Origin of the sequence: Microcystis sp. BLCC-F210 (assembly GCF_042134685.1) — a bacterium.
Taxonomy (GTDB): domain Bacteria; phylum Cyanobacteriota; class Cyanobacteriia; order Cyanobacteriales; family Microcystaceae; genus Microcystis; species Microcystis aeruginosa_D.
In genome coordinates, this window is sequence record NZ_CP169647.1 from 2,638,964 (window position 1) to 2,754,306 (window position 115,343).

The following is a 115,343-nucleotide window of genomic DNA, read 5'->3' on the forward strand; positions in this document are numbered from 1 at the left end:
TGGTTATAATTGCTTCTGAGTCTGGAGCTGCTGCATTTTCTAGCAGCAGATATGCGAGATCATCCCCATCTTCCGGTTCTGCCTTGGGAGCAGGCTCACGGGTAGAATAAAGATTATTAGTTGGAGCATCTTGCCAATTGATGCTATTGCCAAACAGTTCCTCTAATTCCTGTTCTGAGGTCAAGGAAAACGGAATTTGGCTAAGAGAGTCCCCAGAACTGGCTGCTGGAGAGGCACTCTGCTCCCATAAAAAGCTGAGTTCGTCTAGAGCCTCATTACCGTCGGTGTCTTTGTCTTCTAAACTCTCTAACAACTGTTCGAGATCTTCGTTAAAGAGATGATCCGAGTCGGGTTTCATCATGATTTGCTTCCTGCCAAGTCTTCCTGTTGGTTAACCAATACGGTCTCTCTAGCTTCAGATTACCCAGAATTTTACTCGATAACTCTATTCTTTAGCAATTTTTTTATGGCTAATCAAACTCTTGGACTCGATCGACAATTTTACTCCTATTATCAATCTATCTGTCTGCGAGAATCTCCGATTTTAGCTCAATTACGTCAAGAAACTGCCTCTCAACCCCTGGCAGTCATGCAGATTGCCCCCGAACAAGGTCAGTTTATGGCTTTTTTGGTACAGGCGATCGGAGCGAGAAAAACCCTAGAAATAGGGGTTTTTACTGGTTATAGTGCGCTAGTGGTGGCCTTAGCTTTACCCCCCCAAGGCAAGGTCATCGCCTGTGATCTTAGCGAAGAATATACCAGTATAGCCCGTCGTTATTGGCAGCAGGCCGGTGTCGCTGATAAAATCGATTTAAGAATTGCCCCAGCCCTGGAGACTCTAGATCTATTAATCGCCGGGGGAGAAAGTAATAGTTTTGATTTTGTCTTTATCGATGCCGATAAAAGTAATTATGATTGCTACTACGAACGGGCGTTACAATTGGTCAGAAGCGGCGGAATTATCGCTATTGATAATGTTTTTTGGTCAGGACGGGTAGCGACGGCCCATAGCAATGATAATCGCACCAAAATTATCCGTTCCCTTAATGCCAAAATTCAGCAGGATAAACGGGTCAATATCAGTATTATTCCTATTGGTGATGGTTTGACCCTGGCCATGAAACAGTGAAGAAGTTGGGGAGAGTAGAAAAGCTTTTGCTCTTGCGGAAACCACCCAGGACGACGCTATATCCCTTAAGCTCCTTAACGACAGCACTAAGTTATCAGTTCCACGGAGAGGGTGGGATTTGAACCCACGTTAGGTGTGACCCTAAAGCAGATTTCGAGTCTGCCGCATTCAACCACTCTGCCACCTCTCCACAGGGTTTGAGTCTGGATTATCATTTTAACAGATTACTTGTCCTAGGATTGATTTTTTTTATGAATCAAGCTCCTTTTCTTCCAGTTAACCATCCCGGGCCTAACTTTCTCCACCGGTTAGGGAGTCTCTGGAAATTTTCCCGTCCCCATACGATTATCGGCACTTCTTTAAGTGTTTTAAGTCTGTATTTAATTGCTCTGGGCAATATTAGCGATTTTTTTAGCCATTGGCCAGTTTTATTGCTCACTTGGGTCGCTTGTCTTGCAGGTAATGTCTATATCGTCGGTTTAAATCAGTTGGAAGACATTGACATCGATAAAATCAATAAACCCCATCTTCCCCTAGCAAAGGGCGAATTTTCTCGGCTAACAGGCGGATTAATCGTGGGTTTTACTGGTATTTTAGCAGTTATAATGGCTTTTATCGGTGGTTTTTGGCTGTTAATCACCGTGGGGATTAGTTTACTCATCGGTACTGCCTATTCCTTGCCACCAGTGCGTTTAAAACGCTTTCCCCTCTGGGCAGCCTTCTGTATTTTTACCGTCCGGGGTGTTATCGTTAATTTAGGTCTTTTTCGCCACTACAACACAGTTATTAATCAAAACCAGTCTATCTATCCCTCAGTCTGGATTTTAACAGCTTTTATTCTCGTTTTCACCGTTTCGATTGCTATTTTTAAGGATGTTCCTGATCTAGAAGGCGATCGCATTTACCAAATTACCACTTTTACCCTGCTTCTTGGCCACCAAAAAATCTTAATAATTTCCCTATTGACAATTTCTCTGTGTTATGCTGGGATGATTGCCGTCGGCCTCCTGGGGATAAGCGGAATTAATTCTTCTCTGGCCATTGTCGCCCATCTGCTCCTACTTCTTCTTCTGTGGTGGCGTAGTCGCAGGGTAAATTTAGAAGATAAAAGCGAAATCAGCCAATTCTACCAATTTATTTGGAGATTATTCTTCCTAGAATACCTTATATTCCCCCTTGCTTGTTTAATATGAAAATATCTCCTTTTTTAGCGGCCATTCCCTTACTTTTGCTAGGTGGTACAAGCGCACCTAGTCAAGAAACCATCGATCCGCAATTATTAACCGGCAACCTTCGTTTAACCCTGAAACATGGTGTTTGGAAACTGTGGCAAGATAAACCCGTTTATCAATATATTACCCTAGATTTAAGCTGCGATCGTGCCGTTTGTCAACCGTCGGTGTGGGGATACGCGCCGAAATTCAATAAAGAAGTGGATCACCAAGGTACGGTAAAAACGATTAAATTAGACAATGCTTGGCGGTTACAGGTGAAAATGAACATTCAAACTCACCCATGGCAAGCGGAAATCAGGGAAGCTATCTATAATATCGAAATTGTCCCCCACCAAGACCAACTCATCGGCAGTTATCAAGGCACTGTAGGGGGAAGAAGACTACAAAACCAAGTTAATGGCACAATTTCCCCTTTATGGCCTAATCCTGTCCCTAATCATCAACCCCTACAACCGCGAGAACATCCCCGTTTAATCTTTCGCAAGTCAGAATTAACTAATCTCAGAGAAAAAGCGAAAACTCCCATCGGTCAAACTATTATTGCCCAATTAAACAACAGTTTACAAGAAAAAATTTATTACGATGGTTATGTTCCTAATGGCGGTTATCATGCCACAGGTCATTGTTTTTTAGCAATTTTAAATCAAGATAGAAAATCAGCAGAAATCGCCTGGGAAATTATCGAAAAAACCCGTAAAAATCGGGGAAGAAGAATCTTAGAACAATCTCCAATTGTGGCTGGAGTCGCTCTCGCCTACGATCTTTGTTATGATCTTTGGGGAGAAAAGCGCCAACAGGAAATTACTCGCTGGTTATCCAGTGAAAGTAAAAAACTTCTCAAAGGTGATTCACCCAAAAATGGATGGAATGGAGACGCAGTTAGTAACTGGAATGCGCGGGCCAGAGGTGCAGCCGGTTTAGCTAGTTTAGCGATTCTCAAAGAAGATGTACCCCCCGATTCTCTCTATTATCCCTCGGCACAGGTGGAAATGGCCAAACGTCACATTGAACGCTATTTTACCACAGCGATCGGCGATCGAGGATTTGGCACAGAAGGAGATTTATACAGCACCGAACCCATGGTTCTCACTGTTTTTCCTTTTTTGCAAGGGTATCGAAATAGTCTCGGATTAGACTTAGTAACTGGTTCTTCGGCAGCCCAATTAATCCCCCATTATTTAACCAGAATTGTCCCTAAAAATGGTCAATTATTGATTCCTGCTTATGGCAGACATCAGATGTTTGTAGGGGTATCTTTATTAACTGCCGGATTGGGAATTACAGATAAATCATTGCTACCGGCGCTAAAATGGCGACTACAAGGTCAAGAAAAACAACTTTTTCACCCCCATTATCCCCATATTGCCCCTTTTCTTCTCGCTGCTTATCCATCTAATCTTACTCCCGAAAATCCCGAACGCCAACTTTCTAGGGTTTTAGTTGATCAACAAAAGGGATTTTATGCTTTTCGTAATCGCTGGCAAAATGAAGAGGATTTTGTCGCTAGTATCTATCTCAAACAGCAACCTTTTGTGGGGGGATGGTCTTTTCCTGATGTCGCTAGTGTGAGAATTTGGGGATTAGGAGGACATTGGGCGAGTTTTGAGGGGTCAGAAGGTGACTGGAACTCCGAAAATACGGTTATTTTCCCGAAAACACCGCCTTGGCGACAGGCAAAACCGATATCTTTTCAATCTAGTCCCGATGGTTCGGGAGTAATTACGTTAAAAACTGATAAAATCAGGGTTAAAGGAGCTAATTCACCCTTCGGCTCCGCTCAGAGTAAACCCGCAGAAGTAGCTCTAGTTCGCTCTTTCGCTGTCGATTACAGTCTCTCCTCTGGTTCCCCCGGATTATTCGTCTTGATGGATAAATTATTAAGTAAAGTCGATCAAACAGAATTTATTAATAAAACTTGGGTGATGAATACCCAGGGAAATGTCACTCTCGGAAACAATAGTTTTACTATCACTCAAAATGGCGCAAATATGCAGGGAACTTTTATAACTCCCGTGACTTTAAAAGTCGAGAAAACTAATGCGGGTGAGCGCATTTTAGCCACAGGTAGCGAGGAATTTTTTCTGGTGATGACCGTACAGAAAAGTCGTCCCCCAGCAGTTAAAATTGTCGGTAAGGGATTAGATGCAATCGTGCAAATTGGCTCCCAGGAAATCTCGATTATCGATGGTGCAGTTAGATTCAAAGAGATCAATTTTCAAGAGCCATAAAAATTAGCAAGTAGCCTCAAAAAAAATAACAGTTATCAAGAAATATTTGTCAAAATAATAACCATTTCAGTAATGATTTGTGATATAATCAAGATAGCTGATGAAAATAGACCATCAAATGAGGATAATCTAGAAATTATAACTATAATTTCCACCTAACTAAACTATGACTAAATATCATCAAATCACTGTTAACAATCGTCAGACGGGCGAAAAAATTACCACCACCGTTCCCGAGGATAACTATATACTCCACAGTCTGGAAAAACAGGGCTATCAATTACCCTTTTCCTGTCGCAATGGAGCTTGTACCAGCTGCGCGGTCAGAGTATTATCAGGAGATATCCATCAACCAGAAGCGATCGGACTATCCCCGGAATTAAAAGCCAGAGGTTATGCTTTACTTTGTGTCAGTTATGCTCGTAGCGATATGGAAGTAGCCACCCAAGACGAAGATGAAGTCTATGAACTGCAATTCGGTCGCTTTTTTGCCCGTGGGAAAGTGCGTTTTGGTTTACCCTTAGATGAAGAATAGATTAGGGATTAATCGTGCCAGATACCAGCAGCCAATTAGAAAAATACCTAGACATTGCCAGCGAAGCCGCCCTAGCGGCGGGAACAATTATCCTCGATAATTGGGGTAAAATCGAGACAATAGAAGAAAAAGGGCGATCGGGCGATTTAGTGACGGAAATAGATCGTCGAGCAGAAACAGAAATTCTCAAAATTATTGGCCGTCACTTTCCCAAACACGGGATTTTAGCAGAAGAATCGGGAAAACTGCCAGGGACAGATAGCGAGTATCTCTGGGCGATCGATCCTCTCGATGGAACCACCAACTATGCCCACGGTTATCCCGTATCCGTCGTCTCCATCGGACTACTGATCGCAGGGACAGCAGCAGTGGGAGTCATCTATAATCCCTTTAGAAAGGAACTATTTCGGGCAGCCCGGGGTTTAGGGTCCACCCTGAACCGTCGTCCCATCCATGTCTCCCGAACCAGTGAACTAGAAAAAAGTTTACTGGTGACGGGTTTTGCCTACGATCGCTGTCAAACCCAGGATAATAATTATGCCGAATTCTGTTATCTGACCCATCTGACCCAAGGGGTACGCCGCAGCGGTTCCGCTGCCAAAGACTTAACCGATGTGGCCTGTGGGCGCTTAGATGGTTATTGGGAACGAGGGATTAATACCTGGGATCTGGCCGCAGGAGTTATTCTGATCGAAGAAGCTGGCGGTAAAATTAGCGCCTACGATGAGAGTCCTTTTCTGATGGAAACGGGGCGAATCCTGGCTACTAACGGACAGATTCACACCCCCTTAAGCCAAGCTCTGCAAAAAGCCGCCTCTTGGAGCTTTCAGTTTTAATGGGATTATCATTTCAATTAAAGTTAGGAGCTGCTGTATGCCTTTTCCAATTTCCCAAGGATTATTTCAATATGATTTAATCGATCACTTCGCTATTTTAGGAGTCTCGATCGATGCCGAACAGGAGGAGATTCGCGAGCGTTACTTAAAAATCGTCTATAAACTCCATCCCGATACCTGCCGCATTAATACCCCCGCCGAAAGGGAACAGGCTAATCAGTTACTCTCAAAATTAGTTAACCCAGCCTACGAACATCTAGGCCACAAACTATCTCGGGAAGAATTTCGCCTTGTTTTAACACAAATGGGCAAGGCAATGGCCAAGGATTCGAGTAAAATAACTATCAGCAGTGAACCAGCTAGAAAATTAGCTCAGTCCACCGCTAACTATGAATTAGCCTATCAAAAAATCCTGCAATCTTTGGTAATCGATCAATATACCGCCCTAGAAAACACCTATCAGAAAATCGCCCAACTTAGTGAACTCAATCTGGTTTATCTAATTTTAACCGAAGGTCAGGGCAACAAGAAAACTATCCAGAAAGTCTTTATCTCCCAAGGCAATCCTCACCAGTCCGAGTTATTGGAAGCCACTGTCACGACGGCAGCTCCAGCTAAAGCCAAAGAATCGCCCCTAGAAGCCTATATTCGCCGCGCTCAAGCCTCTCTTGACCAAAATAATCCCGCCCAAGCTTTGCGAGAATTGCGCGATGCCCTGCGGGAAGAACCGGATAATAGCATCTGTCATGCCTTGCTTGGTTTAGCCTACCTGCAACAAAATCAACTATCCATGGCCCGGGTTCATATCAATCGCGCCTGGAAAGCCAACCCCCAAGATGCGACGGTGATTAAGTGCAAACGGGAACTAGATAAAGTAATTAATTCTAATACTGAAATGCAAGACCAGAAAGGACAAAAAAAGGAAGCAGATCCCAAGAGCGGTTTTTGGTCTCGATTTGGTGGTAAAAAGAATAAATAGGACTGACCAGTGCCACCGATTTTGATCAGCAAACTCTCATGATTCATCAACCCCCGGCGGGGACAAGGGATTTATTACCCCTAGAAGTTACCCAAAAAGGCTGGATTAACGATCGCCTTCAGTCTGTCTTTCAGCGTTGGGGCTATCAAAGGATCGTCACCTCCACTATTGAATGGCTCGATACCCTCACCGCAGGCGGTACGATCGATCCCAGCGCCGTGATCCAACTGCACGGGGATAGTCAAGGACTATCGGGATTACGCCCTGAATTAACCGCTTCCATCGCCCGCAGTGCCGTCTCCCGCATGAGTGGGGAGTCCTATCCCCAACGTCTCTGTTATCGGGCTAACGTTTTTCGTCGCCCTAGCGCCGGTTATCACGGTCGTCAAGTGGAATTCTATCAAGCAGGGGTAGAATTGCTCTTTTCTGGAGGTTTACTAGCTGATGCCGAGATTTTACTGCTCTTGGCTGACTGTTTCGATAGTTTGGCCGTCCCTAACTGGCAGATTATTTTAGGAGAAGCGGGTTTGACTCGTTCCCTACTTTCACCTTTTCCCGGTCCCTTGCGCGAACAGGTGAAACGCTGTTTAGCCCTCCTTGACTACGTTAGCCTCGAAAATCTTCCCTATCCCAACGAAACTCTCCGGCAGCAAGCCCGACAATTATTTCAGCTGCGCGGTAATCCTCACGATATCCTCGCACAAGTGGCAGCATTAGCCCAGGAAGAATCAGCCCAAAAGGCCGTTAATAACCTTAAATCCCTGGTAGAGCTACTTAATGCTGATCGCTCTAGTCCTTTCCCCCTAATTCTCGATTTAAGTCTCATTCAAACCTTTGATTACTACACCGGCATCGTTTTCAAAGCGGTTAGTGATCACCAGCAAAATCTCAGTATTTTAGGCCAGGGCGGACGCTACGATCAATTATTGGGCGTTTTTCATCCCCAGGGTCAATCGGCTCCGGGTATCGGTTTTTCCCTGAATATCGAAGAACTGCACGAAAGTTTATTATCAGGCCAGACTTTACCCACCCAAGCTCCTCCCCTCGACTGGTTGTTTATCCCTTTGGGTAATAACGCCCAGATAGCGACTTTTAGTAAAGCTCGCTCCCTTCGCACCAGTGATCCTAATCTGAGGGTGGCGATCGATTTAGGTGGTCGCAGCGAGGCAGAAATTCGCACCTATGCCCGCGATCGAATGATTAAAAATCTCGCCTGGGTGCAGGAAGATGGTTCCGTGAGCGAAGAATCTCTCTAAAAGGGGGGAAAAGCATCAAAAATTCCGCTGCCCGCTACTATAGGACTCTATCTAGGGGTTTGCGGCAAAAAGTAGGGGCGAAGCATTCGGGCAATAACCTATCGGTGAAACCGTAGATTTTTTATCCGAATGCTTCGCCCCTACAGGACGCGGGCCGATGAAGACGCAGGGTTTTGAAGCACAATTCTCTCAAAATCTTGCACCTGTTTCGCGAGAATAGACCTCGTTTCCACACATAAACCAGAAGAGCCATTCAAAAAACTTTATAAATAATATTGATTGGTTTGTTTATAATAACCCCCATTAATACCCACTGAAACCATAATAAATCATAGATAATAATCAATTTTAATAATTGATTATTATCTATACAAAAAAAACTCTATGGACAGCTTGCCGCCTAACAATAACCAGTTTTCAGATACTCAAGAGCCAGCAGCGAGTCAGTCTCAGCGCCAAGCAGTGCCAGTCAACTATGAGTACAGCCTCAATCTGCCGGAATTACTCAACCAGCTTGACCTCTCGGTATTGATTTCCACCTACCAAGCGGGACGAGTGGCCAGCATTGGCACTTATCAAGGACAAATGCGGGTGAGTTTCGCCCATTTTGACCAAGCGATGGGTTTAACCCGAACCGCTACTGGAATTGCTGTAGGCGCTCGTCAGGCAATTTGGAATTTACCCGCTAATCGAGAGATTGCCCCCCAGATTAAACCGGAAGGGGAACAGGATATCGCTTTTTTAGCCCGTTCCTCTCACCTCACCGGTCCGATTATGGGTCATGATTTGGCCTTTGGCAGTAATCGCCTTTGGGTGGTCAATACCCTATTTAACTGTCTGGCAACCATCGAAGGAAATTGGAGTTTTCTCCCCCAGTGGAAACCGCCCTTTATTACCGAGTTAGTCCCCGGAGACCGCTGCCACCTCAATGGCTTGGCTATGGCTGAAAATAGCGGCACTCCCGTATATGTAACGGCATTGGGGGAAACCAACAAGGAAAGCCTCTGGCGAGAGAATAAAGCCCAAGGTGGATGCTTAATTGATGTGCCGAGGGGAGAGGTGATTCTGCGGGGTTTAGCCATGCCCCATTCTCCCCGTCTTTACCAGGGTAATCTCTATTTTCTCAATTCCGGTTATGGAACCTTGAACCGTTGGCATCCCCAAACTGGTAGCACAGAAATCATCGCGGAATTGCCCGGTTTTACCCGGGGTTTAGACTGTTGGGAAGGTCACGCCTTTGTCGGGTTGTCCCAAGTGCGGGAAACGGCGATTTTTGGCGGTTTACCCCTGGATGAGCGGCGTAATCAATTGCGCTGCGGGTTGGCTATTGTCAATCTAGCTACCAGTCAACTGGTGGCAACTTTTTGGTTTAATAGCGGCGTGGAGGAGGTTTTCGCTGTCTCCGTGCTGCCGGGCTACCGCAACCCAGCGCTAATTGGACCGGATACCGACCTCGATGGCAGTCAATCGGTTTGGATGGTGCCTTCTTTAGGGACTTAACTGTTTAATTTTCGCCCTATTATTCAGGAAAAAATCATGTCAACGCCTTTTTTAGTTAAGTACCTAAGCAAAATTAATTACACATATCTAACCCCCTCTTGCCTTTTGCCTCTTGCCTTTTGCCTATCTTTACTAGGAAATTAATTTTGCACGACTACTTAAGGATATCTTCCCCGGTTTAGGTAGCTCCTCCCCCGGCAATTTGAGGGCATTATATAGTTTTACCAATAAATGTTAGAACAAAGATGTAGATTTAGGTTGCTCTAATGGGAAGTTTTGTGACGACAAGTAGCATTGATGATATTTATGGGGAATAATAGATTTAGATGAGTGCCTAACTTTCCAATTGGTAGCGACTTGCCATGAACCCAACAACCGCCAATTATGATGAACCTTGGAAAGAAGCATTAACCGAGTATTTTGAAGCGTTTTTATACTTCTTTTTCCCTGAAGTTCACCAATTAATCGATTGGACAAAAATTCCCGAATCCCTAGAAAAAGAACTGAAACGGATTACCGCTTCAGCAAAGACAAAAAAACGTTTCGCTGACAAACTCTATTCAGTTATCAGTTATCAGTTATCAGTTATCAGTTATCAGTGACTAATTGGAAGCAAGTAGCAATCCCTTTGCTATAATCGTCATGGCACACCTGAAAACAAAAGCGACTACTGGGAAGCTGCCAGAACGGGAACAGTGGAAGTGGAGATTAATCAGGGGATTATATGAAAAGGAGTTCGAGAGGGAACAGATAATTAAACTGTTTGAAATCATCGACCAGATGATGACTTTATCCCCTGAATTACAGTCAAGTTTAGAGAGTAAAATTAAACAATTTGAGGAGGAAAGAACCATGCCTTTAATGAGTAATATGGAGTTACGAGGGATAGAACGCGGCAAGGAAATTGGCAAGGAAATTGGCAAGGAAATTGGTAAGGAAATTGGTGCGTTAGAAAAGGCTCGTAACTATATTAAAACGGTGTTGAAAATGCGATTGGGTGACATTCCAATAGACATTGAGCAAGCTGTGGATAAAATTGCTGTATTATCGATTTTAGACGAGTTACTGAAATCGGCATTAACCGTTAATTCTTTTGATGAGTTGCATCAACTTTTAGAACAATAGTCTCAGTAATTTTCTTCTCCAATGAACCCAACAACCGCCAATTATGATGAACCTTGGAAAGAAGCATTAACCGAGTATTTTGAAGCGTTTTTATACTTCTTTTTCCCTGAAGTTCACCAATTAATCGATTGGACAAAAATTCCCGAATCCCTAGAAAAAGAACTGAAACGGATTACCGCTTCAGCAAAGACAAAAAAACGTTTCGCTGACAAACTCTATAAAGTCTGGTTACTCAGGGGTGAAGAAGTCTGGATTTTGATTCATATTGAAATTCAAAGCCAGTACGAAGAAAATTTCCCTCAGAGGATGTATATTTATAACTATCGTGCCTTTGATTTGTATCAGAAACCCGTTATCAGTCTCGCTATATTAGGAGATGAACGAGTAAATTGGCGACCAGATTCCTATAATTATACTATCGCTGGTTGTGAAGTCAGCCTCAAATTCCCAACAGTCAAATTACTAGACTATGAGGAAAGCTGGTCAGAACTAGAAACAAGTAGCAATCCCTTTGCTATAATCGTCATGGCACACCTGAAAACAAAAGCGACTACTGGGAAGCTGCCAGAACGGGAACAGTGGAAGTGGAGGTTAATCAGGGGATTATATGAAAAGGAGTTCGAGAGGGAACAGATAATTAAACTGTTTGAAATCATCGACCAGATGATGACTTTATCAACTGAATTGCAGACAAGTTTAGAGAGTAAAATTAAACAATTTGAGGAGGAAAGAACCATGCCTTTAATGAGTAATATGGAGTTACGAGGAATAGAACGCGGTAAAGAAATTGGAGCGTTAGAAAATGCTCGTGATTTTGTGAAAAAAGTTTTGGAAAACCGACTAGGCGATATCCCTGGAGATATTGGACAATGTATCAATGATGCTTCAGTTATTTCGGTTTTAGAAGAGATGTTAAAAGCCGCACTTATAGTAAATTCTTTTGAGGAGTGTAGGAAGTCTTTTAGTATTATCATAAATAAGTAGTGTGGGTAATACCTACCTTACTTAGTAAACTGTTTGAAATCATCGACAATATGATGACTTTATCCCCTGAATTACAGTCAAGTTTAGAGAGTAAAATTAAACAATTTGAGGAGGAAAGAACCATGCCTTTAGTAAGTAATATGGAGTTACGAGGAATCGAACGCGGTAAAGAAATTGGTAAGGAAATTGGTAAGGAAATTGGCAAGGAAATTGGCAAGGAAATTGGAGCGTTAGAAAAGGCTCGTAACTATATTAAAACGGTGTTGAAAATGCGATTGGGTGACATTCCAATAGACATTGAGCAAGCTGTGGATAAAATTGCTGTATTATCGATTTTAGACGAGTTACTGAAATCGGCATTAACCGTTAATTCTTTTGATGAGTTGCATCAACTTTTAGAACAATAGTCTCAGGAATTTTCTTCTCCAATGAACCCAACAACCGCCAATTATGATGAACCCTGGAAAGAAGCATTAACCGAGTATTTTGAAGCGTTTTTATACTTTTTTTTCCCTGAAGTTCACCAATTAATCGATTGGACAAAAATTCCCGAATCCCTAGAAAAAGAACTGAAACGGATTACCGCTTCAGCAAAGACAAAAAAACGTTTCGCTGACAAACTCTATAAAGTCTGGTTACTCAGGGGTGAAGAAGTCTGGATTTTGATTCATATTGAAATTCAAAGCCAGTACGAAGAAAATTTCCCTCAGAGGATGTATATTTATAACTATCGTGCCTTTGATTTGTATCAGAAACCCGTTATCAGTCTCGCTATATTAGGAGATGAACGAGTAAATTGGCGACCAGATTCCTATAATTATACTATCGCTGGTTGTGAAGTCAGCCTCAAATTCCCAACAGTCAAATTACTAGACTATGAGGAAAGCTGGTCAGAACTAGAAACAAGTAGCAATCCCTTTGCTATAATCGTCATGGCACACCTGAAAACAAAAGCGACTACTGGGAAGCTGCCAGAACGGGAACAGTGGAAGTGGAGGTTAATCAGGGGATTATATGAAAAGGAGTTCGAGAGGGAACAGATAATTAAACTGTTTGAAATCATCGACCAGATGATGACTTTATCAACTGAATTGCAGACAAGTTTAGAGAGTAAAATTAAACAATTTGAGGAGGAAAGAACCATGCCTTTAGTAAGTAATATGGAGTTACGAGGAATCGAACGCGGTAAAGAAATTGGCAAGGAAATTGGCAAGGAAATAGGCAAGGAAATCGGCAAGGAAATAGGCAAGGAAATTGGCAAGGAAATTGGTAAGGAAATTGGGGCGTTAGAAAATGCTCGTGATTTTGTCAAAACAGTTTTGCAAGTTCGCTTAGGTGAAGTTCCTTTAGATGTGGAACAATACCTGAATAAAGTTTCGGTACTATCTACATTACAAGAGATTGTTAAATTAGCAGCTACCGCTAATTCCATCGCAGAATTTAAGCAGTCTTTGGCAAAAATCCAATCCTAGAACTTCTTGAGAAACCGGGTTTCTTTGAGAACCTATTTAGAAACAGGGTTTCTTTGAGAAACCCTGTTTCTTGTCTTTGAGAAAACGGGTTTCTTGTAGTAAATGTTAATTTTTGTTATGAAAACCTTGAAAGGTTGACGATTCTTTGAGTAAAATAGCCGCAGTAATCTTTCTAGGTCAGCGCCATGACTTCTATTAATACCCACTGAAACCATAATAAATCATAAACAAAAATCAATGTTAATAATCGATTCTAATCTATACCAGAGATGAACGTGGGTTGGCTTAAGTACCTAAGCAAAATTAATGACACAAATCTAACCCCCCCTTGCCCCTTGCCTATCTCCACTAGGAAATTTATTCTGCACCACTACTTAACTGTTTAATTTTCACCCTTTATTCAGGAAAAAGTCATGTCAATCCCTTTTTTAGTGAAGGATATCTACCCCGGTTCCTTTGGTCCCTACCCCAGCAATCTGACGGCCCGGGGCAATACCCTGTTCTTTACTGCCTATGACAGCGTTAACGGTGAGGAATTGTGGAGGAGCGACGGCACAGCAGCCGGTACAGTTGCGGTCGCCGACATCAACCCCGGTGACTATGGCTCCTATCCCGGCAATCTGACGGTGGTGGGCAGTACCCTGTTCTTCCAGGCCTATGACAGCGTGAACGGTACTGAATTGTGGAAAAGCGACGGCACGGAGGCTGGCACGGTTCTGGTCAAAGATATCAACCCTGGTGACTCTAGCTCCTACTTCGACAATCTGACGGCGCTGGGCAATACCCTGTTCTTCACTAACGCTGGATTGTGGAAAAGCGACGGCACGGCGGCCGGTACGGTTTTGGTCAAGAATATCAGCCTCGACAATCTAACGGCAGTAGGCAACACCCTCTTTTTCAGTGCCAGAGGCGTTAGCGGTAATGAATTGTGGAAGAGCGACGGCACGGCGGCCGGTACGGTTCTGGTCAAGAATATCCGCCCCGGTTCCTCTAGCTCCGACCCCCGCTATCTAACAGCAGTGGGCAACACCCTCTTTTTCACTGCGGATAACGGCGCAAACGGTCGGGAATTGTGGAAAAGCGACGGCACGGCCGCGGGTACGGTTTTGGTCAAGGATATCGGACTCGGTTCCTCTTACTTCCCCCCCAGCTATCTAACGGCAGTGGGTAATACCCTCTTTTTCCGTGCTTTTGACGGCGTGAACGGTCAGGAATTGTGGAAAAGCGACGGCACGGCGGCTGGTACGGTTCTGGTCAAAGATATACGCCCCGGTCCCGGTGGCTCCCTTGACTTCTTCACCCAGATGACGGCGGTGGGCAACACCCTGTTCTTCACTGCTTTTGACAGCGTGAACGGTACTGAATTGTGGAAGAGCGACGGCACGGCGGCCGGTACAGTTCTGGTCAAGGATATCAACCCCGGTTACGATAATCCCTTTAGTGGTCTCAACCCCCAAAATCTGACCGCAGTGGGCAATACCCTGTTCTTCACTGCCGATGACGGCGTGAACGGTCGGGAATTGTGGAAAAGCGACGGCACGGAGGCGGGTACGATTCTGGTAGGCGACATCCGCCCCGGTTCCTCTAGCTCCGACCCCCAAAACCTGAGAGTAGTGGGCAGCACCCTGTACTTCACTGCCGATGACGGCGTGAACGGTCGGGAATTGTGGGCCGTGAGTGGTCCCGCAGTTCCCACCCTCGCCATTGCCGCCACCAATGCCAGTCAAACCGAGGGCAACAGTGGCAGTAAAGCCTTTACCTTCACCGTCACTCGTTCGGTTATCACCACGGGAACCAATAACGTTGACTGGGCAGTTACTGGCAGCGGCAGCAATCCCGCCAATGCCACTGATTTTGTTGGGGGATTGTTACCGTCAGGAACCGTGAGTTTTGCGACGGGGGAAACCAGTCAAGTAATTACTGTTAACGTTCAGGGAGATACAACGGTAGAACCAGACGAAAACTTTACCGTCACCCTCTCCAATGCCACCAACGGAGCTACTATTACCACCGCTACTGCTATTGGCACTATCAATAATGATGACTTTATCGGTACTTCTGGTCCAGACACCCTTGTGGGAACCTCTGGAGCAGATGCCTTGACTGGATTAGCCGGAAACGATATTTATACAGTAAATAACGCCGGGGATTTAGTCATCGAAGCTCTCAACGAGGGAACCGATACCGTGCAAGCTTCCATTTCCTATACTCTTCCTAACAACGTGGAAAATCTCCTTCTCACTGGTACTGGTAATCTTAATGGCACGGGTAATGCCTTAAATAACCAGATTACAGGGAATAGTGGCAATAATAGCCTAATTGGCGGCGCTGGAATCGATACTTTAACTGGTGGTGCTGGTGCTGACAATTTTGTTTTCAACAGTCCCAGCGAAGGATTTGATTGGATGATGGACTTTAGCACCTCTCAAGGTGATGTTATCAATGTTTCTGCCACTGGTTTTGGGGGTGGACTGACTGCTGGTCCTTTGATTCCTGCACAATTCCGTTCTGCTGCGGGAGCCAATAGCGCTGCTACTGCAACTCAAAGATTTATCTACAATACTGCCAATGGTAGTTTATGGTTTGACGTAGATGGTGTTGGTGGCACTGCTTCGGTTCGACTCGCAAATCTTGTTGGTATTCCAACCCTCACTGCAGCCAATATTTCTGTTATCTAATCTATCCCTGTCCATCCCCTGCGGCGAATCGGACAATTGTTGATTTTTGCAGGAAAATTAGGCCAGCATCAATAATCAATAAGGGTGTGTTAGCTAAGGCTAACACACCCTTATTACTGGACTTCCCCGTTTACAAAAGGCCATAATACTAAATCCAGTTATTAAAAACTGATTATTTATTCCCTTTTTCCTCTTGCCTTTTGCCTCTTATCATAACTAGCCTGTACTCAACGGATTTAGTATAACCTGTGTAGGTTAGCAGCTACTATCAGTTATCAGTTATCAGTGACTAATTAGAAGCAAGTAGCAATCCCTTTGCTATGATAGCAGCAATTCTCATTTTGAAATAAATAGAGCATTAACCCCGATTTTGGCAAGGAAAATATAGTACGAAGCAACTATTTTCTAGAAGAGGCGAACAATAAAAAAAACAATTGGCTAGACAAATTAAGTATAAATACTCAAGCAATCAAAGAGGTTGGCTGAGAACGAACGGGGTTAAATCAGGAAGATAGTTCTGTTTTTAGAATAGGGAATTCAAGGGAAATAAAAATTTATAATTATTGTCAGCTAAGGTAAAATGGGTGAGATAGAAATCCACCAGCACGTCAAATTATTCCAAGATGGCTCAAAAAGCGGCAACCCTAGAAATTTCGGAATTAATGCAATTTTTACATCAAGAATTAGATGATTTACCCGATGAGAGGAAACCTGGAAATAATAGAAAATATGAGATAAAAGATGCCGTGATGGCTGCATTTTCAGTCTTTTTTACTCAGTCGCCGTCTTTTTTAGACCATCAACGTTTAATGAAAAGCAATAAGGGAAAAGATAATGCTGAAAGTTTATTTTCAATTAAAAAAATTCCTGGGGATAATCAAATAAGAAATTTGCTAGATCCAGTGCCAGCATCTAATATCTCTAGGACTTTTCAAAAAGTCTATGAATGGTTAAAAGAAAAGGGAGTTTTGAAAAAGTTTCTCTACTTAGATGGAGAAATATTAGTGGCGTTAGATGGCACAGAATATTTCTCATCAAAGAAAATTAATTGCCCTCATTGTAACTGTCGTAATCATCGAAATGGAACTACAACTTATTTTCATGGCTGTGTCACACCGATAGTAGTTTCTCCTAAGCAAAAACAAGTAATTAATTTAGAGCCAGAATTCATTAAAAAACAAGATGGACATCAAAAACAAGACTGTGAAAATGCGGCCGTTAAAAGATGGTTAAATAGGAATCATAAAAATAAGTATGGTTATCCTGTAACTCTTTTAGGAGACGACTTATATTCTCACGAACCTGTCTGTAAATTAGCGGTAAAACAAGGTTATAATTTTATTTTTGTTTGTTTGGAAACGTCGCATAAAACTTTATATGAATGGCTAGAATTTTTAGAAAAAAGTGGCGAAGTTAGGACCGTTGAAAAGAAACAATGGGATGGACGAAAAAATCTAATTTATCGTTATCGTTATGCTTCTAGAGTTCCCTTAAGAGAGGGGGACTCAAGTCTCGAAGTTAATTGGTGTGAAGTGACTGTTATTAATGAAAAAACCCAGAAAACTATCTACCAAAATAATTGGATAACTAATCATAAAATCACGGAAAATAATGTCGAAGAAATTGTCAAAGCTGGACGTAGCAGATGGAAAGTTGAAAATGAAGGCAATAACGTTCTTAAAAATCACGGTTATAATTTAGAGCATAACTTTGGTCATGGTCAGAATCATTTGTGCGAGTTCTTATTGTCTTTGAATTTACTAGCTTTTTTATTTCATACCGTGTTGGATTTAGTTAATTACACCTATCAAAAGATTCGTGAGCTATTAGTAACTAGGACTTCTTTCTTTAATGATATTCGTACCCTATTAAAATTTATTTGGTTTAAGAATTGGTCGGAATTTTTCTCATTTATTCTAACCGAATATGTCCCATTTAAAAAAGTAAATTCTAGTTAAAAATGTCAGAACTCTTGAAGGAGAAAAAGAAAATTGTTTATAAAAAAACTAAAAATTTTGTTAGAATTTCATCCAGATTTATGAGTTGAAATCGATTTTTCGTGGACAAAGTTCTTAAAACCTGTCTATCTCCAGCTTTGGATGATAATTATCTGTCAAAAAATCATGCTTCTACACAAGTTCTCTATTTAAATAAGAGAATTTTATCTGATTTTTTTCAAAATGAGAATTGCTGCTATGATAGTCATGGCACACCTGAAAACAAAAGCGACTACTGGGAAGCTGCCAGAACGGGAACAGTGGAAGTGGAGGTTAATCAGAGGATTATATGAAAAGGAGTTCGAGAGGGAACAGATAATTAAACTGTTTGAAATCATCGACAATATGATGACTTTATCCCCTGAATTACAGTCAAGTTTAGAGAGTAAAATTAAACAATTTGAGGAGGAAAGAACCATGCCTTTAATGAGTAATATGGAGTTGCGAGGAATCGAACGCGGTAAAGAAATTGGCAAGGAAATTGGCAAGGAAATTGGTAAGGAAATTGGCGCGTTAGAAAAAAGCCGTGATGACATAAAAACAGTTTTAACTGTGCGGTTTGGCGAGATTTCTTCAGAAATTGAAGAGATAATCGGGGCTCTTCGTTACTTGTTATGGTTCGATAGGGGGGCATAAATCGGCTAAACCCTTATCTGGCAAGAGACTTAATTGATTAGTTCGCTCTAGAGCAAAAACAATTGACAAAAATCGCCAAATGTCTTTCTATATAAGGGTTCCATCCCTTATACCCCCCGTCCATTGCATAACACCAACCGAAGAACCATAATCGGCAAAATGACTAACCCTACTATCTTAGAAGAGCTACTAAAATTAGCAGCTACCGCTAATTCTCTCGCAGAATTTAAGCAGTCTTTGGCTAAAATCAATATCTAGAAACTGGGTTTCTCTGAGTATTTAGAAACCGGGTTTCTTTGAGAACCTATTTAGAAACCGGGTTTCTTTGAGAAACCCGGTTTCTTGTCTTTGAGAAACCCGTTTCAAGGGGTGACAAGGCGACTAAAAGGCTTGCTGGATAAGGCGCATAGCCGTTAGACCCCTAGAAAAATCGGGGTGTTTTCCTGGCTTGAGGCGGATCAAAGAAAAGGCGAGTTCCGAGTACGCGTCCATCGACTCGATCCAGAAGCTCCCATAAGTACCTATCCAAAAATCGCTATGTCTTTCCGGACCGCGTTTCGCTTCTTTGGAGCGACAAATATAATCGCGAGTTCCCGATTTCTTGAGATTTTGACCACGGGTTGTATTCAAAGAGTAAGCGATAGCGATTAATAAAATTAAGGCGAGAAAGCGAGGCTCGCTCACTTTCGTTTTTTCAAGATTATATCCTCCCGTTTTACAATCTTTGAACATCGCTTCAATCCCGAATCGAGATTTATATAACTTGAGAGTTATCTCTAAAGATTCTAGGTTGGTCAATAAATACCAAGGCTCTTTAGACCCTTTAGTTCGATAACCTCTTTTCCAATAAGTTGCTAGGTTGAACCCCTCGATCTCATGGCTTTTCGTGTGGGTCACTCCCCGAAAGAAGTTTCGCTCGCCCCGGTTCGGTTCTAACTCGGAAAGGGCTTGATAGTTTTCTCCATCTTTCAATCGCGTGTAGGTACTTTTCTTTTGACGGAAGATAAAAGCTACACCTCTGTCGTCAAGCCACTTCCCTAATTGCGCTGACTGAAATTCACGGTCTCCCATTACGACGAGCGGATAGGGTTTCAACAACCCTAAGACTGGCTTGAGGAATTTTTTCTGTTCCCCGAGAGCGCTACTTCCTTTTTTATTCAGTAACACCCAATATACGGGCAAAGCTCTCCGACCACAAATCACACTGGCGACGAATAAATTTCTCCCCTTCCAATCGGTTCTATCTATGACGACTAATAATCTTCCCGCGTGTTTCAGTTTTTTGAGCCTTCTTCTTTGCTCTCGATTTTTATTTTTTCCGCTAAATTCTAGCTTGACGATCTGTTTGATCAAAGGAAACCACAAGAGTTTCACGTTTAGTTGCGGGAGCTTAAGAAATCTCTGCAAATTCCGTCTTCTACTTTCAAAGGTTATCGGTTGCGGGAAAAGAGCGGCCAGTTTCTCTAGTTGGACTATCCGATGACTTTGTAAGAGCAGGATTAGGAGCTGTAAGGTCAAATAGCTCGCCTCGCTAAGGTTCGCCTGTAAACAAGCCTGATAGAATGAAGGTAACATTTTAAAATTTTGAGTGGTTGTCCTAACCACTCTATTTCTTTAGGGGGTCGTTTGGCTAGACCCCCCGCTCTATCTAGCTTGTAGCCCCTCTGTCACCCCTTGAAGAAACCCGTTTTCTTGTAATCAATGTTAATTTTTGTTATAGAGGTATTGAAAAATCGACACTTGTTGGGCTAAAACTGTTAGAAATCAACTTTTGCAGTTAACGTCATGACTTCTACCCTTTTGTCGATTTTTCCTGCTATTGACGATGTTTTGTTTCATTTCGCTCAATCTGATGGATTTTGGGCGAATTTGGCAATCGCTGTAGGTTAAGGGGGTAAGGTCATAACAATCCGTTGCCAAAACCGACTTTTCAGAATACAATAGGGACGAGTAGTCATTCATCGCTCAGATTAGTTAAGATGATATTACATGACTAATAATATTGACCATGACCGATTATTTAAGGAGTTAATCTCCACCTTTTTTGTCGAATTTATCGAGTTGTTTTTTCCTCAATTGATGGATTATTTAGATAGGGAATCGATTACTTTTTTAGACAAAGAAGTATTTACCGATGTCACAGAAGGAGAAAGGTATGAAAGCGATTTAGTCGCACAAGTTAAGTTTCGAGAAAAAGAATCTTTTTTTCTGATTCATGTGGAGGCGCAGCAAAGTTCCCGCAAGTGGTTTAACCGGCGAATGTTTAGTTATTTTGCTCGCTTTCATGAGAAATTTGTCTTACCGATTTATCCGATTGTAATTTTTTCTTATTCAAAGCCAAAAAGAGAAGCGATTAGTCAATATGTAGTCGATTTTCCCGATTTAAAAGTCTTAGAATTTAACTATCAAGTAGTGCAGTTAAATCGATTAAATTGGCGAGATTTTCTTAATCAACCGAATCCGGTTGCTTCAGCTTTGATGGCGAAGATGAACATTGCCGAGAAAGAGCGAGCCAAGGTAAAAGCGGAATGTCTGCGCTTGTTAATTACTTTAAGGTTAAATCCAGCGAAAATGCAATTAATTTCTGGATTTATTGATACATATCTCAATCTTAATCCAGTGGAAGAGATACAATTTCAAGAAGAGATTAGCACATTTAGTCAACCCGTACAGGAGGGAGTTATGCAAATTACCACCAGTTGGATGCGTCAAGGTATTGAACTAGGTATCGAACAAGGTATTGAACAAGGTATTGAACAAGGTATCGAACAAGGTATCGAACGGGGTATTGAACAAGGTATCGAACGGGGTATTGAACAAGGTATTGAACAAGGTATCGAACAAGGTATCGAACAAGGTATTGAACGGGGTATTGAACAAGGTATCGAACGGGAAAAGACATTGATTATTCGTCAACTTAAACGCAAGTTAGGGGAGATTAATCCTTCATTGGAAACTAAAATAATGCAGTTAAGTATTGATGATGTAGAAGCATTAGGAGAAGCTTTATTCGATTTCTCTAAGGTTGAAGATTTAATCAATTGGTTAAATACTTTAACTGCCTAGCTTTGACGTTAGCGATCGCATCTTCGCAACAAATGAGAAAACGGGTCTCTTCGAGAAACCCGTTTTCTTGTAATAAATGTTAATTTCCGTTTTCTGCATTTAGAAAACGGGTTTCTTTGAGAAACTCTTTGAGAAACCCGTTTTCTTTGAGAAACCCGTTTTCTTGTAATAAATGTTAATTTTTGTGATAGAATCCTTGAAAAATTGGCGATTGTTCCCACAAAATAGTCGCAGTAATCTTTCTAGGTCAGCGTCATGACTTCTACCCTGTTGCCGATTCTTCCTGCTGTTGACGATATTTTGTTCAATTTTGCTCAATCTGATGGTTTTTGGGCAAATTTGGAAACCGCTTTTGGCACAAGTTATGATGTGGTTAAAGCGACGCAATTACGACAACAGTGGCAAAGTCGAAATTTCAGTCAACTCCCCCCAATTGAGGTACTCAGTGATGAGGTTTTAGGGACGGCGAATGGTGCTTGTGCGATCGCTCTTAAGGAGATTTACTTAGGGTTAGCTGAATATCAGTGAAAGCTTTGCTAGAAAAGGGTTTAGGTTTTTTGGTCAAGAAAAGTACCAGAAACAAACTGAGAGTAGTTCACACTCTTATTTAACGGTGGTGGGCAATGTCTATCCTGGGAAAAACTACGGGGTGAGCGATATCGGTCTTCGGGCATTTAAACGAATCCCGCACGGGCCTGTCGCGGAGGAGCGTGCGAGCCGGTAATTGGTAGAGCGACCCGTGGTTGTGTCCTTAACGGTGAAAGTGATCGAGTCATCTGACGACTGTTCGATACCGGCCGGTCCCCCTAGAAAAGCCCCCTCTCTAACGGTAGCGACCGGTTTGAAAGCGCCTTGTATTTCCACAAAAAGGGACTGACGGGTAATTCCCCAGGCGTTGCTGAATTAAGGTATGATTAGGCAAAATGGCGAGCATTCAGAGGAAAATAACTTCTGTTATTTGAATAAGGAACTGGAACATCCTCAAATTTTAGGTAGTGAATTAGTAATCGAATTGAATGTCTGAGCATTTGTTCAGACTTGGAATAACAAAGAGTTTTTCGATGTAACCTGGCTAAATAATGTCTTAGTCTAGTATTTTCTCCCTCTACTCTGGTCATATAAGTTTTGCTAATAATCTGGTCTCCGTCGGGGATAAAATTAGGGTAAACTTTCCATCCATCTGTCACATAAAAATGACATTTCCACTGACCAACAACTTTCCATAAGTCCGCAAAAGTTTTAGCACTATGATCACCTAAAACCCATCCTAAAATCCCTGTTTTAAAGTGATCTACCGCTGTCCATAACCAGATTTTGTTTTTTTTGAGCCGACAAATGTTTCTAATTCATCTAATTCTCCCACATCGGGAATTGTTTGTGGGTCATAATAATCCGGTAAGAGTTCGCCGACTTGTTTAACCCAATTCATAATTGTCGTATGATGAACGTTTTTAACCCTTTCAATGGCTCGAAAACCCAGACCATTAACATACATTTTCAGACATTCCCGTTTCATTTCTTCAAAAATAACCTCTCTGGGGTTCATAAACCTCTATAAATTGTCTTCCGCAGTTCACACAAATATAGTTCTGTTTTCCTTTTTTATGACCATTTTTATTGATATGATTGGATTGACATTCAGGACATTGCATAATTTCTGAGTTTGATAATGGGTATTTTTGGGTGATCGCCTTCCTCCTCAATCATACCCTAAATCAGCAACGCCGATTTTTTTTCTGTGGTAATAGTGATGTGGATTCAACAGTTGCGTTGACATCCTCACCGCCTTGATCGGACGGTGATTCTGGGCAGATCAAACAAACTTAATTGAACGACCTTCAGGACTGTTGACGCTTCACTGGATGCCTCTACCTTAGCGGTAGTCTTACGCCAGGTCTGTTTCAAGTCTCCTAAAAACATCTTAGCACAAAGCCGTCGTCAGCTGTCCTGCATTTAAATGGTGGTGATTCGGTAGTAGTGATGGCGGCTTAATCCTTTGCTTTGTTGTGCATTGTAGTCATGGATAAAATACCAAAGGGTTCCCCAACGTGATTCTCCATTTTTTTAGAGAAAGATAGACTCTCTCTCACCAGCCGAGAAATCCTTTGTCGAAAGGTATTATTCCTGGACTTCCCCGTTGACAAAAAGCCATAATCTGTGCTGTAGAAAGGATTAAGAAAATTTCCAGCGCCCCGTTACTGGCTACAAATCAGGGAAACTTCCAATAAATCTAACGCTTTTTGTTGCAGTTGGGTCGGTCGAGTTATCTTAGAAAAACGATAACTTCCCTCCCTAATCGTACATTCCACTGTATTCAAGCAAATCGTCCCCAAGTCTTCCAACAAAGTCCGAAAACTATGCACAGGAAAGTTCTCTTGATTCCGTTTTTTTCTCTCTTTAGACTGAGCGGATTCACTGCGACTCGCTTTAATCACATTCAGAGAACCATCATCAATTTCTTCATCCTCAAATAACAAAGGAGCCAAGCACTGTTTTAAATGCCATTCCACATAATAAGCCAACATACATAAAAAGATATGAGCCTTGACTCTATCACCCTTATAATGATAGATAGGACGTACCTTTAAATCAATTGACTTATAACAGCGAAATGCCTCCTCCACTTGAGACAAACTTTTATAAGCTTTAACCGTCGTCGCTGCATCCATCAAGGTTGACTCCAGAGAAGTTCTTAACACATACACACCATCCAAAGCCATTTCTTGAGCGATTAATTCCCGCTTACGCTGATAAGAAAAGCCTTCCTCTGTTATCTCTAAGTTATAGTATTTATTGACCTTAAACTGATTAAGAACCTTACCGACTCTCAAAGCTATCTTATCTTGACCCTTTAAAGCTCTTTTCTCCCTTTGAGTCGCCTGAACAATCAAATCTAGTTCCTTCTCTACCGCCTCTAATAATGCCTCTCTTTGTAGTTGATTTTTCTGGGCGATTAAAGGATTCCGACAAGCAATTAATCTTTCGTCGGGATAATCTTCACTCTCAAATTCCACCAAGTTTACCTGCTCAAATAATCCTAATTGAATCACTTCTACCTCAGCCAGTTTCCGAATTTGAGGCTTAGTTAAACCAGTAATATAGTCTAATCCTTCTATGGGTTTTACTAATTCCTTGATTTTCGAGTTGGTTAAAATTCCTCTATCGCTTACCCAGACCACATTCTCAATCCCCCAACCCTTTCTGACTTTCTCAATTTGTCCGCTTAAAGTAGCACCATCTGAAGTGTTTCCTTCAAAGACTTCTACCGCTATCGGACAACCCTTAGCTGAACACAACAAACCAAAAACTATCTGAGTTCTCCCTTTCTTTTTATCTCGGTTATAACCATATTTTCCCAGTTCACAACCATCTCCTTCTAGGTAACTAGAAGTGACATCATACAAGACTAATGTTCCTGATTCTAAGTGTTTAAGTGCTAGGTGCTTCTCAATTTTCTCTTGTTTTTCTAATAACCAATCTAAGGCGTTATATAATTCGTCTTCATCGGCTTTCTCTAAGTCTAACAATTGTCCTAAACTCTGACTGCAAGTTTCGCTATTAAACCCTCTCGCTGTGGCTAATTTCGATTTAGGATTGATGATTCTTGCCACAATCATTGCCACCACTAAGTTTCTGATTCGTGAGGATTTTTCACTGATTATTTTATCTAAACCTAATTTTTTAATCGTCTCTAAAATAGCCATCACATGACCATGAGGAAGACTTCTAATCACTTCAAAATGATTGGGAATGCCTTCATTCATGGACAGTGTTGCTCCTTTAAGAGCCAGTTTTAGATTGTCGATAATATCATCGGGTAATTTTGAGAGATTGGCCAGGGTTCTTTGGCTCTTCGGTTTGTCTTATGCAATGGACGGGGGTTATAAGGGATGGAACCCTTATATAGAAAGGCATTTGGCGATTTTTGTCAATTGTTTTTCATCTAGAGCGAACTCATCAATTAAGTCTGTTGTCAGATAAGGATTTAGTCAATTTATGCCCCCCTATCGAACCATACCAAGTAACGAAGAGCCGGTTCTTTTTTTGACTTGATCTCCTTCTCGGTAGGACTCTCGAAGAAGAACAGCGGGGGGAGAATTACGGTTAGGAACTTTTTCTATATACATGGCTATCATTTTAGCAAATAGAGAGAATTCTTGTCCATTAAGAAATGTTACAAATTACGGCTCTTCGGGACTTGGTATGGTTCGATATGGGAGCATAAATCGACTAAATCCTTATCTGGCAAGAGACTTAATTGATTAGTTCGCTCTAGATCAAAAATAATTGACAAAAATCACTAAATGCCTTTCTATATAAGGGTTCTATCCCTTATAACCCCTGTCCATTGCATAACAGAAACCCAAGAACCCAAATTACATGGGTATATTAAGAAAAGTTAAGGGGGTGCATCCATTGATGGATAAGGGTTTTCGGCTATTATGGTATATATGTATGGGGGAAGTTCAGCTATAGTAAGTTAAACTGATCACGCAAAGAATAAGAGAGCCATGACCGAATCCAGATAGGGAAATTTCCCGATATTCACTCCGGTTCAAAAGAATGATTATTAAATTTCAAAGTCCGACAATTCTCCGTCACTGTCCGCACCACATCAAAAGCCTCATCCCGCATCCATTGCCCGTAATAGCGCACATCTGCGGCTAATCCCTGGTCCCCATCCCAGGAAGAAATCTTTTGTTTTTGACGAGAATCGGGATTAACCGGCGGTTTATACTGAAACTTGGGCGGAATCTCAATCAAAGCCTTAGTAATCAACACCGCCACCAGATTGAGGTCACTACCGTGGGCCTGCAATCCCAAGCGCTGGGCCTCAAGAGGAATGGAACCACCACCACAAAACGGATCATAGGCAGGGGGGGCATATTTAGCGATATAGTCGCGTATAGCATCCGGTTTAGTGGGGGGTTCTTGGCCACGTTCCCAAGCTAAACAGCGAGCAATTTCTCGCTGTGCTTCTAGCAATACTGCTGAGTTAGGCTGATTAATCTCATCCCAAGATACCAAACCTCTAACCACCTGCTTAATGTTGCCTTTTTTGTCCTTTTCAAGGTCAATCCTGCCCAAAATATCAAACAATCGCTGCCGTTCCTGATTCTGTGCTTCTTCCGTGGGAAATTTCTCTGGCCAACTGGAGGGATCATCCACCAAAGAAGCCCATAAAACCGCCCGACAAGCCGCTAAAGGTCGCCTAGCCCACCAAAGATGTAGAGTAGAGGGATGACCGTGCCGAATCGACTTTTCCCGTGCCGATTCGACGTTAATCGCTTCTAGGGGTAGGGCCACTTCAATGAGTTTTTTACGGTAGGTCATGGAAGATAAAAGAACCACAAAGGCACAAAGGACACAAAGGTTTAGTTGAGCTTAAATAATTGTTTGAGAGCTTTCTCTACAATACTTCGATCGGTCACTGTCAATTTGCCGATGCGCTTGACAATTAGTGAATGCTCTAGGGTAAATAACTTCATGCGGACAATAGATGGAGTTTTTAATCCGGCCACTTGTAGATTGGTAATCCTTACATCAAGCAACCAAGAAGAATGGGTTGCCGTTGTAATCATTGCCATAACGCTACGACCAACAGAAGTATTGAAAGCGATCGCATCAGACAAAATCAAAGCTGGTCGTCGTTTAGTGGCATTTATATCAGTGAAAGGAAAGGGAACAACGACAACATCAAACTGTTCATAAATCACTGTAGGCGCATTCATCAGCCTCTGACTCCCATTCACTCATCATAGATGAAATTCCCTTGAGATATTCCCTATCCGCAGGCTCAAGAGTTTCGTCGTATCGAGAGGGTTCTTTTTCGCGTAACGGATATAAATTAGACGCTGATTTATTAGTAATAATTTTATCTGGCTGAGTTTTGGGATGCGATCGTATGATCACTTCCACCGCGTCTCCAGCGTGAAAAGGTAATTCTTTCAATAATACCGTCCCATCTTCAGTTAAAACTGTTTGTATTTTGTAAGTATTCATAATTGAGACTCTTGACATAAGGAACCACAAAGGCACAAAGGACACAAAGGAAGGGTTGTTTGTTGGGGAGAGGGTTTGTATTCGTTGGCTAGTCCGTAATCTTTGGACAGGAGGTGACTAGACGATTGTAGGCGATCGCGTCGGTAGTCCAATTTTTTCTGGCGCATAAGCTATAAATAGGCGAGTTCTTTGGCTAAAAGGAATCACTTAAGCGTGTTTACGTCGGGGTAGGCAAGTATTTTTTCATCTACTGTCAGGAGGGGACAATTATGAACCTTCGCTGTGGCGACAATAATTTGGTCGGCTGGATCGTTATGAAATCCAGCAAGTTGAGTTGATTGCACGATAATGGGTAACGTCAGTGGAAGTAATTGAACACCTGGATAAGCGGTCGCAACGCGCTCGCTACGCGAGATCGCATAATTGAGCCACTCATCGACCGGATAAGATAACTCCACTCGGTTCTTCTCAACTAATTTAGCAACTTCCCAGCAAGAAAAAATACTAACTCCAAGCTCACTAACCTGATGCTCTAAAATTAATTGTTCTAGCCGTGCTGTGAGACGTGAGCTACTGTCAACCCACCAGAGCCAAATATGAGTGTCCAAAATAATCATTTTAGAACTTCCCAGTCTTCTGGTGGAATAGCTGGTTCAAAGGGATCATCATAACGAAGGACAGAACCTTTCAAGGAATGTATTAGTTTTTCCTGACTAGATGATGACGATGTTTTAGATTGCCCTAAAATAATAATTTCCACCGCATCTCCAGCGTGAAAAGGTAATTCTTTCAATAATACCGTCCCATCTTCAGTTAAAACTGTTTGTATTTTGTAAGTATTCATAATTGAGACTCTTGAGATGTGGTTAATTCCCTTAGTGTCCTTCGTGCCTTTGTGGTTCAATCATATCCGTTCTATTAAACTTACTCAAATCTACTCATGAGCAAATTTGACGTTAACTTCCTGCTTCACTGTAGTAGTGTCGGCACTATCTACTCTACAAGCTGACACGGTGGAACTCACCGCCAAAGAAGCTAGATTTAGACTAGCGTTCAAGTCTCGACCGCAAACTGCATGGCATTGTTCACACTCAAAAACTCTTTCAGTTAAAGATAGAGACTCTTTCTTGTACCCACAATTGGAACAGGTTTTACTACTAGGAAACCACCTATCGGCTATGATTAATTCCGAACCATACAACTGAGTTTTATAATCAAGTTGTCTTCGGAACTCGTAAAAACCCATATCCTGAACGGCTTTAGCTAATTTGTGATTAGCCATCATCCCAGACACATTTAAATCCTCAATTACTATCTTTCCGTGGTTCTTGGCTAAATAAGTGGTGAGTTTATGTAACGTATCTTTACGGATATTAGCTATTTTAAAATGAAGTTTAGCTATTTGCCGTTGGGCTTTGTTCCAATTATTTGAACCTTTTACCTTATGTCGGTTCAAGTATTGAAGTCTGGCTAATTGTTTTTCGTATTTACGATAACTTTTAGAGCCTTCAAACGTCTCCCCTGTCGATAAAGTAGCTAAAGATTTAATTCCCAGATCACAACCAACTACATCATGAGTTTTATTGGTTGTTTGCTGTTCAACTTCCATCTTAAAACTAATAAACCACCTATTAGCTTTTTTACTAATAGTGACAGATTTTGGCTGGTATCTATATGGTAGCCGCTCGTAGGTTTTTAACCAACCAATCACAGGAACTTTTATCTTTTGATGGGCAACTTTAATGCTCCCATCTAAAGTGAAACTATCCTGTTTACCTTTCTTCTTGAAATTTGGTGGTTTGGCTATCTTCTTGCAGCATCTTTTCCAAGCATCGGATAAAGCTCTTAACGCCCATTGGGGAGCGCATTTAGACACTTGATAATACCAATCATGCTCTGATTTTACCAATGCTACCAACCATTTATGAAGGTCAATAGCCGTAGGAAACTTGATTTTTTCATCAGGGTTAGCTTGATTATGGTCTAAAATTTGCTTGGTTAAAGCCAAACCCCAATTCCAAGCATGACGTGCGGTTCCTGCGTGTTGGGCTAATAATGAGCGTTGTTGATTATTTAGTTTTAACTCAGTCTTGAATCCTAGTAGCAACGTCTCTTAACTCCTCTACGATTTTTCTATTTTTATGGCTTCTAGAGCCATACAATCTAGCGGAAAATAACGTAATAATCTCTAAGACATCTTCTGCTAAATCCTCCTCAAATGTACTGTCTTCAGTTCGATTAATAATGACAACTTCAGTCCCGAATTGCTCACACAGACTAAAGATTAATTCACTACCAAATCTAAGTAATCTATCCTTATGAGTTAAGAATAATCTCTCTACTTTACTATCAACAATCAACCGAATTAATCGCTTTAATTCTTTTTTGTTGTAGTTAAGTCCTGAACCTAGGTCGTCTATAATTTCAACTTGCCAACCGTTTTGAGCGCAAAACAGTTCGACAACTTCTTTTTGACGTTCTAAATCCTTCTTTTGGTCATGACTAGAAACACGGCAATAGCCAACAGTATAAGAGAGATTCTCTTTTAAACCAAGCAACTGAGAAATTGTATAACGACGATGCCCATTAGCAGTCCGTTCTGGAATTAGTTTACATCCCAACGCCTTAACGTCGATACGCTTACACCTTTCAATTTAGCGGCTTCCGATATGGTTAACTTACTCATAGAACGGTTATAGCACAAGTCATGAGTAATTTTGGCTAATATTAGTTAGGTTTTTGGCTTCTGTATTTACCCAGCAATTCTCATTTTAAGGTTTCATGACATTAAAACCCTTGCACCTAGAGGGGTTAATAATTCTTAACGAATCTCTAGATCGCTGAAACAACGCAAAATCGTTTCAAAATGAGAATTGCTGCCTAAAGACCGATGTCTAGAAATAATTGCATTTCAGCCCAGATTCTTGTCAAAACATCGGTAAGGGCATGATCGCTATCTAATTCGATTAACTGTACCCAAGGACGAGAAAAAGCATAATGGCGACTATTTTCTAGGGCAATCACCTCATCGTCACTGCCATGAATAATCAGGGTGGGGAGCTGCCTGATTAACTTTTCTTGGGGATAATTAGCTAAGTCCTCAATAAACTTGTAATAAATCGGCAGATAACGACGATAACCGTGGTGATAAACCGATAAACTCCCAGATTTTTGCCAATTGGCTAGGGTTTTCGCTCCCAATTGTCCTAACCAAATCGGCCCGAAATTAAAAGCGGGAGCTAATAAAACGAGCCTTTGCACCTGAAAATAAGTTTCTGCCAGCCAAGCTGCCGTTAAACCGCCAAAACTGGAACCAATCAGTGTAACGGGAAACTGACATTGTTCAATCAATTGGCCGACTTGAACAATCTGACGAGTGAGCGTTAAGCTAGAAAAGTCATCACTGTTAAGATCGGGAATTTCCATTGCTAAACCCCTCTTTTGCCAACAATGTCTCAAAAATTGCGCTTTTGTTGATTGGGGGCTAGAAGCAAAACCGTGTAGATAAATATATCTGTTTTCAAGGACTGCCATTCTAGAACCAATTAGATTTCTTCATCTTGCTCTTTGGTATTACTGGGAGAAGAATTATAAATGGCATCTAACTGTTGACGAGCATCTTCGACAGTTAGAGAACGAATCACTAACAGAGGTTCATTAATCGGTTGTCCGGCCTCGTCCAAAAGTTCCGGATGGGAAGTCATGGGATAACCGTAGGGATTATAGGAATTAGCCGATTTAGCAGGACGTTTCTGGGAATCCATGCTGACAGTAATCAGACTCCGAATTAAATTATTAATGGTCAAAAAAGCGATAACTGTGAAGGCGAGGATATAGAGCAGATGTAACATTGGCCGAGTCTCCCATGAATTATGTGTGAATATTCCTAATTGACAAAACTTTATGCTAAAAATTCGCTCAACTCTCTAGCTTACCAAAAAAGTTTCAGGTTAAGCGTCAGTTTGAGGAGATTGATATTCTCCCCAACCCTGTAATCGACGACGACTGCTGACCCCCCAACACTCTGCCACCAGCTGGTGCCAAGGCAATAACATCTTAGCCTCGATACCCACCTGACCACCTGTGGTTTTAAAGAGTAAATGAGCCGTGGCCACCTCCTGTTGAGCGTTTTTGACTCTTGCTAATAAATCGTTTTGTTCCTCGAGGCTGAGAAAGGATAATCTCTCGGATTCGAGGAGAAGACGGGAACGGGAAAACCAATAGGTGAAATCCTCTAGTAGAGGTTCCAAGATGGTTTTCAGGAGTTCGTTTTCGGCGGGTTGCGAAGGGAACATTATTTTTATAATGACGATTTTGCTTACCTTAATCTTAGCGTTATTTATATTTCTTAACATTGTGACGGGAAAATTTTAAGATTTGCCCCGGCTGTAGGCGGCACTAAAGAAGTCCTGTTCACAACTAAGGGCATAACGATAGGATAAAGAGATATTTTCGGTCATCGGGGCGTATTTATCGGCTAATTCCTCTAACTGGCTTGCTAAAGCGGCGAATTCATCCCCACTATAACTATCAATCCAAGCTTGATAGGGATTCTCAGAAATCGGCTCTAAGGCTAATTGTTGACCCAGATAAGCATAAAGACGCATACAGGGACTCATGGCCACGGCAATCGCACCGATGTCACCCATCCAAGCGGTAGCGAGAAGAAAATCCGTATAGCGACGGGTGGCATTAGCGGGCTGAACCTTTCTCAGGTCAACCCCCCACTGTAAAGCATAATTTTCATGTAATTCTAATTCCTTTAATACCCCCGCCGCTAACCGATGAAAGCTAGTAAATCCCTGCCAATCGGGAGCTTTAGCAGCGGCGATACTGTAAGCACGGGCGAAAGATTCCAGAAAAAAAGCATCCTGACCGACATAAAAAGCGAAACAGTCCCGTTTAAGCTCTCCTGTGGTGATACCTCGCACAAAAGGGTGTTCTAGACAAGCTTGTACTATATCTTGATGGCTCTGCCAAAGTTGCTGACTAAGCATGGGAAAATACTAATTAGGTGGACGTGGGAATTATGAATTATGAATTATGAATTATGAATTATGAATTAAGTAGTCGTGCAAAATTAATTTCCTAGTGAAGATAGGCAAGAGGCAAGAGGCAAGAGCGGGGTTAGATATGTGTAATTAATTTTGCTTAGGTACTTATGAATTATGAATTATGAATTATGAATTATACTAAATCCGTTGAGTATAGGCTACATATCAGGAAAGGCACTCATGCAAGAGGCAAAAGCCAAAGGGTAGAATAAATAATCAGTTTTTAATAACTGGATTTAGTATTATGAATTAGGAAGTCGGGAGTATTTAAGGTTGGTTAACTAGAGTTCGGCATCTCACAGGGTGACAGAGAGCCTGAGTTGTCACAGTTTCATTTCCTTGACCCAAACTGACGTTAACCCTGTTATGATACAGATAACTGACCAAATTGGAATTAAAAACTATGCGACTTAAGCGATGGGAGTCCCCCCGCCGTCAGGGACGTAACGACAAAGGCAAGGGTGGTTCGGCCCGACAGCGACAACTGAAAAAACAATTTAAAATGTTGTCCAAAAAACTGAAAGGGGGAGAGAGTAACATCTCTCCTCTTTTTTTGTCCCCAGCAATCGCCGCTAAAAAATCTTCCTCTGGGAAACTCTCAGTCTCCTGAAACAGTCCCAGACTTGAGCCACTTTCAGATTAGGGAAAAAAATGAAGCGTACACTTGCCGTCATGACGATGACAGTAGCTTTAACCGTCACCAGTAACCATTCTAGCCTTGCCGGAGCAATCTTCGATCGCATTCAAAAAACTGGGGTAATTACTGCCGGCGCTCGTAAAGATGCTATTCCCTTTGGTTTTGTCAACTCCCAAGGCAAGTGGGTGGGTTACAGCCTTGATATGTTAGAGTTAATTCGCAAGGAAACCGAACGGAAGTTAGGAAAACCAATTAAATTAAAAATTGTTGAGGTTACTCCCCAAAATCGTTTTGAAAAGTTGAAAACAGGGGTTATCGATATCGAATGTGGCTCCACTACTTTTACTTGGAAAAGAGAAAATGAAGTGGATTTTTCCGTTAGTTACTTTGCCGGTGGTACTCAATTGTTAACCCGCAAAGGTAGTAATCTCGATGACATCGGTAGCTTGGCAGGCAGACGCATTGGAGTGATTGCCAATACTACTAATGAAGCGGTAATTAAAACCCAACAACCCGCCGCTATTTTGGTCAAAGTTAAAAACCGTGGCGAGGGTTTACAAAAACTAGAAATGGGAGAAATTGATGGTTTTGCCAGTGATGGCATTACCCTAGAAGGTTTAAGGAAAAGTGCTAAAAGTCCCAATAATTTAGCCATAGTTCCCTCCTATCCCTACGCCTACGAATCCTATGCCTGTACTTTACCCGAAAATGATTCTAAATGGCGCGATACAGTGAATTATACACTATTAAAATTCATGGAAGGGATCGTCAGTGACCAACAACAAGCGGTGACAATTTATGAACGTTGGTTTGGTGAAGATGGTATTGTTCCCTATTCCAGAGAAACTATTAATGATTATTTTCAAGGCATTGTCAACACCTACGAATGGATTCCTTTAACTATATTTCCCTAAAATCAAAACCTTTTTAGGGAAAGGTTCAAAAAGGCACTCTTGCAAGTGGGAATTATGAATAGGGAAGTAGGAAGTGGGGAGGTGGGTTTTTAAAGAAGGCAGGAAAATTTATTGTAATTTCTCAATGATACTGATAATGATTCTCTTTAGCTGAGGGAGATTGTTTTGAATCACTTTCCAGACGACTTTTTCATCAATGGCCCAATATTCATGAACTAATTTATCCCGCATACCCGCGATGTTTTTCCAAGGAATATTGGGATAATTAACTCTCACTTCATCAGGAATATTTTTGACTGCTTCCCCGATTATTTCAATTAATTTTACTGCCGAAAGAAAGATTTCTATCTTAGTGGAAAATTCTGCAAATCTTAGATCCTGAGTCATCTTTTCTAGTTGACAAATTGCCTCTAGAATGTCTTGCAGGAAATCTCTAAATTCCCGTTGCGTCATACATAAATAACCTCGGATAAAATTCTTTCTCTCCTTTTTCCTTTTAAGCCATTTTTACTGATAACATCCGCTTTTACCTTAAGTAAATCACTTAAATAATATTCCAGATCTACTAAATCTAGTAAACTAGGCGGTTCTGTATAATCTATCAGAATATTAACTTGACTATTTTCCTGCACTTCTCCTTTTACATAATCTCCAAAAATACCTAATTCACTGACATGATACTTTTCTTTTACTAAGGACTTAACTTGACCCAAAATCGCTTTAATTTCTTCTAAATTTTTCATGATGCTTACCTTCTAAGATAACGGAAAAGATTTCTACCCTACTGATCAAAATTTTATTTCCTGTATCTGTATTGTAGCAGATATCGGATGAAAGAATACACCATACTCCTTGAAATCATGAGAATTGAGAGAGTTAGTCCAAAAATACCCTCTCAATTGACTGAATTAAGAGGCGATCGCAAGTTTTTTATTAATGGTTTTTAGGAGACTTTTGTGGTTTCCTTTTCTGAGGGTTTGGAGGGTTTTAGTTTACACTTGAGGGTTATCTCCATACTTTCACCCGCATTATATCAAAATGATAATCATAGCTCCAAACAGGTAGGTCTAATTCGATTGAAATGATAGCAGTCAAAGCATCAACAATAGTAATAGTTTGATCAGGAAATTATTTAGCTTTTGCTATGACCGCGAAATACTGATCTTCTGTCAGATTGATCAGATTAGCAGATTCTAAGCAATTTTGTGTGAAATGAGTGGCTTGTTCAAATCCTAATCTATATAGAAGCAAGCTCTAAATTCGGCTCTCTTCGGTTTGGTGGGTAAAATGTATTCTAAGGTACAGTCCTGCTGGCGAGCGAGTGGAGGGAACCATAAAGACACAAAGGACACAAAGATTGATCGATCATATTGTAAGTTAAACTTATCACACAGAACCTAGAAGAGCCTAAATTCGGCTAAAACAGCGTCATGATTGATGGATGTGTCAGTATAGCCACTTCCTTTGGGTGTGGGAGATAAGTGAAAAGATTTTTTCGGTTTGGATAAATAGCCTTTCGCTATTAAAAATGATTCTATATTTGAAATATGCTAATTTAGAGGATTATCACGATCGCATCTAGCCAGTACCATGAGTGAAATTAGCGTCGGGGGAAAAGTCCGTCTGATTGCCATTCCCCCTTACCTGAAAACCGCCGATCCTATGCCTATGTTAAGGCCGCCGGAGCTACTCAATATCGACGATATCGGCACGGTTATCGATCGCCGGCCGGGGGGTTATTGGGGTGTAAAATTCGATCGAGGCTCATTTCTGCTCGATAGCAAATATTTAGAAGCCATTTAAACCAGTTAAGTGCATTGCAGTCAAGACAACTTTTAACCAAGGTAAAACTATCGGTCATTGGCTGCCAGAAACTGCCTGCTTGGATGATTAAATCTCTGAGACAAAAAATTATACCCAGTCAATCAGTCTAGTTATATCCAAGTGATCGGTAATCCAGAATAATAACCTAAATTTATGGAACTAGGCTCTGTTTCCCAATCTAAAACCTGTTCCACACGCTGATAAATTGCCGCCGCTTCCTCACTAGAATTGCCGATACAAGTTAACCCTAATTTACCAAATTCTGATAGCGCACCCATGAGATGAAAAACTGTTCCCGTTTTACTGCTACTATCAAAATGTAAGTGATGTTTAGCAATAATATCCATTAAATCATCGGGAAGTAAACCTTTGTATTGGGGTTTGTGGAGATTATCGGAGGCAATATAGTATTTTTCCTGGTGAGGTTGACTGAAAAATGATCCAGTTTTTTGATCGTATTCACCATTAGTTAAAAGCTTCAAAGTCATAAAAGGATGGGTAGTTCCTCCTTTTCGCAGATTAATTTCGATCGCCTGTAAATCCCAGACTAAAGTTTCTGGATTTTTCACCGCGACGAAATCAACTCCATAGCGTTCAATTGCCCCCTTGGCTGCTAGAATTTCCCCTATTTTTAGGCCTAATTCCTGTAATTGTAGGCGATAATTTTCATCAGCAGGAAAATGACAACCTAGATAAATTTGACCATCGGGACCTCCTAAAATTTGATCGTGAGTGGAAAGAATATTCACTTCCCCCGTGGGTGTAATATAACCTTGCACACTCGGCGATCGCTTTTCTTCTCCTTCAATAAAAGCTTCGACAATTCCCCCTAATTCAACAATTTTGCCAGAAAAACTCTCCCAATTTTCATCGCTTGCTTGAAAACTCATCTTGTCTAATTGTTTAGCCAAAAGATTCATTCTCTCGCTTAAATCTAGACTGTTACTATCAACAATTTCCCCTAAAGGACGTAAATCTAAAACCGCATTTCCTTCTCCCGATAACCCCTCATTTAACTTCACTACCATGCGTTTTAGTTGAGGTTGACGGGACCACAAACTAGCGGCTTCGTATAACAAATCCTTGACCGTATTTACCTGTAAACTACCGTCAGGATGGGGAATATTACCTTGACCAAAAATCTCGCGACTGCCACTTTTAGAACCCCAATACAATAAATCTGGACTACAGGCAAATAAAGGAATATCTAATTGTAAAGACAATTCTCGCTCTAAATTAGTAGAATTAAAACAAACCATATAGGCCCGATCTCGACGCAACGCTTGCCGGATTCTTGCCACTAAGCGCGGTCTTTCCAGAATTTTTTGGGTTAAAGGTTGAAAAGAGTTATCGTGAGTTGTCAGTAATAACAGACGATTATTAGCATGGGAAAAAGGAATCCCCGGCAACAATTGCAGGTAATAATCAATCACCATCCGCGCCAGTGGCTGCGCTGTTACATAGATTAAACGGGTTTTCGGGTGTCGCAACCGAATCAGAGAAAATAATAATCTTTCTTCGTAATGTAAAAACCCCGCCACTTTTTGACCGACTCTCTGATCGATACTAAAAGAAGGGACAACTAGAATATCATAATCGCATTCATCCGATTCGGGAACATTTTCTCCCTGCCAAATCTCTTTTAATTTTTCTTGTAATTCTTGATACCGCATCCGCTTTTCTAGCATCAAATCTCTATCTAACAGCATGGTTTGTCCCACCTCTGGGGTTGCAGATACCTGTATCTTATCGATTTTGAGAGCCTGTCGTCTCCAGTGCCTTTCTTTTCTTAATATTCCCCTGTGATCATTGCCATTAAAAAGGGATACAGTGGACTCTGTATCCCTTTTAATCACCTGAGATTGGCTTTAACCTAGCGGGTGGAATAAGAGATCGGGATAAAAGCGATTAAATTCGATTAAAATCCCGGCAGTGAAAGTCAGCAGCGCCATAATTAACACGGGTGCGGACGAGAGAAATTTAGTAAGTCCTTCCATCTGAGTTCTCCTAGGGAATAAAAAGTCAAGGGTTTGACACAAAAATTAACGAGGGGAAACGGTGATTTCCGAATCCTTAACGGTTAATTTACCGGAAGTGGCTTCTTGTAAAGCCGCCAAGGGCCAGAGAAACCCCGTTAACATTTTGCTGAGAGCGAGGGGAACATCGATGATGATTTCCTTCATTTCCGCATCTTTGCTGTCGCGCACGGCGATTAAATAGGCCCGACCAACCCAACCGATCCAACCGGTAATGTACAGGAATAGGATGCTAGGGATAAAGAAATCGCCCATGTGGTCCCAACGACCATCCACAATTAGGTGTGGATAGCCTTCCGGTCCACAGAGAGCTTGGGAGTAGGTTTGAGCGCGTTTGGCTCCCGATTCGGGGTCAGGAGTGGTGTTGCGGAAACTCTTCGCTTTTTGTAGGAAAGCGGGATTTTCGCTACAAGGGGTCAGATTGGACAAATCAGCCGACGCTGGAGCGGCAAAGGTGAACCAGAGGGATAGCACCAGGGCCAGAGCGAACAATTTTCGCATAAATTGTTTCCTTTTGTTACGAAATATGAAGTTCTTTGTTCAAAAAGCGAACAATTTGATCGTACACGGAAAAAATCTTACTCCGATGAGGGGTACGAGTAAAGTTTCTATTACAAAACTATACGCAAAGCTTCAGATCCCAGTGATATGAACCACCACTTGTCTTTGGTGACGACTCTGACGGTGTTCCCAGAGATAGATACCTTGCCAGATGCCTAAAACTAATTTACCCCTAGCGATCGGGATTTGTTCCGATGTCCGGGTTAGGACCGAGCGAATGTGAGCGGGCATATCGTCTGGCCCTTCGGTAGAGTGATAGTAGAGACTGCTATCTTCCGGGACTAACTTGGCGAAGAAATTGGCCAAATCGGTGAGAACATCGGGATCGGCATTTTCTTGGATCAGCAAAGAAGCGGAGGTGTGACAGACAAATAGACTGCATAATCCCGTCGTTATGCCCGATTCAGCCACGATCGCTTCTATGGGGGCAGTGAGACGATGGAAATTCTTGGGACTGGTGGTAATCGTCAGGGATTTTTGATATTGACGCATGGCAACCGAATCAGAGAGAAATGGGGGTAGGGGGGATTGTCCTGGAGAGCAAAGGTTGTCCCGCTTGCAAGAGATCGTGAAGGTTCACCACTGCCCCGATAACAGCGATCGCTGGGGCTTCAAAGCCGGTGGCTTCGATCTGGTCCATAATCGTGCTGAAAGTACCGATTAACTGCTGTTGTTGCGGTGTTGTTCCCCAGCGAATCAGGGCGATCGGTGTTTCTGGACTTCTGCCCGCCTTGGTTAACTCGCCGATAATATAGGGTAAATTATGCACACCCATGTAAACAACAATTGTTTCCGCACCATGGGCGATCGCTGACCAGTTAACTTGAGGACGATATTTACCCGCCATCTCGTGGCCGGTGACGAAGGTAACGGAGGAACTATAATTGCGATGGGTGAGGGGAATACCGGCGTAGGCAGGCACGGCAATTCCTGAAGTGATCCCCGGCACGATCTCGACGCTAATTCCGGCCGCAATCAGATCGAGCATTTCTTCACCCCCGCGACCGAAAACAAAGGGATCACCCCCCTTGAGACGAACAACCACGGCATTAGTCTGGGCCTTTTGGATCAGTAAAGCGGTGATTTCCTCCTGTACTAGAGAATGACGACCGCGACGCTTACCCCCATGGATTTGTTCGGCCCTGGGGTTAATCATGGCTAGAATCGAGGGGCTGACTAGGGCATCATAGAGGACAACATCGGCATTTTCTAGGAGAACTTTCGCTTTTAAGGTCAACAAACCGGGATCCCCGGGACCCGCACCGACGAGATAGACCTTACCGCAACTTTCTGATTGATTCATAGATACTGGGGAGAAAATTCTTGCTTCGATCGAATGCGCTTGATCCCTACTTTATTGTGATTGGGGCAAAATTTGGTATTTTTGGCTACAGTCACTCGGCGATCATGCGCTTTCTTCATGAAGAATTATGATCTTAACATTACTTAACCTTTAATCTAGCGATCGCTCAGATCCTAAATCTTGTTTAACAGGTGAAGACCTTCCGGCAAAGGATCATCGAAATCATCTGGAACGGTAAACTCGCCTGCACACAAACCAAATGGTCGCAATTGCTTACTACTGGCAATAGGTCTAAGTTCAGCGATCGGCTTATCAGATCTAACAATGACAAGCGTTTCACCTGCTTCTACTTGACGAAGATATTTCAAGGGATCGCGTTGTATTTCATCAACAGTGACGTTCAACATTAGATTACCTCAGTGCAAACTTGATGGACAGTTGTCAACGGTTTTTCGATTCAAGTAATCAGACTATTGACTACATAATTGCAGCATTGAAATAAAATTAAATGGTTTTGGCTCATGTAATTGCGCGATTGAACATTGCTTGAAGCACATTCTTTCGTTCAAGAGTTGCTGTGTCTAGCATGGCTGATCCTAGATTGAAAGGTATAATTTAATTGCATAGCGCAATAATTTACTCTAGTCTAGCTAAAAAATTGTCATCGTGTTCAAATTACTGTTTACATAAGCAAAAATAAGATGCGTTACATTTCATGAACGCACCCTACAATATCGGCGATTGCGCTCAGATTAATTAATCTGCATTATTACCTCTAGAGCCAAAGTAAAAACCAAGGGCTGTACCAATTAAACCTGTCTGAGCGGTCAATATAAATGTGATTAAATCTTTCACCAATGAACTTGTCTTATCGAATGACTCTATCTTCTTTTCATCTATAAAACCCGACATAACTGTCAGAATTATGATTAATCCAAAACTTGCAGTTAAGGTTCCTGCTAAGATTTTTATCAAAAAAGTCGCTAATTGTGAGCGAGTCGTCTCTTGTCTCTCTTCAAGCTTAATACCCGTTTCCACCGGGAGCATCTCACCTTTGCAATAAGCATAAATACTTAGTAGAAAAATAGGCTTTTCGAGGGTAATTCTTGTTTTAATTCTCCATGTACGCGGTCTTTAAAAGCCTCTATTTCGTTCCAAGACACGATTAAGAGTGGCTTTTAGGCTAAGTATAATTACTCATCGCGTAAGTGAGATGCTCCCTTTCCACCTGAGATGGCAACAAGTTTTTAATATCAACCTCTTGAGTCTGAACATAACGCTTAATCATTTCATCATTTGGAAGATCAGGAGTGCCATTTTCTTCAGAGGAAGATTCAGGGAGAGGTGCTTTTTGCTTTTCAGGTTCGATTGGCATTATTTCAACAATCCAGAAATACTTAAGTAGTCGTGCAAAATTAATTTCCTAGTGAAGATAGGCAAGAGGCAAGAGGCAAGAGCGGGGTTAGATATGTGTAATTAATTTTGCTTAGGTACTTACTTCAAAACAATCTCCCCAACAGAGTTATCTTTGCGTTTCACTAACAACTTATCCCCTTGGCTGGTTGTGATGTCATAAATATATGCCGCGATCGCCACAGCTTTTTTTAACGCAACTTCAGGACTGATACCTTGCTGCTCTGCAAGCCAGATAAGGAGATTAGCGACTTCGCTATCCATCAAAACACTTTTTGCGGCTTTATCAATACCCACCTGAAAAATTTCCGATTGATTGATAATGCCTGTTCCACGTTGGGAAATGCCATAAACGTTCTGCTGAGAAGTATCAATGATTCTAGTATTATCCCCAGATTGAAGTTTGTCTGCCATAGCCCTAAATCCTTTAAATCTCGTTTCATGTATAGTATAGCTCTAGCAGACAGTATGAATTAAATCTAGATCCTTCCCCATGCCTGGAATCAAAGGAATTGGAAATTGAGCTTCTAGAGTTAATCTTGAATGCTGTCTAAACAAACAGTTCAAGCTGCATAACTACATATTACACGGAAAATTTCTGTATAACACTCTCCAGAGTAACGATACGGGTCAACTTTCTGTATATTACTTCATTTAAGCGCAATCACCAGAACTTTTCCCTATATCACCCCCAAAAGCTTGTTAGCCAGATTAGCTTACTGCAAACAATCTCCTTTAAGGAAACTTATCACAGAAGCTTCCCAGAATTATAGCAAAGATTCTTAGATATGACTGCACTTTGTCACAAAATTTCACTATTATTTCGGGTGCGGTGATTTGTTAGGTTTCTTGGTTCACAACTTCTTTAACAATTTGTCATACTCTGGGTGAGAGCCTATCCAAAACCAAACAATTACATTCTTATTCTTGATTCTTCCTAGCGCTCTCCAACCTATACCGACTCTGATTGACCAGATCTGGTCTTCTTGATTGACCTCCTTAAATTCTAAGCTTGGATGACTTGGGTTATCTTTCCATAACTTGTAATTTTTTCTGGCTGTTCTTTTCACTCTTTCTGGTAGCTGTTGAAATAAGCCGATGAAATCTGGATTTAGTTCCGACTTCATAGCTGATCAAATCCCATTTCTTCAGTCTGTCCGTTTTCTGAATCCGCAATAGCTTTCTGAGCAAGTTCTTTGAGAATTAAGCTGTCTTGAGGTTTAGATAATGTTTCTTGCCATTTGATTTCATTTTCGATGTCTTCAATAAACTGCTCTGCCAGTTCGTCTTGAATTGCTTCTGGCAGTTCTTGAGCTTTTTGTACAGCTTTACTTAGAAGTGTTGATAACATTTCTTTTCTTCTCTTCTCTTGAAAATATAACTACATATTATAGGTCAACTTTCTGTATAAAACTCTCTGGGGTAACGATATGGGTCAACTTTCGGTATATCGCTCTATTTAGGCGCAATTGCCAGAACTTTTCCCTATATCACGCCCAAAAGCCTGTTAGCCAGATTAGCATCTTGTCAAAAACCTTGTTTAACTAAATTCGTGACAATTAGGCTCATTCTAGCGATGATTCTTCGATCTGACCGCACCTCTTGATAAAAATTGATAAGTAGGTAGGCGTTAAAAGTTATCAGATCCCCCCGCCTATCGGCACCCCCCTTATCAACTATCCATTAGTCAGATCTTTCTTAACAAAAAGAGAAGAAACTTAAAAAAAGGGGAAACGATTGATAGGTATAGTTTTGAAAGAAGGAATCAAGGTGGAGGTAAGCAAAAAAATGGAGAAATGGGCAGCCCAAGAATTACAGTATGCAGACCTAGGGGACACCAGAAGAAAGAAAAGGTTAATCAGTATCGTAGAAAACTTGGCCAGCCAACCTAGTACAAGTGTGCCACAAGCTTCGGGAAATCTAGCCGCAGCGAGTGCCACCTACGACTTTTGGAATTCCCCCTATTTTCACCCCTCAGATATAGTTGCCACCCAGGCCAAAAGTACAGTAGAAAGAATCAAAGAACATCCAATAGTTTTGGCAGTGCAAGACACAACAAGTTTAGACTTTACGACCCAAAAAGCCAAAAAAGGAATGGGTTATCTAGATTATAAAAAATCCTTTGGACTCAAAGTTCATACCACCTTAGGAGTGTCACCGCAAGGAATACCTTTAGGACTGATTAATCAATATGTTTGGGCAAGAGAAGAAAAGAATTTAGGGATTGCCAAGCAGCGAAAAAAAAGAGAAACCCAAGAAAAAGAAAGTCAAAGATGGTTAGATTCTGTATCAGAAACACAACAACAAATACCCGAAGATGTTCAAGTAGTAACAATCGGAGATTGTGAGGCAGACATATTTGATTTATTTGCCCAATCAAGAAGTCCTAACTCTCATTTATTAATTCGAGGAACTCATAACCGAAAAGTTAACTATCTCGAAGACAAGCAAAGGTCAGGGCATCCAGAGACTAAATATTTACATCAATCCATCAGAGAAATAAAAGCCTGTGGTAGCCTAGATGTGCAAGTAAAACGCAATCCTAATCACGAGGCTAGACTAGCTAAACTAACAGTTAGATTTGCCAGTTTTGAAATACAAGTACCTAGCCATCACTCGAAAGCGAACCCTCGTCAACCGGTCAAATTACAGGTAATTTTAGCTGAAGAAGAAAATCCGCCTCCCGGGGTTAATCCTATCAGTTGGCTCCTCTTAACTAGCCTAGACATTAGTAGCTTTGAATCAGCGATAAACTGCGTGCGCTGGTATAGTTATCGCTGGTTGATAGAACGCTATCATTTTGTTTTAAAAAGTGGTTGTGGATTAGAAAAACTGCAATTAGAAACGGGTCGGAGAATTGAGATGGCTTTAGCTACCTATTCAATTGTAGCCTGGAGATTACTCTGGTTAACTTATCAAGCACGCTTACACGGAGAGGAGAGTTGTGAAAGTTTTTTGGAAGAACATGAATGGCAATCTTTGTGTGCCACTATTCATAAAAAGAGTCCGCCGCCTGAAAAGCCGCCCTCCTTTAGGGAAGCGGTCAGAATGATTGCTTCTCTTGGGGGGTTTTTAGGTAGAAAAGGTGACGGTGAACCCGGTGTTAAAACTATTTGGTTGGGACTGCGAAGGTTACATGATATCAGCCAGACTTGGAAACTATCTCATCAAATTGGTCCCCCCATAGAACCCCCTTGAGCCATCTTGCACACTTTTCTCTTTTTGTCAAATTTTATGTTAAGAAAGATGTGACTAATGGATAGCTTATCAAGGGGGGCAGGGGGGATCGAACCTAAAATCCATTTTTAATTTAATTATAACCAGCTACTTAATTATTCGACCTTTAGCGATCGCTATCGGGGTATAGTTGTTTTTTGTTACAGCAGTGTGGAGCAGCCCAACTGATGGCTATATTTCCAGATTATCGCCCGCAGCAAACCAATAATTGCCGATGATAAATTTGTCGTCGCCGTCGGGGGTGAACAGGCTATCACCACAAGAGCAGTACAAGCTTATCGACAGGCTTTATCGGAACCTTTTACGGTGGTTCAAATTGATGCCCATGGCGATATGCGTTTTGAGTACGAACAGCAATTCTCATTTTGAAATAAATAGAGCATTAACCCCGATTTTGGCAAGGAAAATATAGTACGAAGCAACTATTTTCTAGAAGAGGCGAACAATAAAAAAAACAATTGGCTAGACAAATTAAGTATAAATACCCAAGCAATCAAAGAGGTTGGCTGAGAACGAACAGGGTTAAATCAGGAAGATAGTTCTGTTTTTAGAATAGAGAATTCAAGGGAAATAAAAATTTATAATTATTGTCAGCGAAGGTAAAATGGGTGAGATAGAAATCCACCAGCACGTCAAATTATTCCAAGATGGCTCAAAAAGCGGCAACCCTAGAAATTTCGGAATTAATGCAATTTTTACATCAAGAATTAGATGATTTACCCGATGAGAGGAAACCTGGAAATAATAGAAAATATGAGATAAAAGATGCCGTGATGGCTGCATTTTCAGTCTTTTTTACTCAGTCGCCGTCTTTTTTAGACCATCAACGTTTAATGAAAAGCAATAAGGGAAAAGATAATGCTGAAAGTTTATTTTCAATTAAAAAAATTCCTGGGGATAATCAAATAAGAAATTTGTTAGATCCAGTGCCAGCATCTAATATCTCTAGGACTTTTCAAAAAGTCTATGAATGGTTAAAAGAAAAGGGAGTTTTGAAAAAGTTTCTCTACTTAGATGGAGAAATATTAGTGGCGTTAGATGGCACAGAATATTTCTCATCCAAGAAAATTAATTGCCCTCATTGTAACTGTCGTAATCATCGAAATGGAACTACAACTTATTTTCATGGCTGTGTCACACCGATAGTAGTTTCTCCTAGGCAAAAACAAGTAATTAATTTAGAGCCAGAATTCATTAAAAAACAAGATGGACATCAAAAACAAGACTGTGAAAATGCGGCCGTTAAAAGATGGTTAAATAGGAATCATAAAAATAAGTATGGTTATCCTGTAACTCTTTTAGGAGACGACTTATATTCTCACGAACCTGTTTGTGAATTAGCGATAAAACAAGGTTATAATTTTATTTTTGTTTGTTTGGAAACGTCGCATAAAACTTTATATGAATGGCTAGAATTTTTAGAAAAAAGTGGCGAAGTTAGGACCGTTGAAAAGAAACAATGGGATGGACGAAAAAATCTAATTTATCGTTATCGTTATGCTTCTAGAGTTCCCTTAAGAGAGGGGGACTCAAGTCTCGAAGTTAATTGGTGTGAAGTGACTGTTATCAATGAAAAAACCCAGAAAACTATCTACCAAAATAATTGGATAACTAATCATAAAATCACGGAAAATAATGTCGAAGAAATTGTCAAAGCTGGACGTAGCAGATGGAAAGTTGAAAATGAAGGCAATAACGTTCTTAAAAATCACGGTTATAATTTAGAGCATAACTTTGGTCACGGTCAGAATCATTTGTGCGAGTTCTTATTGTCTTTAAATTTACTAGCTTTTTTATTTCATACCGTGTTGGATTTAGTTAATTACACCTATCAAAAGATTCGTGAGCTATTAGTAACTAGGACTTCTTTCTTTAATGATATTCGTACCCTATTAAAATTTATTTGGTTTAAGAATTGGTCGGAATTTTTCTCATTTATTCTAACCGAATATGTCCCATTTAAAAAAGTAAATTCTAGTTAAAAATGTCAATTTTTCGAGAGAAGGAAAGATTATTTTATTCATTGAAAAAACCACAAATTAGGTCAGAATTTCAGCTAAATTTATGAATTGAGATAAGTTTTTTATGGGCAGATATTTTAAAACTGTCTCTTGAAGCTAATTATGATGATTATCTTGAAAAAAAATGATAATTAGACAGAAGTTCTCTATGTGAACAAGAGAACTTTATCTTCTTTTGTTTTCAAAATGAGAATTGCTGGAGTACGAAGGCTCCCACCATAACCACGCCTGTGTGATGCGTCGGTTGTTAGAAATGGGTTTACCGACTTTACCCGTGGGAATTCGGGCTATTTGTCGAGAAGAAGCGGAATTAATCGCTAAACAGCAGATTCCCGTGATTTGCGATCGAGATATCGCCGGGGATGCGGAGTTATGCTACTTTCGCCAACACAACTGTGCATACCTCGTAATCGGCAAGCTCACGCTTTAACGGGCGTGGGGCGCATTCATCAAGCAGGATTCGCATAGGCTGTCAACATTTCCTTTGCTAATTCAAGGGCTGAGATCGCCTGTTCTCGACTGACACTGGGAAAATGGTCTAGAAATACCTCTAATGAATCACCAGCCTCAAGATAATCAAGTAGGGTTCTCATCGGCACACGAGTTCCTACAAAAACAGGGGTTCCCCCTAGAATATCGGGATCACTGTGAACAACACGGGATATTAATGCCATAACAAATATATCCAACTGGCTACTAGCTTTTATAGTCATTGTATCCTAAAGTCATTTATCGGCTCTATACAAGGTGAGGCTCAGGCATGGGACACTTCACTTGACTACTCTGCCTACATCTTGCCGCTAGACCCAAACTAACTTTTGGATACGATGCACAGTTGGCATTCATACCTTGATTCGGCAACGCCTAGACTTACAGCTTCAATGAATGTGCATGGTGCGTTCCCCAAAAATCGATCGCTGGAGCGGTAGAAGTTGCATTAGGGAACGCACCCTACAAGATCGGCGATCTGCTACGCAGTGCCTTCGGCATCGCAATTCAAACTAACTTGCCCTTGCAGAATCAGCGCAACTAAACTAAACTTAGTTGTGGACTTAGTTTTTTAAGAGCATGGAAACTGTAAACATTCATCAGGCTAAAACAAACCTTTCTCGGCTATTGTCCCGTGTGGAACTCGGAGAGGAAATCGTTATTTCAAACCGAGGTGTTCCAATTGCTAAACTTGTTCCATTTCGGACATCTTTAGATCGACGGTCTAGTTTAGGACAAGATCGAGGGATGTTTACCGTACCAGATGATTTTAATGCCCCTTTACCAGAAGATATTTTGGTAGCATTTGAGGGTGGTGCGGAGTGAGACTTTTACTGGATACACAATGCTGGCTGTGGTGGTTTGCCCAACCAGACAAGTTAAGTGAGAATGTAATTGAACAAATTGCCAACGAAAGCAATGAAGTGTGGTTTTCTGTTGCCAGTGTTTGGGAGATGGGAATTAAAGTCTCAATCGGTAAATTACCACTGCCAGAGCAAATAGATGATTATGTCTCTACTCGAATGACCCGACTAGGAGCTAGATCGTTAGAGATCAATGCTTCTCATGCTTTGCGGGCGGCTGCATTGCCTTTACATCATCGTGATCCTTTTGACCGAATGCTGATTGCACAAGCTCAGGTAGAAGATATGACACTTGTGAGTGCGGATTCAACATTTAATCAATATGAAGTATCTTTGCTTTGGGCAGCTAGTTCTTAGTCATAAACACAGAATTTCACCTGCTTTCTAGATATTCGTGAACCAAATTCTGTGTAGTTGTAATTATTAACTCGCACATTTTTCCAACTAATTGACTGTCATTTCTGGAAGACTCCAAAGTGACTTGACACTGACCTGCACAAGAGCCTTCAATTTCACAGCCTTTGCAGAAATCGTTCTTACAGCTTCAATCAATGTGCATGGTGCGTTCCCCAAAAATCGATCGGTGGAGCGGTAGAAGTTACATTAGGGAACGCACCCTACCAGAGCGGCGATCTGCTACGCAGTGCCTTTGGCATCGCACTAGGCTTTAGCTTTTAAAGGAAATCTCTCAGGATTTTTAATAATTTCTTTGCTTAAATCTACATCTAAATCTGGCCAATAAAAATGATTAGGAAAAGGCTCTTGTATATTTAAAATTTGTCTAATAGGGACATCTTGAAACCAGGGAAAATCTTGATAAGAAAGAAACATTTCTTCATTGTTTGCCAGAATCCATATTCCATGGGAAGAAATATGAGTTACTTCAGCTTGAGAAGTGTTTTGTCCAAGCATTTCTAAGTTCATTTTGTCGTTCCTCAATAATAGTTTCTATCGCTTGAAGTTGTTTTCGAGATAGGTTATAATTACGAGCTAATTCAATTTGTGGTTCAAGCCAAAACTTAGCTTCTCCTTCTGCACAATGAACATGAACGTGCATTCTTGTTTCTTCGCGGGAAAAGAAAAAGAAGCGATAGCCATCTTCTCGGAAAACAGTTGGACTCATCAGAAATCTAATCAGGATGATTGATGCTTACGCTTTATTTATTATAGCAAATATTCAGTTAAAAATACAAGAGGGAGAAGTAAGAGCATAAAAATTCCCCTTAACTGGTCTAAAATTAAGGGGGAATGAGTTATATAAAAAAGCAATTTAACCGATGTTAGTGGGTTCTTTTTCGATCAATCGGTGGAGCGGTAGAAGTTACATTGGGGAACGCACCCTACAAGATTGCGATCGCACTACTCGACTTGTGGTAGATTCTTCTTCCAAATTTTACAAAATTCACCATACGCTGGCCGAAAGAAACGTTTGACTGCTATTGCCGCAATTACAGGTGCTAATGCAGCGGGAACAGCGAGTTGTGAAATTAGCAATCCAGCAATTGCTGATGCGATCGCTACTTCACTGACCCCCGTGGCAGTAATCAGTTGTTTGCGATCTTCCAAATCTTCATCTTCTGAACCACAAGCAAGCTTGTAAGCTTCTACAGCCCAACGGTCAAATATATTTTTGCCCAACTCCAAAACTTCCTCTTTAGCTCCCATTTGAGCTTGGCTATAGATCACTTGCGGTTCTAGAGAACTAGCTTTCTCAGGTTCTGCCTGAATAGCTTGGTCAAGAATTCCGAGTTGCTCGTAAAGTTGGCTTTCCTCAGCCTTTAATAGTTTCTTAACTATAGGTTCTGCTTGGTTGGCTAAATCTGACATAGCAATTGCTCCTAAATGAATTGTTTTTACCTATTGGGGTATACCGCTTCTCAGGGGTCTGAGGAGCTTTCTGTTGAAACGTTAGTAGTGGCTGGCATTGTTAACGGTTTAAGGATAGCTGGTTGAAAACACGTTGTGGCTGAACCAAATAGGGTATAAGCCAGTCCAAGAGGATTCTTTAATTTCATAAAATGAGATCGGGCATTCAGCAATGCATTCCCAACTGTTTCACCTGCTAGTAAATCTCCCAAAAACTTCTCAGAGAATGGGTGTGCAAATTCAACCGTCATTGGACATTCAGTACCGATAACTCCCCTAGCTCCTCGATCTATAAAAAAGTGGTTCTTGGGTTTCTGTTATGCAATGGACAGGGGTTATAAGGGATGGAACCCTTATATAGAAAGGCATTTAGTGATTTTTGTCAATTATTTTTGATCTAGAGCGAACTAATCAATTAAGTCTCTTGCCAGATAAGGATTTAGTCGATTTATGCTCCCATATCGAACCATACCAAGTCCCGAAGAGCCAAAAAAGTCAATAAAGCTGTCAGACAATGATGGAGTAATCTGGGCAGACTCGCACATATTCAAGAATACTAGAGGCTTGAAGCTAAATTTGCTTTCTATATTGTCGTATAACTGATCAAGATACAATCTGCCGTAGGTAAGCTCAATCCAAGAACGGTTAGGCTCAAACTTATCTTGCTTTACACTATCATAAAGAAATTTCCAGAGTTCATGTCTTGGATCGTCTTCCTGCAACTTCTCATAACGGTTAGTAAATAATTGTAGATTCTCTCCAACTCCTATATCAGCTTGGCGATTACGAGTATAGCCGTGTGTATAGAAATAGAGAATATGGGCATCGCAGTCATCTAGAAGAGCAGAACAGTCATCAGCATCGGTAATGGGGGGGATAGTAATCTCAAGTTTGTCTGGATTGCACCCCGTCCAATTCTCCATCAATACCTTCTGCTCGTCAGCATTGCGAAATTGCGCCCAGAGCATAAAAGCAACTCTCAGTTTATCTTGAATTTGCACGGGCTTATCCGTACCTTTATTTTGGTTTGGAAACTGTTGCTCAATACAGTACCGCAATCCCCAAAAGCCTTCAGTATCTGGAAGCTCGTAATGCTTTCTCGGCACTTTACGATCGTAAATCAAAGCCCACGGAAATACAAAGTCTGTAGCGTTATCAGCAAGAGAAACTTGAATAATTGCTCCCTTTTGAAGTGGATTGTCTTCTAACCATTTACCAACTTTATGCATTGAGCTATCACTATCAAGTTGAAATAATTTCACCCACAGATTTCGTCCTGCTTGGGCAAGCTTGCGAATGTTATCAAGAAACTCCTCATCATCACCTTCCACTCTTTCAGTGAAGGTCTTGCTCATTGCAATGTCATACCAAGTTTCACGAATGGTAAGCAGAGCATCTTCTAAATCTGGAGTAGGCAGATAGATTGGTGCAGTAAACTCAACCTTTTGAGCCAAATTATTGTAGAAAGCAAAGTTGAATAGAAAACGCTCATTCTCCTTAATAATATCTATATGCATTGCCTTAGGCTGAACTTCATCAAAATCGAGATACTCACGCTCTAATCTTTCTTGTCTAAATGAGATTGGTTTCTCCAATCCCAGTTTTGATTGGCTTGAGTCGTCGAATTTCCCTACAACTTCGGCTTGAATAACGGAAACTTCGAGAAGATTGAATTTATAGTAAGCGCGTATGCGAATTGAAGCTAAATCCTTATCACTTGCTGATTGGTGGAGCGGACGAACTTGAAAATAGGCATTTTCGGTAGAATCTCCCATAGGTGGCAGTAGCAGCGTTTGAACAGGTTCTTTAATTTCAAAACCATCCCCTTCAGCAGTGATTGTGATAGTCACTGATTCTTGCTGCTTTGGCTCTCGAATAGGACGACGTTCTGTCTCTTGACTTGGCAAACCTACTGGTGTGCCACGAACAGCTACTTCCAATTGATACCATTGCCCACATCTTAAGACATGACCATCGGATACTTTAGTTTCAAAATCGTTTACATTGTTGTAAAAAGTGAGATCGGCATATCTAGATTCTGAAGCTTTTTCTAAAGTTATTGAGGGGGCAACTTCCAAAGCCCACCTAGCTTTTTTTTCTTCAGGTAATTCAAAATGAAGATTGCTGGGTGGTGCCATAAAGTAACAAGTGCCACGATCATCATCTCTCTTACTCAAACGTGTCTTGTTAATTAGTTGATACACTACGCTCAAAGTGGAAAGAGCTACTTCTCTAACAGCTAGATTAGCCTCTTCTGAGAGACCAATTATAAGCTCTACCACAGTCCTAGCTGATTCTGAAAGCCTAATATTGTATGTATCCTTATAAATATGGAACCAGCTTGGAAATGGCTCGTGTTCAATATTAAATTCTCTCGCGTACTTTTCAATGGCATTGATAATTAAAATCTGAACTTGTGGGTTATTATGTCTCAAGGCATTAATAACTGCATTGACAGCGTGTTCGCTGTGGAGTTTGAGTAATTCATCTGCTGCGGTCTTGCGTGTTGATTCTAAGCTTCTTGTAAGAATATTTAACAAACCTTCAACAGAAGTTTCATTTCCAATCCTACCTAAAGATTTAATAGCAGCTAGACGTACTTTGTAATTAGTATCATTCAGCACTCCTAATAAAATCTGAGCGGCTGAATCATGTTTAATTCCTCCCAGTGCTATAACTACTGACTCACGAACTTGCCAATCAGAGGATTGCAATAGCTGACTTAATGGAGTAACAGCTATTTCACCTATATTTGCTAATGCAGTAGCAGCACGCTGTCTAATTTTCTCATCTTTGTCTTGAAGCTTTACTAGAAGTAGTTCTATAGCTGGCTCACCTAATTTACCAAGGCTCTCCTGAGCATTCCCATAAACCTGCCAATCAGCATCTGCTAATAGCGCAATCAAGGGTTGAATAGCTCTTTTGTCTCCTATATTTCCAAGTGCTTTTGATGCAGCTGATCGTACTGATGCTAAATTATATTTTGTCAATTCAATCAAGACTTCTACTGCTTTTAGATCGTTGACATAAGCCAACGTATATGCAGCATTATTTTGAGTTTCTTCATTTTTGTCTTTCAGCTTCTCCATTAATGACACAATAGCTGATAAACCTAGTTTCCCAAGGCTTTCCTGAGCAGTGTTTCTAATTTGCCAGTCATTGCTTTCTAATAAGACAATTAAAGGAGTAATAGCTCTTTCATCTCCCATATTTGCTAGTGCTTGTGATGCAGCTATTCTCACTGAAACTAAATTATGTGTTGTTAGCTCAACTAATATTTCTAGAGCTTTTAAATCGCTTATGTAGCTTAATGCACCAGCAAATTTATTCCGAATTTCCTCATTTTCATCTTGCAACTTCGTCATTATTGGTTCAATAGCCGATAAGCCTAATCTTCCAAGTTTTGCTTGGGCATTTTCTCGGCTCCACCAGCTTACACTCTCTAATTCTGAAACCAGAGATTCAATAGCATTTTCATCCATATATCACTCCATTTAGGCGCGATCACCAGAACTTTTCCCTATATCACGCCCAAAAGCGTGTTAGCCAGATTAGCATCTTGCCAAAAACCTTGTTTAACTAAATTCCTGACAATTAGGCTCATTCTAGCGATGATTCCTATATCTGACCGCACCCCTTGACAAAAATTGATAATTATTCGACCTTTAGCGATCGCTATCGGGGGATAATTGTTTTTTGTTACAGCAGTATGAAGCAGCCTAACTGATGGCTATATTTCCAGATTATCGCCCGCAGCAAACCAATCTTGAGCGAGAAATCGAGGGATGTATCCATTGATGGATCAGGGTTTTTTGCTATTACAGTAGATATGTTTGGGGTCCAGCAATTCTCATTTTGAAATAAATAGAGCATTAACCCCGATTTTGGCAAGGAAAATATAGTACGAAGCAACTATTTTCTAGAAGAGGCGAACAATAAAAAAAACAATTGGCTAGACAAATTAAGTATAAATACCCAAGCAATCAAAGAGGTTGGCTGAGAACGAACAGGGTTAAATCAGGAAGATAGTTCTGTTTTTAGAATAGAGAATTCAAGGGAAATAAAAATTTATAATTATTGTCAGCTAAGGTAAAATGGGTGAGATAGAAATCCACCAGCACGTCAAATTATTCCAAGATGGCTCAAAAAGCGGCAACCCTAGAAATTTCGGAATTAATGCAATTTTTACATCAAGAATTAGATGATTTACCCGATGAGAGGAAACCTGGAAATAATAGAAAATATGAGATAAAAGATGCCGTGATGGCTGCATTTTCAGTCTTTTTTACTCAGTCGCCGTCTTTTTTAGACCATCAACGTTTAATGAAAAGCAATAAGGGAAAAGATAATGCTGAAAGTTTATTTTCAATTAAAAAAATTCCTGGGGATAATCAAATAAGAAATTTGTTAGATCCAGTGCCAGCATCTAATATCTCTAGGACTTTTCAAAAAGTCTATGAATGGTTAAAAGAAAAGGGAGTTTTGAAAAAGTTTCTCTACTTAGATGGAGAAATATTAGTGGCGTTAGATGGCACAGAATATTTCTCATCAAAGAAAATTAATTGCCCTCATTGTAACTGTCGTAATCATCGAAATGGAACTACAACTTATTTTCATGGCTGTGTCACACCGATAGTAGTTTCTCCTAAGCAAAAACAAGTAATTAATTTAGAGCCAGAATTCATTAAAAAACAAGATGGACATCAAAAACAAGACTGTGAAAATGCGGCCGTTAAAAGATGGTTAAATAGGAATCATAAAAATAAGTATGGTTATCCTGTAACTCTTTTAGGAGACGACTTATATTCTCACGAACCTGTTTGTGAATTAGCGATAAAACAAGGTTATAATTTTATTTTTGTTTGTTTGGAAACGTCGCATAAAACTTTATATGAATGGCTAGAATTTTTAGAAAAAAGTGGCGAAGTTAGGACCGTTGAAAAGAAACAATGGGATGGACGAAAAAATCTAATTTATCGTTATCGTTATGCTTCTAGAGTTCCCTTAAGAGAGGGGGACTCAAGTCTCGAAGTTAATTGGTGTGAAGTGACTGTTATTAATGAAAAAACCCAGAAAACTATCTACCAAAATAATTGGATAACTAATCATAAAATCACGGAAAATAATGTCGAAGAAATTGTCAAAGCTGGACGTAGCAGATGGAAAGTTGAAAATGAAGGCAATAACGTTCTTAAAAATCACGGTTATAATTTAGAGCATAACTTTGGTCATGGTCAGAATCATTTGTGCGAGTTCTTATTGTCTTTGAATTTACTAGCTTTTTTATTTCATACCGTGTTGGATTTAGTTAATTACACCTATCAAAAGATTCGTGAGCTATTAGTAACTAGGACTTCTTTCTTTAATGATATTCGTACCCTATTAAAATTTATTTGGTTTAAGAATTGGTCGGAATTTTTCTCATTTATTCTAACCGAATATGTCCCATTTAAAAAAGTAAATTCTAGTTAAAAATGTCAGAACTCTTGAAGAAAAAAAAGAAAGTTGTTCATAAAAAAAACTAAAAATTTTGTTAGAATTTCATCCAGATTTATGAGTTGAAATCGATTTTTTGTGGACAAAGTTCTTAAAACCTGTCTATCTCCAGCTTTGGATGATAATTATCTGTCAAAAAATCATGCTTCTACACAAGTTCTCTATTTAAATAAGAGAATTTTATCTGATTTTTTTCAAAATGAGAATTGCTGTTTGGGGTCAGTTGAGATAGACAAAAATAGTCAAAATATTTATAATAGAAGATTGGACTAAAATTTTCTGTGATTTGCCCATGTTATTGTCTTGCGCCACCGGTAGCGAACAGTTTTTAGGGAGTGAAGCGATCGCATCTTACGCCACAGCTAAGGCCGTGATCCTGCCGATTCCCTACGAGGCCACCACCACCTATCGCAAGGGTTGTGAAACTGGACCGGCGGCGGTGATTACCGCTTCCCAACAATTGGAAGCTTATGACGAGGAACTTAAGAGGGAAACCTGTTTAGAAGTGGGCATCTATACCCATGATGCGATCGCCGATACCCGTCAGCAACCGCAATTGTCCGCCGAGGAGATGTTAGCCGTCACCACAGCTACAGTTTCTCGTTTGATTGCCGATGATAAATTTGTCGTCGCCATCGGGGGTGAACACGCTATCACCACGGGAGTAGTACAAGCTTACCGACAAGCTTTATCGGAACCTTTTACGGTGGTTCAAATTGATGCCCATGGCGATATGCGTTTTGAGTACGAAGGCTCCCACCATAACCACGCCTGTGTGATGCGTCGGGTGTTAGAAATGGGTTTACCGACCTTACCCGTGGGAATTCGGGCTATTTGTCGAGAAGAAGCGGAATTAATCGCTAAACAGCAGATTCCCGTGATTTGGGATCGAGATATCGCCAGGGATCCCGATTGGATCGAAAAAGCGATCGCCAAAATTACCACCGAGAAGGTATTTTTAACCATAGACGTGGATGGTATCGATCCCGCTTTAATTCCGGGGGTGGGAACACCTGAACCGGGGGGGTTAAGTTGGCATCAAACCCTAGGCTTTCTCCGTCGTCTTTTCCAAACTCATCAAGTGATTGGCTGTGATGTGATGGAATTGGCCCCGATTAGTGATTCGGTGGTCTCGGAATTTACCACTGCCAAGTTAATTTATAAGTTAATTGGCTATCAATTTACTGCCTAGGGGCTTGCCTAATTAGGAGCAATCGTGTTATAATAGCGATCCGTGCGGACGTATAGCTCAGTTGGTTAGAGTACATCGTTGACATCGATGGGGTCACTGGTTCGAATCCAGTTACGTCCATAAATTATCTACCCTAGTTCTAGGCATAATCTTCATTTCTAATGATAGGATGAACGATCGAAGCTCTCCAGAGAAACCCTATGACTAGCTTACTGCGCGACTTTTGGTATGTGGCCACACCGGCAAATAAACTTAAACCCGGTCAGCTAATGGCCAAAAAAATGCTAGGTGAACCGATTGTTGTCGGTAGGAGGGAGGATGGAGAAGTGTTCGCATTGCGGGATATTTGCCCCCATCGTGGCATTCCGCTGCACCATGGTTGGATTGAAGGAGATGGGGTTTACTGTTGCTATCATGGCTGGAAATTTAACACTAGCGATGGCGTTTGTTCTGAGATCCCCTCATTAACTGAACACGATCGCCTTGATATTAGCAGAATTTGTGTCACCAGTTATCCCTGTCGTGAAATACAAGGTCATATCTGGGTGTTTATTCCGGCAGACTCAAAAAGAGAAATTAATCAAGAAAATCTGCCTCCTGTGCCGACTATTGCCGATTTTGGCAAACTTACCCCCAAAATAGCCGAAACTATCACTTTTGACTGCAATATTGACCATGCAGTGGTGGGATTGATGGATCCGGCCCACGGTCCCTACGTTCATACTTCTTGGTGGTGGCGCAGCGGTCCACGCAAATTTCGGGTCAAGGAAAAACAATACGAACCTGTTCCCCTCGGTTTTCGTCTTGCTCCCTATGATATGCCCGTCAGTGCGAAACCCTATAAGATTTTGGGTAATAAGGTATCGATTGAAATCGTTTTTGAACTGCCCTCGGTGCGTACAGAAATACTACGAGGCGATCGCTATTTGGCCTGTGCTTTTACGGCAATTACTCCCATCGATGAAAATCACTGCGAAGTCCATCAAAGTTTATACTATACGATTCCTTGGTTGGCATTTTTAACCCCTCTTTTGCGTTATTTAACCCTACAATTTCTTAAACAGGATCGCGATGTGGTGATTAAACAACAGGAAGGACTTAGTTATCATCCAGCTTTGATGTTAATTGATGATGCCGATACCCAGGCTAAATGGTATTATCGCCTTAAGCAAGAATACGAAAAATCTCAAGCAGAAAAGCGGGATTTTGTCAACCCCATTAAAGCACAAATTTTACGGTGGCGCAGTTAGAATTTGATGATTTTATTTGTAACCGTTCAGGGGGGGACGAAATCTGGTAATCTAAGAGGCATGGATGAGAGCTTGGCTGTGGGTTGCTGTTACTGCGCTGGTCAGCTTCTTTTAACTGGAGTTTAGACTAATTCTGTCATACCACTTCTGGGTCGAGCTTAATGAGTAAGTTTGATGAATCTCTTGCAAGCTTTGCAAAAACTTTTTCCAGAAAACGGGTTTCTTCAAGAAACCCGTTTTCTATTAGGTAGCCCAAGATTTTGCCCAGGTGAGAATTTCATGAACTCGATCGAGGGTTGAAGATTCACAGTAGAGACGCAAAACTGGTTCTGTGCCACTAAAGCGAATTAACAACCAACTGCCATCTTCTAAACGGAATTTATAACCGTCCATAGTATTACAATCAGTGACTTGTTTATCGGCAATTTCCCTTAAGGGTTCCTTCTCCAACGCAGTAATTAACTGATCGCGGGCTTCCATATTAGCTAGGGGTAAATCAATACGATCATACTGAGAATAAAAACCAGTTTTATCCTGTAATTGCGCGTAAAGATTGCTTAAATCTTGGCCCGATTCTACCACCGCTTCCAAAACGTATAAAGCTGATAATAAAGCATCCCGTTCGGGAATGTGAGTACCATAACCGACACCTCCGGATTCTTCCCCACCAATCAACACAGGAGTGGTCAACATTCGATCGGCGATATACTTATAACCGATCGGGGTTTCAAAAACAGATAAACCGTATAAACTGGCTAATTTGGGGATTAAATCGGAACCGCTCACCGTTTTAACGATTTCCCCTGTCATTCCCTTTTTGCCGGCTAAATGCTCGATTAAAATCGGGATGAGATTTTGGGTGCTTAAAAAATTCCCCTCACCATCGATCGCCGCCACTCGATCGCTATCCCCATCGAAGACTAAACCTACTCGCAAAGGGGCTAAATTTGCGCTGTGAGCCAGTTTATCGATGATTTCCGTCAAATTTCTCGGTAAAGGTTCCGGAGAGCCGCCACCGAACAAAGGATCGCGATTGCCGCGTAATTCCGTGATCCCCACCCCCAAAAGACGCTCTAAACCGGTAGCCGCCGCACCGTGCATGACATCGGAATAAACTTTTAGTTGTCCCGATTCGATCGCGTTGGCAATAGCGGCAATATTAACTTTTTGGCGTAAACCCTGACAATAACTTGACCAAGGCTCAAAAGTGCTTAATTTTCCTACTTTTGCGTTAAATTGCGGTGGATTAGACAATAAAGCTTCAATTTGTTGGGTAATTTCCGGCGAGACAGAACCACCAAAATAACCTTTTACCTTCAAACCGAGATATTTAGCCGGGTTATGACTGGCGGTTAACACGATCGCACCGAGAGCATTTTCTGAGCGAGCTACCCAACTAAAAGCGGGAGTGGGAGCGTAGGATTGGGAGAGAAGCACATCAAAACCAGCTTTTTGCAGCGATTCCGCCGCAGTTTGAGCAAAATCCTCCGCCATAAACCGCCGATCATAGCCGACGATTATCGTCCGGGAGCCTGTGATCTGACCATAATTATCCGCTAAAACCTGAGCTGCTAAGGGAGCGAGCCGAGCGACTCGATCGAAAGTAAAGTCGGCGGCGATAATCCCGCGCCAGCCATCGGTTCCAAATTTAATCGGGTTCACGGTGGTCATGATTTACCCCTAAATATCCATTTTTCCAATACTTTAACCCGCTCCGTACCCGTTGGCGATAGGCAACGGGGAAATGGGGAATTTCAACTAAAACCCCAACACCCTAAAACCCGAAAACCTTTTCAGATTTCTCGATCATTGGTTTTGGCTGCCAGATCGAGGGCGCCGACTTCACTGGCTAATAATTTTTCTATTAACACTTGTAACTTCATCCTTTCTATATAGGGCCATCCTCCGGTTTCCTCGATATCCCGGAGTAATCCATATAAGTCCTTACGGGTATTGGGTAAAGATGGCTCGAACATCTGCTCGCGAATTTGCCGATGTAAATTTTCTAAAGTTCGCAGCAACATTAACAAACCGTTACAATCTCCCTGCTGTTCTTGAGCGATCGCTGTCACCGTAGTTACAAGGGAATGCAGTTGGCTATCTAATTGGCTGTTATCTCCTGACAATCGGCTATTCATGTTCCTATCTGAAAACAGTCACACCAATCATATCAGTCATCAGCCATCAGTTACTCAGAGCCTGACTTGAAAAAATCTCTATTGAGAAAACAACTTTTTTGTCTTAACCTTAATTGGAGCCTATCATATTTTCATGCTTGGCAGTGCCAACTTTAGCATCGGGACTGACTCCTGATTAGGTTGCATTATCCCAGATGGGGGTAAGGGTCTGATAATCGTAGCGGGAAGCGTTGGGATGACAGGTGACACAGGTGGTGTGACCGAGAGAAGTGGGTAAATTGACCCTAGGGTGCAAAACCTTTACATAGCTGGACTGTTCAATTAGGAGGGGAACAAAAGTAGTCTCCCTAAGAGGACGAGAAGAATAACTGAGATAATCCCAGATAAGACGCTGAGTAATGCCAACAATTGGTTTTAAACGGATGCCATAGTGAGAATTAGGATTTTCTAGGATTTTTTTCCAAGTTTGACTCGGTAGGATGCTGGGGGGAATGGCAATATGGCAGCTGGCACAATTTTCTAGATAGGTTTGCTGTCCAATTTGATAACGATTCAGCACTGTATCCGAGGCAGGAGATTGGGCGATCGCTGGTTGTTGAAGTAGCGAAGCCAGTAGAATACCCCCTAGAATACTGAGGAGAAAGAGGATCAGAAAAAAAATCGATTTCACTTGACCGCTGGAAGGCATGACTGGGATGACGAGTAATTGAACACAATTGTGACACTCTCGCCATCACAATGCAAAGCTGTGTGATGGGAGATTCTTGCTTCACAGAAACCTGCTTTTTGAGACGAATCCCAACGAGTCTGACGGCTGAGAGGGGGACAAGCGAGCTAGAAGGTAGATAGGACAAGCGATATCGCTCTTTGTCCTTTGATGTAATCCTTCAACCGATAGCTGCTAATTTGCATTAGCTCTTCTATATTTTTTTGGAACATTTGATGTAGCTGGAGCCAATGATAGAGATGTTGACCCACATAAAAACTGCTGTGTCTGCGTTGACCTTTATATCTTTTTTCAGGTCTTGTGACATATTTTTGGATTCCCACATCCTTAATTTTTTTACCTTGTAGTGTGGCACTTGTATAGCGGGACTTCTCCCATACATAAATACTAGAAAATTAACAAAACCCTTACTGCAGGTCGCTTCTAAGAAAAAATTGAAAAGAGGCTACTGGGTACATTTTTCCCTTGAAAATGGACGTTCGGCGATGCTCAGACGTTCGGCGATGCTCAGTCGAGCCGTCGAGCCGCTGTACCGTTGACTGTATCTGGAGTAGAGCGATTCCGTAGAGTTGGCTGTATAGTGATCGCTAACCTGATTTTAACAGATAGTGTCATTAATCTCTAGAGTAAGGGATGCGCTCTGTAGCCATGTTTTTGCTGGTTTTCTGCCCCAAAACAAGCTATAATGGTCTAAAGGTCAAATTTGAAAATTTTTGCCTCAAACCCTATCTGCGTAAGAACTTCAGGATTTTGTGTCCAGTAGTTCATTAGTATTGTATTGCTTGAACTCAGGCTCTGTAAGACTTTTAGCCATAGCTAGTATGTTTATACGGGGGAAGTCCAGGTATAGTAAATATGACTTATCTTTTTTTGGAGTCTGTGTCTGTATTCGATGCTACATAAGCTTTTCAGCTTGCTTGTCCCCCTGTCAGTTTCCAAGGTTCATCATAATTGGCGGTTGTTTGATTCATTTGAGTTGTCTGCTTACTCCTAGGCGGTGAATCGTAATAGCGTAACGCACCAATTTAATGATAGAGGTGGTGCGTTACGGCGGATTGTTAATTCTGGTTTTTTGACGGAATTGATAGTCGCCTAACGCACCCTACACCTACTTAATTAAACAAAGAAATAACCCACTATCATGCTCCCTAAAGCTGGTAAAGTACCAGTAAATCTGGTGATATTTATTAATAAATCATGGCTGGATTGGAAGCCAGCCATGCTACCATTAATCGAAAACGGCAATGAGTCCTGTGGGGCGACAAATGATGGTGATTCGCAGTCAGAAAAAGACAACCACCGGCAACTCCCAGAGGAAATAGTTTATCAGACCAGAGCCTGACGATTAAGCAATAAAATTAAACGCCAAAATCCCATCATTAAAGTCGTTATCACTGATATTGGGTAAGTTACCCGGTAAATCCTCAAAGCCAAAGATATAGTCATTTCAAATAAGTGTGAGACGAGGGAAAAATAAGGTAAAATGAAGAGAAACGAGCAATCCATACAGAAAAATGTCTTATAGCCTAGACTTGAGAAAAAAAGTGATCGATTATGTAGAGAATGGGGGAAGCATAACCAAAGCCGCCGCTCTATTTAATATAGGAAGAGCGACGATATATAGATGGCTAGGTAGGGAAAAACTGGAAGCAACAAAGGTAAAACACCGTCAGAGAAAGCTGGACTGGAAAGCACTGTCAAAAGATGTCCAAGAAAATCCCGAGGCAAGATTAAGAGACAGAGCCGAGAAGTTTGGAGTGAGACCAAGTGCCATTTGCTATGCCTTAAAAAAAATGAAAATTACCAGAAAAAAGAAGGAACTTCGTTATAGAGAAAGAAACCGAGAAGAAAGAATGAAATACTACAGAGTGCTGAGAGAATTGATTAAAAAATATGGAAGTGAAAGCCTTGTATTTATTGATGAGTCAGGGTTTGAAGAATTTCAAGCCTGCCTTTATGCTTGGTCAAAAAAAGGTAAGAAAGTATTGGGAGATAGACAAGGAAAACGAGGAAAAAGAGAAAACCTTGTCGCCGGGAGAAGAAAGGGAAAAAAAGACTTTATTGCACCGATGGTATTTACGAGAAGCCTGAATGCCGAAGGTTTTGAAGGGTGGTTATCTTTATATTTATTGCCCTCTCTAACCATAACATCAGTATTAATTATGGATAATGCACCAATTCATCGGAAGACAGTCATTAAACAACTGGTAGAAGAAGCAGGTCATCAGGTAGTGTTTTTGCCAAAATACTCTCCTGATTTAAATGATATCGAACATGATTTTAGTGCATTAAAGAGGGCAAGAATGTATGCTCCTGTGGGGACAACCCTTGATGAAATTATTCGTACTTATTGTGTCGCCTAGTGTCTCGTTCTTATTTGAAATAACTATATTATTCCCCCTTGACCGTAAATGTTCCGCCCCATCGGGATTTGCCGAGCCAAAGGAGAAATAGGCCACCTCATGGATGCCATAGTTTTCTAGGGTAGCCGCCACGTTATCGGGATTCTTGGCTAAAAATGCCTGAATACTCCCTTGCAGACTTTCTCCCAGATTGCCGCCATTGGCAATCACAAAGGGTGCGTAGCGTCGCCCCCCTTGCAACAACACATCCCCAAATTCAGCGGCGGTGGTGCTTTGGTTTACCCCTTCCCCACTGGCCCGCAAAATGAAGTTATTCACTGCTTGACTTAAGGCACTACGCGCATAACCCGCTTGACCGGGTTGAATTAACTCTGTCGCGTTGCCATCTCCATCTAAATCGAGGCTGTCAAAAACGGCTCCGTTATCATCGGCCACTGGATAGAGACCGACAACGTTATTGAAGAAAGCTCCCGTCTGTTGGAGTCCCTCCTCAATGGCTGTCACCTGTATGCTACTGGGCAAGTTACTGAAGTTGAAAACCAGAGAACCCTGTCCATTGCCCGTATTTTTAAATTCAAGGGCCTGGGGATTAACGGCTTGGTCGGGTAGATTGGTAATTTCTAGGGTGAAATTAACCGTTGCGTCTGGTGTGGCATTGGGAGCCGGTTTGAGGGTGGTATCCGTCACCGCCACCGTCAGATTATAGAGGGATTGGGCTTCAAAATCAGCCTTACCGATGAAGAATAATTCCCGGCCACGAATCTGGAAACTGCTCTGATCATTCCCCAACAAAGAAAGGCTATTTGTCCCCAAGGCATCATCGCTGATCTGAATATCGGCAACTTTGACACCTTGACTGGTATCGGTATTTTCAGCGATCGCATTGGTACTATTAGCAAGAATTAGGGCTGTGGGAGCTTCGTTGACATCGGTGATGTTTAAAGTGAAGGTTTGGGTGAGATCGGGGGTGACACCAACGGTTGTATCATCGACATTGACGGTGACTTCGTAACTGTTTTGAGCTTCAAAATTAGGGGTAAAACCGACATAGAAAAGAGCCGAATTCTGAATTAAGAAGCGCTCCCTATCCCGTCCCGTGAGGAAGAGATTATTGGTTCCTAAACCATCATCTTCAATCAGGAGGTCGGCGACTTTAAATTCTGGTGTGACATCGACATTTTCCGCTAACTCGGTGACAGCATTTTGGAAAATTAGGGCTGTGGGAGCTTGATTACCGGGAGTTTCATTAACATCATTGACAGTAATTGTCAAGGTTTTCTCAAAACTTAGTCCCCCTTGGTCTGTGGTTTTTACTCGAATACTGTAACTATTCTTGGTTTCAAAATCTGGGGAATTATTAATCTGTAATTGATTCCCTACAATCGAGAAGGCTGAGTTATCTGTATCTCCTGTTCCTGTAACTAAACTATAGGTAAAGGTATTACCAGTATCGGGGTCTGTGCTGGAAAATGTTCCAATTACTGTGTTAACAGGGACATTTTCATCTACGGTACTGGCACTTAATGCTAAATCTGTGGGAGCTTGATTACTAGGATTTTCATTAACATCATTGACAGTAATTGTCAAGGTTTTCTCAAAACTTAGTCCCCCTTGGTCTGTGGTTTTTACTCGAATACTGTAACTATTCTTGGTTTCAAAATCTGGGGAATTATTAATCTGTAATTGATTCCCTACAATCGAGAAGGCTGAGTTATCTGTATCTCCTGTTCCTGCTATCAAACTATAGGTAAAGTTATTACCAGTATCGGGGTCTGTACCGGAAAATGTTCCAATTACTGTGTTAACAGGGACATTTTCATCTACGGTACTGGCACTTAATGCTAAATCTGTGGGAGCTTGATTACTAGGATTTTCATTAACATCATTGACAGTAATTGTCAAGGTTTTCTCAAAACTTAGTCCCCCTTGGTCTGTGGTTTTTACTCGAATACTGTAACTATTCTTGGTTTCAAAATCTGGGGAATTATTAATCTGTAATTGATTCCCTACAATCGAGAAGGCTGAGTTATCTGTATCTCCTGTTCCTGCTATCAAACTATAGGTAAAGTTATTACCAGTATCGGGGTCTGTACCGGAAAATGTTCCAATTACTGTGTTAACAGGGACATTTTCATCTACTGTGGTCGCACTTAATGCTAAATCTGTGGGAGCTTGATTACTAGGATTTTCATTAACATCATTGACAGTAATTGTCAAGGTTTTCTCAAAACTTAGTCCCCCTTGGTCTGTGGTTTTTACTCGAATACTGTAACTATTCTTGGTTTCAAAATCGGGTTCTTGGGTTTCTGTTATGCAATGGACAGGGGTTATAAGGGATGGAACCCTTATATAGAAAGGCATTTAGTGATTTTTGTCAATTATTTTTGATCTAGAGCGAACTAATCAATTAAGTCTCTTGCCAGATAAGGATTTAGTCGATTTATGCTCCCATATCGAACCATACCAAGTCCCGAAGAGCCCAAAATCGGGGGAATTATTAATCTGTAATTGATTCCCTACAACCGAGAATGCTGAGTTATCTGTATCTCCTGTTCCTGTAACTAAACTATAGGTAAAGGTATTACCAGTATCGGGGTCTGTGGTAGAAAATGTTCCTATCACTGTGTTAACAGGAACATTTTCATTTACTGTGGTCGCACTTAAGACTAAATCAGTAGGGCCGACGTTAACAGTACCGACAGTAGTGGTCGCATCGGGCTGGGTTGGAGCGGTTTCAATTAGTCCCAAATTATCTGTTGCAACGCTATAGAAGCGGTAAGTTTTACCTGGTTGACCCTCAAATGGAGCAGAAGTGGCAGTAATATTATCTTTCCAGAGTGTGTAGGCTCCGTTGTCGGTGGAGACGTAAATATCGTAGGAAGCAATCCCACTTCCCTCATCGGAACCCGACCATGTGACGTTAAATGTGGTGTTACTATTCGTCAGTAAGGCAGTGACTTGACTGGTTGGCTTATCTACATCAATCGTATTTGTCCATTTGGGAGTATCAATAGGACTGTTGAAGTCGAAGACAATCCGAGCCTCTGCATCAATGGTAGTATTCGTTGTGAGGTTGGCGTTGGGTGAGATGGTGTAGTTGATGAAGCCTTCTCCATGTGAGGTTGGCGTTGGGTGAGATGGTGTAGTTGATGAAGCCTTCTCCATCGTGAGTGTCGTTGTTGGGAGGCAGGAAGCCTGCATCTGGATCTAAAGGTAATCCTCCTGTTAAGGGGTCAATGGTGGTTAGTCGCCAAGTGACGGTACGGGTGGCGATATCGAGAGAGGCTTCAAAATCGACGAAATAGCCGATGGTGCTGGTTAAATCTACGCTGGTGCTATAGGCTTTGAGTCCATCTGGTACGTCAACGTAAATACTGCCAAAGCCGAAGTCTCCGAGTTGAAAGGTGTCTAGATTGAGGTCTGTGTCGATGGTCTGGGTGACGGTAACGAAGACGGCGGGGGCAGTGGCAGATTTTAGGTTCTCGAAACGAATGGTATAGGGAAAATCGTGGTTGGGGATGAGATAGTTTTGGTCGCCAAATCCAGAGGGGCCGAGAATGTCGTTGGGGTCGAAGGCAAGGAGGACTAAAGACTCGCCGAAATCTAATAACTTTTGCCCTAGACCGGATAAACCGCCTATAAACTGATCGAACTGCTTATCCAGAAACTCCTGAGTTTTTTGATCTTCAATGATGTCATCAAATAAATTCATTCCGAAACCTAACATTAAGGCACCCGGTAATGTTTTTGGATTTAATGCCATCTCAAGTAAACTATCTTGTGTCAAAATGCCAATACCAACGCCCAATGGCATACTGTAAGCACCCAGTCCAATTAGTGCGCCATTTCCAAACCCATCCACACTTCCTTTAGTGGCTTGTTTCCAACCATCAGCAAAGTTCCTTTGTCCAGATGGTGTATTTATTATGTATTTTCCCGCTCCAATGATTCCACCAAGAATAGTTCCTCCGATAGCTCCCACTGCTAGATAAGCAGGAATCAGCCAAAATGTTCCAATAGGGTCAATTATTCCAGTAGTATTGTTTGCTGTGTATCGATACAAGTTCGTATCTCCACCATTCAATCCAATCGGATCAGCTGAAGTAAACCTCCCTAATTTATCGTCATAAAATCTCGCTCGCATGAAATCGAGTTCGTTGCCTTCATTCATGACTCCCCATTGACCGACATATTCAAAGGGATTAGCAATCGCTTCAACTTTGGTTAAATCTTCCCCAAAAGGTAGGTAACTATAACGATTGAGATAACTACCCGTTGCCCCACTCAAGCCCACTACCGAACCGATCGCGTCGGTATCGTAATAGTTATAACTTCCGCCGTTGGCTTGACCGACTAAACCAATACCGTGAATGTAGCGGGCAATGGGACTTCCCGTATTGCTATATTCCCCCACGACATCCACCAAACCCGTAGGATCGAGTAAATATTCGGTACGCTGACCATTTTTGATGCTGGCGATCCGATTGCCGAGGGCATCATATTCATAACTCCACGTTCCATCGGGCGTGACAACTTGGATTAAACGATTTTCGGCATCGTAGGAGTAGGTAGAGGTTTGGCCGTTTTGGGTTTTGGCGATCGTATTGCCGTCTGTATCATAGGTATAGGTATCTCCCCCAACCTGGGTATATTGATTAAGATTATTCGCGCTGTAATTAGTAGAAGTCCCGTTGTCCTGAACAGCAATGCGGTTGCCAGAGGCATCATAGAGATAGTTAATCGTTCGTCCTGTTGGTAAAGTGACGGAGGTTAGCTGTCCTGTTGCGTCGTACCCATAGGTGGATTTACCCTCTAAGGTTGTTACACTACTGCGACGACCCAGATTGTCGTAGGTATAGTCATAACGAGAATTAACAACATTGCTGGCGGTATAGTTGACAATGCTGGTCAGTTGTCCCGCTACGTCGTAACTATAAGTGGTGTAAGTGCCATTGCCATTATCTTCGCGACTTAAACGTCCTACTGCATCGTAACTATAGGTAACTAGAGTTTGACTATTGCCATCGGACAACTTAGACAAACGACCCACCGTATCATAACCGTAGTTAACCACTGCTCCTGTGTGGTCAACCATCCGGGTCCGCCGTCCTCCAGTATCGTATGAATATTCCAGAAAACGACCGTCATTTTGAATGACTTTTGTGATGCGGTTGGCGCTGTCATAGGTAAACGTGGTACTACTATCGGAATCAATAGCGGTTAGGAGATTGCCACGACTGTCATAGGTGAAGGTTGCTTGCGTGCCATCGGGATAAATTTTACTGAGCAGTAAACCACGATTGTCATAGGTATAATTAATCGTCTGCCCTCGGCGATTGACTGAAACTGTCAAATTGCCTTTCTCATCATAGGCAAAGGTTTCTGAACTACCATCACTGTAGGCAATACTTGATAAATTCCCTTGATTGCTATAGGAATAACTGGTGATATTTCCCCGTTGATCCCGCAAAATAGACAAGTTATTGAACTTAGATTCGTAGCTGAAATCAACCCGATGCCCTAACGCATCGACAGAACTGCTCAGATTCCCTTGGCGATCATAATTGAAGGTTGAAATGGTACTTTCTGGGGCGATGACTCTGGTTAAATTGCCACCGTCATCGTAAAAGAATTGGGTGACACGCCCTAACGCATCTTGAAAACGTCCAAGTTGCCCATTTCCATTGAGCCAGCGTTTGCTCGTCGCACCCGACGCATCTGTAACCGTGATGCCTCCAGCAGCATCGTAGCTATAGGTAACAGATTCAGCATTACTACTTTGAGTTTGCTGAATTAATCGTCCTTGATCGTCGTAATTAAAGAAGGTTTGGGAACTGTCAGGGAAAGTGACTTGACTGAGGGCATAGGCTTTAGCTCCAGCACTACTGTTTTGATAAGTGTAGTTAGTCGTTCCTTCTGGAGCAACGACACTGAGTAAGGTTTCGCCCGAAGAATCATAGCTATAAGTAGTAACTTCTCCCGCCGGATTAGTTAGCTTGCTAATGCGTCCCTGAGCATTGTAAGTCAGCGTTAAAGTGTCGCCATTGGAATGGGTGAGCGTTGTTAGTCTATTGTCGGTATAGCCCAAGGTGATGCGATCGCCGTTGGTATCTTCAACAACATTTAAACGCCCATTACTGCCAAAACTTTGGACTAAACCATTGGATTCCGTCAGACGATATCCCCCCGATTCTGCCTTGAGCGTGGCATAGTCACCTTCTTGGGGGCGATAAGTACCATCGGAACGTTTCTCAAAAAAGCGGATAATTTCTCCAGTTTGAATGATGACATTGCCGTTTTCTTCGGTGATAACTTGACTTTCCCAATTGTGCGTCCAACCGCGACCTAGTGACCCTAATGTGAAGCGCGAAGAAATTTGCTGTAGGTAGGTTCGCGCAAAAACTAAGGATAATCCGGGGGTCGGGGCGATGGTATCCACGTTACTGGCTAAAATACCGGCTCCCAAGGAATTATTTGCCTGTTTTAATTCAAAAGCAAGTAACTTTGAGGTATCGTCGGAAGCCTCTCCTAAACGCCCTAAATGACTAGCATTTTCGCTTAGAGCCTTTTGGAAACTATCAGATGTGTTGCCTAGAGCATCAGTGAAATTTTTGTAAATCACATTCCAAGCATCTACCGGAATTGTTATGGGGCGTGCTTTATCCTTTTGGGCATCCCAATTAATTGGATTACCTGCCCCGCCCGACTCGACGATGTTTAAGGAAAATTTAATTGCACCAACGGCTCTTTCTGCATCACCCCCAGCACCAGCGCCGCCGCCACCCCCACCGCCACCCGCAGCAACCATAGCCGCAGGATAGGGAGAAAAATAGATTTTGAAAGTTCCTGTTTCTCCCGGAGAAAGAGTACTACTATCTCCTTGATTGCCTGTTCCCAAGAAGGTCGCAGTCTCAGCGACTTTAAACTTGATATCTTCGGGAAGAGTGATGCTAGTACCACCACCGCCTCCACTACCACGTCGGCCCGTACTGACTCCACCAACTATAGACGAGGTAAAGTATTTGGAATTAGAACCAATAAACTCAGCTAAACCACTAGGGGATAAGAGGTTTAGGGAAAACAAAGGAGCCAGGATATCAGTATTACCTACGTTTTTATAGGTTACGACAACTTCTCCAATATTCCAGGGGCGCAATCGTGGCGTTACCGCTAAATCAATTTCTAAGGGGTTTTCTTTGAAGGGTTCTTCAATGGTAAAAACATCATTACGTTGAACATCTCCAGCCGTATCTGTGACTTTAATATCATAAGCCCCTACTTCTAGACTTTCCAAGTTGAAGTTGGCAACTAATTTGGTTTCGTCTAGCCATAGAACATTAGTGGCATTACGAATCGTATTGTCGGGAGCTATTAAACTTACAGCCGCATTGTTGGTAAATTGATTTCCATCAATTGTTATGGTGATCTGTCCTGAATTACTGCCTCGATCAGGGCTAATATGGGTGATTTGTAAGGGGACTTGGAGTGGCGTTCCTTGAGCGGTTAAGGTATAGTTTGTCGCTTCATTCTTATGATATACACGCAGATAATAGCTGCCTGCTTCTAAGGTAGTATTAATTTTTCCTATCTCGCTTAGGCTGGCGATTGCGCTGTTTACCACTAAACCAGAACTATTAAGTAGCTGAATATTTGCATCGGCATCTAAAGCACCAACGGTCAAATTGAACGTGCTTTTTTTTAGCAATTCAAAGCGATAGTAATCATTATTATCTATTGCGTTTACATAGTCATTCAATGTTTGAGAGCCATTAAGAATGCCTAGATTGCGAGCATCCCCCAAAGAATTACCCGCAAAATCAGGAATAGATTCATCGTCATCAATAATAGTGAGAGTCGCCGTACTTTGTGAACCTAATGCTATGCCATTCGGATTAGACAGTGCTAGAGTAATGGTTTCGTTAGTTTCTGATTCCGAGTCATTAATGATGGGAATGTTAACAACTTTGCTAATCTGTCCATCGGCAAAATTAACACTTATATTTGATCCGTTATAGTCTTGAGGTTTTGTCGCTGTACCATTGCTAAGAATAACGGTAACGCTGACTTCTCCCTGGCTACCACCTGAACGAGTAATCACGATGGGGGCTACTACTGTCCCGTTTTCATTGATGGTAAAATTGCTGGCACTAAATTGTAGTTGGCTGTTGGATTTAACATAAGCAAAACTAGGGTTTTCTGGGCTTAAACCAGAGACATTTTGCAAAATTGCGATCAATTCATCAGGTTCACTACCGGGTTTATCGAAATAAAGATTACTGGCATCTCCGCGAGCATTCAGAATGATGCGATAATCACTGACTGTACCATGCAATTGAATGAAATCTTCGAGGGAATTAAAGTCTGTAATAACAGCATAATCATAGCCCCCATCACTAGAAATATTTTGATCGTCATAGTATGCTTTGATGGCATTCCCCAAGATAAAGCGATCGCTACCCATTCCCCCTGAAAGGTAGTCAATTTCGTTTTGTCCGGGGTTGAGGTTGCTCTCATTTACACCGATAAGGAGATCATTTCCGGCTTCACCATATAAGGCATCGTTATCAGCACCGCCATTGAGGGTATCGTTGCCATCACCACCATAGAGCCAGTCACCGCCTGCATTGCCTGAAATTAGATCGTTACCTGCCAATCCTGAAAGATAATAATCCGCACTTGCACTCCCAACAATGGTGTCGTCAAAGTTCGTGCCTTTGAAGTCATAAAAATTTTCAATCGAGATTAAGGTATCGGTTTCTGCTCCCACTACAATTGTGCCGTTACCTGTGGCACTGTCGTAGGTCATGGTTAAGCCAGAGGTGCGATCGCTGTAGTTATTACTATAGGTATCAGTCCCCTCCCCGCCATTAATGGTGTTACTTCCTGTCCCCCCATTAAGATTGTCGTTGCCTGCCTCGCCATTGAGGATGTCGTTACCCTCTCCGCCACTAAGGTCGTCATTCCCATCTCCCCCATTGAGGACATCATTTCCTGTTTCACCGCGTAAATCATCGTTATCAGCACCGCCATTGAGGGTATCGTTGCCATCACCACCATAGAGCCAGTCACCGCCTGCATTGCCTGAAATTAGATCGTTACCTGCCAATCCTGAAAGATAATAATCCGCACTTGCACTCCCAACAATGGTGTCGTCAAAGTTCGTGCCTTTGAAGTCATAAAATGTTTCAATCGAGATTAAGGTATCGGTTTCTGCTCCCACTACAATTGTGCCGTTACCTGTGGCACTGTCGTAGGTCATGGTTAAGCCAGAGGTGCGATCGCTGTAGTTATTACTATAGGTATCAGTCCCCTCCCCGCCATTAATGGTGTTACTTCCTGTCCCCCCATTAAGATTGTCGTTGCCTGCCTCGCCATTGAGGATGTCGTTACCCTCTCCGCCACTAAGGTCGTCATTCCCATCTCCCCCATTGAGGACATCATTTCCTGTTTCACCGCGTAAATCATCGTTATCAGCACCGCCATTGAGGGTATCGTTGCCATCACCACCATAGAGCCAGTCACCGCCTGCATTGCCTGAAATTAGATCGTTACCTGCCAATCCTGAAAGATAATAATCCGCACTTGCACTCCCAACAATGGTGTCGTCAAAGTTCGTGCCTTTGAAGTCATAAAAATTTTCAATCGAGATTAAGGTATCGGTTTCTGCTCCCACTACAATTGTGCCGTTGCCTGTGGCACTGTCGTAGGTCATGGTTAAGCCAGAGGTGCGATCACTATAATTTGCTACATAGTAGTCAAAACCTGTACCGCCATTTAATGTATCGTTTCCTGCATCGCTGTAGAGAACATCATCTCCAGCATCTCCATTGACGCTATCATTCCCATTACCTCCATAAATATTGTCATTTCCCCCCAAACCACTTAAAGTATCATTGCCATCTAACCCAGAAATATTATCATCCCCAGAAGTTCCTGTAATATTATCATTACCATTAGTCCCCGTAAAATCCGCCTGTTCTACTTGAATATTTTCCCCATTTACTATAATTGTTGTCTGGTCATTCTCTCCTCGTAAAGCGTCTAAGGTTGCCACATCCAGTTGAGTTCTTTTTCTAGGGATTCGGGAATTTGTGTCCAATCAATCAATTGGTGAACTTCAGGAAAGAAGAAATGTAAAAACGCTTCAAAATACTCGGTTAATGCTTCTTTCCAAGGTTCATCATAATTAGCGGTTGTCTGTTTCATTATGACAATTTTAGTGGGTTGTTGTCAGAAGGCGATCGCTAACGTCAAAACTAAGCAGTTAAAGTATTTAACCAATTGATTAAATCTTCAACCGTGGAGAAGTCGAATAAAGCTTCTCCTAATGCTTCTACATCATCAATACTTAACTCCATGATTTTAGTTTCTAATGAAGGATTAATCTCCCCTAACTTGCGTTTAAGTTGACGAAGAATCAATGTCTTTTCCCGTTCGATACCTTGTTCAATACCCCGTTCGATACCTTGTTCGATACCTTGTTCAATACCTTGTTCAATACCCCGTTCGATACCTTGTTCGATACCTTGTTCAATACCTTGTTCGATACCTTGTTCAATACCTTGACGCATCCAACTGGTGGTAATTTGCATAACTCCCTCCTGTACGGGTTGACTAAATGTGCTAATCTCTTCTTGGAATTGTATCTCTTCCACCGGATTAAGATTGAGATATGTATCAATAAATCCAGAAATTAATTGCATTTTCGCTGGATTTAACCTTAAAGTAATTAACAAGCGCAGACATTCCGCTTTTACCTTAGCTCGCTCTTTCTCGGCAATGTTCATCTTCGCCATCAAAGCTGAAGCAACCGGATTCGGTTGATTAAGAAAATCTCGCCAATTTAATCGATTTAACTGCACTACCTGATAGTTAAATTCTAAGACTTTTAAATCGGGAAAATCGACTACATATTGACTAATCGCTTCTCTTTTTGGCTTTGAATAAGAGAAAATTACAATCGGATAAATCGGTAAGACAAATTTCTCATGAAAGCGAGCAAAATAAGTAAACATTCGCCGATTAAACCACTTGCGTGAACTTTCCTGCGCCTCTACATGAATCAGAAAAAAAGATTCTTTTCCTCGAAACTTAACTTGTGCGACTAAATCGCTTTCATACCTTTCTCCTTCCGTGACATCAGTAAATACTTCTTTGTCTAAAAAAGTAATCGATTCCCTATCTAAATAATCCATCAATTGAGGAAAAAATAACTCGGCTCTTCTGGTTTCTGTGTGGAAACGGGGTCTATACTGATAGTTTCTTCAGCAAAATAGTCCTAAAAGTCTTTCCAGGTAAATATTTCACGATTCTATAAGCAAAAATTATCACACAAAGTCGAGAAGAGCCACAACTCGATAAATTCGACAAAAAAGGTGGAGATTAACTCCTTAAATAATCGGTCATGGTCAATATTATTAGTCATGTAATATCATCTTAACTAATCTGAGCGATGAATGACTACTCGTCCCTATTGTATTCTGAAAAGTCGGTTTTGGCAACGGATTGTTATGACCTTACCCCCTTAACCTACAGCGATTGCCAAATTCGCCCAAAATCCATCAGATTGAGCGAAATGGAACAAAACATCGTCAATAGCAGGAAAAATCGACAAAAGAGAGAGAGTCATGACATTGACTGGAAAGGTTTATTGCTAACAGCTTTAGCCCAACAAGTGTCGATTTTTCAAGACCTCTTTAACAAAAATTAACATTTATTACAAGAAAACGGGTTTCTCAAAGAAACCCGTTTTCTAGATAGTTGTTCTAGGATTGGATTTTTGCCAAAGACTGCTTAAATTCTGCGAGAGAATGAGCGGTAGCTGCTAATTTAACAATCTCTTGTAATGTAGATAGTACCGAAACTTGATTCAGGTATTGTTCCACATCTAAAGGAACTTCACCTAAGCGAGCTTGCAAAACTGTTTTGACAAAATCACGAGCATTTTCTAACGCTCCAATTTCCTTACCAATTTCCTTACCAATTTCCTTACCGATTTCCTTACCCTGTTCTATTCCTCGTAACTCCATATTACTCATTAAAGGCATGGTTCTTTCCTCCTCAAATTGTTTAATTTTACTCTCTAAACTTGACTGTAATTCAGGGGATAAAGTCATCATATTGTCGATGATTTCAAATAATTTAATTATTTGTTCCCTCTCGAACTCTTTTTCATATAATCCTCTGATTAACTTCCACTTCCACTGTTCCCGTTCTGGCAGCTTCCCAGTAGTCGCTTTTGTTTTCAGGTGTGCCATGACTATTATAGCAAAGGGATTGCTACTTGCTTCTAGTTCTGACCAGCTTTCCTCATAGTCCAGTAATTTAACCGTTGGGAATTTGAGGCTGACTTCACAACCAGCGATAGTATAATTATAGGAATCTGGTCGCCAATTTACTCGTTCATCCCCTAATATAGCGAGACTGATAACCGGTTTCTGATACAAATCAAAGGCACGATAGTTATAAATATACATCCTCTGAGGGAAATTTTCTTCGTATTGACTTTGAATTTCAATATGAATCAAAATCCAGATTTCTTCTCCACTGAGTAACCAAACTTTATAGAGTTTGTCAGCGAAACGTTTTTTTGTTTTAGAGGAAGCGGTAATCCGTTTGAGTTCTTTTTCTAGGGATTCGGGAATTTGTGTCCAATCAATCAATTGGTGAACTTCAGGAAAGAAGAAATGTAAAAACGCTTCAAAATACTCGGTTAATGCTTCTTTCCAAGGTTCATCATAATTAGCGGTTGTCTGTTTCATTATGACAATTTTAGTGGGTTGTTGTCAGAAGGCGATCGCTAACGTCAAAACTAAGCAGTTAAAGTATTTAACCAATTGATTAAATCTTCAACCGTGGAGAAATCGAATAAAGCTTCTCCTAATGCTTCTACATCATCAATACTTAACTCCATGATTTTAGTTTCTAATGAAGGATTAATCTCCCCTAACTTGCGTTTAATTTGACGAAGAATCAATGTTTTTTCCCGTTCAATACCTTGTTCAATACCGCGTTCAATACCTTGTTCGATACCCCGTTCAATACCTTGTTCGATACCTTGTTCAATACCTTGACGCATCCAACTGGTGGTAATTTGCATAACTCCCTCCTGTACGGGTTGACTAAATGTGCTAATCTCTTCTTGAAATTGTATCTCTTCCACTGGATTAAGATTGAGATATGTATCAATAAATCCAGAAATTAATTGCATTTTCGCTGGATTTAACCTTAAAGTAATTAACAAGCGCAGACATTCCGCTTTTACCTTAGCTCGCTCTTTCTCGGCAATGTTCATCTTCGCCATCAAAGCTGAAGCAACCGGATTCGGTTGATTAAGAAAATCTCGCCAATTTAATCGATTTAACTGCACTACCTGATAGTTAAATTCTAAGACTTTTAAATCGGGAAAATCGACTACATATTGACTAATCGCTTCTCTTTTTGGCTTTGAATAAGAGAAAATTACAATCGGATAAATCGGTAAGACAAATTTCTCATGAAAGCGAGCAAAATAAGTAAACATTCGCCGATTAAACCACTTGCGTGAACTTTCCTGCGCCTCTACATGAATCAGAAAAAAAGATTCTTTTCCTCGAAACTTAACTTGTGCGACTAAATCGCTTTCATGCCTTTCTCCTTCCGTGACATCAGTAAATACTTCTTTGTCTAAAAAAGTAATCGATTCCCTATCTAAATAATCCATCAATTGAGGAAAAAACAACTCGATAAATTCGACAAAAAAGGTGGAGATTAACTCCTTAAATAAGCGGTCATGGTCAATATTATTAGTCATGTAATATCATCTTAACTAATCTGAGCGGTGAATGACTACCAGAAAATAACAACTCTTTGACTCTAACAAGTTTAAGGTTACTTGACAAGACGATCCAGAAAACGGGTTTCTTCAAGAAACCCGTTTTCTATTCTGAGAATATCCTCTCGTTGATAACCCTGTTCGTACAACCGTTTAGTTAATGTTAGTTTCGCTTCTTTGCGGGGGAGATAGGAGAATAAATAAAAGCAATCTCCTGACTCCTGATAACTGACTCCTGATAACTGACTCCTGACTCGGCTCTTCTAGGTTCTGTGTGATAAGTTCAACTTACATAGGATCGCTCAATCTTTGTGTCCTTTGTGTCTTTGTGGTTCGTTCCACCCCCTCGCTAGGAGGAATGTATCTTAGAATACATTTTACCCACCAAACCTAAGAGAGCAATAATAATCCCCCTTTTATCTGAAAAAGAGGGATTTATTTAGTCCAAATTGGTTAGATTGAGAGGAAAGTTTTCACGCTTCTCAGTCTAAAGACAAGAGATTTTATCCGGGAGCATCTCACTTACGCGATGAGTAATTATACTTAGCTTAAAAGCCACTCTTAATCGTGTCTTGGAACGAAATAGAGGCTTTTAAAGACCGCGTACATGGAGAATTAAAACAAGAATTACCCTCGAAAAGCCTATTTTTCTACTAAGTATTTATGCTTATTGCAAAGGTGAGATGCTCCCTTTTATCCTGATGTCTTTCCACTACCAAAGTCCGCGGATAGGAGATACACTAGGCGCGGGAGCGGGTTGAGGGGCAACTTCCGTAAAGGTTCTGGTTTCCGGGGGTAAAGCGGGAAGTCCCCAAGCGGGTTCTTTTTGGTTAAGTTCTCTTAAAAGTTGCGAGCGAGTGCTGCTGACGGCGATTTCCGATTTTAGTTTCAAGCGGGAAACCCAATAGGGACGAGCTTTACCCACATAAACTAATTTGCCATCTACCACTTGCAATAGTACATCATCACCACCCGTGGCATCCCCAACAATACGAGCGGTGGTTCCGTCGGTAAAGTCGCCACTGAAAATTTCTTTGCCATCCACTGTCACAGGTCTGATCAATTGGACGGACAGAATACCACCCACGGTTCCCCGGACGCGACCTAGTACATAGTCACCGGGGTTAAGTTGTGGCTCACCTCTGTAGGTGTTATGGCCGCGTAGTTGACTGATCAAGATTTCGTTATTTTGTGGTCCTGCTTGTGCAGGTACAGCGCCAACGGTAGTTAGGGCAACTAAACCGGCAAAACCAGCGACAAGGGAAATTTTGTTAAACACAATTACCTCAAGCAAAAAGTTAGTAAATTGTCCATAGACGTTTTAGATTATAACCTAGTTCCTAATTTTGTCTATATTGCGAAATATTAGTTTAATAATTTCTCGATCGAGCGGTTGGAGGTTTCAGTTATCAGTTATCAGTTATCAGATTGCAGATTCCAGTTTTAAGTAGGGTTTACCGAAAAAGACCTAGGATGGGGACAGACAGAGGGCAGGAGGCAGTTATTCAGCCAGCCCTAAGTAGAAAGTTTTAGGTGAAAACTCCGGGGTCTTCTGGACATCAGGTGAAAAATGTTCACTGTGTTACATAATGGTTATTAATGCTAGGGACATAAGGCTTATGCCCTTTTTTCGATAAGATAAGCTGATCACCTTAACTCCAATAGAACCAAACTTGGGAACTTTCTTTTCACTGATTACTGATTACTGTTTACTGCTCACTGAAAAACCCCCACCTCCCCACTTCCCCTAAAAACAGGATGAAGCTAGGCTTTAAGATCGATATTGCTGAATAATTCAGGATCGAGGGTGGGTAGTTCGATATCTTTTTCCCCCAGGGGAGAGGGTGACTGGAAGCGATTTACGGTTTGTTGAATGCGATCGAAAATGGTGATTTTTTCCTCGCTATTGTTCTGGGGTTCGGGAATAGGTTCCACTTCTAGCGGAGGTTGAATACCGGGGGCAGGTTCGTTAATCTCCTTTGTCTCTGGTATGGTGGTTAGGGGAGATTGGATCGCTTCAGGGGTTTCCTCTAGCTTTTCGACTGTTTCTGTCTCTACTGGTTTTTCCTCAACTATAGGGCTTTCTGGCTCAATAACAGGGCTTTCCTCAACTATAGGGCTTTCTGTCTCTACTGGTTTTTCCTCAACTATAGGGCTTTCTGGCTCAATAACAGGGGTTTCCTCAACTATAGGGCTTTCTGGCTCAAGTATAGGGGTTTCTGGCTCGATAATTGGTGTTTCTTCCTCTGGACTGGGAATAGTTTGATAGTTGGGATCGACGATGCTACGGGCAATTGTAGGGGATAAATCGCCGTGGACTAATTGACTAAGACCGTTTTGGTAAGAGGGATCAAAGCTAATCACGCGCACGCTGGTATTAAACTCATTTTCGATTTTATTTCCCTTACCATCGATGAATTCTAGTTGTACCCAGTTATTGCCCTTATCAAAACCCTTGAGATAGATTGGTTCCCAAGTATCAAGCAGAAAACTTTCACCGTTGACAGTGACACGAATGCGCCAATCTTGAAGATTATTATCCTCGTTGGCAGTATTGGACAGACGTAGAGGAGCATTACTCAGATAAAAATCGAGCAGGATTGGTTCCGCACCGTAGATTCCTTGCGGACTACTGTAGGTTAATAGGGGTAAGTTATGATCAGGGGCATTTTTGCCTGTTTTTGTCAGAATATGAAAGGTTGTTTCAGCAAAGGCCCCATCATTTTTAAAACTTTCTTGCCAAGGCCGCAGGGCCAAGACGCGGAGGGTGTGAGTACCGGGGGCAAGATTTTCTAGGATAATCGGCTGTTTGAGGTCGTAAATGGCTGCCGCTGGTTCATTATCGACAATCAGACTCAAGTGGAGTCCTAATTTCAGGGTATCGTCTTGGAAAATTGGCAGATCTGACACTTGTAGTTTAACTGTCACCTGGGTGTCATCGAAAACTTGTTCGGCCAGAGGACTGAGAATCGTTACTTGGGGGGCGTAACTATCTAAACTGGGGCGCAGTTCCTGAATTAGGGACGGGGGGGCAACCTCAGAAATGCGGCCTTGAACGACGGGAAGATTAGAGGTTTCGGAAGTGGGGAGATTGGTAGCTGTCAAGCGATCGCCACAGGCGGTTAACAGGGTGGTCAGTAAACCGATCACAAGACATATATGAAGGGTTTTGACTGGGATTAATTTATGTAGTAGGGATAGCACGTTCCTCCTAGAGCCAAGGCCAAAATCTATACAAACCATTGATTTTGCTAGAGTCATTGAATGCTCTGGTGTCAGCAAAAGCGGGAGAAGATGAGGTCATGGCCTCAATTTTACAGAATTGTTTGATTGTTTTTTGAGAATCTATCTATTGAATTTTCTATATGGTCTGGTGGGGGAGAAAAGGGGGAAATTGGCTTCTGGGGCGACAATTAATAAACTTTTGTAAAGAAAAATTACCGGTTTGACTCTGACTAAGACCGTCCATAGCAGAAAATGTCTCTCCTATCAAGGATTGAGAGAATTTTAATTATTGTTAAGCACAACGAACAGAGGAGAGAACAAAGACTTATCATCTACTATTGATGCTTTCGACTGGAATCTCACCCAAGAGGAAAGTCAAGCGACATTAACAAAAGGTGGGTCAGATTTCAACTTGCCTTTTTTAGGTTAAAAAATCTATCCTCAAATAAAACGCTAAGTCTATTGTCGAGAGAGGAGAATCCTCATGGCACTCCCCCCCAAAGAGGCGGTAGCTAAAGTGATTGTAGATAAAGACCCAGTACCTACTTCCTTTGAGAAGTGGGGTCAACCGGGGCATTTTGATCGCACTTTAGCCAAAGGACCCAAAACCACCACCTGGATTTGGAACCTACACGCCAACGTCCACGATTTTGATAGTCAAACCAGCGATCTCGAAGATATTTCCCGGAAAATCTTCAGTGCCCACTTCGGACATCTCGCCGTTGTCTTCGTTTGGCTAAGTGGAATGTACTTCCACGGCGCGAAATTTTCTAACTATGAAGCTTGGTTAACCAACCCGCTTGCCATCAAACCCAGCGCCCAAGTGGTCTGGCCGATCGTCGGTCAAGGCATCCTCAACGGCGATGTGGGCGGTGGTTTCCACGGTATTCAGATCACCTCTGGTCTGTTCTACCTCTGGCGCGCCTCCGGGTTCACCAACAGCTATCAGCTATACTGCACCGCTATCGGTGGTTTAGTGATGGCGGGCCTGATGCTGTTTGCCGGTTGGTTCCATTACCACAAAAGCGCACCGAAACTGGAATGGTTCCAAAACGTGGAATCGATGATGAACCACCACTTGGCGGGTTTACTCGGCTTAGGTTCCCTAGGTTGGGCCGGTCATCAGATTCACGTTTCTTTACCGGTGAACAAACTCCTCGATGCGGGAGTCGCTCCCCAAGATATCCCCTTGCCCCACGAGTTCATTCTCGAACCGAGCAAGATGGCGGATTTATATCCCAGTTTCGCCCAGGGTTTGACCCCCTTCTTTACCCTTAACTGGGGTGCTTACTCGGATTTCCTCACCTTCAAAGGTGGCTTGAACCCCGTGACCGGTGGTCTCTGGCTTTCCGATACCGCTCACCATCACTTGGCGATCGCTGTATTATTCATCATTGCTGGTCATATGTACCGTACCAACTGGGGTATCGGTCACAGCATGAAGGAAATCCTTGAAAACCACAAAGGTCCCTTCACCGGTCAAGGTCACAAAGGACTGTACGAAATCCTGACCACCTCTTGGCACGCTCAGTTAGCGATTAACCTGGCTCTCTTAGGTTCGCTAACCATCATCGTGGCCCACCATATGTACGCCATGCCGCCCTATCCCTATCAGGCGACGGACTACGCCACCCAACTATCCTTGTTCACTCACCACACTTGGATCGGTGGCTTCTTAATCGTCGGTGCGGGAGCGCACGCAGCGATCTTCATGGTGCGGGACTACGATCCAGCCAAGAACGTGGATAACCTGCTCGATCGGGTGATCCGTCATCGCGACGCAATTATCTCCCACCTGAACTGGGTATGTATTTTCCTTGGCTTCCATAGCTTCGGTTTATACATTCACAACGACACCATGCGGGCTTTCGGTCGTCCCCAAGATATGTTCTCGGATACGGGAATTCAACTACAACCCATCTTTGCCCAATGGGTACAAAGTCTCCACACCCTAGCCCCTGGCAACACCGCTCCTAACGCTCTCACTACCGCTAGTTATGCTTTCGGTGGCGACGTAGTAGCAGTGGGTGGCAAAGTGGCTATGATGCCGATCACTCTCGGTACTGCCGATTTCCTCGTGCATCACATCCACGCCTTCACCATCCATGTCACCGTGTTGATTCTCCTCAAAGGGGTTCTCTACGCTCGCGGTTCCCGTCTGATTCCCGATAAAGCGAATCTCGGTTTCCGTTTCCCCTGCGATGGTCCCGGTCGCGGCGGTACCTGCCAAGTTTCGGGTTGGGATCACGTTTTCCTCGGCCTGTTCTGGATGTACAACTCCATCTCGGTCGTAATCTTCCACTTTAGCTGGAAAATGCAGTCCGATGTCTGGGGAACCGTCGCCCCTGATGGCACTGTCACCCACGTTACCCTCGGTAACTTCGCCCAAAGTGCCATCACCATCAACGGTTGGTTACGGGATTTCCTCTGGGCGCAAGCAGCGCAAGTCATTAATTCCTATGGCTCTGCTCTGTCCGCCTACGGAATCATGTTCCTAGCCGGTCACTTCGTCTTCGCGTTTAGCTTGATGTTCCTGTTCAGTGGTCGCGGCTACTGGCAAGAATTAATCGAGTCGATCGTCTGGGCGCACAACAAGTTAAGAGTTGCCCCCGCTATCCAACCTCGCGCCCTGAGCATCATTCAAGGTCGTGCCGTTGGTGTGGCTCACTACCTCTTAGGCGGTATTGTCACCACTTGGGCATTCTTCTTGGCCAGAAGTCTCTCGATTGGCTAAACTTGCCTATAAGGGCTTGCCAGTCCCCCGGGGATTGGCAAGACTAGGCTGAACCAGCGTCGATTGACCGATACCTCTGTAAGCGTTTCCTATTACAGAAGGTGAATTGAAAAAAGGAAATAACCAGCACTCGTGTAAGAGCCTCAGTTATTTAGAGAGGAGAATTTCCTAAACAGCTATGGCAACTAAATTCCCTAAATTTAGCCAAGATCTAGCCCAAGATCCGACCACCCGTCGGATTTGGTACGGGATCGCCACAGCCCACGATTTTGAAAGTCATGATGGCATGACGGAAGAGAATCTCTACCAAAAGATTTTCGCGTCGCACTTCGGCCACATTGCAATCATTTTCCTGTGGACTTCCGGCACTATATTCCACGTCGCTTGGCAAGGTAACTTCGAGCAGTGGATCAAAGATCCCTTGAACATCCGTCCCATCGCCCACGCGATTTGGGATCCCCAGTTCGGTAAAGGCGCTGTAGATGCCTTCACCCAAGCTGGCGCTTCTAATCCGGTTAACATCGCCTATTCCGGGGTTTACCACTGGTTCTACACCATCGGTATGACCTCCAACCAAGACCTATACCAAGGTGCGGTGTTCCTGCTGATTCTCTCGGCGATTTTCCTCTTTGCTGGCTGGTTACACTTACAACCTAAGTTCCGTCCTAGCCTCGCTTGGTTCAAAAACGCTGAATCTCGCCTGAACCACCACCTCGCCGCTCTGTTCGGTGTTAGCTCTCTGGCTTGGACCGGACACCTCGTTCACGTTGCTATCCCCGAATCCCGCGGTCAGCACGTTGGTTGGGACAACTTCCTTTCCACTCCCCCCCACCCGGCGGGTTTACTACCCTTCTTCACCGGTAACTGGAGTGTGTACGCGGAAAACCCCGATACTGCTAACCACATTTTCGGTACTGCCCAAGGCGCGGGAACTGCGATTCTCACCTTCTTAGGTGGTTTCCATCCCCAAACCGAGTCCCTCTGGTTAACCGATATGGCTCACCACCACTTGGCGATCGCTGTGATCTTCATTGTGGCTGGTCATATGTACCGCACTAACTGGGGCATCGGTCACAGCATCAAGGACATCCTCAATGCACACAGACCCCCCAGTGGTAAGTTAGGAGCCGGTCACAAAAATCTTTATGACACGGTTAACAACTCTCTCCACTTCCAACTCGGTTTGGCTCTCGCTTCTTTAGGCGTGATCACCTCTCTGGTGGCGCAGCATATGTACGCGCTACCCCCTTATGCCTTTATCGCTAAGGACTACACCACCCAAGCGGCTCTTTATACCCACCACCAATACATCGCTGGTTTCCTAGCGGTGGGTGCTTTCGCTCACGGTGCTATCTTCTTCGTGCGTGACTATGATCCCGAAGCGAACAAAGATAACGTGCTGGCGCGGATGCTGGAGCATAAAGAAGCGATCATCTCTCACCTAAGCTGGGTTTCCCTTTTCTTAGGTTTCCACACCCTCGGCCTCTACGTTCATAACGATGTGGTCGTCGCTTTCGGTACTCCCGAAAAACAAATCTTGATCGAACCTGTGTTCGCTCAATTCGTGCAAGCAGCTTCGGGTAAAACCCTGTACGGCATGAACGTACTGTTGTCTAACCCCGATAGTATCGCTTACACCGCCTATCCCAACTACGGTGATGTTTGGTTACCCGGTTGGCTAGACGCAATCAATAGCGGCACTAACTCCCTATTCTTAACCATCGGTCCTGGCGACTTCCTCGTTCACCATGCGATCGCTCTTGGTTTACACACCACCGTTCTAATCCTGGTTAAAGGTGCTTTAGACGCTCGTGGTTCCAAATTAATGCCCGATAAAAAAGACTTCGGCTATTCCTTCCCTTGCGACGGTCCCGGCCGTGGCGGTACTTGCGACATCTCTGCTTGGGATTCCTTCTACCTAGCCATGTTCTGGATGTTGAACACCCTGGGTTGGTTAACCTTCTACTGGCACTGGAAACACCTCGGTGTCTGGTCGGGTAACGTGGCTCAGTTTAACGAAAACTCCACCTACCTGATGGGCTGGTTCCGCGATTACCTCTGGGCTAACTCGGCTCAGTTAATCAACGGTTACAACCCCTACGGTGTTAATAACCTTTCTGTCTGGGCCTGGATGTTCCTCTTTGGACACCTCGTTTGGGCAACCGGTTTCATGTTCCTGATCTCTTGGCGCGGTTACTGGCAAGAGTTGATCGAAACTATCGTTTGGGCCCACGAACGTACTCCTCTGGCGAACCTCGTTCGTTGGAAAGACAAACCCGTGGCTCTCTCGATCGTTCAGGCTCGTTTGGTTGGTTTAGCTCACTTCACCGTTGGCTATATCTTCACCTACGCCGCCTTCTTGATCGCTTCCACTGCTGGCAAGTTCGGCTAAACCTTGAATTAGGTAACTAAAAAACCCCCCGCCCATTGGTGGGGGGTTTTGTTGTTTATGATTGATCGTAAAAGCACGGCTCAATCTCAAAAATCTATGCAGTGGGAAGAATTAAAACAACTTTATGATCAGGACTTCAAGGGGTGACAGAGGGGCTACAAGCTAGATAGAGCGGGGGGTCTAGCCAAACGACCCCCTAAAGAAATAGAGTGGTTAGGACAACCACTCAAAATTTTAAAATGTTACCTTCATTCTATCAGGCTTGTTTACAGGCGAACCTTAGCGAGGCGAGCTATTTGACCTTACAGCTCCTAATCCTGCTCTTACAAAGTCATCGGATAGTCCAACTAGAGAAACTGGCCGCTCTTTTCCCGCAACCGATAACCTTTGAAAGTAGAAGACGGAATTTGCAGAGATTTCTTAAGCTCCCGCAACTAAACGTGAAACTCTTGTGGTTTCCTTTGATCAAACAGATCGTCAAGCTAGAATTTAGCGGAAAAAATAAAAATCGAGAGCAAAGAAGAAGGCTCAAAAAACTGAAACACGCGGGAAGATTATTAGTCGTCATAGATAGAACCGATTGGAAGGGGAGAAATTTATTCGTCGCCAGTGTGATTTGTGGTCGGAGAGCTTTGCCCGTATATTGGGTGTTACTGAATAAAAAAGGAAGTAGCGCTCTCGGGGAACAGAAAAAATTCCTCAAGCCAGTCTTAGGGTTGTTGAAACCCTATCCGCTCGTCGTAATGGGAGACCGTGAATTTCAGTCAGCGCAATTAGGGAAGTGGCTTGACGACAGAGGTGTAGCTTTTATCTTCCGTCAAAAGAAAAGTACCTACACGCGATTGAAAGATGGAGAAAACTATCAAGCCCTTTCCGAGTTAGAACCGAACCGGGGCGAGCGAAACTTCTTTCGGGGAGTGACCCACACGAAAAGCCATGAGATCGAGGGGTTCAACCTAGCAACTTATTGGAAAAGAGGTTATCGAACTAAAGGGTCTAAAGAGCCTTGGTATTTATTGACCAACCTAGAATCTTTAGAGATAACTCTCAAGTTATATAAATCTCGATTCGGGATTGAAGCGATGTTCAAAGATTGTAAAACGGGAGGATATAATCTTGAAAAAACGAAAGTGAGCGAGCCTCGCTTTCTCGCCTTAATTTTATTAATCGCTATCGCTTACTCTTTGAATACAACCCGTGGTCAAAATCTCAAGAAATCGGGAACTCGCGATTATATTTGTCGCTCCAAAGAAGCGAAACGCGGTCCGGAAAGACATAGCGATTTTTGGATAGGTACTTATGGGAGCTTCTGGATCGAGTCGATGGACGCGTACTCGGAACTCGCCTTTTCTTTGATCCGCCTCAAGCCAGGAAAACACCCCGATTTTTCTAGGGGTCTAACGGCTATGCGCCTTATCCAGCAAGCCTTTTAGTCGCCTTGTCACCCCTTGAAGATCAGGACTTTGTTTTGTGGATTGAGCGAACCACCGAACAAATTCGACGCGGGGAGATGAAAAATTTAGATTGGGAACATCTTTTAACGGAGATAGAAGATTTGGGTAGAGAACAAAGAAACCAAGTGGAAAGCTATCTAATTCAAACCGTTAAACATTTATTAATGTATCAGTATTGGCTGACTGAAAAAGGTAATTGTGGCCGGGGATGGGCCGATGAAATCGATAATTTCCGTCTAGAACTAGAAATTTTATTCCAGTCAAAAACCCTCTACAATTATGGTGCTTCTAGGTTAGATATAATTTATGATAAAGCCAAGCGATCGGTAATCAAAAAAACTGGTTTATCTGTTGATAGGTTTCCGCAAGTTTGTCCTTATACCTTTATAGATTTTGATTTTTTACCAGTTTAGAATAGGAGAATTAAAGCTGAGAAAGACATTCATAAGTTATCCTCTTGTTCAAGAGACATCTCCAAAAATCATCACCCAATCACAGCTTGCTTTTATACTATCTACTAATTAAGTAGTTCTATAGCTGAAATGTATATCTATCGTTGCCAATTTGATTTCATTGAAAAAATATGGGGCGATTAAAATCATTTTTATTTGGGTAAGTTTCTTAACTAAAAAGACTTTGAGCCTTGAGATAATATTAGATCGAGGTCTAATGTTATTCATCAAACAAACATTAAGGTTACAATGAAGGAATCAGATTTCAGAAAATAGCCATGAAACGAGATGAGGTACTAAGTACCTAAGCAAAATTAATTACACACTTCGATGAAGCTTTTGCCTCTTGCCTATTGCCTCTTGCCTATCTTCACTGGGAAATTTATTTTGCATGACTACTTAACAATTCTCGCAACACACCGAGAACAATTAGAAAAACTAGGGGTAAAGTCTCTGTCTCTATTTGGTTCAGTAGCAAGGGATGAGGCAGGTTTTGACAGTGATGTAGATTTATTGGTAGAATTTAGTAAAGCGGTAGGGTTATTTGAGTTTATCGAGGTACGACTTTACTTAGAAGATATATTAGGATGTTCTGTTGATTTAGGGACTCAAGATTCTTTAAAAGAACATTTACGACAACCTGTATTAAAGGATGTGATTAGTGCCTTTTAAAGATTGGCAACTTCGTCTTCAAGATATTGTTGAATCCATTGATGAAATCTTGGAATGGACGGCTAATATGACCCTTGCAGATTTTAGCTCAAATCGAGTGACTCTTAAAGCAGTTCTTTATAATTTAGGAATTATTGGTAAGGCATCTAGAAATATTCCTAGTGATATACAATTGCGTTATTCTCAAATTACTTGGCGTTTAATGGGAGATATGCGAAGTGTCATTTTTCATGAATATTTTCGGGTAGAATTGGCAATTGCTTGGCGGACGATTGAAAATAATCTAACTCCATTGCGTTCACAATTACAGGAAATTTTAGAAAATGAAGCCGAAAATTAATCTATAAAAATCCCCCTCAACTGGTCTAAAATTAAGGCAGGGCTATACCGCTTAATACGATAGTCTTGACAGAACGTAGATTCATAATTTTTTCCTGAAATTGGGAAGCCGTGTTTACTTGCTAATTTCAGAATATTCGGAGTCTAAGGATGATGTCAGTCCCAAAATAAGTGGAAATTGACGATTTCAATCGTTTCTACTTTCAGTAATAAAATAGAGGAACGTGGGCTCTTCTGGTTTTCGTGTGTTAATTTTTGTTATGAATTAAAGCAAGCAAACAGCTTAAGTCGAAGATGTTCAAAATTGGTAAATCCATAACTCATTCTTTTAATAAGCTTTATTTTGGTATTCATTCCCTCAATTAATCCGTTGGTTGTATGATTTTCAAAGTAATTACAAATACCTGGCAAATGCTTCTGGATCATGCTGGCACTACTTTGATATAATATCCCGCCTATTCTTATCCATTTTTCCAATTTTCTCTCAGCACCTCTGAACGTTCTACAACTTTGATAAATTTGTCTAATTTCTTCTTTCATTTCCCAGGCTATTCCTAAGCATGGATGTTCTTTCAGGATAACTTCTAGTTGTTGTTTTTGCTCATCCTTTAAGTCCTCTTTATTCTTCCATAATAAATGAGGTAATCCTTTTTCATGCACCCCCATTAACTTTCTCAATTTATTAAGCTCGTCATTGATGATAGCCATTACATGAAAACGGTCATAGATGATTTTAGCATTAGGAAATAATTCCTTGATCACTGCTGTAAATCCTGACCACATATCGACGCTCACTTCTTTCACCTTCTCCCGAACTGCCTGGAGGCTGTGCTTTTAAGGCTTCCATTAATTCTTCTTGCTTATGTCCTTTCATCACATCTAGTAAAATTTTCTTGTCCAGATCTACGACCGTTGTTATGAAATCTTTATGTCCTTTTAAGTTACTAAATTCATCTAAGCTTATTCGTTCTGGTGCTTCCCACTCTTCCTTTTCTAGTTCTTTAGCACAGTGATTAAATATTAACTCAACTTCTTCCCATCCTAACCCTTCTTCTCGACTTATTTCTTCGATGCTACAATTTTTTACTCTCTCATAAATCATCGATTCATAGCGAATTGTATGATGCTGTCTTAATCTCATAAAACTCAGTCTTTCGCTGATATACTTTTGGCACTTTTGACAATGAAACTGACGGCGTGGTACTTCTAAATATACTGGATTACCTAATATTGACAAGTCTCTGACTAGATTATACTCTGTCTGATTGATTCTGTCTAAGGTTTGATGGCAATTCGGACATTCAATTGTTTCATTTAAAAGAGCAAGCTTTAGGAAAATTGTCTGAGCAATTTTTTGATAATTGACCACTGTTACATTTTGTAAATCGAGGAGTTGATCAAAATTTATCCACATAACCCACCTCCTGTTCTGTGTTACTATTATACCATGCTCACACAGAACCTAGAAGAGCCGAACGTGGAAATTTATAGCTGGACTTCCCCCTTATAAACATACTAGCTATGGCTAAAAGTCTTACAGAGCCTGAGTTAAAGCAATAAAATACTAATGAACTACTGGACACAAAATCCTGAAGTTCTTACGGAGATAGGGTTTGAGGCAAAAATTTTCAAATTTGACCTTTAGATCATTAGACCTCTTGCAAAAGTCTTAAGTCGATCCTTGTACAGCAACATTTTTGAAGATTATCAACTACTAATAAATAATTAACTGAAAGTCCCTCCCATTATTGTTTCTATCGTTTGTTTTCGGATTTATGCAAGAGGTCTATTATAGCTTGTTTCGGGGCAGAAAACCAGCAAAAACATGGCTACAAAGGTAATCCCTTACTCTAGAGATTAATGACACTATCTGTTAAGATCAAATTAGCGATCACTATACAGCCAACTCTACGGAATCGCTCTACTCCAGATACAGTCAACGGTACAGCGGCTCGACGGCTCGACTGAGCATCGCCGAACGTCTGAGCATCGCCGAACGTCCATTTTCAAGGGAAAAATGTACCCAGTAGCCTCTTTTCAATTTTTTCTTAGACGCGACCTGCAGTAAGGGTTTTGTTAATTTTCTAGTATTTATGTATGGGGGAAGTCCAGTTAGAATACATTTTACCCACTAAACCTAAGAGAGTCTCAATTCGGCGTTGTCATACTCAATCCAGTTATTAAAAACTGATTATTTATTCCCCCTTTTGCCTCTTGCCGTTCGGACTTCGGCGTGAGGCTTCGGCGTGAGGCTTCGGCGTGAGGCTTCGGCGTGAGGCTTCGGCGTGAGGCTTCGGCCGTGAGCTCAGTCGAACGCTGAGCTCACGGCCGAAGCCTCACGCCTTTTGCCTATCCTGATATGTTACCTATACTCAACGGATTTAGTATCAGATGTAAAGATGAATCAAGCAAAAGTTTAGGGAACTGGAACATCCTTAAACTTAAGATAATGAATTAGAAGCTTAAGGGAATTTTCGGTAATGTTTAATAACCGGATTTAGTGTGACACCGAATCTCGACAACTTGTTATTAAAGCGATAGAATCGGTAGCGTTACGGGTAATTAGTAGTTTTCCTTTGCGAAAGCTGAAGTGTGTATGTACCGATCCAATAAATATGGGAAATAGCTTGCCATGTATAGCGGTTTTCACAGAAGAGAGTCCCGATTGAAACGCTGAAACGCCGATCTATCAAGGGATTTACCATACCTTATCAAACTGAAAACCGCTATAAAGCTTTTCACCCTTCTTGAATTGGCCGGTAATAACTCTTGCGGAAAGCGAGAGTCTGCTCGGATGCGAGGCATCGCTTGATTTTTTCCAAACTTCTCTAATTTGGTTTTCTCAGCCAAATTTATCGTCACAATTCACATTAAACAGGATTGATCAACTATGACTGGTTTGAATTTTCTACTCCGTGATTCACTTTTAGTTGCCAGTGTTAATAACTTTGCCATCGTCGATTATCAGCCTGATAAAGCAGGAACCGATGGCTATAGCGACCTTGGGTTCAGGAAAGTTTATACTCCTGGATTGAGTACGATTAATCGTTACAACGTCGATGGTTCTTTTGATGGCATTTTCATTTCGGCGGGACTGGGGGATGCCAATATAACGGTTGCCTCTGGTTTGACTCTCGGGCCAGATGGCTTAGTCTACATCAATGATCAAGGAGCTAATAGTGTTAAAAAGTATGATGTCAGCGGGAATTTTCAGGGATATTTCCTCAATGGAACGACCCCCGACACACCTGAAGAGGTCGTTATTGGCCAAGATGGAACCAATGACTATAGCTTGTATGTCAGCAGTCTGACAGGGGATGGGGTCAAGCGTTACGACTTTGAAACAGGAACATTACTTGACCATATTGCCTTTATACCTGGCACAAGTACCCCTTTGTCTGCCGCCCTAATGGAATTTGATCGTGACGGAAATCTTTACATTGGCGGTGTGTTTAGTACCAATCAGGTTATTAAATATAATCCAGACACCAAACTAGCAGAAACCTTTATCGCTTCAGATATTGCTCAGTTGATTCCGTCGGGTATTGCCTTTGATAAAGTGGGAAATCTGTACAATGGTACGTTTTCCGGTCCTACTTTTGGACTACCACCAACTACGATTGCACAGTATAGTCCTACTGGTCAACGACTAGATGTGAACTTTGTTGACAATAGTAGTAATGAACTCGATATTAGCTCTCGAGTACGACTTTTTGACTTAAATGATGACGGGGCTACGGAGTTTTATGTCTCTAACTTTGGTGGAAGTAGTATTATGAAGTATCTGGGCCCAGACACCAATACGCCTGGTGCCAGCGAAGGGGCTTATATTTCTGATTCTATTTCTGGGGGTAGCCTTAGCAATCCTGGTGGTTTAATTTCTATTCCGGGTGAGGCTGGTACCAAGATTAACTTCACTCCTATTCAATCCGACGGCAACCTTGGCAGTTTGACCTATAAAATTGGCAACACATCTACTGTTAGCCTTGATCAGCAAGTCCCCAATCTAACCAATGCTCTCTTCGACAACCTCATCGGTTTTTACAGATTAGCGAATGCACAAGGAGCAGTGATTGATATTAACGATGCTAATGGCAATGGCTCCATCGAGGACTTACTCAATCCTGGCGATATTGGCTATGCCTCTTCCGCGTTGGGTCAATACAAAACTGATGTTCTTCTTCGTCTAGGGGCTGAAGGGGATACCAATAAAAATACTTCCGCAGCACAATTTGGCGATGTGTTGATTAACGGTGGGGAATATTACGCCCCCTTCGTTATTGCTAATGGTGGCAACCTGTTAGAGCCTGGGGATACCTTAGCAGAGGGTATTGCCAAGTTCTTGGATATAAATAGCCAAAATACTGCCGCCACGGTTGATAATTTCTGGACCCACGAAGTTGCTTACTTTAGCTTTGGTGTAGCTAATCCTGACGGGGTTGAGCATCTACGGAGTTATGGTAACAATGTCTTCGGATTTGAAGATTTACCTGGTAATTTAGGTGTTAGCGACTTCGACTTCAACGACGCTGTCTTTCAGATTATTTTTGCTTAATCTCAGCTTTTATTCGCAAAAATAAAGAAGAAAAACTGGGTTCTTCGTTACTTGGTATGGTTCGATTCGGTCGCATAAATCGACTAAATTTTTATCTGGCAAGGGACTTAATTGATTAGTTCGCTCTAGATCGAAAACAATTGACCAAAATCGCCAAATGCCTCTTTCTACAAGGGTTCCATCCCTTACACCCCCCGTTCATTACATAGCACAAACCGAAGAACCCAGCATTTTTTCAAAACTTGTTGAATTATCAACTATCTACTATCCATTATCCATTAATTCTCTACCTATTTTGCCAAGGACAAATTACGCAATGGAAACTCTTACTGTTCCGGGAACCTTAGATTCCCTTGCGTCGATCGCCCAGTATGTCATGGCTGCGGCGACAGAGGCGGGTTTAGGGAAAAAAGCGGTTTATAAACTACGATTAGCGGTGGATGAAATGGCTTCCAATATTATTATCCATGGCTATCAACAATCGAGATTAACGGGGGATATTGTTGTCACAGCTCAGTTAACAGATGAACAGTTAATTATCACTCTGGAAGATACGGCTGTGGCTTATGATCCAACGACCCATCATTTACCCACGGAGGCGGATTTAAACCGTTCTTTGATTCAGCGACCCCATGGGGGGTTAGGGATTTTTTTGGTGTTAGATGGGGTAGATGATTTTTCTTATGAACGGGTCGATGATCGCAACCGCAACATTTTTGTAATGAAACTGCCAACTCCAACGATTTAAAAAAGTACGGCTCTTCGGGAACTGTTATGCAAATAATTAACTTAAAATAAAATTCCCTGAGAGAGCCTACGACTAAAACTAGCTAGGGAGAGACTTAATGCACAAACAGGTTAATACCAAAAGATATAGCGGTTTTCAGTCTACTGAGTTACAAAAGTTATGGGTTTGAGGCAAAAGGCAAAAGGGAAGAAAAATAGGTGTACCTCACTAGCTTAGGAAACGCTATCTTAACTAGGGCTTGCTGAATAATGATAAAAACCTTGTTGGGTAAGACTTTTAGACTTTTTGATTGACAAAAAGTACCAGGCACGGGAGTGATGAGGGGGAAAATTGAGGCACTTTTTCCCTGAAAGTTAGGTAATTGGCCACCTCAAAACCGGTAAAATCCCACACCCGTTCGGACCTCGGCGTGAGACTTCGGACGTTCGGCGAGCTCAGTCGAGCGGACGGTGAGCCTGTCGAACCGCCGCGTGAGCTTTTGTCGAACGCTCAGTCGAACGCTGAGCTCACGATGGATAGTAACTATATGATGACTGTGCTGAGAGCTTTTTGTCAAGCCTAACTGAGATACTCTTACCCTGCTCTTTTATCATCAATTTTTCTCCTTAAGCAGGTTCAGAGTTAAAGGGCAAGGTAATACTAAAACAAGAACCTTTACCCAATTCGCTACTAACAGTAATATCACCACCTTGTAGCCTACAAAACTGACGACTTAAAGCCAATCCTAATCCAGTGCCGCCATATTTTTGAGTGGTTGAGGCATCTGCCTGGGTAAAGGGTTGAAATAATCTATCCTGTTGCTCCAGCGATAATCCGATACCCGTATCTTGCACCGCAAATTTAATCCATTCTTGGTTGGCATCACTGTAGCATTGAATTCGCAAGCAAATGTTGCCTTCATAGGTGAATTTAGCTGCATTGCTTAATAAATTCAGTATGGACTGTCGCACCTTAGCTTGATCAGCATATAACATCAATCCCGATGTTTGATTTTCCAAAATTAACTGATTATTATTTTTTTGTATTAAGGGGTTAACCGTTGCGATAATCCCCTCGATCAATTCATTGACATTAAAGGTTTCTAAATAGAGATCCATCTTGCCCGCTTCGATTTTTGAGAGGTCTAATAGATCGTTAATCAGTGCTAACAATAATTTACCCGATCGCTGGATTTTCTCCAAATCGGGAACAAACTCTTGCGGTTCTAAATCTTCTGCTTCTTCAATTAACATTTCACTATAGCCAATAATTGCGTTTAACGGTGTCCGCAATTCATGGCTCATATTAGCAAGAAAAATGCTTTTAGTTGCATTGGCAGCCTCAGCTTCAGCACGGGCAACTTTGGCTTTTTCAATAGTTTGCTCTAATGCCTCTGTGCGCTTTTTAACTTTTTTTTCTAGTCCAATATTCACCGCAGCAAGTTCTCGTTGAGTGTTCTCTAACTCCCGATTTTTTTCGGACAATGTTTCAAGACTTAAATTTAAACTATCTGTCATGTGATTAAATGTTATCGCTAATGAACCAATCTCGTCCTGCGTCAAAACGGGTGCTCTTACGCCGGTTTCTCCTGCGGCAATATTCTCGGCGGCCTGGGTTATCGCCAAAATGGGTTTAGTAATTTTAATTGAGAGTAAATACACTACAAGCAAAAGAGTTGTTCCACCACCGAGGCCAATGATAATTAGTTTTTCGGTCAATTTCTTCACTTGTTCAATGGTATCAGACTGATTGATTTCTGCGACCAAGGCTAAATTATATTTGTCAATCCAATTGTATGTACCAATCACCGGAATTCCCCAATGATTCACATATATACTAACCATGTCATTTTTGCTGCGAAGCATAGTCTGAAGTATGGGAGGAATAAATTGTTTGGGATTTTTGACGATAACATTATTGTTTGATGCTACCGATAAAAAAGTATTTTGATTATTAACTTTACCAATTAAAAAGGTATCTGGCAGAAGACTTGAAGGGGTCAATAGCTCTGGGTTGGGATTGCTGCGAATTATTTGATCAAGTATATGAAGATTAATATCCATGGTGAGATAGCCAAGGCGTTTATTCTGGTCATTTAAAAGGTCTGTGGTAAAGGTCATTAGAGGACGGTTAGTCTTCTCTTTTGTATAAATGGTGGGAACAATATTAATATCGTCGGTTTGGTTAGCAGGAAAGTAGGTTGTTTGATTACCTATACCCGAGTATTGACCTATTCTTGAAGGATCGGAAGATGCAATGACAATACCACTAGGACTCAGGAAACTAATGGTATCTATATTTTGGGAAATTTGACTAATAATGGCAAAATTTCGTTGCAATGCTTCCCTTGCTTGCTCATAATTAAAACTATCAGCCGGCTTGCTCTTCAATACTTGAGCGTATTCTTTAATATGACCAATACTTCGTAGCGTAAATAACTGATACTTAATCAACTGAAACCAATGTTCTATGTAAGACTCTTGATAACCAACCGATACGCCTAAGTCGCCGTAGGCATCGTTAATAACAGCCCTTCTAATTAAAAGATAATTGCTGAGGGTGATTAGAGCAACGATAGAGGTTGAGGCAAAAAAATATAGTAGAACCAGTTTTACTAATAGTTTTTCTCGAATTAGCTTTGTGATTTGCATAATAGCTATGGAGGGCTTTATAATAGCTGAGAGTCTCGTTCGTAGTTTTCTAGACTATCTTTTGGAAGTATATCACCTATGCCTAAAATTTTGCTCGTTGAAGATAATGAAATGAATCGTGACATGCTGTCGAGACGTCTCATTCGCCAAGGTTTTGAAGTAGTGATCGCCGTTGATGGTGAGCAGGGAATCGCCCTTGCTACCGTGGAAAGGCCTGATCTGATCTTGATGGATATGAGTTTACCTATTATTGACGGTTGGACTGCGACCCAAACTATCAAGGCAAATGATGCAACCAGTGCTATTCCAATTATTGCTCTGACGGCCCATGCCATGGCGGCGGACAGAGAAAAGGCGATCGCTGCCGGATGTGATGACTACGATACCAAACCGATTGAGTTTAAACGACTGCTCGATAAAATTAATACCCAATTATCTGCCTAATTTTTACTAGGAAAACCGATGAGCATCCACGATTCGACCCAGGGCAATGAACAGGCACTTTCCCATGTACGTCATGAGTTGCGTACTCCCATCAATGCTATTATTGGCTACGCTGAAATGCTTCAGGAAGATCTGGAGGATGGCCTATCGCCATTGTCAGGAGAATGTGGCACCATAGCAGAGCAAGGAAGACACCTGCTGGGGCTGATTAATCGCCTGGTCATGCCAGAAACGGACGGCGAAGCCGAGGATTCCAAGACTGTGGAACTCCTCTCTCGGGTATCTGAATCCATGACTCAACCAATTTGCGCCCTCGTAACAAGGGTTGAAAACTTGCTTACTGAGGGTTTAGAACCAAACTTAACCCTTGATGTAGAAAAAATTCGGACGGCAGTGATCGCTTTAGACCACTTTATTCATCATCTGGATGAACTGTATTACCAAGCTGCCACCTCGATCCTAGCGAAAGTAATCGAACGGCCGACGATTAACAATGGGGAAGAGCTAGGGCAGAATATCGAGCTACCGTCAATCGCGGTGGCCAGCATTTCCCCTGATCTAAGAGGTCGAATTTTAGTGGTCGATGATAACCAAACCAATCTAGATTTGTTGGCCAGACAATTAACCCGGAAAGGACACCAAGTCACCACTTGTTTAAACACCAAACTGGCACTTGAGCATCTACAAGAATCTGCCTTTGATATCATCTTATTGGACGTAATCATGCCAGACACTAATGGTTACGAGTTTTTGAAATTTCTCAAAGTCTCTCCCCAATTTCAATTTATTCCGGTGATTATGATTTCTGCATTGGATGACTTTCAGCAGATTGTTCAATGTATCCAGATGGGAGCGGAAGATTATCTACCGAAACCCTTTGATCCCATTCTCTTAACGGCCCGTATTGGTGCTTCTCTTGAGCGTAAAAGACTTCGGGATCAGGAAGTTCTTTACACTCAGCAAGTAGAAACCTTATCCGCACTCCTAGAGCAAGAATTGGATAGAGGCCGCCAAATGCAGAAGAATTTTTTACCCGCCCAAAACTTGTCTAAGCCAGGGTGGGAATTTGAATCATTTTTTAGTCCGGCCAAGCAATTAGCTGGGGATTTCTACGATATGTTTGACCTGTCTAACAATACGGTGGGCATTGTCATTGCGGATGTGTGCGATAAAGGAGTTGGCGCAGCGTTGTTTATGGGATTGTTTCGCAGTTTAATTCGCATTTTTTCTGGGCAAACTCTACTAGATGGGTTAAGCTTCAATAGGAAATCCTCTGCTCCGATAGACGCCAACTGTGATCACATTAATTATCATCTCATTCTTGAAGCTATTACTTTAGCCAATAACTATGTTGCGATTAACCATGGCGATACTGCGATGTTTGCCACAATTTTTTTTGGGGTCTTAAACCTCGATACTGGCAATATGAGCTATATCAACGGCGGCCATGAACCCGTATTTGTTTTAGATCGGGACTATCGCCTTAAACAAACGTTAATGTCAACCGGCCCAGCGGTGGGCATGCTACCCGATCTGCCCTTTCAGGTACGAGAAACATCTCTAGAAACTGGAGACAGTTTCTTTGCTTATACCGACGGTGTTCCCGAAGCAAAATCAATAACAGGAAAATTCTTTGGCAGCGATCGCCTTAAAGAGTTACTTACTCAACCCCAAACTTCAGCAAAAGCTCTAGTTCAAACCATTACAGAGGCAGTCCTAGAGCATATTGGCAAGGCTGACCAATTTGATGACATTACGGTCGTTGCCCTCAAGCGGTTATCCTAATCGTTGATCCCTGATGATGGGCGGGGCTTGAAAAAGGTGACCAACAGCACAGCCAAGGGAATATTGAGAGTAATACCCAGCCAATAAAGCCCGCGAATCTTCTGTTGGGCTTGGCGAAAAACCAGAACTTGATCGATTTCGACCATCAGCCCTAAATGATAGTCCGACAACCAACGATACACCCCTAAAACAGGTTCACCCCGGTAATCCAAGTAGGCTAGATTCCCACTCTTTTCCCGTAATACTTCGGTGATGCCTAAACTGTTGACGTGATAGTTGTTCTTGATCAATAGAGATGAATTTCCTAGCCACTGAGGGGTTGAAATCTGGGGAAGACTGGTTTCAGATCGGCGTGGATCTAAGGCAATTAAAGCATTCTGGGTGTGGGATAAATTTCCCACTAAATAACTTGTCGCCAATTTTTCGGGAGAAACATTGCTGAATGGCGATCGCACTAGATTGTCTAGATTCTGGAGATTCAGTACCGTGGCAAATGCCCCAATGCGAAGATTCTGACTATTCAATAAGGGAACAACAAAGGTAATCTCTGGCCTTTGTGTCAGAGAAGATTGATAAAAAATGGGTTTAATTACATTGATTTGGTCGGGGGTGAAATATGTAGATGTATTTTGAAGGGGTTGATATTGTCCTTCTTCTAATTTCCCCGTGGAAAACATGACAATCCCTCCCCGATTTAGCAATAAACTACTTTCGCGACTAGGTTTTTGATGAGAGAAGTAATTTAATAGAAACCGATAGGCTTTTTGATAATTGGAATCTGATTTTAAGCGGATAGTCAACAAGGTTAATGCCGCCTTCTGGACCTGGCTATTTTGTAAATCTTGGGTAAAATCACGTTTATACTGACCAAACCATTGAGCAACCTGCTGTTCCTTTAAGTTAGCAACTCTTTCTAGAGCGCGATAGTTTGGCTTCAAAGCCTCCTCCCGCTCACGGATATAAAGAGTAAAAGCCCCACCGCTAAAGCCAAGGGTGGATAATAAACAGAAATAAGCGGTAAATTTATAAAGAGGACTAACCATAGAAATAATTAGGGTTTGCTGAAAAAGTCCTAGGCAAGAAAGATAATACCAGGTTTTTGAAGGTCTCAATCTTATTTTCTTGGACTAACATCGGATTTTAACAGATCAAAAGCCTTATTTTAAAAGAGTTTTCCCCTTATGCAGTAAGCCCTAATTATTGCCAATTCTCGAAAATATTTTTAATTTTATTGATGGCAAAATCTGCCGCTTGTTCCGGGGATTGACGATCAATGAGAATTTTTTGAATAGCTTGTCCCCAAATATTTTGGGACAGAACTTCACTATAGGCTGGGTTGAAGACAGTATAGGCTAGACGAGGGTTATCAAACTGCACTTTTAAATTAAAAAGGTGGGCATCCTGGGGATTATTCCAGAGGGGACGTTTCATCAGGACTGGCATCACCGGAAAAAAACGCCCCTGGGAACCCTCAATAAATTTAGCAAGATTTTCTGGTTGGACTAAAAATGTCACTAGACTTTTAGCCTCCTTGAGGTAAGAGGTCTCTTGGAAAATGGCAATTTGTTTGACATAGGTGATGTTCCGCATCGGGGTTTTATCCGGTTTATTCGGCCAAGGAATTGTTCTCATTCGCTCATTGTAGTTAATGGGATCTTGGCGTTGAGAACCCGGAATAGACAAGGTTGGATTAGCCGTCATTACCGTTAAATTACTCAGGAAAAAGACATTATTGTCAGGATCATTCCAGGTAATTGCTTGGGGGGGAACAAATCCTTGCTGATAGAAATCTGTGTAGTTTTTTAAGGCTGCCACAATTCCCTGTCGCTCCTGGGAGGAATCGAGGTTAAGATTCCCTTGATCGTCAACTAATTGGACATTGTAGGCTTCCAGAAACTGTTCAAATATATTATTCGTATCGGTAGCAATGCTAGACATGGGTAAACCGAGTCCGTAGATAGTGGTCTCCCCCTGCTGACGTAAATTGGTTTGGGCCGTTTTCCAAATTTGCCAAAAAGAACTCCATTCCTGGGGCAATTGTCGTGGGTTTACCTTGGCTTTGGACAGAAAATCTTGCCAATAGTGAATATGGGTAGTGGACTGCGAAATAGGTACGGCGTAGTAACTACGAGCCTTTTTGGGGTGATTGAAATAGTAAACACTATCAAGAGCCTCACGAATATATTGTTTTTTTAGTGGTTCTATAATGCTGGTAACATCTGCAAGTTGATCATTCCATGCCAGTTTAGGAATCAGGACAGTATCAATGCTATAGCCATAGATGACATCTGGAAGGGTTCCCTGTTGCAGGGCTTTTTCGGTTTCTACAACCAAATCTTTTTCGCTATAAAAAGTAAGTTCCACCAATTTGCCAGTGGTAGTCTCCCACCGATCAATGACCCGTCGAATTGCCTCTGTTTCTTCAGGATAGTAGCCTTCACTCCACCAAACCTGTAAGGGGCGATCTGGACTGTCAGGCATTCCTTGCTCAAACTGAGCAACCCCACATCCTGTTAATAGAAAAATAGAGATAATCCATGGAGTAGAACGAAAGAGTTTTTGTAGAGTGGAAGTTAGCATAACTCAATTTTTTAAAGCGAATCATTAGTTGTTATTGGACTTGAGACTAAATCAAAAAGTACACCATAGATAGTGCCACAAATGAGCAGAAAGCCACGGCATACAGCGCAAAATCCTATTTAGTCTAAACTCCAGTTGTTAGGATAATGGCCAAAATTAAGGAGGGTTAGGAATCAAGGCTCTTCGTTACTTGTTATGGTTCGATAGGAGGGCATAAATCGACTAAATCCTTATCTGGCAAGAGACTTAATTGATTAGTTCGCTCTAGAGCAAAAACAATCAACAAAAATCGCTAAATGCCTTTCTATATAAGGGTTGCATCCCTTATAAACCCCGTCCATTGCATAACACAAACCGAAGAACCGGAATCAAGTCCCAATAAGAGGTTCACCGACTTCTGGGTATCGGAACAGATTACCAGGTCGCAAACCCCCATATCCAAAAAGGTATCATAAAAATTAAAGCCAAAGAGCTGAGTCCGAGGGCTGTAACCACCAAGGAACGGTCTAAATCGTAGGCTTCGGCGATAACTAGGGTCGCAAAGGCACAGGGCATACTAGCTTGCAAAACCAGCGCCAATCTGGCAGGGCCATAAACGCCGATCGTCGTCAGTCCCATTCCAATGACCATGGGCACCAGTAACATTTTGATGGCAACGACTCCTATCGCTGTGTGGATATTGCTCCAAGAGTCCAGTTGTTGGAGGCGAATACCGATCAAGGCCAGGGCCATCATAATTACGCTCCAAGCAAAAAAATTAAGGACATTGGTTAACCAGACAGGAAAGGGAAGGGGACGGAGGGCTAAACCGATAAAAAAAGCGATCAAGCAAGGATTAGCGATAACTTCTCTAGCAATTTGCCCTAGGAACGGAGGCCTGATCGCTGGTTTGCCAACCTGAGTTTGGTGAAAACGGAAGCGAGCGGCGATGATAACACCCAAACCGTAAGCACCGAAAAAGGTTCCTAAAACGTCGTATAGCAGAGCCCAGGCGAAGTAATGCGGACCCAATTGTGGCAATAGTAGGGCCACGGGAAATCCCAAAAAACTGGTATTGCCCACTAAACACAACTCGGTAAAACTGCTTTGAGTGGCGATCGCCCATTGGTCTCGATGGATTTGTGTCCATAAGTTGGCAAAGAGCAGTCCCAAGACAATAGCTGTCCAGGCGGTGATCGGGGCTAACCAAATGTCCCCCGAAAGATCAGCTTTGCGAATGAAATTGACAACACTAATGGGAACCCCAATTAAATAAAGAAATTTGCCGAGCCAACGGGGTAAGCGTAACGACCAATCAGTGGGGAACCATCCAAAACGGCTGAACGTTTTCAAGGCCAAACTAATACCGGCCCCCGCTAATACTGCGCTCAGGAGCGGCAGATACAGTTGACGGGCGAGAAGAAGATAGGCGGCCATGGTTACAAAATCCTTTGGGAAAGAACAGGGGCGAGTGGTTAGCAACGTCGCAAAATTAGAGGCTGGGGCAAAAAACCAATTTGGGGGTTGGGAACTAGGGGATGATAAAATTTGGTATAGTTAATCCCATAGTCTAACGCCGTTTGACAGGTATGCTCGTTTAAATTGATCCCGACTATGCCCAGTAGCCGACAGGAAACCCGGTTTTCCCGAAAACGATTAGCGACCGCATCTGGCAAGAGGGCGCAGAGGTCCGGATCAAGTTGCTCCAAAAAATCAAGCACATTATTATTGGTCGTTGCCAAAATTAAGACTTCAAACTTTTGCAAAATCCGATAGAGGCGTAGGGACCTCTGACCGCCAGGTCCTAAACCGATTGTGTTGTGATAATGGCAGCGAAGGTCAGTAAGCTGTTGGTCAATTTTACCTAGGGAATCTCCCCTGAGCAATGAGTTTAACAGTTCGGCGATCGCTCTACCTTCTTTGCTATAAGGGTTACTATAGTTGGATAACAATGCCTGTAGCTCCTCTTGCCAAAGTACAGGGTTTTGCTCGAACAATAAGTAGTCATGCAAAATTAATTACCCAAATAAAAAATTAAGAAGTATAATACATGAAAAAACGAAGTAGCAGGAAAATACAATGAGATTGATTAGAGACCTAAACCCCGAGAGCCAGAAAATGCTAGAGAGAATTTATCGAGCTAGTAAACATCATCAAGTAAGAGAGCGAGCGAAATGTATACTCTTAAGTTTTCAGGGAACCACGATAGAAGAATTGAGCGGAATATTTGGAGTTACGAGAAAGACCATCTATAATTGGTTGACGAACTGGGAGGATAGAAAACTAATTGGTTTTTATAATCGTCGAGGAAGAGGGAGAAAACCTAAATTGACAGAAGCCCAAGGTCAACAAGTTATTGACTGGGTAAAAGAAGAACCGAAAAGCTTAAAAAAAATCCAGATCAAAATTGTAGAAGAATGGAAATTAACCATAAGCAAAGACACGATAAAAAGACTAATAAAAAAAATCAACATGAGGTGGAAAAGGGTGAGAAGAGGGTTGGGCAAAACCCCTGATGAGTGGGAGCTTGAGGTCAAACTACCTATTTTAGAAGAACTCAAAAAACAGGAAAAAAGAGGAGAGATTGAGATAGGATATTTGGATGAAATGGGATGGGATTCAAAGCCTTGTATTCCTTATGCTTGGCAAGAAGAAAAAACCACGATAAAGTTACCACCAATTGAAGGTAAAAGACTAAATATTTTAGGAATAATGAAACGAGATAATCAATTATTTTATGAGACACAGGTCGGAACGGTTACTAGCGAGATAGTTATCAATTTTCTGGATAAATATTGCCAAAATATACAGAAAAAAACTGTCATAATAATTGACCAAGCTTCCATTCATACCAGCGATGCATTTATCGAGAAACTTGAGGAATGGGAAAAGAAAAACTTGAAAATATTTTGGTTGCCCACTTATTCACCTCATTTAAATTTAATTGAAATATTATGGAGATTTTTAAAATATGAATGGATTGAATTTAGCGCCTATAAAGACCGAAAGAGCCTCCTCGCTTACGTTAAAAAAGTGCTGGACAATTTTGGAGGCGAGTATGTAATTAATTTTGCCTAGGTACTTATTAGCACTTGGGTTAATCGAACTAAATCCTGCACTAGATCGAGAAAGTCATCCATCTCACTCACCAGTTGTAGATGATCTAGCCATCGGCTTAACGTTTTGCGGCGATGATGTTGAATGGCGTTTAAACATTGGGATAAGCTAGTGACAATGGACAGTTCACCCTGGAGTTGATAACGATGCTTCTCCGCCAAGGCTTGTAAGACCTGGAGCTGTTGCTTAGTGCCATAGTTGCCGATACCGCCGTGATTTTGAGGCTCGTCGCAGGGATTAAATAACAAGGCCACCCGTTGATGACAAGTATCCGCCAAAATCCGATTATCAGGGGTATCCCAGTCGGCCACATACTGTAGGGAACGGGCTCCAGCTAAAATGTCAGTACCTTTGCCTGTCTCTGCTTCGGTAATCACCAAATGAAGAGGATGGCAAACAGACTGGGTTTGTCCCTGTTTTTTGACAGAGGTTAACTGTTGTCGGCTAGATTCCTTTTGGCTCCACCAGAATCCATGAACGTTTCCATTCTGAAGGGATAACACGGAAAAACCCAGGGGTAGGGCGCGCGCACAACTATCGGAGTCCTGGGTCAAGGCCTCCCCCAAGGCCATTGCTAACCAATCCAAAATACGAACAAAGACATTTTCCCCTGCCCCAACTCTTGTCTGGGAATCCAATAACACACGGGTGCTATGAGAGAGGCGAATTGTCCCTAGATCCGCTAGAGCTACCGTCAACATTTTATGCAGTCCTCCACTACCGCCCCGGCCTTCGTAGGGATGGAGATCAGTATCACCCGCTACAATAGTCAAGTGATGTTCCCAAAGTAATCGTGGCATAACCATTATGTGGCGGCGGCGATGGTTTAAGGAAACCATTGCCTTGGCAAGATATTTGGTCGTTTCCCCGATAGATGGGTCAAGGTGAGCATGGCTAGTGTTTATCACTTCTTGCAAAGCTAAATGAGGTTCCAGGGAATGATCCGCCGTTGGCGCAATTTGTTGACGCACCATAGCTTGACAAGATTCCAAGAGTCGGACTAACTTCATGAAGTCGGTGGACTCTACCGCTGGAGACTTGGTTAGCCAAACTTTTTGGGTGGGTAAATAGGGATTACGGGTGGTTTGTTGATGAATAGCAATATTTTGCTGTAATAGCGTCCGATATCTTACTTTTCCTAGATGTTTTTCCATCTCTTCTGAAGTCATAAGAGGATGGGTACCTAAGCCAAATAGCAAGGTGAAGCCCAACGCTGGAAACTGTTCTTTTAACATCAGAACGCTATCAATTAACAAGCGAGCTGCGATCGCCGATCTCGTTTTGTCTGGCAACACCAATAATAGCCGAGGTGGTTCGAGGACATTCTTCAGTTCCAAAACCTCTAGGGCATGGTTCAAATAGTTAACACTGTACTCTAAAATCCTCTGGCGGGGAATGGCATCATAGGTTGGCGCGGCAACAGAGAAAACCTGACTACCCTGTGGTAAAGTCAAGGGGGAGTGGGGAAAGTTTTGTAGGCAGAAAGATTCGCCTTGATAGGGCGGCAGGGCAATGCTGTCAGACCCTTCGAGCGGGGCGGCAATATCAATTAATGTAGGTAATACTACTGCTTGGTTCATCCTTCTATACTTTGCACGGCTACAACTTGCATTTTTCACTTAAAGATAATAAGGCTCTTCGGGACTTGGTATGCTTCGATATGGGGGCATAAATCGACTAAATCCTTATCTGGCAAAAGATTTAATCGCGGCAATGTCTGTCTCTCCAAGGGGTTCATTTCTCATAACCTCGTCCATGGCATAAGACAAACCGAAGAACCAATTTTTTCAGTAAGCACTCCAACCCTTATCCTGACTTGATTTCAGTTTTTTCTTTGTCAGTAAAGGTGTCAACAAGTAATATTACAAATTGTTAACCGAGTTTTGAAAGCGTTGTGCTACAAAGGAGTCTTAAGAAAGATTTGACTAATGGACAGCCCAGAAGGGGAGAGAGGAGTAAGATATCTACGACGAACAAAGAAAAATGGTATTACACCAGAAGAGATTAAAAACACTAAGTACCTAAGCAAAATTAATTACACATATCTAACCCCCTCTTGCCTTTTGCCTCTTGCCTTTTGCCTATCTTTACTAGGAAATTAATTTTGCACGACTACTTATCAGTAGAAAATCAGCGGGCGTTGCCGATTTGAGAGCTGAATCTTTTCTTGTGGGATTTTTTAAACCTAGACCCAAACTAACTTTTAGATACGATGCACAGTTGGCATTCATACCTTGATTCAGCAACGCCATCAGTGAACGGTGGGTCTTATGAAAGATCTCCCTCCACAAACTGAAGAATTGTGCCATCAGGATCAGGAAAACAAACAAAAGTAAAATCCTTGGTACCCGGTAAGGTTATCGGCTCAGATAAAAACTTAACCCCCTGGCTCTTAAGGTTTTCATATAGTTCCTCCAAGTTATCTACTCTGATAGATACTCGATTAATCCCAGTATGATGAAGGTGGGGATAGGGTTTCCCTTCCGTTGCTGGTTCTTGAAACTCTACCAGATCAATACGGGTTTTATCGAGATCACCATCAGTACTCAGATGTACCCCCCTTAACACCGCATGAGATAATCCTAATGCCCTAGCCAAAGGGGAACTACTCATACCTTCACGAAAATCAATAATGACCTTAAAGCCAATCATTTCATAAAATGGTAGAGAAACATCAAGGCTGGTGACATTTATGTTACAGTGAAAAAGACTTTTTAGCTGGCTCATCATTTTCCTCAGATATTATTCATTAAGCCTGCAAATCGTCATTAGGTACGATTTGCAAAAAATTCGTTAAGAGCGCCAAAACAAGCTGCGACTTTATTGAAGCCGGCATAAACACACATAAAAAGCAATAGCTCTTCAATCTCCTCTCGGGTGGCTCCTTGTTTTAAGGCCATATCAATATGTGCACCAAAGGGATTGCCCTGTCCCGATTGATCTTGATTCACGACATCAACGGCAATCGTAATTAAGGCCTTAGTTTTTTGATCAATTATAGGTAAACCCCAAGCTTCTCCAGCGACACGAGTAACAAAATCTCCAAACTTAGGATTGATACTGGCTAGGCCAGCTTGAAGGTCATAATCATCCAGAACAGCATTTTTATAGGTCATTTTTTCCATTGCTCCTGTTAGCAAAAATCTTGTTTAGAGTGTAACCAAAATTGAGGTTTAGTTTACACTCAATCTTTATATCGGCTCTCTTAGGTTTGGTGGGCAAAATGTATTATAAGATACAGTAATGCTGGCAAGCGAGTGGAGGGAACCACAAAGACACAAAGATTGAGCGATCCTATGTAAGTTAAACTTATTACACAGAACCTAGAAGAGCCTTTTATCTTGGTCGCTGATTGAGATGCAAAATACTGCCATTCACCATATAGGCTTCATCGGAAGCTAACCAGACCGCAAATTCGCCAATTTCGGTGGGGGTAATCCATTCTGGACTACTATGGGACTGCATTACCCGCGTTCTCACCATGCCCTGAACGATCACCTCATTAATCCTGACCCCACTCCCCTTGGTCTCTTCAATCAAGATGCGTACCATCATCAACTGTCCAGCCGCCGTAATCCCCACAGGACTTACTCTGGGAAGAGGAACTTCCGCCGCGGTTCCACCGAGGAAAGTATATGTTCCACTTTTCTGGTTAGTTAGAATAGGTACAAAGGTATGGGCTAACAAAAAATGAGAGGTCAAGTTGCTTTCCAGATATTGATTCCAGGTTTCTATGGACACCTCAGTTAAGGGCTTATTTCCTGTCCACCAGCCACCCAGGGAGGCCAGTACCCCATCAAGACGACCAAAACGCTGAAGAATTTCATCTCGAACTTTTTCAACACCTTCCAGTTGGCCAATATTGCCAACGATACCAACAAAGCGCTCAGAGTCGAAGGTAACAAGGAATTCCCTGAGGCTATCTAAGGCCTCCGCACGTCGGGAGGGTACGATAACGGTGGCTCCCTCCTCGAGAAAAGTAGCAACGATGCCCTCCCCCACATTCCCAGCACCACCAGCTATCAGAATAATTTTTCCATCTAACTTGGCCATAATAGTACCCTAAAGTCACCACTCTTGCAAATTAATTATATGTTATAGTCATCGGCTAACTAATTTTTTTGGGAAAATTAGTTAGTTAGTGCATTTATTCTAATAAATAAATGCCACATTGGCAACTCTTGACAATTCTTCACAATTTTTTAGAATTCTTAATTGACAATTTTTGGGAATCTCGCTAGGATCACCCTAGCTGTGTAGGGATTGCTAGCCTCAGCATAGTCAATCAACTGGACAGATATTTTGACTACCAAAGAAGCCTTTATTTATGCCAGAAGAAAAATCGCCCCAGCGTCAGACTTGTGAAACCCTATTTGGTTCCATGCTTAAACAGGATTGGGCAACCTTTGAAACCTGCTTGGATGACAATGTTTTTTATCGAGTAGGTTCCGGTTCATCTGTAGAAGGTAAGCAAGCGGTTACGGATTTTCTGAAGTCCCTATATACGCAGGTAACCATGCAACCACCAGATGTTCGCCAAGTTTTGGATATGCCAGAGAAAGACCAAGTTATTTTTGAGTTTGAAGCCCACTACCTTCGTTTATCAGACAACAAAATTGTCAATTTTGCCTGTACCGATGTCTTACGCATGAATGGAGATAAAATAAAGGAATGGCGTGTTTATGTTGACATGTCTCCCCTCTACCAAGACTAACTAAGAGAGCTTGTGATGAAGTCTGCCCTGATCGCTGAAAGACCTTTTCTTTCCTTGGGGAAAAGTTCCTGAAAACTCTATTCTCTCTTTCCACTCGACCCTTTTCAAACAATAGCTTGCCGAGGGGTTTATCCTGAGCTTGCCGAAGGGACGGGGTTTCAAACCCATTTTTTCGATGACAACATGAAGAAACGCAGTAATTACTATGGGGAACTATCCGCCGACTATTCACACCCTAGTTTGATTGACCCTGAAAAGGCAAAACTGCTGATTCAAGAAGCACAGAGAATTGTTAGCTTAAAAGAGCCTGTTCTACCAGCTTTGGATGCCAGCTATACTTTACAGCAGATCGAACAGGAAAACAAGGAATGGTGGCCAACTCATTGTGAGGCACTCCGTCAAGGTCGGGGGGATATTTTGACTGGAGAGTATCGAGATGACTTGATCTATCTCTGCCAAGATGGTCCTTACTTTGGTTTAGATGAACAGAGAGAAAGGGAAAAACATTGGTGGGCATTAATTGCTCAGCCTGGTGTTACCATGTGTTGGCCGATTGTCATGTTTTCTGGAGAGCATACCTTTTTTGAATGGAAGTGCGTCGACACGGAAACAAATGAAACGCTAGCCAAGGGAAATGTTACTTGGGTTCGTCGAGGCCATCGTGGGGCCTGTTATCTCAAGACAGAGCAGTTGACTTTTTATCGTGATGTTTTTGCCCCTCAAGAACTTCTCAGCTTGATTACCGTTTGCTAGGCATTGATTATTAAAATATTTACTTATTGACTTGGTGGACAATGGTAGAGCTAAATCCTAGATTCTTATCAATGTGCTTGTTGGATTATTAACCTCTCAACTTACTCAAATCTTCACCTATGGAGAATGGTAATGACGACAGTGAACTACGCAATGCGTGACCGCTTGGGGGAAGTTGCATTTTACGTCTTACTTTGGAAAAAGAAAGGCATTGATTTGTCCCTTTTTGATGATTACTGGAAAGATGTACATGGTCCGGTTTGCGCTCGACTTCCGGGTCAATACCAATATTGGCAATATCACATCGCTCACAATGACGGTGGAATTTGGCCCCTGCCAGGGGATGTTCTCAATGCCGCCTCAGACTCAGAGCAATTTGACGGCATTGCCGAGTTAACCTTCAAATCGATAGTGGAACGCCAGACCTGGTTTAAATCCGCAGGGATTTTGATGGGAGACGAATACAACATCTTCAGTAAGGCTATTGGCTACAATACCAGTCCTGGCAACTCCATCACCTATGTTGATCAAGTTCTTGACGGTGCTCCCAATGGCCTGTTGGGAGTCCACAAGTATCATTGCCTGCTTCGTAAGATGGATGGCGTTAGTGTTCAGGAGTTTCGTCACTTCGTCCAAAATCGATTAGTGTCAGTGTTTTCGCATTCTCCCCAAATCCTGAAATGTCGTCTCCACCTTTTCGATCAAGTCGATAATTCCCGCCCCGACGCAGGACCGGTTACCCATTTAGAATTGCCAGAGCATCAATACCAAGGAGCGATTGAATTGGCCTTTGCCAATGCCCTGCAATTAGCATTACTCTTGGATTCTCCACAGTACCAGGTTGTTGCCCGGGATTTACCTCGGTACATCAAAAACTTTCACCCCTTCCCCGAGCGTTCCGCCTACACCTTTGTCTATGAAGGGCAACTGACCTTAGCCGGTCAACGGAGTGCAACAGTCGCCGACCTGATTACTCGTATTGGGGCAGCCAACCAACTTAAACCCGATGTCAGCAACCTGATGCTGGGACAACAGGCCTTGGCGCCGACCCACTTCCTAGGAGAAAAACTACCTGGAACCAATGCAGACAAAGTTAAACGTCTCTTTGCTCGCGGAGAGGCCTTTGACTCCCAAGGCTTCATTGACTTTTTTACGGATCGTCCCGTTTATCAATTTGGTAATTTCCCCGTCTGTTTTGACAAGGAAAGTATCAAAGCCTCGGTAAAGGCTTTTTTTGGCGCTGTTTCAGCCCTTTACCACGACATTAAAATGCTCTGGGAAGTAGGGGAAGTGGTTGTTGTGGAAATGGATGTCACCTACTGGCGTTTAGATGGTTCCCAAGTAACTCTTCCCTGTGCTGATATTTTTCGCTTTGAAGGGGATCAGGTTTCCGAACTACGGATTTTCATGGATGCTAACCCCGTCGGTGATGCCACTATTCCCGTCTCCCCCACGTCCTCGGTGATGACCCTAAGGGATCAGCACCGTTATCAGCCAGTGAATCTGATGCGGCAGTTCTTTAGCGACCATCCCGAGGGCAAGCAACGGGTCGCTAACGGCTTCATTCCCAAATGGGCTATTGCCGGTCCGCGCTGGCCGATTAACTTTGAAACCTTAGGAAGTGCAAACCTAGCCGTCCGTAACGGGGCGATTCTGACGACCGAAAAATTACCGGGAGCCAATACCGATCAGGTTAAACGGCTTTTTGCCCGGGGAGAGGCCTTTGATTCCCAGGGTTTTATCGACTTTTTTAGCGATCATCCTGTTTATCAATTCGGCAATTTTCCCGTCTGCTTCGATAAAGAGGCGATCAAAGCCTCGGTGACAGCCTTTTTTGGCAGTGTTTCAGCCCTCTACCATGATATCAAAACCCTCTGGGAATACGGAGAAGTGGTCTTTGTGGAAATGGATGTCACCTACTGGCGCAAAGATGGTTCCCAAGTGACCCTCCCTTGCTTTGATATTTGCCGATTTGAGGGGGACAAATTGGCAGAGTTACGCATTTTTATGGATGCCAATCCCGTGGGCAATGGCAATATCCCCGTAGCTGATACCGCTTCAGTGATGGTTCTGCGTGATCAACAAAAATTCTCCTCCACTGACCTGATGCGGGTCTTTTTTCGTGAGCATCCTGATGGAAAAGAGCGGTTAGCCACTGGCTTTTTGCCCAAATGGGCCATTGCTGGTCCCCAATGGCCGATAGATTCAGATGTAGTCAGAGCCAGCGGGGGTTCGGATCTGACGATACAGGATAAATGGGAACAACTTAGGGGCTACCTCAAAACCTTGAGAGTTGATCAACTAGCGAGCTTATTGGTTGCCGATAATGCCCGCTTAACCCCGTTTCAATAAAGGCTCTAGCGTCCCTAATTTTTAGGATCGCTCGCCGACGGACTGTGACTTTACATGATGACCATTCTTTTTAGCTAAGACCATGAAACTCAAAGATCAAGTTGCTATTATTACTGGTGCATCTAAGGGGATTGGAAAGGGGGTTGCCGCCGTCTTTGCCCAGGAGGGGGCTAAGGTGGTTCTAGCGGCCAATGGACTGAAGGACGGGGAACAAGCAGTAGCAGAAATTCGGGAAAGCAGGGGCGAGGCACTCTTTGTCCAATGCGATGTTGCTAACGAAGAAAACGTCAAAACCCTTGTCCAGAAGACAGTCGAAGCCTTTGGCCGACTAGATATACTGGTAAATAACGCGGGTATCGGTACCTATAAATCTATTCTTGATGTCACCAGTGAAGAATGGGATCGCTGTTTGGCGGTTAATTTAAAAGGAGTCTTTCTCTGTTCTAAATATTCGATTCCCCATATGCAAGCAGTGGGTAAAGGAGTCATCATTAATATGTCCTCAGTTCATGCCCATGCGACAGCCAATGGTGTTGCCCCCTACTGTGCTTCCAAGGGAGCAATCACTGCCCTGACCCGTAACATGGCCATTGACTACGGGCCAGTAGTTCGAGTCAACTCCATTGCCCCCGGTTGGATCTGGACTCCCCTAATTGAAGATTTATTCAACGGTTACGATGATCCAGCGGCCGTGCGGAAACAAGTGGAGGAGCGTCAAGTTATGAAGCGTATTGGTACACCTGAGGATGTAGGATATGCCTGTGCCTTTTTAGCCAGTGACGAAGCCGCATTTATTACTGGAACCCAACTGTTTGTGGACGGGGGACTGACCGCTGTACTAGAAGAATGGTAACCAAGGACGGTAACTATGTATACCTACGGGCGTAAACAGGGCTGTCGTCTTAGTTTAGATTACACCTATAAGGGAATGCGGGTGGCCTTTCTCGAAAATGAGCTAATTCGCGTTGGGGTTCTGCTGGACAAAGGAGCCGATATTTTTGAGTTCACCTATAAGCCTCATGATATCGATTTTCTCTGGCAATCGCCTATTCCGATGCGTTCACCCTTCGTGGCCACGAGTGCTTTAGCAGAGGGCAACTTCCACGATTACTATTATGGAGGATGGCAGGAGGTTTTACCTTCGGCGGGCTGGGCTTCTGAGGCTTATAAAAGCTCTCACCAAGGCCTGCATGGAGAAGTTTCCCTACTGCCCTTTGAGAGCTCGATTATCGAAGATAGCTCGGAGCAAATCGTACTCAAAACTCATGTACGCCTCTATCGTTCTCCCCTCCGGTTAGAACGATATCTGACCCTCAAACGAGGACAGGCTGCTCTTTTCCTCCGGGAACGCTTAGAAAACGATGCTCCAGTAGATTTTGCCATTATGTGGGGTCATCATCCCGCCCTGGGAGAACCCTTTCTAGATGATAGTTGCTGGGTACAAACCCCTGCTAGCAAAATCGAGGTCATGGATTTCCATCCTAATGGACTTTGGGAAACAAGCGTTGAATTTGACTATCCCTTTGCCAAAAATCGGCGTACTGGCCAACTGGAAAACATCGCCCAGGTTCGTTCCTCAGCGATTAAATCTGTCGATGTAGTTTTTCTCAAGGAATTGAGTGAAGGCTGGTATAGTATTACCAACCAACGGCAAAAAGTCGGTTTTGGCATGGCTTGGGATCCTTTACTGTTTAAATATCTCTGGATGTGGCAAAACTATGGGGGCAACGATGATTATCCTTGGTACGGTCGTGCCTACACCTGTGCCTTAGAACCCTTTACCAGTTATCCTCCGGGAGGGGTGGCAACGGCCATAAAAAATGGTTCGGCTCTAATCCTGCAGCCCAGTCAAGTCATTGAGACAGATTTGGTCGCCGTGGCCTACGATGGCGAAGGGGTCAAGCGCGTTGGACGAGACGGGCAAGTGGAACAGTAGTAGAGGAGGAGTAGCCTGTGCTAAATCCTGATACGCTAAAAATTGAGTTTAATTTTTAAGGAGATCATTCATGACAACCATGAGTAAGGGCAAGATTGGTGTTCTTATCGAAGAGCACTTTGATGGTACTGAATTCCGCCGTTTTAATGAATATTTCCCCCAGCAGGGATATGAGGTTGAATATCTTTCTCACCTCTGGGGAAACCCGGAACTGCGTTTTGGCTCGAATCCCGAAAACGATCAGATTGAGTATCACATCACCGTCAAGACCGAAGTCAATCATGTTAGACCTGGTGACTATAAAGGGATTATTTGTATCGGGGCCTATGCGATGGATCGTCTGCGTTATCAAGTTAGGGTTAGTAAGGGACAGAAAAACCAGGCCCCTGCCGTTGAATTTCTTCGAAAAGCGATGGCCACTGAAGGGGTTAAATTGGGAACAATTTGTCATAGTCTATGGCTTTTTTGTGCCGACCCTGATCTACTGAAAAATCGAAAAGTGACCTGCGCTCACAATATTATCTGTGATGTGGAAAATGCTGGTGCGGAGATTGTTTATGACGGAGAGGCGACGGCTGACTTAGTGGTTGATGGAAATTTAATCACTGGTAAACATCCTGGCATAGTCGAGCAATTTATGGAAGTTTTTGTCAGGGAAATTGAACAGAATTAACAGCATGAATCGGGCATCTATTCTAGAATTTTTATGATTTCCATACACTTTTATTAGCTTACCCAATAAATAGGTTCTTCTATGGCAACATCCGTGAATTTCTCCTTTTCAGATTTAGTCGCTGGCTACGTCACTTTTTTTGATGCGGATAGCGATATATTTGGCTTAAAAACCTCCGATAACCGGGAATTTAAAGCCAAAATCAGTGCCATGGCCTACGCCAAAATTATCCAAAATTTTGAGGAAGGCTACCCCGACGCCACGGGCAGTATGCGCTCGATGTTAGTGCCGGGACGGTATCTCTTTGCCTACGGAGTATTTTATCCCGACAGTGAATTTTTTGATGTTAAACAAATTGTTTTTGCCGGCAGGACACCCCAAGATTATGTCTTTGAAAAGCAAAATTGGTGGATTCAACAGATTAATGCCCTGGGCAAATTCTACCTGAAAGCTCAATTTGATGATGGGTTTGTGGATTATCGCAATTATCGAACCAATTTAAATTTGACGGGGCAACGTTCCGATGTCAATTTTCGCCAGGAAACTGACACTATTTCCCGCTTAGTGTATGGCTTTGCCACGGCCTTTTTAATGACCGGCGATGACCGCTTTTTAGAAGGGGCAGAAAAGGGAACAGAATACCTCCGCGAGCATATGCGTTTTGTGGATTTAGACGAGGGCATTGTCTATTGGTATCACGGCATTGATGTTAAGGGTAGTCTCGAAGAAAAAATCTTTGCCTCCGAGTTTGGGGATGATTATTACGCCATTCCCGCCTACGAACAAATCTATGCGTTAGCAGGTCCCATTCAAACCTACCGTTGTACTGGTGATCGCCGCATTTTAGATGATGCCGAAAAGACCATTAAATTATTCAATGATTTCTTTTTAGATAAATCGGAATACGGCGGGTATTTCTCTCACCTAGATCCCATTACCTTAGATCCATTGAG

The 115,343-nt window shown here is 42.2% G+C and carries 94 protein-coding genes, 2 tRNA genes and 14 pseudogenes (2 of these 110 running past the window's edge); 50 read left to right on the plus strand and 60 right to left on the minus strand.

Features of this window, described 5'->3' with window-relative positions:
• Window positions 1-361 (minus strand): annotated as a pseudogene (locus tag ACE3JL_RS12710) (response regulator) (it extends 2,578 nt beyond the left edge of the window).
• 105 nt (window positions 362-466) lie between these two features.
• Between ACE3JL_RS12710 and ACE3JL_RS12715 the strand changes: the two are divergent.
• Window positions 467-1,129, plus strand: a complete 663-nt coding sequence (locus ACE3JL_RS12715; protein WP_375327623.1) for a class I SAM-dependent methyltransferase — start codon at window positions 467-469, stop codon at window positions 1,127-1,129.
• 103 nt (window positions 1,130-1,232) lie between these two features.
• Here ACE3JL_RS12715 and ACE3JL_RS12720 read toward each other — a convergent pair.
• A tRNA-Ser gene (locus tag ACE3JL_RS12720) sits at window positions 1,233-1,319 on the minus strand.
• Between the two features lie 61 nt (window positions 1,320-1,380).
• Between ACE3JL_RS12720 and ACE3JL_RS12725 the strand changes: the two genes are divergently transcribed.
• From ACE3JL_RS12725 to ACE3JL_RS12795, 15 genes and pseudogenes are all read left to right on the plus strand, one after another.
• Entirely contained in the window at window positions 1,381-2,322 is a 942-nt protein-coding gene (locus ACE3JL_RS12725; protein ID WP_375327624.1) for a homogentisate phytyltransferase, read from the plus strand.
• Window positions 2,319-4,592, plus strand: coding sequence for a hypothetical protein (locus tag ACE3JL_RS12730; protein WP_375327625.1), 2,274 nt, complete (start codon window positions 2,319-2,321; stop codon window positions 4,590-4,592). Before ACE3JL_RS12725 ends, ACE3JL_RS12730 begins: the two co-directional genes overlap by 4 nt.
• 166 nt (window positions 4,593-4,758) lie before the next feature.
• Entirely contained in the window at window positions 4,759-5,127 is a 369-nt protein-coding gene (locus ACE3JL_RS12735; protein WP_271992461.1) for a 2Fe-2S iron-sulfur cluster-binding protein, read from the plus strand.
• 14 nt (window positions 5,128-5,141) lie between these two features.
• Entirely contained in the window at window positions 5,142-5,963 is an 822-nt protein-coding gene (locus tag ACE3JL_RS12740; RefSeq protein WP_271992460.1) for an inositol monophosphatase family protein, read from the plus strand.
• 37 nt (window positions 5,964-6,000) lie between these two features.
• Window positions 6,001-6,942, plus strand: a complete 942-nt coding sequence (locus ACE3JL_RS12745) for a J domain-containing protein (RefSeq protein ID WP_271992458.1) — start codon at window positions 6,001-6,003, stop codon at window positions 6,940-6,942.
• Window positions 6,943-6,980: 38 nt separating this feature from the next.
• On the plus strand, window positions 6,981-8,198 hold the full coding sequence (locus ACE3JL_RS12750; RefSeq protein WP_271992457.1) for an ATP phosphoribosyltransferase regulatory subunit: 1,218 nt from the start codon (window positions 6,981-6,983) through the stop codon (window positions 8,196-8,198).
• 384 nt (window positions 8,199-8,582) lie between these two features.
• Window positions 8,583-9,698: a TIGR03032 family protein gene (locus ACE3JL_RS12755; RefSeq protein WP_375327626.1), complete on the plus strand. Its 1,116-nt coding sequence runs from the start codon at window positions 8,583-8,585 to the stop codon at window positions 9,696-9,698.
• Between the two features lie 362 nt (window positions 9,699-10,060).
• Entirely contained in the window at window positions 10,061-10,300 is a 240-nt protein-coding gene (locus ACE3JL_RS12760; protein WP_375327627.1) for a hypothetical protein, read from the plus strand.
• A gap of 40 nt (window positions 10,301-10,340) precedes the next feature.
• The gene (locus ACE3JL_RS12765) at window positions 10,341-10,823 is read left to right on the plus strand and encodes a hypothetical protein (RefSeq protein WP_375327628.1); all 483 of its coding nucleotides are present in this window, start codon (window positions 10,341-10,343) and stop codon (window positions 10,821-10,823) included.
• Window positions 10,824-10,844: 21 nt separating this feature from the next.
• A complete protein-coding gene (locus ACE3JL_RS12770; protein WP_375327629.1) occupies window positions 10,845-11,807 on the plus strand; it encodes a hypothetical protein in 963 nt (320 codons plus the stop codon).
• A gap of 50 nt (window positions 11,808-11,857) precedes the next feature.
• Window positions 11,858-12,214, plus strand: a complete 357-nt coding sequence (locus tag ACE3JL_RS12775; RefSeq protein WP_375327630.1) for a hypothetical protein — start codon at window positions 11,858-11,860, stop codon at window positions 12,212-12,214.
• 21 nt (window positions 12,215-12,235) lie between these two features.
• Window positions 12,236-13,279: a hypothetical protein gene (locus ACE3JL_RS12780; protein ID WP_375327631.1), complete on the plus strand. Its 1,044-nt coding sequence runs from the start codon at window positions 12,236-12,238 to the stop codon at window positions 13,277-13,279.
• 413 nt (window positions 13,280-13,692) lie between these two features.
• A complete protein-coding gene (locus tag ACE3JL_RS12785; RefSeq protein WP_375327632.1) occupies window positions 13,693-15,957 on the plus strand; it encodes an ELWxxDGT repeat protein in 2,265 nt (754 codons plus the stop codon).
• Between the two features lie 623 nt (window positions 15,958-16,580).
• Window positions 16,581-17,829 (plus strand): annotated as a pseudogene (locus ACE3JL_RS12790) (ISNCY family transposase).
• Window positions 17,830-18,161: 332 nt separating this feature from the next.
• The gene (locus ACE3JL_RS12795) at window positions 18,162-18,590 is read left to right on the plus strand and encodes a hypothetical protein (RefSeq protein ID WP_375329612.1); all 429 of its coding nucleotides are present in this window, start codon (window positions 18,162-18,164) and stop codon (window positions 18,588-18,590) included.
• A 381-nt stretch (window positions 18,591-18,971) separates the two neighbouring features.
• Here ACE3JL_RS12795 and ACE3JL_RS12800 read toward each other — a convergent pair whose 3' ends face one another.
• Window positions 18,972-20,165 (minus strand): IS4 family transposase, encoded by a 1,194-nt coding sequence (locus ACE3JL_RS12800; protein ID WP_149989937.1) that lies wholly within the window; start codon window positions 20,163-20,165, stop codon window positions 18,972-18,974.
• A 414-nt stretch (window positions 20,166-20,579) separates the two neighbouring features.
• Here ACE3JL_RS12800 and ACE3JL_RS12805 point away from each other — a divergent pair, with 414 nt between their 5' ends.
• Both ACE3JL_RS12805 and ACE3JL_RS12810 read left to right on the plus strand, forming a co-directional pair.
• The gene (locus tag ACE3JL_RS12805) at window positions 20,580-21,656 is read left to right on the plus strand and encodes a DUF4351 domain-containing protein (protein WP_375327633.1); all 1,077 of its coding nucleotides are present in this window, start codon (window positions 20,580-20,582) and stop codon (window positions 21,654-21,656) included.
• A 255-nt stretch (window positions 21,657-21,911) separates the two neighbouring features.
• Window positions 21,912-22,163 (plus strand): annotated as a pseudogene (locus tag ACE3JL_RS12810) (hypothetical protein); the annotation flags it as partial.
• A 407-nt stretch (window positions 22,164-22,570) separates the two neighbouring features.
• Here ACE3JL_RS12810 and ACE3JL_RS12815 read toward each other — a convergent pair.
• The 14 genes and pseudogenes from ACE3JL_RS12815 to ACE3JL_RS12880 form a co-directional block, all read right to left on the minus strand.
• Window positions 22,571-23,308, minus strand: a pseudogene (locus tag ACE3JL_RS12815) (IS1-like element ISMae3 family transposase).
• Between the two features lie 543 nt (window positions 23,309-23,851).
• Window positions 23,852-25,420 (minus strand): IS1634 family transposase, encoded by a 1,569-nt coding sequence (locus ACE3JL_RS12820; RefSeq protein WP_375327634.1) that lies wholly within the window; start codon window positions 25,418-25,420, stop codon window positions 23,852-23,854.
• A gap of 853 nt (window positions 25,421-26,273) precedes the next feature.
• Window positions 26,274-26,990, minus strand: a pseudogene (locus ACE3JL_RS12825) (DUF1156 domain-containing protein); the annotation flags it as partial.
• 41 nt (window positions 26,991-27,031) lie between these two features.
• Window positions 27,032-27,388 carry a type II toxin-antitoxin system PemK/MazF family toxin gene (locus tag ACE3JL_RS12830; RefSeq protein ID WP_271988149.1) on the minus strand — a complete coding sequence of 119 codons (357 nt, stop codon included), beginning with the start codon at window positions 27,386-27,388 and terminating at the stop codon, window positions 27,032-27,034.
• A complete protein-coding gene (locus tag ACE3JL_RS12835; protein WP_271988148.1) occupies window positions 27,363-27,659 on the minus strand; it encodes a hypothetical protein in 297 nt (98 codons plus the stop codon). Before ACE3JL_RS12835 ends, ACE3JL_RS12830 begins: the two co-directional genes overlap by 26 nt.
• Window positions 27,656-27,826, minus strand: a complete 171-nt coding sequence (locus tag ACE3JL_RS12840; RefSeq protein WP_271988146.1) for a hypothetical protein — start codon at window positions 27,824-27,826, stop codon at window positions 27,656-27,658. Before ACE3JL_RS12840 ends, ACE3JL_RS12835 begins: the two co-directional genes overlap by 4 nt.
• A gap of 36 nt (window positions 27,827-27,862) precedes the next feature.
• Window positions 27,863-28,276 (minus strand): type II toxin-antitoxin system VapC family toxin, encoded by a 414-nt coding sequence (locus ACE3JL_RS12845; protein WP_271988144.1) that lies wholly within the window; start codon window positions 28,274-28,276, stop codon window positions 27,863-27,865.
• Window positions 28,273-28,503: a hypothetical protein gene (locus tag ACE3JL_RS12850; protein WP_271988142.1), complete on the minus strand. Its 231-nt coding sequence runs from the start codon at window positions 28,501-28,503 to the stop codon at window positions 28,273-28,275. Before ACE3JL_RS12850 ends, ACE3JL_RS12845 begins: the two co-directional genes overlap by 4 nt.
• A 90-nt stretch (window positions 28,504-28,593) precedes the next feature.
• Window positions 28,594-29,766 carry an RNA-guided endonuclease TnpB family protein gene (locus ACE3JL_RS12855; RefSeq protein WP_271988140.1) on the minus strand — a complete coding sequence of 391 codons (1,173 nt, stop codon included), beginning with the start codon at window positions 29,764-29,766 and terminating at the stop codon, window positions 28,594-28,596.
• Window positions 29,744-30,345 (minus strand): annotated as a pseudogene (locus ACE3JL_RS12860) (IS607 family transposase). The gene ACE3JL_RS12855 and the pseudogene ACE3JL_RS12860 overlap by 23 nt, the downstream one beginning before the upstream one ends.
• A gap of 194 nt (window positions 30,346-30,539) precedes the next feature.
• Window positions 30,540-31,193: a YqiA/YcfP family alpha/beta fold hydrolase gene (locus tag ACE3JL_RS12865; protein ID WP_375327635.1), complete on the minus strand. Its 654-nt coding sequence runs from the start codon at window positions 31,191-31,193 to the stop codon at window positions 30,540-30,542.
• 11 nt (window positions 31,194-31,204) lie between these two features.
• On the minus strand, window positions 31,205-31,510 hold the full coding sequence (locus tag ACE3JL_RS12870; protein WP_375327636.1) for a DUF2973 domain-containing protein: 306 nt from the start codon (window positions 31,508-31,510) through the stop codon (window positions 31,205-31,207).
• Window positions 31,511-31,609: 99 nt separating this feature from the next.
• Complete coding sequence (locus ACE3JL_RS12875; protein WP_316577026.1) at window positions 31,610-32,014, minus strand: DUF2605 domain-containing protein; 405 nt, start codon at window positions 32,012-32,014, stop codon at window positions 31,610-31,612.
• A 15-nt stretch (window positions 32,015-32,029) separates the two neighbouring features.
• Entirely contained in the window at window positions 32,030-32,656 is a 627-nt protein-coding gene (locus ACE3JL_RS12880) for a TenA family protein (protein ID WP_375327637.1), read from the minus strand.
• Between the two features lie 460 nt (window positions 32,657-33,116).
• Between ACE3JL_RS12880 and ACE3JL_RS12885 the strand changes: the two genes are divergently transcribed.
• Both ACE3JL_RS12885 and ACE3JL_RS12890 read left to right on the plus strand, forming a co-directional pair.
• The gene (locus tag ACE3JL_RS12885; protein ID WP_002732891.1) at window positions 33,117-33,323 is read left to right on the plus strand and encodes a hypothetical protein; all 207 of its coding nucleotides are present in this window, start codon (window positions 33,117-33,119) and stop codon (window positions 33,321-33,323) included.
• A gap of 41 nt (window positions 33,324-33,364) precedes the next feature.
• Window positions 33,365-34,264, plus strand: a complete 900-nt coding sequence (locus ACE3JL_RS12890) for an amino acid ABC transporter substrate-binding protein (protein WP_271992912.1) — start codon at window positions 33,365-33,367, stop codon at window positions 34,262-34,264.
• 108 nt (window positions 34,265-34,372) lie between these two features.
• On the opposite strand, the gene ACE3JL_RS12895 is transcribed toward ACE3JL_RS12890, so the two are convergent.
• Together ACE3JL_RS12895 and ACE3JL_RS12900 are read right to left on the minus strand one after the other, a co-directional pair.
• Window positions 34,373-34,717, minus strand: a complete 345-nt coding sequence (locus ACE3JL_RS12895; RefSeq protein WP_271992910.1) for a DUF86 domain-containing protein — start codon at window positions 34,715-34,717, stop codon at window positions 34,373-34,375.
• On the minus strand, window positions 34,714-35,007 hold the full coding sequence (locus tag ACE3JL_RS12900) for a nucleotidyltransferase family protein (protein ID WP_193956115.1): 294 nt from the start codon (window positions 35,005-35,007) through the stop codon (window positions 34,714-34,716). The genes ACE3JL_RS12895 and ACE3JL_RS12900 overlap by 4 nt, the downstream gene beginning before the upstream one ends.
• A gap of 847 nt (window positions 35,008-35,854) precedes the next feature.
• Here ACE3JL_RS12900 and sipA point away from each other — a divergent pair.
• The gene (sipA, locus tag ACE3JL_RS12905; RefSeq protein WP_043995397.1) at window positions 35,855-36,067 is read left to right on the plus strand and encodes a regulatory protein SipA; all 213 of its coding nucleotides are present in this window, start codon (window positions 35,855-35,857) and stop codon (window positions 36,065-36,067) included.
• 131 nt (window positions 36,068-36,198) lie between these two features.
• Here sipA and ACE3JL_RS12910 read toward each other — a convergent pair whose 3' ends face one another.
• The 11 genes from ACE3JL_RS12910 to ACE3JL_RS12960 form a co-directional block, all read right to left on the minus strand.
• Complete coding sequence (locus ACE3JL_RS12910) at window positions 36,199-37,797, minus strand: peptide ligase PGM1-related protein (RefSeq protein WP_375327638.1); 1,599 nt, start codon at window positions 37,795-37,797, stop codon at window positions 36,199-36,201.
• Between the two features lie 159 nt (window positions 37,798-37,956).
• A complete protein-coding gene (psaJ, locus tag ACE3JL_RS12915) occupies window positions 37,957-38,085 on the minus strand; it encodes a photosystem I reaction center subunit IX (RefSeq protein ID WP_002738148.1) in 129 nt (42 codons plus the stop codon).
• A gap of 45 nt (window positions 38,086-38,130) precedes the next feature.
• Complete coding sequence (locus tag ACE3JL_RS12920; RefSeq protein ID WP_002748906.1) at window positions 38,131-38,625, minus strand: photosystem I reaction center subunit III; 495 nt, start codon at window positions 38,623-38,625, stop codon at window positions 38,131-38,133.
• Between the two features lie 132 nt (window positions 38,626-38,757).
• Entirely contained in the window at window positions 38,758-39,177 is a 420-nt protein-coding gene (locus ACE3JL_RS12925; protein WP_002748905.1) for a secondary thiamine-phosphate synthase enzyme YjbQ, read from the minus strand.
• 10 nt (window positions 39,178-39,187) lie between these two features.
• Window positions 39,188-39,988 (minus strand): uroporphyrinogen-III C-methyltransferase, encoded by an 801-nt coding sequence (cobA, locus tag ACE3JL_RS12930; protein WP_375327639.1) that lies wholly within the window; start codon window positions 39,986-39,988, stop codon window positions 39,188-39,190.
• Window positions 39,989-40,161: 173 nt separating this feature from the next.
• Complete coding sequence (locus tag ACE3JL_RS12935) at window positions 40,162-40,395, minus strand: type II toxin-antitoxin system Phd/YefM family antitoxin (protein WP_002781055.1); 234 nt, start codon at window positions 40,393-40,395, stop codon at window positions 40,162-40,164.
• Between the two features lie 349 nt (window positions 40,396-40,744).
• Entirely contained in the window at window positions 40,745-41,026 is a 282-nt protein-coding gene (locus ACE3JL_RS12940; RefSeq protein WP_375327640.1) for a hypothetical protein, read from the minus strand.
• 145 nt (window positions 41,027-41,171) lie between these two features.
• Window positions 41,172-41,363, minus strand: coding sequence for a hypothetical protein (locus ACE3JL_RS12945; RefSeq protein WP_375327641.1), 192 nt, complete (start codon window positions 41,361-41,363; stop codon window positions 41,172-41,174).
• A 119-nt stretch (window positions 41,364-41,482) separates the two neighbouring features.
• Complete coding sequence (locus ACE3JL_RS12950; RefSeq protein ID WP_375327642.1) at window positions 41,483-41,815, minus strand: hypothetical protein; 333 nt, start codon at window positions 41,813-41,815, stop codon at window positions 41,483-41,485.
• Window positions 41,816-42,255: 440 nt separating this feature from the next.
• Complete coding sequence (locus ACE3JL_RS12955) at window positions 42,256-42,528, minus strand: hypothetical protein (RefSeq protein ID WP_271992903.1); 273 nt, start codon at window positions 42,526-42,528, stop codon at window positions 42,256-42,258.
• A complete protein-coding gene (locus ACE3JL_RS12960) occupies window positions 42,525-42,752 on the minus strand; it encodes a hypothetical protein (RefSeq protein ID WP_002750228.1) in 228 nt (75 codons plus the stop codon). The genes ACE3JL_RS12955 and ACE3JL_RS12960 overlap by 4 nt, the downstream gene beginning before the upstream one ends.
• Before the next feature lie 437 nt (window positions 42,753-43,189).
• Between ACE3JL_RS12960 and ACE3JL_RS12965 the strand changes: the two genes are divergently transcribed.
• The 4 genes and pseudogenes from ACE3JL_RS12965 to ACE3JL_RS12980 all read left to right on the plus strand — a co-directional run.
• Complete coding sequence (locus ACE3JL_RS12965) at window positions 43,190-44,599, plus strand: IS4 family transposase (RefSeq protein WP_375329613.1); 1,410 nt, start codon at window positions 43,190-43,192, stop codon at window positions 44,597-44,599.
• A 228-nt stretch (window positions 44,600-44,827) separates the two neighbouring features.
• Window positions 44,828-44,989 (plus strand): annotated as a pseudogene (locus ACE3JL_RS12970) (arginase family protein); the annotation flags it as partial.
• Between the two features lie 296 nt (window positions 44,990-45,285).
• A pseudogene (locus tag ACE3JL_RS12975) lies at window positions 45,286-46,534 on the plus strand (ISNCY family transposase).
• A gap of 324 nt (window positions 46,535-46,858) precedes the next feature.
• Window positions 46,859-47,023, plus strand: a pseudogene (locus ACE3JL_RS12980) (arginase family protein); the annotation flags it as partial.
• Between the two features lie 85 nt (window positions 47,024-47,108).
• Here the strand turns inward: ACE3JL_RS12980 and ACE3JL_RS12985 are convergent.
• A complete protein-coding gene (locus ACE3JL_RS12985; RefSeq protein ID WP_002757287.1) occupies window positions 47,109-47,372 on the minus strand; it encodes a DUF433 domain-containing protein in 264 nt (87 codons plus the stop codon).
• A 355-nt stretch (window positions 47,373-47,727) separates the two neighbouring features.
• On the opposite strand from ACE3JL_RS12985, the gene ACE3JL_RS12990 reads away from it, so the two are divergent.
• Both ACE3JL_RS12990 and ACE3JL_RS12995 read left to right on the plus strand, forming a co-directional pair.
• Window positions 47,728-47,973, plus strand: a complete 246-nt coding sequence (locus ACE3JL_RS12990) for a type II toxin-antitoxin system Phd/YefM family antitoxin (RefSeq protein WP_096610792.1) — start codon at window positions 47,728-47,730, stop codon at window positions 47,971-47,973.
• A complete protein-coding gene (locus ACE3JL_RS12995; protein WP_271992901.1) occupies window positions 47,970-48,368 on the plus strand; it encodes a type II toxin-antitoxin system VapC family toxin in 399 nt (132 codons plus the stop codon). The genes ACE3JL_RS12990 and ACE3JL_RS12995 overlap by 4 nt, the downstream gene beginning before the upstream one ends.
• A gap of 303 nt (window positions 48,369-48,671) precedes the next feature.
• Here ACE3JL_RS12995 and ACE3JL_RS13000 read toward each other — a convergent pair whose 3' ends face one another.
• The 4 genes from ACE3JL_RS13000 to ACE3JL_RS13015 form a co-directional block, all read right to left on the minus strand.
• A complete protein-coding gene (locus ACE3JL_RS13000; RefSeq protein ID WP_271992899.1) occupies window positions 48,672-48,935 on the minus strand; it encodes a DUF2442 domain-containing protein in 264 nt (87 codons plus the stop codon).
• Complete coding sequence (locus ACE3JL_RS13005) at window positions 48,895-49,134, minus strand: DUF4160 domain-containing protein (RefSeq protein ID WP_072927255.1); 240 nt, start codon at window positions 49,132-49,134, stop codon at window positions 48,895-48,897. Before ACE3JL_RS13005 ends, ACE3JL_RS13000 begins: the two co-directional genes overlap by 41 nt.
• A 236-nt stretch (window positions 49,135-49,370) precedes the next feature.
• Window positions 49,371-49,838 carry a hypothetical protein gene (locus tag ACE3JL_RS13010; protein ID WP_110579598.1) on the minus strand — a complete coding sequence of 156 codons (468 nt, stop codon included), beginning with the start codon at window positions 49,836-49,838 and terminating at the stop codon, window positions 49,371-49,373.
• 446 nt (window positions 49,839-50,284) lie between these two features.
• Entirely contained in the window at window positions 50,285-53,359 is a 3,075-nt protein-coding gene (locus ACE3JL_RS13015) for a HEAT repeat domain-containing protein (protein WP_375327643.1), read from the minus strand.
• Window positions 53,360-54,014: 655 nt separating this feature from the next.
• On the opposite strand from ACE3JL_RS13015, the pseudogene ACE3JL_RS13020 reads away from it, so the two are divergent.
• The 4 genes and pseudogenes from ACE3JL_RS13020 (at window position 54,015) to ACE3JL_RS13035 (ending at window position 57,815) form a co-directional block, all read left to right on the plus strand.
• Window positions 54,015-55,263: pseudogene (locus tag ACE3JL_RS13020) on the plus strand (ISNCY family transposase).
• A gap of 402 nt (window positions 55,264-55,665) precedes the next feature.
• Entirely contained in the window at window positions 55,666-56,565 is a 900-nt protein-coding gene (gene speB, locus ACE3JL_RS13025; protein ID WP_271992897.1) for an agmatinase, read from the plus strand.
• A 46-nt stretch (window positions 56,566-56,611) separates the two neighbouring features.
• A tRNA-Val gene (locus ACE3JL_RS13030) sits at window positions 56,612-56,685 on the plus strand.
• A gap of 80 nt (window positions 56,686-56,765) precedes the next feature.
• Window positions 56,766-57,815, plus strand: coding sequence for an aromatic ring-hydroxylating dioxygenase subunit alpha (locus ACE3JL_RS13035; protein WP_002760575.1), 1,050 nt, complete (start codon window positions 56,766-56,768; stop codon window positions 57,813-57,815).
• A gap of 243 nt (window positions 57,816-58,058) precedes the next feature.
• Here the strand turns inward: ACE3JL_RS13035 and ACE3JL_RS13040 are convergent, their stop codons facing one another.
• From ACE3JL_RS13040 to ACE3JL_RS13060, 5 genes and pseudogenes are all read right to left on the minus strand, one after another.
• Entirely contained in the window at window positions 58,059-59,486 is a 1,428-nt protein-coding gene (locus tag ACE3JL_RS13040) for a phosphoglucomutase/phosphomannomutase family protein (protein WP_271992896.1), read from the minus strand.
• Between the two features lie 122 nt (window positions 59,487-59,608).
• A complete protein-coding gene (locus ACE3JL_RS13045) occupies window positions 59,609-59,953 on the minus strand; it encodes a hypothetical protein (RefSeq protein WP_271992895.1) in 345 nt (114 codons plus the stop codon).
• A gap of 175 nt (window positions 59,954-60,128) precedes the next feature.
• Window positions 60,129-60,641: a dihem cytochrome c family protein gene (locus tag ACE3JL_RS13050; protein ID WP_271992894.1), complete on the minus strand. Its 513-nt coding sequence runs from the start codon at window positions 60,639-60,641 to the stop codon at window positions 60,129-60,131.
• A 1,155-nt stretch (window positions 60,642-61,796) separates the two neighbouring features.
• Window positions 61,797-61,913, minus strand: a pseudogene (locus ACE3JL_RS13055) (bluetail domain-containing putative surface protein); the annotation flags it as partial.
• A gap of 112 nt (window positions 61,914-62,025) precedes the next feature.
• Entirely contained in the window at window positions 62,026-62,118 is a 93-nt protein-coding gene (locus tag ACE3JL_RS13060) for a hypothetical protein (protein WP_287726565.1), read from the minus strand.
• Between the two features lie 76 nt (window positions 62,119-62,194).
• Between ACE3JL_RS13060 and ACE3JL_RS13065 the strand changes: the two genes are divergently transcribed.
• The gene (locus ACE3JL_RS13065) at window positions 62,195-63,043 is read left to right on the plus strand and encodes an IS630 family transposase (RefSeq protein ID WP_375327644.1); all 849 of its coding nucleotides are present in this window, start codon (window positions 62,195-62,197) and stop codon (window positions 63,041-63,043) included.
• Here the strand turns inward: ACE3JL_RS13065 and ACE3JL_RS13070 are convergent.
• The 10 genes and pseudogenes from ACE3JL_RS13070 to ACE3JL_RS13115 all read right to left on the minus strand — a co-directional run bounded on the left by ACE3JL_RS13070 (window position 62,969) and on the right by ACE3JL_RS13115 (window position 80,099).
• Entirely contained in the window at window positions 62,969-65,260 is a 2,292-nt protein-coding gene (locus ACE3JL_RS13070) for a cadherin domain-containing protein (protein WP_375327645.1), read from the minus strand. The two genes, ACE3JL_RS13065 and ACE3JL_RS13070, sit on opposite strands and share 75 nt — an antisense overlap.
• 186 nt (window positions 65,261-65,446) lie before the next feature.
• The gene (locus tag ACE3JL_RS13075) at window positions 65,447-66,208 is read right to left on the minus strand and encodes a cadherin repeat domain-containing protein (protein ID WP_375327646.1); all 762 of its coding nucleotides are present in this window, start codon (window positions 66,206-66,208) and stop codon (window positions 65,447-65,449) included.
• Window positions 66,093-73,097, minus strand: a complete 7,005-nt coding sequence (locus ACE3JL_RS13080; protein WP_375327647.1) for a Calx-beta domain-containing protein — start codon at window positions 73,095-73,097, stop codon at window positions 66,093-66,095. The genes ACE3JL_RS13075 and ACE3JL_RS13080 overlap by 116 nt, the downstream gene beginning before the upstream one ends.
• Window positions 73,085-73,249, minus strand: a complete 165-nt coding sequence (locus tag ACE3JL_RS13085; RefSeq protein ID WP_375329656.1) for a hypothetical protein — start codon at window positions 73,247-73,249, stop codon at window positions 73,085-73,087. Before ACE3JL_RS13085 ends, ACE3JL_RS13080 begins: the two co-directional genes overlap by 13 nt.
• A 50-nt stretch (window positions 73,250-73,299) precedes the next feature.
• Window positions 73,300-74,259, minus strand: a pseudogene (locus ACE3JL_RS13090) (Rpn family recombination-promoting nuclease/putative transposase); the annotation flags it as partial.
• Between the two features lie 311 nt (window positions 74,260-74,570).
• Window positions 74,571-74,672: pseudogene (locus ACE3JL_RS13095) on the minus strand (calcium-binding protein); the annotation flags it as partial.
• A gap of 136 nt (window positions 74,673-74,808) precedes the next feature.
• On the minus strand, window positions 74,809-75,804 hold the full coding sequence (locus ACE3JL_RS13100; RefSeq protein WP_375327648.1) for a hypothetical protein: 996 nt from the start codon (window positions 75,802-75,804) through the stop codon (window positions 74,809-74,811).
• 50 nt (window positions 75,805-75,854) lie between these two features.
• Window positions 75,855-76,835: an Rpn family recombination-promoting nuclease/putative transposase gene (locus ACE3JL_RS13105; RefSeq protein WP_375327649.1), complete on the minus strand. Its 981-nt coding sequence runs from the start codon at window positions 76,833-76,835 to the stop codon at window positions 75,855-75,857.
• A gap of 733 nt (window positions 76,836-77,568) precedes the next feature.
• Window positions 77,569-78,135 (minus strand): hypothetical protein, encoded by a 567-nt coding sequence (locus ACE3JL_RS13110; RefSeq protein ID WP_271992287.1) that lies wholly within the window; start codon window positions 78,133-78,135, stop codon window positions 77,569-77,571.
• Window positions 78,136-78,620: 485 nt separating this feature from the next.
• Window positions 78,621-80,099 carry a hypothetical protein gene (locus tag ACE3JL_RS13115; protein ID WP_375329614.1) on the minus strand — a complete coding sequence of 493 codons (1,479 nt, stop codon included), beginning with the start codon at window positions 80,097-80,099 and terminating at the stop codon, window positions 78,621-78,623.
• Window positions 80,100-80,565: 466 nt separating this feature from the next.
• Between ACE3JL_RS13115 and psaA the strand changes: the two genes are divergently transcribed.
• The 6 genes from psaA to ACE3JL_RS13145 all read left to right on the plus strand — a co-directional run bounded on the left by psaA (window position 80,566) and on the right by ACE3JL_RS13145 (window position 88,125).
• Entirely contained in the window at window positions 80,566-82,815 is a 2,250-nt protein-coding gene (gene psaA / locus ACE3JL_RS13120) for a photosystem I core protein PsaA (RefSeq protein WP_375327650.1), read from the plus strand.
• Between the two features lie 178 nt (window positions 82,816-82,993).
• Window positions 82,994-85,207 carry a photosystem I core protein PsaB gene (gene psaB, locus ACE3JL_RS13125; protein WP_002785240.1) on the plus strand — a complete coding sequence of 738 codons (2,214 nt, stop codon included), beginning with the start codon at window positions 82,994-82,996 and terminating at the stop codon, window positions 85,205-85,207.
• Window positions 85,208-85,446: 239 nt separating this feature from the next.
• Window positions 85,447-86,640 carry an IS4 family transposase gene (locus ACE3JL_RS13130; RefSeq protein ID WP_149989937.1) on the plus strand — a complete coding sequence of 398 codons (1,194 nt, stop codon included), beginning with the start codon at window positions 85,447-85,449 and terminating at the stop codon, window positions 86,638-86,640.
• Window positions 86,641-86,645: 5 nt separating this feature from the next.
• A complete protein-coding gene (locus ACE3JL_RS13135; RefSeq protein WP_375327651.1) occupies window positions 86,646-87,074 on the plus strand; it encodes a DUF29 domain-containing protein in 429 nt (142 codons plus the stop codon).
• Between the two features lie 369 nt (window positions 87,075-87,443).
• Window positions 87,444-87,785, plus strand: coding sequence for a nucleotidyltransferase family protein (locus ACE3JL_RS13140; protein WP_375327652.1), 342 nt, complete (start codon window positions 87,444-87,446; stop codon window positions 87,783-87,785).
• Entirely contained in the window at window positions 87,775-88,125 is a 351-nt protein-coding gene (locus tag ACE3JL_RS13145; protein WP_375327653.1) for a DUF86 domain-containing protein, read from the plus strand. Before ACE3JL_RS13140 ends, ACE3JL_RS13145 begins: the two co-directional genes overlap by 11 nt.
• 257 nt (window positions 88,126-88,382) lie before the next feature.
• Here ACE3JL_RS13145 and ACE3JL_RS13150 read toward each other — a convergent pair.
• Window positions 88,383-89,538: pseudogene (locus ACE3JL_RS13150) on the minus strand (ISL3 family transposase).
• 1,476 nt (window positions 89,539-91,014) lie between these two features.
• Here ACE3JL_RS13150 and ACE3JL_RS13155 point away from each other — a divergent pair.
• Complete coding sequence (locus ACE3JL_RS13155; protein WP_375327654.1) at window positions 91,015-92,679, plus strand: DUF4114 domain-containing protein; 1,665 nt, start codon at window positions 91,015-91,017, stop codon at window positions 92,677-92,679.
• Between the two features lie 316 nt (window positions 92,680-92,995).
• A complete protein-coding gene (locus ACE3JL_RS13160; RefSeq protein WP_375327655.1) occupies window positions 92,996-93,427 on the plus strand; it encodes an ATP-binding protein in 432 nt (143 codons plus the stop codon).
• A 605-nt stretch (window positions 93,428-94,032) separates the two neighbouring features.
• On the opposite strand, the gene ACE3JL_RS13165 is transcribed toward ACE3JL_RS13160, so the two are convergent.
• Window positions 94,033-96,057 (minus strand): ATP-binding protein, encoded by a 2,025-nt coding sequence (locus ACE3JL_RS13165; RefSeq protein WP_375327656.1) that lies wholly within the window; start codon window positions 96,055-96,057, stop codon window positions 94,033-94,035.
• Window positions 96,058-96,135: 78 nt separating this feature from the next.
• On the opposite strand from ACE3JL_RS13165, the gene ACE3JL_RS13170 reads away from it, so the two are divergent.
• A complete protein-coding gene (locus ACE3JL_RS13170; RefSeq protein WP_375327657.1) occupies window positions 96,136-96,501 on the plus strand; it encodes a response regulator in 366 nt (121 codons plus the stop codon).
• Window positions 96,502-96,519: 18 nt separating this feature from the next.
• Window positions 96,520-98,286, plus strand: a complete 1,767-nt coding sequence (locus ACE3JL_RS13175; RefSeq protein WP_375327658.1) for a SpoIIE family protein phosphatase — start codon at window positions 96,520-96,522, stop codon at window positions 98,284-98,286.
• Here ACE3JL_RS13175 and ACE3JL_RS13180 read toward each other — a convergent pair.
• The 4 genes from ACE3JL_RS13180 to ACE3JL_RS13195 all read right to left on the minus strand — a co-directional run bounded on the left by ACE3JL_RS13180 (window position 98,283) and on the right by ACE3JL_RS13195 (window position 102,857).
• Complete coding sequence (locus ACE3JL_RS13180; RefSeq protein WP_375327659.1) at window positions 98,283-99,329, minus strand: hypothetical protein; 1,047 nt, start codon at window positions 99,327-99,329, stop codon at window positions 98,283-98,285. The genes ACE3JL_RS13175 and ACE3JL_RS13180 overlap by 4 nt on opposite strands.
• Before the next feature lie 154 nt (window positions 99,330-99,483).
• Window positions 99,484-100,866, minus strand: coding sequence for an ABC transporter substrate-binding protein (locus tag ACE3JL_RS13185; protein WP_375327660.1), 1,383 nt, complete (start codon window positions 100,864-100,866; stop codon window positions 99,484-99,486).
• Window positions 100,867-101,280: 414 nt separating this feature from the next.
• A complete protein-coding gene (locus tag ACE3JL_RS13190) occupies window positions 101,281-102,282 on the minus strand; it encodes an AEC family transporter (RefSeq protein ID WP_375327661.1) in 1,002 nt (333 codons plus the stop codon).
• 38 nt (window positions 102,283-102,320) lie between these two features.
• On the minus strand, window positions 102,321-102,857 hold the full coding sequence (locus ACE3JL_RS13195; protein WP_375327662.1) for a hypothetical protein: 537 nt from the start codon (window positions 102,855-102,857) through the stop codon (window positions 102,321-102,323).
• Between the two features lie 67 nt (window positions 102,858-102,924).
• Between ACE3JL_RS13195 and ACE3JL_RS13200 the strand changes: the two genes are divergently transcribed.
• Window positions 102,925-103,923: an IS630 family transposase gene (locus tag ACE3JL_RS13200; protein ID WP_375327663.1), complete on the plus strand. Its 999-nt coding sequence runs from the start codon at window positions 102,925-102,927 to the stop codon at window positions 103,921-103,923.
• Here ACE3JL_RS13200 and ACE3JL_RS13205 read toward each other — a convergent pair.
• The 4 genes from ACE3JL_RS13205 to ACE3JL_RS13220 all read right to left on the minus strand — a co-directional run bounded on the left by ACE3JL_RS13205 (window position 103,920) and on the right by ACE3JL_RS13220 (window position 108,015).
• On the minus strand, window positions 103,920-105,542 hold the full coding sequence (locus ACE3JL_RS13205) for a hypothetical protein (protein WP_375327664.1): 1,623 nt from the start codon (window positions 105,540-105,542) through the stop codon (window positions 103,920-103,922). The two genes, ACE3JL_RS13200 and ACE3JL_RS13205, sit on opposite strands and share 4 nt — an antisense overlap.
• Window positions 105,543-106,230: 688 nt before the next feature.
• Window positions 106,231-106,689, minus strand: a complete 459-nt coding sequence (locus tag ACE3JL_RS13210) for a VOC family protein (protein WP_375327665.1) — start codon at window positions 106,687-106,689, stop codon at window positions 106,231-106,233.
• 41 nt (window positions 106,690-106,730) lie between these two features.
• Window positions 106,731-107,087, minus strand: a complete 357-nt coding sequence (locus tag ACE3JL_RS13215; RefSeq protein ID WP_375327666.1) for a carboxymuconolactone decarboxylase family protein — start codon at window positions 107,085-107,087, stop codon at window positions 106,731-106,733.
• Window positions 107,088-107,298: 211 nt separating this feature from the next.
• Entirely contained in the window at window positions 107,299-108,015 is a 717-nt protein-coding gene (locus ACE3JL_RS13220) for an SDR family NAD(P)-dependent oxidoreductase (RefSeq protein ID WP_375327667.1), read from the minus strand.
• A gap of 274 nt (window positions 108,016-108,289) precedes the next feature.
• On the opposite strand from ACE3JL_RS13220, the gene ACE3JL_RS13225 reads away from it, so the two are divergent.
• The 7 genes from ACE3JL_RS13225 to ACE3JL_RS13255 all read left to right on the plus strand — a co-directional run.
• The gene (locus ACE3JL_RS13225) at window positions 108,290-108,676 is read left to right on the plus strand and encodes a nuclear transport factor 2 family protein (RefSeq protein ID WP_375327668.1); all 387 of its coding nucleotides are present in this window, start codon (window positions 108,290-108,292) and stop codon (window positions 108,674-108,676) included.
• A 183-nt stretch (window positions 108,677-108,859) separates the two neighbouring features.
• Window positions 108,860-109,429: a hypothetical protein gene (locus ACE3JL_RS13230; protein ID WP_375327669.1), complete on the plus strand. Its 570-nt coding sequence runs from the start codon at window positions 108,860-108,862 to the stop codon at window positions 109,427-109,429.
• Between the two features lie 132 nt (window positions 109,430-109,561).
• Window positions 109,562-111,781 carry a nuclear transport factor 2 family protein gene (locus tag ACE3JL_RS13235; protein ID WP_375327670.1) on the plus strand — a complete coding sequence of 740 codons (2,220 nt, stop codon included), beginning with the start codon at window positions 109,562-109,564 and terminating at the stop codon, window positions 111,779-111,781.
• 82 nt (window positions 111,782-111,863) lie between these two features.
• On the plus strand, window positions 111,864-112,634 hold the full coding sequence (locus ACE3JL_RS13240; protein WP_375327671.1) for an SDR family NAD(P)-dependent oxidoreductase: 771 nt from the start codon (window positions 111,864-111,866) through the stop codon (window positions 112,632-112,634).
• 15 nt (window positions 112,635-112,649) lie between these two features.
• Entirely contained in the window at window positions 112,650-113,717 is a 1,068-nt protein-coding gene (locus ACE3JL_RS13245) for an aldose 1-epimerase (protein ID WP_375327672.1), read from the plus strand.
• 70 nt (window positions 113,718-113,787) lie between these two features.
• The gene (locus tag ACE3JL_RS13250) at window positions 113,788-114,390 is read left to right on the plus strand and encodes a DJ-1/PfpI family protein (protein ID WP_375327673.1); all 603 of its coding nucleotides are present in this window, start codon (window positions 113,788-113,790) and stop codon (window positions 114,388-114,390) included.
• 81 nt (window positions 114,391-114,471) lie between these two features.
• Window positions 114,472-115,343 carry the 5' end (the start) of an AGE family epimerase/isomerase gene (locus ACE3JL_RS13255; protein ID WP_375327674.1) on the plus strand. It continues 949 nt past the right edge of the window, so 872 of the gene's 1,821 nt are visible here — the first part of the coding sequence; the start codon lies at window positions 114,472-114,474; its stop codon lies off the right edge, out of view.

What these genes read in the sequence shown, in the direction of transcription:
- ACE3JL_RS12715 (WP_375327623.1), top strand. Translation starts at nt 467, where the DNA reads ATGGCTAATCAAACTCTTGGACTCGATCGACAATTTTACTCCTATTAT.
- ACE3JL_RS12725 (WP_375327624.1), top strand. Translation starts at nt 1,381, where the DNA reads ATGAATCAAGCTCCTTTTCTTCCAGTTAACCATCCCGGGCCTAACTTT.
- ACE3JL_RS12730 (WP_375327625.1), top strand. Translation starts at nt 2,319, where the DNA reads ATGAAAATATCTCCTTTTTTAGCGGCCATTCCCTTACTTTTGCTAGGT.
- ACE3JL_RS12735 (WP_271992461.1), top strand. Translation starts at nt 4,759, where the DNA reads ATGACTAAATATCATCAAATCACTGTTAACAATCGTCAGACGGGCGAA.
- ACE3JL_RS12745 (WP_271992458.1), top strand. Translation starts at nt 6,001, where the DNA reads ATGCCTTTTCCAATTTCCCAAGGATTATTTCAATATGATTTAATCGAT.
- ACE3JL_RS12750 (WP_271992457.1), top strand. Translation starts at nt 6,981, where the DNA reads ATGATTCATCAACCCCCGGCGGGGACAAGGGATTTATTACCCCTAGAA.
- ACE3JL_RS12755 (WP_375327626.1), top strand. Translation starts at nt 8,583, where the DNA reads ATGGACAGCTTGCCGCCTAACAATAACCAGTTTTCAGATACTCAAGAG.
- ACE3JL_RS12760 (WP_375327627.1), top strand. Translation starts at nt 10,061, where the DNA reads ATGAACCCAACAACCGCCAATTATGATGAACCTTGGAAAGAAGCATTA.
- ACE3JL_RS12765 (WP_375327628.1), top strand. Translation starts at nt 10,341, where the DNA reads ATGGCACACCTGAAAACAAAAGCGACTACTGGGAAGCTGCCAGAACGG.
- ACE3JL_RS12770 (WP_375327629.1), top strand. Translation starts at nt 10,845, where the DNA reads ATGAACCCAACAACCGCCAATTATGATGAACCTTGGAAAGAAGCATTA.
- ACE3JL_RS12775 (WP_375327630.1), top strand. Translation starts at nt 11,858, where the DNA reads ATGATGACTTTATCCCCTGAATTACAGTCAAGTTTAGAGAGTAAAATT.
- ACE3JL_RS12780 (WP_375327631.1), top strand. Translation starts at nt 12,236, where the DNA reads ATGAACCCAACAACCGCCAATTATGATGAACCCTGGAAAGAAGCATTA.
- ACE3JL_RS12785 (WP_375327632.1), top strand. Translation starts at nt 13,693, where the DNA reads ATGTCAATCCCTTTTTTAGTGAAGGATATCTACCCCGGTTCCTTTGGT.
- ACE3JL_RS12795 (WP_375329612.1), top strand. Translation starts at nt 18,162, where the DNA reads ATGGCACACCTGAAAACAAAAGCGACTACTGGGAAGCTGCCAGAACGG.
- ACE3JL_RS12800 (WP_149989937.1), bottom strand. Translation starts at nt 20,165, where the DNA reads ATGTTACCTTCATTCTATCAGGCTTGTTTACAGGCGAACCTTAGCGAG.
- ACE3JL_RS12805 (WP_375327633.1), top strand. Translation starts at nt 20,580, where the DNA reads ATGACTAATAATATTGACCATGACCGATTATTTAAGGAGTTAATCTCC.
- ACE3JL_RS12820 (WP_375327634.1), bottom strand. Translation starts at nt 25,420, where the DNA reads ATGAATGAAGGCATTCCCAATCATTTTGAAGTGATTAGAAGTCTTCCT.
- ACE3JL_RS12830 (WP_271988149.1), bottom strand. Translation starts at nt 27,388, where the DNA reads ATGAATGCGCCTACAGTGATTTATGAACAGTTTGATGTTGTCGTTGTT.
- ACE3JL_RS12835 (WP_271988148.1), bottom strand. Translation starts at nt 27,659, where the DNA reads ATGAATACTTACAAAATACAAACAGTTTTAACTGAAGATGGGACGGTA.
- ACE3JL_RS12840 (WP_271988146.1), bottom strand. Translation starts at nt 27,826, where the DNA reads ATGCGCCAGAAAAAATTGGACTACCGACGCGATCGCCTACAATCGTCT.
- ACE3JL_RS12845 (WP_271988144.1), bottom strand. Translation starts at nt 28,276, where the DNA reads ATGATTATTTTGGACACTCATATTTGGCTCTGGTGGGTTGACAGTAGC.
- ACE3JL_RS12850 (WP_271988142.1), bottom strand. Translation starts at nt 28,503, where the DNA reads ATGAATACTTACAAAATACAAACAGTTTTAACTGAAGATGGGACGGTA.
- ACE3JL_RS12865 (WP_375327635.1), bottom strand. Translation starts at nt 31,193, where the DNA reads ATGGCAGTCCTTGAAAACAGATATATTTATCTACACGGTTTTGCTTCT.
- ACE3JL_RS12870 (WP_375327636.1), bottom strand. Translation starts at nt 31,510, where the DNA reads ATGTTACATCTGCTCTATATCCTCGCCTTCACAGTTATCGCTTTTTTG.
- ACE3JL_RS12875 (WP_316577026.1), bottom strand. Translation starts at nt 32,014, where the DNA reads ATGTTAAGAAATATAAATAACGCTAAGATTAAGGTAAGCAAAATCGTC.
- ACE3JL_RS12880 (WP_375327637.1), bottom strand. Translation starts at nt 32,656, where the DNA reads ATGCTTAGTCAGCAACTTTGGCAGAGCCATCAAGATATAGTACAAGCT.
- ACE3JL_RS12885 (WP_002732891.1), top strand. Translation starts at nt 33,117, where the DNA reads ATGCGACTTAAGCGATGGGAGTCCCCCCGCCGTCAGGGACGTAACGAC.
- ACE3JL_RS12890 (WP_271992912.1), top strand. Translation starts at nt 33,365, where the DNA reads ATGAAGCGTACACTTGCCGTCATGACGATGACAGTAGCTTTAACCGTC.
- ACE3JL_RS12895 (WP_271992910.1), bottom strand. Translation starts at nt 34,717, where the DNA reads ATGACGCAACGGGAATTTAGAGATTTCCTGCAAGACATTCTAGAGGCA.
- ACE3JL_RS12900 (WP_193956115.1), bottom strand. Translation starts at nt 35,007, where the DNA reads ATGAAAAATTTAGAAGAAATTAAAGCGATTTTGGGTCAAGTTAAGTCC.
- sipA (WP_043995397.1), top strand. Translation starts at nt 35,855, where the DNA reads ATGAGTGAAATTAGCGTCGGGGGAAAAGTCCGTCTGATTGCCATTCCC.
- ACE3JL_RS12910 (WP_375327638.1), bottom strand. Translation starts at nt 37,797, where the DNA reads ATGCTGTTAGATAGAGATTTGATGCTAGAAAAGCGGATGCGGTATCAA.
- psaJ (WP_002738148.1), bottom strand. Translation starts at nt 38,085, where the DNA reads ATGGAAGGACTTACTAAATTTCTCTCGTCCGCACCCGTGTTAATTATG.
- ACE3JL_RS12920 (WP_002748906.1), bottom strand. Translation starts at nt 38,625, where the DNA reads ATGCGAAAATTGTTCGCTCTGGCCCTGGTGCTATCCCTCTGGTTCACC.
- ACE3JL_RS12925 (WP_002748905.1), bottom strand. Translation starts at nt 39,177, where the DNA reads ATGCGTCAATATCAAAAATCCCTGACGATTACCACCAGTCCCAAGAAT.
- cobA (WP_375327639.1), bottom strand. Translation starts at nt 39,988, where the DNA reads ATGAATCAATCAGAAAGTTGCGGTAAGGTCTATCTCGTCGGTGCGGGT.
- ACE3JL_RS12935 (WP_002781055.1), bottom strand. Translation starts at nt 40,395, where the DNA reads ATGTTGAACGTCACTGTTGATGAAATACAACGCGATCCCTTGAAATAT.
- ACE3JL_RS12945 (WP_375327641.1), bottom strand. Translation starts at nt 41,363, where the DNA reads ATGCCAATCGAACCTGAAAAGCAAAAAGCACCTCTCCCTGAATCTTCC.
- ACE3JL_RS12950 (WP_375327642.1), bottom strand. Translation starts at nt 41,815, where the DNA reads ATGGCAGACAAACTTCAATCTGGGGATAATACTAGAATCATTGATACT.
- ACE3JL_RS12955 (WP_271992903.1), bottom strand. Translation starts at nt 42,528, where the DNA reads ATGAAGTCGGAACTAAATCCAGATTTCATCGGCTTATTTCAACAGCTA.
- ACE3JL_RS12960 (WP_002750228.1), bottom strand. Translation starts at nt 42,752, where the DNA reads ATGTTATCAACACTTCTAAGTAAAGCTGTACAAAAAGCTCAAGAACTG.
- ACE3JL_RS12965 (WP_375329613.1), top strand. Translation starts at nt 43,190, where the DNA reads ATGGAGAAATGGGCAGCCCAAGAATTACAGTATGCAGACCTAGGGGAC.
- ACE3JL_RS12985 (WP_002757287.1), bottom strand. Translation starts at nt 47,372, where the DNA reads ATGACTATAAAAGCTAGTAGCCAGTTGGATATATTTGTTATGGCATTA.
- ACE3JL_RS12990 (WP_096610792.1), top strand. Translation starts at nt 47,728, where the DNA reads ATGGAAACTGTAAACATTCATCAGGCTAAAACAAACCTTTCTCGGCTA.
- ACE3JL_RS13000 (WP_271992899.1), bottom strand. Translation starts at nt 48,935, where the DNA reads ATGAACTTAGAAATGCTTGGACAAAACACTTCTCAAGCTGAAGTAACT.
- ACE3JL_RS13005 (WP_072927255.1), bottom strand. Translation starts at nt 49,134, where the DNA reads ATGAGTCCAACTGTTTTCCGAGAAGATGGCTATCGCTTCTTTTTCTTT.
- ACE3JL_RS13010 (WP_110579598.1), bottom strand. Translation starts at nt 49,838, where the DNA reads ATGTCAGATTTAGCCAACCAAGCAGAACCTATAGTTAAGAAACTATTA.
- ACE3JL_RS13015 (WP_375327643.1), bottom strand. Translation starts at nt 53,359, where the DNA reads ATGGATGAAAATGCTATTGAATCTCTGGTTTCAGAATTAGAGAGTGTA.
- speB (WP_271992897.1), top strand. Translation starts at nt 55,666, where the DNA reads ATGTTATTGTCTTGCGCCACCGGTAGCGAACAGTTTTTAGGGAGTGAA.
- ACE3JL_RS13035 (WP_002760575.1), top strand. Translation starts at nt 56,766, where the DNA reads ATGACTAGCTTACTGCGCGACTTTTGGTATGTGGCCACACCGGCAAAT.
- ACE3JL_RS13040 (WP_271992896.1), bottom strand. Translation starts at nt 59,486, where the DNA reads ATGACCACCGTGAACCCGATTAAATTTGGAACCGATGGCTGGCGCGGG.
- ACE3JL_RS13045 (WP_271992895.1), bottom strand. Translation starts at nt 59,953, where the DNA reads ATGAATAGCCGATTGTCAGGAGATAACAGCCAATTAGATAGCCAACTG.
- ACE3JL_RS13050 (WP_271992894.1), bottom strand. Translation starts at nt 60,641, where the DNA reads ATGCCTTCCAGCGGTCAAGTGAAATCGATTTTTTTTCTGATCCTCTTT.
- ACE3JL_RS13065 (WP_375327644.1), top strand. Translation starts at nt 62,195, where the DNA reads ATGTCTTATAGCCTAGACTTGAGAAAAAAAGTGATCGATTATGTAGAG.
- ACE3JL_RS13075 (WP_375327646.1), bottom strand. Translation starts at nt 66,208, where the DNA reads ATGGAGAAGGCTTCATCAACTACACCATCTCACCCAACGCCAACCTCA.
- ACE3JL_RS13085 (WP_375329656.1), bottom strand. Translation starts at nt 73,249, where the DNA reads ATGAAACAGACAACCGCTAATTATGATGAACCTTGGAAAGAAGCATTA.
- ACE3JL_RS13100 (WP_375327648.1), bottom strand. Translation starts at nt 75,804, where the DNA reads ATGAAACAGACAACCGCTAATTATGATGAACCTTGGAAAGAAGCATTA.
- ACE3JL_RS13105 (WP_375327649.1), bottom strand. Translation starts at nt 76,835, where the DNA reads ATGACTAATAATATTGACCATGACCGCTTATTTAAGGAGTTAATCTCC.
- ACE3JL_RS13115 (WP_375329614.1), bottom strand. Translation starts at nt 80,099, where the DNA reads ATGGTTTGTATAGATTTTGGCCTTGGCTCTAGGAGGAACGTGCTATCC.
- psaA (WP_375327650.1), top strand. Translation starts at nt 80,566, where the DNA reads ATGGCACTCCCCCCCAAAGAGGCGGTAGCTAAAGTGATTGTAGATAAA.
- psaB (WP_002785240.1), top strand. Translation starts at nt 82,994, where the DNA reads ATGGCAACTAAATTCCCTAAATTTAGCCAAGATCTAGCCCAAGATCCG.
- ACE3JL_RS13130 (WP_149989937.1), top strand. Translation starts at nt 85,447, where the DNA reads ATGTTACCTTCATTCTATCAGGCTTGTTTACAGGCGAACCTTAGCGAG.
- ACE3JL_RS13140 (WP_375327652.1), top strand. Translation starts at nt 87,444, where the DNA reads ATGAAGCTTTTGCCTCTTGCCTATTGCCTCTTGCCTATCTTCACTGGG.
- ACE3JL_RS13155 (WP_375327654.1), top strand. Translation starts at nt 91,015, where the DNA reads ATGACTGGTTTGAATTTTCTACTCCGTGATTCACTTTTAGTTGCCAGT.
- ACE3JL_RS13160 (WP_375327655.1), top strand. Translation starts at nt 92,996, where the DNA reads ATGGAAACTCTTACTGTTCCGGGAACCTTAGATTCCCTTGCGTCGATC.
- ACE3JL_RS13165 (WP_375327656.1), bottom strand. Translation starts at nt 96,057, where the DNA reads ATGCAAATCACAAAGCTAATTCGAGAAAAACTATTAGTAAAACTGGTT.
- ACE3JL_RS13170 (WP_375327657.1), top strand. Translation starts at nt 96,136, where the DNA reads ATGCCTAAAATTTTGCTCGTTGAAGATAATGAAATGAATCGTGACATG.
- ACE3JL_RS13175 (WP_375327658.1), top strand. Translation starts at nt 96,520, where the DNA reads ATGAGCATCCACGATTCGACCCAGGGCAATGAACAGGCACTTTCCCAT.
- ACE3JL_RS13180 (WP_375327659.1), bottom strand. Translation starts at nt 99,329, where the DNA reads ATGGTTAGTCCTCTTTATAAATTTACCGCTTATTTCTGTTTATTATCC.
- ACE3JL_RS13185 (WP_375327660.1), bottom strand. Translation starts at nt 100,866, where the DNA reads ATGCTAACTTCCACTCTACAAAAACTCTTTCGTTCTACTCCATGGATT.
- ACE3JL_RS13190 (WP_375327661.1), bottom strand. Translation starts at nt 102,282, where the DNA reads ATGGCCGCCTATCTTCTTCTCGCCCGTCAACTGTATCTGCCGCTCCTG.
- ACE3JL_RS13200 (WP_375327663.1), top strand. Translation starts at nt 102,925, where the DNA reads ATGAGATTGATTAGAGACCTAAACCCCGAGAGCCAGAAAATGCTAGAG.
- ACE3JL_RS13205 (WP_375327664.1), bottom strand. Translation starts at nt 105,542, where the DNA reads ATGAACCAAGCAGTAGTATTACCTACATTAATTGATATTGCCGCCCCG.
- ACE3JL_RS13210 (WP_375327665.1), bottom strand. Translation starts at nt 106,689, where the DNA reads ATGAGCCAGCTAAAAAGTCTTTTTCACTGTAACATAAATGTCACCAGC.
- ACE3JL_RS13215 (WP_375327666.1), bottom strand. Translation starts at nt 107,087, where the DNA reads ATGGAAAAAATGACCTATAAAAATGCTGTTCTGGATGATTATGACCTT.
- ACE3JL_RS13220 (WP_375327667.1), bottom strand. Translation starts at nt 108,015, where the DNA reads ATGGCCAAGTTAGATGGAAAAATTATTCTGATAGCTGGTGGTGCTGGG.
- ACE3JL_RS13225 (WP_375327668.1), top strand. Translation starts at nt 108,290, where the DNA reads ATGCCAGAAGAAAAATCGCCCCAGCGTCAGACTTGTGAAACCCTATTT.
- ACE3JL_RS13230 (WP_375327669.1), top strand. Translation starts at nt 108,860, where the DNA reads ATGAAGAAACGCAGTAATTACTATGGGGAACTATCCGCCGACTATTCA.
- ACE3JL_RS13235 (WP_375327670.1), top strand. Translation starts at nt 109,562, where the DNA reads ATGACGACAGTGAACTACGCAATGCGTGACCGCTTGGGGGAAGTTGCA.
- ACE3JL_RS13240 (WP_375327671.1), top strand. Translation starts at nt 111,864, where the DNA reads ATGAAACTCAAAGATCAAGTTGCTATTATTACTGGTGCATCTAAGGGG.
- ACE3JL_RS13245 (WP_375327672.1), top strand. Translation starts at nt 112,650, where the DNA reads ATGTATACCTACGGGCGTAAACAGGGCTGTCGTCTTAGTTTAGATTAC.
- ACE3JL_RS13250 (WP_375327673.1), top strand. Translation starts at nt 113,788, where the DNA reads ATGACAACCATGAGTAAGGGCAAGATTGGTGTTCTTATCGAAGAGCAC.